The organism is Archangium violaceum (assembly GCF_016859125.1).
GTDB lineage: Bacteria > Myxococcota > Myxococcia > Myxococcales > Myxococcaceae > Archangium > Archangium violaceum_A.
This window is the reverse complement of sequence record NZ_CP069338.1, coordinates 2,263,583-2,377,911: the sequence shown is the minus strand read 5'-3', so window position 1 is coordinate 2,377,911 and position 114,329 is coordinate 2,263,583. Positions and strand designations below refer to the sequence as shown.

The window sequence follows — 114,329 nt, the reverse complement described above, 5'->3', positions numbered from 1 at the left end:
GGGGCCTGGAGTTCTCGCCCGAGGAGCTGGCCTCGGGCGTGCCGCTCGTGCTCGCCGAACGGGTGGTGGTGCTGCTCCACCTGACGCGCGCGCCCGAGGTGTCCCTCACAGGGGACCTGGGCATGGTGGGTCAGGGCGAGGGCGTGCGCCGCGTGCGCGAGGAGGTCTCCCGCGTGGCGGACCTGAACGTGCCGGTGCTCATCCGGGGCGAGACGGGCTCGGGCAAGGAGCTGGTGGCGCGCGCCATCCACCAGCACAGCCCCCGCCGCGCCGGCCCCTTCATCAGCGTCAACCTGGGTGCCCTTCCCAAGGAGCTGGTCTCCGCCGAGCTCTTCGGCGCGCAGAAGGGCGCGTATACGGGCGCCGCCAAGGACCGCGAGGGCTTCTTCCGCGCCGCCCACGGGGGCACGCTCTTCCTGGACGAGGTGGGCGAGGCTCCACCCGAGGTGCAGGTGGCGCTGCTGCGCGTGCTGGAGACGGGCGAGGTGTTCCCGGTGGGCAGCCATGCTCCGGTGCCCGTGGACGTACGGCTCATCACCGCCACGGACGCCAACCTGGAGGAGCGCATCCGTCAGGGCGTCTTCAAGGCGCCACTGCTGCACCGGCTGGCGGGCTTCGAAATCCAGGTGCCGCCGCTGCGCGAGCGCCGCGAGGACATCGGTCCGCTCTTCCTGCACTTCGCCCGTCAGGAGCTGGAGGCCACGGGGGAGCTGCAGCGGCTGTCGGCCACGGACCCTCGCGCCGAGCCGTGGCTGCCCGCCTCGCTCGCCGTCCGCCTGGTGCGCTACGCGTGGCCCGGCAACATCCGCCAGCTGCGCAACGTCACCCGCCAGCTCATCATCGGCAGCCGTGGCCTGCCCGGCCTGCGCGTCGATGAGCGGCTCGAGCAGGAGCTGGACTCCGCCGCCGCTCCCATCCCCGGGCAGGTCCTCGCCACCGCGCTCCCCTCCCGGCCGGCTCCCGCCTCCGAGGAGCCGGACTCCGCCGATGTCCGAGCCACCCGGCGCAAGCCCTCCGATGTCGGGGAGCAGGAGTTGCTGGAGGCCCTGCGCGCCAGCTCGTGGGATCTCAAGGCGACCGCGGACCGGTTGGGCATTCCCCGCTCCTCCGTCTACGTGCTCATCGAGAAGAGCTCCCTCATCCGCACCGCCAAGGACCTGAGCCCGGAGGAGATCACCCGCTGCTTCCACGAGTGCCAGGGAGACCTGGATCAGATGGTGCGGCGGCTCGAGGTCTCCAAGCGCGCGCTCCAGCGCCGCGTGCGTGAGCTGGGCCTCGCGGAGGCCTGAGCGCGGCTCCCAGGCCCTGTCGCTGACGTGTCCACGCGTGTCCATGACGCGTCCGTGACGCGTCCGCCGGGGCTCCGATGGGGCCGGGAGCACGGTGCTTCCGAGGGGAGCGGCAGGTGGGCCCGTCTGGTACGGTGCCTGCAATCCTCGGAGAGCAACGACCCCTTCAACGTCCCCGTGCGGGACACAGGAGCCAGGGCTCATGGCCGCCACCATCACCGTCATCATCGATGCCGTGACCGGAATCTCGTACGTCCCCAGCAACAAGGTCAGACGGGGCGACACGGTGAACTTCCAACTGACGACCCCCGACGAGGACGCCACGGTGGATTTCGGAACGCACAGCTGTTTCTCCTCGCCCACCCTGTCGATGTCGAGTGGTCCCCAGGCGACGTCCACGGCCTCGCAGCAGGTCGATCTCCATGCCGAGCCGGGCCCGTACCCGTTCACCGTGAAGCTCACGGATCTCTCGAAGGCCGAGGGGATGCAGAAGATGCATCACGGTGGAAACTTCGAGTCGAAGACGGGAGAGCTGGACGTGACGACGGAGCCCCCGCCGCCCGAGGAGGAGGACGAGAAGAAGTAGCAGGCGCGGACTGGGGCACCGGCGGGCCTGCCACGGGCTGCTGCAACGCGGCGAGCTGGTTGCGCCACATGGGTCCGAGGTGGGGGTTGTGCGCCAGGGCCTGCGCCAGGTCCTCCCGGGCCTGGCTCCGCCACGTTCGCCGCTGCTCGGCGGGGGCGGCGGTATCGGCCAGGGCCAGGAGGATGCTCGCTCGCAGGGCTCGAGCCCTGGCCCACCGGGACCGGGTGGCGAGCAGCTGCTCGGCCCACTCGAGGCCGCGCTTCAGGAGCGGGGTGGGGTCGGCGTTCCGGTGCGTTCTCCACTCGGCCCAGGCCCGGTGGAAGTGGCCGGCGGCAAGCCGGTACTCCTGCCGCCGCGGCTCCAGCTCCAGTGCCTGCTGGAAGGCCTCCGCCGCCTCCTCGAAGTCCTCCTCCCTCGCCTTGTCCCGCCGCGCCAACCAGCGGGCCCGCACGCCGCGCGCCTCCGCGAGGTACCGCCAGGCATCGCCGAGGCGCGGATGGAGCTGGCGTGCACGGGCGATTGCTTCCTCTGCACGGTCGAGCTCCGGTCGTGGGTCGCCTCCCTGTTCCAACACATGGGTGGCCATCAGGCCATGCGTCCGGGCCAGGTTGGCCCAGAAGTTGGCATCGCCGGGCAACAGCTCGAGCGCCTTGCGATAGGACTCCACGGCTGTGTGGAGGCTCGGGCCCGGGTCCTCCCCATTCGCGAGCTGGAAGGTGGCCCGTAGGGCGTGTACCTCGCCGAGGTTGTTGTAGGCATAGGCCTGCTGCGGCGCCACGGAGCGGGCCTGCTCGTGAGCCTGTTGGGACTCGGAGAGCAGGGCTTCGGGAGCGCCGCCGTCCTCCCAGAGCTGCTCCGCCTGCCAGAGGAGCACCAGGCCCAGGCCATTGTGGAGCTGTGGCTGCTTGGGGTTGATGGCCAGCCCCTTGCGGTAGAGCGTCAGGGCCTTCTCGATGTCCGGCGCGGGGTCCTCGCCCCGGTCGCGGCGCCGGTAGGCGAGTTGAGTGGAGACAGTGGCGCCCTGGAAGCAGGCCACGAGATGGGTGGGGTTGAGGGTCAGCGCCCGCTCGAGCGCGTCCCGGGCCCGCTCCAGGTCCCCCGGCACGTCGGGCGCGTGAGGGCGCGAGGCCCGCTGGCGGTAGGCACTGCCCAGGTTGATCCACGCATCCGCCTGGCGCTCGTCCAGCTGGATGGCCGCGAGGTACGCGTCGATGGCCTTCCCCAGATGGACGAAGGGGTCCCCCCCATGCTCGCTCTCATAATCGGCCCAGACCCTGTGGGTCACGCCGAGGTTGGCGTAGAAGGCGTAGTCGCGCTCCTCGGGGCGGAGACGTTCGAAGGACTCGATGGACTGGCGGAGCTGCTCGCGGGGATCCTCCCCCTGCTGTTGCCGGTAGCGGGCCCACAGCCGCCAGATGACGGCCAGCTGCAGTGGGACGCGGGCTCTCGGGGGCGCGAGCTCCTGGGCGGCGCGTGCGGCGGCGATGGCCTTCTCCAGCAGCGGCTCCACGTCCCTGGCGCTCTGGGTGATGCGCTGTTCGGCGAGCCGGCGGTGGAAGCCCGACTCCAGCATCAGGGCACGGTAGGAGTCCGGCGCGGCGGCGAGCGCGTGGGACAGGGCCTCCAGGCCCCGGTGGTAGTGGGGCAGGATGTTCCCCTGACCGTACAGCTCGATGACGAGCGCGGCGAGCTCCAGCCGCCCCAGGGCGTAGTGCGCGGCGGGTTCGCTCTCGGCCGTGGCGATGGCGGTGGCATAGGCCTGGCGGCCGGCTGCGAGGTCCGCCTGGGCGCCAGCGCTGTCTCCCTGGTTCCATCGGTGGGTGGCCCGGGCCAGGAGGATGTCACCCCGGAGCAGGGGGGCCTCGTAGAACCACGGCTGCGTGGAGCCCAGGGTGTCCAGGTGGGCCAGTGCCTCCTCGTAGCGGGCTTCATGGAAGGCGAAGAGCGCCTTCACATAGGAAGGCGGGGCGTGGACGTCGACGCCCTCGGCCTGCCGCAGGTACGCGAGCGCCGGATCCCGGTAGCGCTGCTCGAGCTGGCGGCGGCGGGCCTCGCGCTGCTCGGGACTGCGGCGCTCCACTTCCAGCAGGAGCTGGTCCCGGTAGAGATTGCCCAGCACCAGCGCGAGCGCCCAGGCCACCCGGGGCTCGCGGTAGCCGAGCTCCCACGCGGACTCGAGCCGCTCGCGCGCGCCCTCCAGGTCATCCAGGGAGAGCAGCGCGCGGCCCAGGGCGTACTGGCCCGGCCCCCGGGCCCGAGGGCCGGCCTGACGCACCTCGGCCTCCAGGGCGTTCATCTCCGCGCGGAGGGCCTTCCGGTCCTCGCGCGTGTCGTGCAGTCGCGACAGGGCGGAGTAGCGCGCCGAGGCCTCGATGCGTTCCACGCGCTCGGTGAAGCGGCGGGAGAGCCGCTCACGCTCGGCCACCTCGTGGCGGGCGAGGACGGCCTGACCGAGGGCCAGCGTCACCACGAGCAGCGCGCCCGTGCCGAGTGACAACGCCACCCGGTGCTTGCGGACCTTCTTGCGCAGCCGGTAGCCCAGTCCCTGGCGGGCCAGCACCGGCTCGCCTCCGAGGAAGCGCTCCAGGTCCTCGACGAGAGCGCGCGCCGAGTCGTAGCGGGCCGAGCGCTCCTTCTCCAGACACTTGAGGACGATGGCCTCCAGGTCGGAGGGGATGTCCTCGTCGAGCGCGCGCGGCGGGCGGAGCTCGTCGGACTGGATGCGGGTGATGACCTCCAGGGCGTTGGCGCCGGTGAAGGGAGGCTGTCCGGTGAGCAGCGCGTAGAGCGAGGCGCCCAGGGCGTAGACGTCCACGCGCCTGTCCAACCGGGACACCTCGCCCCGGGCCTGCTCGGGGGCCATGTAGTGGGGGGTGCCCAGCACCGCGCCCGTGGCCGTGCCCTCGTCGCGCCAGTCGCGCGCGAGACCGAAGTCCATGACGAAGGGGGCCAGGCCCCCGTCCTCGGTACGCTCCACGAGGATGTTGGCGGGCTTGATGTCGCGGTGGATGAGGCCGGCGCGGTGGGCGGCGTGAACGCCCTCGGCGGCCTGGCGCAGCACCAGCACCTTCTGCTCCAGGGTGAGCGAGTCCGCGAGCTGTCCCAGCGGCTGCCCATCCACGTACCGCATGGCGATGAAGCCCCGGCCCTGCACCTCGCCGACCTCGTACACCTCGCACACGCGCTCGTGACGCACGCGGGCCTGGGCGCGGGCCTCGGCGAGGAAGCGGCGCGCGAGCTCGGGATCCTCGCCGCGCACGAACTTGAGGGCCACGTTGCGGCGCAGCAGCGGATCATACGCGAGGAACACCAGGCCCATGCCGCCCTGGCCGAGGAAGCGCACGGGCTGGTAGCGGTCCCAGTCCGGCACCGGGAAGGCGGGCTCGCGAGGCTCCTCGGACGATGTGACGGGTGAGGGGGGCGCGCTGCCGGGAGTGCCGGGGGCCAGGGTGTCGGCCTCCTCGGGCCGGGAGCCACCCGTGGCCGTGCCTTCGTGCCGGCCCGTGCCCTCGCGGGAGAGCTCCTCGCGCAACAGGAAGAGGGTATCCTCGGAGAGCACGCCCTGCTCCCTCAGCAGCTCCAGGGGGCTTCGCTCCAGGCGGAGTGCCTCCGCGCGCAGGGCCACCGCCTCCTCTTGCGAGAGCAGTCCCTCGTCCACCGCGAGGAGCAACTCCTCGTCGTACACCTCGGGCCTCGTCCCTGTCGTCCCCACGGGGGCAGCATACAAGACAACGGGGGTCCACCCGGCCAGGTGGACCCCCGTCGAGGTCTTCGAGGACCTTTCACTTCAGCTCAGCGACGGCTCCTCCGACGCAGGCCGAGCAGGCCCAGGAGCGCCAGCCAGGACGAGACGGGGGCCGCGCTGCAGCCGTTACCGGCGAAGACGGGGGGCTCCCCGGGAGCGGGCTCCGTCACCGTCCACGTGTACTCGGCGGGCGTCGGGTCCACGTTGCCCGCGGCATCCACGGCGCGCACTCTCAACGTGTGCTGCCCCCGGGCGACGGTGTAGCTGGTCTCGCAAGGAGCGAAATCCTGACCGTCCAGGCTGCACTCGTAGGTCACGTTGCTCTCGTTCGACGCGTACTCGAACTCAGCGGTGGTGTTCTCGGTGCTCTCACCGGGGCCCTTGGTGATGGTGGTGTCGGGCGGGATGCTGATGGTGAAGGGATCGTCGTTGGAGGGCTGGCTGGTGTTGCCTGCCACGTCGGTGGCCGTGGCCGTCACGGTGTGCGGACCCTCGGAGAGCGGGGTGGTCGGGGTGCAGCTCCACGCGCCGCTGGCGTCGGTGGTGGCGGTGCAGATCACCGTGTCGCCCTCACGCACCGTCACCGTGCTGTTCGCCTCCGCCGTGCCGCTGATCACGGGCGTCGAGGTGTCAAGCACGGAGCCCGGCGTCGGGCCCGTGATGACGGGCGGGGCTGGCGGGTTGTTATCGAGGCTGAAGTCGATACCAGGGGTGCTCTCCTCCGTGGCGCTCAGGGTGGTGGAGGTGACCTTGGTGATAGAGTGCTCCCCCTCCTCGTAGCCGGAGATGGTGCACGTCCAATTGCCGGAAGAATCGGCGACGGCTTCGCAAGCCGGCGAGGTGCTTCCATCGATGTAGACCTTCACGGTGGCGCCCGGCGAGGCGGTGCCCCCGAGAACCGGATCCGTGATGCCACCCGCGGGCGGATCCGTGACGACGGGAATCAGCTGGCAGATGGACATCGCGTCCACGCGGTAGGTGATGGTGTTGTCGGTGTTGTTGAGCAGGTCGCAGTCGTTGTCGATGAAGGTCACGCGCACGTCGCCCGTGAGCGCCTCGAAGTCCCTCTCCACGCGCGTACGGGCGCCCGGGTTGACTGCCAGGGCGAGGGCCTGTTCGCGCGTGTCGAAACCTTCGGTGTATCCGACCGAGAAGGCCTGCTCACCGGCGGGGGTGAAGTAGTTGACGCCCATGATGCCGGGGCGCCAGTTCTTGTTGTTCGAGAAGCTGATGGCTCCCGAGACGTATTGAATGCGGTACCGGCCCGGCACGCTCAGGTCGGGCTGGATCGCGGTCTCGGGCAGTCCGGGCGGAGCGCCGAGATTCGACCTGGTCAAGCATTCGGTCCGGCCGCGGCGGGTGATGAAGGCGCTCGCGCCCGTGTTCTTGCAGCCGAAGCTGCTCTCCACGGCGGTGCAGGTGGCGTTGCAGCCGTCACCATCGGTGGTGTTGCCGTCGTCGCAGGCCTCGGACGTGTCCTTGATACCATCACCACACCTCGGTGCGCACACCGAGGGACCCGAGGGGCTGGCAGGGCTGGCGGGGCAGCTGTACCCGCCCTGGATGGTGCAGATGGCGCTGCAGCCATCACCATCGGTGGTGTTGCCGTCGTCGCACTGCTCGAAATCGTCGAGCGTACCGTTGCCGCAGTTCGCTCGGGCCTCGAGGGTGCAAGTGGAGCTGCAGCCATCACCATCGGTGGTGTTGCCGTCGTCGCACTGCTCGTCTTCTTCGAGCTTGCCGTTGCCGCAGGTGGCGAGCGCGTAGGTCCCCTCCTGCGTGGGGTCCTGGGTGGTGGACTCGGAGAGCTCCGTTCCACCACAGCCGGTGAGGGTGACGAGGAGGGCGAACGTGAGCGCCGCCGCGGAAATCGCCGCGCGCGAGAACTTCACGGACGCTGGCTCCCGGGGGAGCGTTTCATTGACACACGTATCCATGGAATCTCTACCTCACTTCTCGAGGGTGCCGGTGGGGTTGCCCTGCTGCGTCTGCACGCCGTCAGCGTCCCCGACGATCTTGAACTCCACGCGACGGTTCTTCGCGCGGCCTTCCTTGGTGTCATTGCTGGCGATGGGCCGCGTCTGGCCGAAGCCCCTGGGCTCCAGGCGGCTGGCTGCCACGTTCTTGCTCTCGAGGTACTTCGCCACCGCGTTGGCGCGGCGCTGCGACAGGTCCATGTTGTAGTCGGCCTGGCCCTGGTTGTCGGTGTGGCCCTCGATGCGCACCTTCTCGATCTCCGGGTGCGAGTTGAGGATGGCCGCCACCGAGTCGAGCATCTTGTGGCTGCGCGGGCTGATGACGTCCTTGTTGTTCTCGAAGAAGACGGCCTCGAGCAGGCGGATCTGCCCCTCTTCGATCTGCACGGTCTGCTTCTCCTTGCAGCCCTTGTTCTTCTCGGTGCCCTTCTCATCGGGGCAGTTGTCGAGCCGGTCGACGAGGCCGTCGCCATCGCGATCCTTGTCGGGGCAGCCGCGGTTCTCCCTCGGACCCGCCTCGTTGATGCAGGCGTCGCGCGCGTCGGTGACGCCGTCCTGGTCGTTGTCCGGGTCGGGGCAGCCGTCCTCGTCCTGGAAGCCGTCCTTGTCCTCGGCGTCCTTCGGGCAGGCGTCCTTCGAGTCCACGATGCCATCACCGTCGGAGTCCGGGTCATCCGGGCAGCCGTCGTCATCCTGGTAGCCGTTGACGTTCTCCGCCTGGGCGGGGCAGCGGTCGGCCCGGTTGAGGATGCCGTCCTTGTCGTCGTCGGTGTCGGGGCAGCCGTTGAGCTCGGCGAGGCCCTTCTCGGTCGGGCAGCGGTCGGCGGAGTTCTTCACGCCGTCACCGTCGGCGTCGAGGTCGGGGCACTGGGCCGGGTCGTGGGGCTTGCCCTCCACGCACCGGGCCGCCGCGGCGGTGTCCGGGGAGAACGCGAGGCCCGCGAACACGCGGAAGGCCGGAGTGCCCGGCGTCGTTCCGAAGCCGGGGCCGCCCATGCCGTACACCTCCACGCCCTGGCCCAGGGGGGCGCGCAGGCCGAGCAGCACCTCCAGGGAGGCGGGCGTGCGCGCCGTGGGGTACGTGCCGCGCACCAGCAGCTCCTCCTTGATGCCGAACAGGGCGGCGGTGACGTTGATGCCGCCATTCACCTCCAGGCCCAGCTCGTCCCGGGAGTCCACCCGTCCCTCGGAGAGCGGGTACGTCTTGGTGCGGACGAGCGCGCCCACGTCGGCGCCCACGCGCCAGGAATCCCCGATGCGCTTGCCGAGGCCCAGGCGCGGCGTGAAGACGAAGCCCTGGTCCCGCGTGAGGGCCTCCGCGCTGCCCAGGGGCAGCGCCGCGCCGAGGTGCACGCCGAGGTCCAGCGGTCCGTCACGATTCTCGGAGAGGATGCCAGCGCGAGCCTGCAGCCAGGGAGTACCCAGCGCCAGGGTCTCCGGCGTCTCATAGCCCAGTCCCCCGGTCTCCGGGCCCCACTGGGACACGACGGGAATCTGCGCGCCCACCTCGAGCCAGTTGGTGAAGGCGTAGGCGCCGCTCAGGTGCGCCGTCACGCGGTCGGAGATGACGGTGCCAATCTCCCTGTCATTCTGGAGGAGCACGAGCGGCTTGTTCTCGTAATGCATGGTGAAGGCGACGTTGTACTGCCCCTTCTGCAGCAGGTCGCCGGTCGACAGCACGAGGCTGTCTCGCGCACTGGGGTTGAGCTGCAGCCGCTCCAGCTCGAAGCTGGGGATGTTGCGCTGCGCCTGCGCGGTGAAGGCCCAGAGGAGTGCGACTCCCCCGAGCAACTGGTGATGCTTTCGTGAAAACAAGATTTTCCTCCCACCCGCTTGCTCCGATTTCCGAAGCAGCCGCTCTCGACGAGCGATGGGTCTCCGAAGTTGATTGCAGGCTCCGGGCCACGGAGCCGCGCGGGGGCCTTCTAGAGGACGGAGGAGGGGAGTGCCAACCGCGAAAGCCGGGAGAAAGCGCGTTCTGACGTGTCAGTGACGGTTTCTGACACGGCTATTGACGCGTCAATTCGCCCTGGTCTCCTTCGCCCGCTCGCGCACCTGCTCCGCGAACAGTTCCGCCGCGGGTGTACGCGGAGCTCCCTTGCGCCAGAGGAGCGCCGCGAGCTCGGAGCGGGGCGCTGGAGAGAGCCGTTTCACCACCAATCTCTCGGCGTCGGCGAGCTGCGGCTCGGGGAGCACGGTGACGGCGAGGCCCGCGCGGACGATCGCGAGCACGGTGCCCACCGCGTTCGACTCGAGCGCGATGTGGGGGGCGAGCCGCATGGCGGAGAACCAGGCATCCACGCGCGCGCGCACCCGCAGCCCACGCGAGAGCAACGCGAACGACTCCTCGGCGAGCTGACGCGCCCCCACGGACTTCGCTCCCGCCAGCGGGTGCCCCCGCGCGACGACGAGCGCGAGCTTGCTGTCGAAGACGGGCTCCGCGTCGAGGTCGGGGAGGCGCGCGGGGGCGTACGCCAGCCCCACGTCCAGCTTGCCGTCGGCGAGCCGCCGCTCCACGCGCCGGACGATGGCCTCCTCGGCGCTCAGCGCCAGGCCTGGATGCCTGCGCAGCACGGCGGCGAGCGCGGGCACCACCACGCCGCGCATGCTGGGCGGGTAGCCCACCCGCAGCGTCCCCGTGGCCAGTCCGCGCAGCGCTCCCACCGCCATGCGGCCGGCGTCCACGTCCTCCAGCGCGCGCGAGGCATAGGTGCGGAACAGCTCCCCCGCCTGCGTCAGCCGCACACCGCCGCGTGCGCGCTCGAAGAGCGGCGCGCCGAGCTCCTCCTCGAGCTGGCGGATCTGCTGCGACAGCGTGGGCTGCGAGACGTGGAGGACTCGCGCGGCACGGCCGAAGTGCAGCGCGTCGGCGACGGCGGAGAAGTAGCGCAGGTGGCGGAGCTCCATTCCCTCATCATAGGCAATGCCTATCGGGTTCATGGGAACAAACGAATGGACGAATCGTGGCCCACGTTTAGATTTCTCCTCGTCCCGGAGGAAGAACCCCATGAAGGCATCGGATGTGTTCGTCAAAGCGCTGGAAGCGGAGGGCGTGCGTTGCGTCTTCGGACTCCCTGGAGAGGAGAACCTGGACCTGCTCGAGTCCATGCGTGCCTCGGGCATGCGCTTCGTCGTCACGCGCCACGAGCAGGCCGCGGGCTTCATGGCCGCCACGTGGGGACGGCTCACGGGGAACGCGGGCGTGTGCCTCGCGACGCTGGGGCCCGGCGCGACCAACTTCGTCACGGCCGCGGCGTATGCCCAGCTCGGCGCCATGCCCATGGTGATGATCACCGGGCAGAAGCCCATCAAGGTCAGCAAGCAGGGCCACTTCCAGATCGTCGACGTCGTGGGGATGATGCGGCCGCTCACCAAGTCCACCCGCACGCTCGTCTCCGCGGAGCACGTCCCCTCGGCGGTGCGCGAGGCCTTCCGCCGCGCCCAGGAGGAGCGCCCCGGTGCGACGCACCTGGAGCTGCCCGAGGACGTGGCGCGCGAGTCCACGGAGGCCGCGCCCCTCGCGCCCATGGTCCATCGCCGGCCCGTGGCCGACGAGGCCTCCATCGCGCAGGCGGTCGAGGCCATCGCGTCCGCCCGCCGCCCGCTGCTCATGATTGGCGCGGGGGCCAACCGCAAGCTCACCTCGGAGATGCTGCGCGTCTTCGTGGACCGGGTGGGGATTCCCTTCTTCAGCACCCAGATGGGCAAGGGCGTGGTGGATGAGACGCATCCGCTCTGGATGGGCACGGCGGCGCTCTCGGACGGGGACTACGTCCACCGCGCCATCGAGGCCTCGGACTGCATCATCAACGTGGGCCACGACGTCATCGAGAAGCCGCCCTTCGTCATGCGCGACGACCGCCGCACGGTGGTCCACCTGAACTTCTCGCCGGCTGGAGTGGACCCCGTGTACTTCCCCAAGGTGGAGGTGACGGGCGACATCGCCAACGCGGTGTGGCGCCTGGCCGAGGGGGTCGGTCCCCGCTCGCACTGGGACTTCTCGCCCTTCGAGCAGGCCCGCGCGGGGCTCGACGCGCAGCTCGCGCGCGGCACGGACGACGACCGCTTCCCCATCTACCCCGCGCGGCTCGTCGCCGAGGTGCGGCGCGCGATGCCGGATGATGGAATCGTGTGCCTGGACAACGGCATGTACAAGCTCTGGTTCGCCCGCTACTACCGCTGCCGCCGGCCCAACACGCTGCTGCTCGACAACGCGCTCGCGACCATGGGCGCGGGGCTCCCGTCCGCCCTCGCGGCGAAGCTGGTCCACCCGCGCCGCAAGGTGCTCGCGGTCTGTGGTGACGGCGGGTTCATGATGAACTCGCAGGAGCTGGAGACGGCGGTGCGCCTGAAGCTGGACCTGACGGTGGTCGTGGTGCGCGACGACGGCTACGGGATGATCCGCTGGAAGCAGGGGGAGATGGGGCTGCCGGACTATGGAATGGAGCTGGGCAACCCGGACTTCGTCCGCTACGCGGAAGCCTACGGCGCACGCGGACACCGCCCCACGAGCGCCACGGAGTTCGGCTCCACGCTCGCGCGCTGCCTGGAGTCGGGCGGCGTGCACGTCATCGACCTGCCCATCGACTACTCGGATGATGCGCGCGCTCTCGGCGCCGTTTGAAAGGGAGGAACGCCATGCTGGCTGAACGCTATCCGTATTACCTGGCCAACCGTCCGCGGCAGTCCAACGCGGAGCTGGCCGTGACCGATAAGTACTCGGGCGAGGTCGTGACCCGCGTGGCGCTCGCGGACGCGGCGGCCGTGGAGGAGGCCATCGCCGCCGCGGTGCGCGCGACGGGCCCCATGCGGCGGCTGGCGCCGTATGCGCGGCAGGAGGTGCTCGAGCACTGTGTGCGCCGCTTCCATGAGCGGGCCGAGGAGCTCGCGCTCGCGCTCTGCGTCGAGGCGGGCAAGCCCCTGCGCGACGCTCGGGGCGAGGTCACCCGGTTGATCGACACGTTCAAGGCGGCGGCCGAGGAGGCCGTGCGGCTCGAGGGCGAGGTGCTGAACCTGGAGGTGTCCCGGCGCGCGGCCGGCTACCGGGGCTTCACCCAGCGCGTGCCCGTGGGCCCGTGCTCGTTCATCACCCCGTTCAACTTCCCGCTCAACCTGGTGGCGCACAAGGTGGCGCCGGCCATCGCCGCGGGTTGCCCGTTCGTGCTCAAACCGTCGGATCGCACGCCCGTGAGCGCGATGCTCCTGGCCGAGGTGCTCGCCGAGACGGAGCTCCCCGAGGGGGCCTTCTCGGTGCTCCCGACGCGCCTCGAGGACGTGGGGCCCTTCATCGAGGACGACCGGCTGAAGCTGCTCTCGTTCACCGGCTCGGAGAAGGTGGGGTGGGAGCTCAAGGCGCGCGCTGGCCGCAAGAAGGTGGTCCTGGAGTTGGGAGGCAACGCGGCCTGCGTGGTGGACCGTGACCAGGGCGAACGCCTGGACTTCGTCGCGGACCGGGTGGCCCATGGCGCCTTCTTCCAGGCGGGGCAGAGCTGCATCTCGGTGCAGCGCGTGCTCGTGCACGAGGAGCTGTACGACGCGCTGCGCGAGCGGCTCGTCGCACGGGCGCGGGCGCTGCGCGCGGGGAACCCCCGGGACGAGTCCACCACGCTCGGTCCGATGATCGACGAGCCCGCCGCGCGGCGGCTGGAGGGCTGGATTCAACGCGCGGTGGAGCGGGGGGCTCGTGTGCTGACGGGGGGAGGGCGGCGCGGCGCACTGCTCGAGGCCACCGTGCTGGAGGGCGTGCCCGCCGACGAGCCGCTGAGCGCGGAGGAGGCCTTCGGTCCGGTCGTATTGCTCCAGCCCTTCCAGGCATTCGACGAGGCGCTGCGAGTGGTGAACGAGGGGCGCTATGGATTGCAGGCGGGCCTCTTCACCAATGACTTGTCGAAGGCGATGCACGCGTGGGACGAGCTGGAGGTGGGAGGCGTCGTCGTGGGCGACGTGCCGAGCTTCCGCGTCGACACGATGCCCTACGGCGGCGTGAAGGGCTCGGGGGTGGGGCGCGAGGGCGTGAAGTACGCCATCGAGGACATGACCGAGCTGCGGCTGCTCGTGCTACGCCCGCAGTGAAAGTCACGATGAACGTCAGAGGAGAGGAGGGGTTGGACTCCCGGCCGCTCCCTCACGTCCCGCCTGGGCTTCCTGTATGATCTCTCCTCATGGGCTGTTCCCCCAACGGCCCGGAGACATCGACATGACGCTCCAGGTGGATGCCAGTTCCCCGTCTCCTGAGAACCTCCCGCTCCCCCCTGGGAAATCTGGCCTCCCGCTGCTCGGGGAGACGCTGGAGTTCCTGCGCTCCAGCCGGGCCTTCATCCAACGCCGGCAAAGCCAGTACGGCCCCGTCTTCCGGTCCCACGTGCTGGGTTCACCCACCGTGTTCCTGCTCGGCCCGGAGGCCATCCAGTGGATCTTCGCGGGCGAGGGCAAGTACCTGAAGAACCGCTGGACTCCGGGGGTCCGCCAGTTGCTCGGGGCGCACTGCCTCTCGATGATCGAAGGCGAGGAGCACCTGGAGCGGCGCCGTCTGCTCGCGCCCCACTTCAGCTACGCGACGATGCGTGGGTTCGTGCCCACCATCGAAGCGATCGCCACGCGGCACTTCGAGCGCTGGGCGGCGCTCCCGGGCGACTTCACCTTGTGGCCCGCCATGCGGGAGCTGGCCTTCGAGATCGCCCTGGCGCTCATCTTCGGGCAGGACACGGTGGACGTGCCGTTCCTGATGCGCCACTTCAAGTCCTGGACGGCGGGGCTCTTCGTTCCCGTCACGGTGAACCTGCCCTGGACGACGTTCGGGCGGGCGCTCGCCGCGAAGAAGGCGATGGTCGGCTACCTGGAGCAGGTGGTCTCCGAGCGGCAGTCGCGGACCGAGCAACCGCCGGATCTGCTGGGCTCGCTCATCCAGAGCCGTGACGAGGCGGGCAATCCCCTGACGCGCGAGGTGATCGTCGACGAGCTGCAACTGCTCCTCTTCGCCGGGCACGACACCACCGTCACCGCCACCTCCAACCTCCTGCTGATGCTGGCCCAGTACCCGGACGTGCTCCAGCGGGGCCGCGAGGCGGTCGCGGGCCTGCAGGGCCCCCTCACGCTGGATGGGCTGCGGGCGATGCCCTACCTCGTCCAGCTCCTCAACGAGGGCATGCGTCTCATTCCTCCCATTGGCGGTGCCTTCCGCGTCACCACCCGGGACGTGGCCTACAACGGCTACCGCATCCCCAAGGGGTGGATGATTCCCGTCAGCATCAAGTCCGCGCACGGGGGCTCGACCTGGTCGGCCCCGGAGCGGTTCGATCCCGATCGCTTCGGCTCCGAGCGCAACGAGCAGAAGAAGCCCGGCACGTTCATTCCCTTCGGCGGCGGGCCGCGCATCTGCCTGGGCCAGCACTTCGCGATGGTGGAGATGAGCGTGATGCTGGCGTTGTTGCTGAAGCACTACACGTGGGAGCTCGTGCCGGGGCAGGATCTCGAGTACGTCCAGGTTCCCTTCCCCCACCCCAAGAGTGGCATCCAGCTTCGGGTTCGCCGCCTGGGGTGATTGATGCTCGATATCCCAGGGTACAAGCTCCTCGGTACGCTCCGAGCCACGAGCTCGAACGTGCTCTTCCAGGCGGTACGCGAGTCGGATGGCCTGCCGGTCATCATCAAGACGCCCGCGACCGTGTCCGCGGGTCCGCGCGAGCGCGAGCGCTATCGCCGGGAGTACAGCATCCTGCAACGGCTGCGGGATGTGCGTGGCGTGGTCCGGCCCTATTCCCACGAGCAGATCCTCGAGCGCCCCGTGCTCCTGATGGAGGAGGTGCGCGGTGTGCCCCTGTCCGAGCTCGTGGGCCAGCCCCTGGCGATCCCGCGATTCCTGGAGCTGGCCGTCTCCCTGGCGGCGAACCTCGGGGAGATCCACCGCCACGGCGTCATCCACAAGGACATCAAGCCCGCCAACATCATCGCCGAGCCGACGGGGGGAACCCGTCTCATCGACTTCGGGGTGGCCACGTTGCAGCGGGTGGAGCACCTGGAGGCGGCACCCGCGGACCTGGTCGAAGGGACGCTGGCGTACATGTCGCCGGAGCAGACCGGGCGGATGAACCGGTTGGTGGACTACCGCACGGACCTGTATTCGCTGGGGGTGACGTTCTACGAGCTGCTGACGGGGAGCCGGCCGTTCCAGGGCCGGGATGCGCTCGAATGGTTCCACGCGCACATGGCCCAGCACCCGAGGCCACCGCACGAGCTCCGCCCGTCCATTCCGCTGGCCCTCTCTGCCATCGTGATGAGGCTGTTGGCCAAGACGGCCGAGGAGCGCTACCAGAGCGCCGAGGGGCTGCGCGCCGATCTGGAGCGGTGCCGGGAAGGGCCGCTCGAGGTGTTTCCGTTGGGCGCACGGGACGTGCCCCGGCGCCTCTCCCTGCCACAGCGGCTCTATGGGCGAGAGGCCCAGGTGTCCACGCTGCTGAGTGGATTCGATCGGGTCGTCCACGGAGGACATGCGGAGCTGATGCTGGTGCGAGGCTACTCGGGCATCGGCAAGTCGTCGCTGGTGCAGGAGCTGCACAAGCCGGTGGTGCGGCGGCGCGGCTTCTTCCTGAGTGGGAAGTTCGAGCAGTTCCAGCGAGACATCCCGTACGCGACGCTGGCGCAGGCGATTCGAGGGCTGGTGCAGCAGTTGCTGGCGGGCAGCGACGAGGAGCTGGAGCGCTGGCGCGAGCGCCTCCAGGAAGCGTGGGGGGAGCAGGGCCAGCGCGTGGTGGAGCTCGTCCCCCAGCTGGAGCTCATCGCGGGCAGGCAGCCTCCCGTCGAGGCGCTACCTCCCTCCGAGACGCGCAACCGCTTCAATCAGGTGTTCCTGAAGTTCCTGGGCGTGTTCGCCACGAGGGAGCACCCGCTGGTGTTGTTCCTGGATGACCTGCAGTGGGCGGACGCGGCCAGTCTGCAATTGCTGCAGCATCTGCTCACCCACCCGGAGGCACCGCCGCTGCTGCTGCTCGGGGCCTACCGGGACAACGAGGTCAGTCTCTCCCATGCGCTGATGCTGACGGTGGAGGCGGTGCGCAAGTCGGGCGCGAGGGTGACGGACATCCAGCTGGAGCCGCTGAGCCAGGAGCAGGTGGAGCAGCTCGTGGGGGATGCGCTGCCAGGGGCGGGGCGGGAGGTGGTGGAGCCCTTGTCCGCGCTGGTGCGGGAGAAGACGGGAGGCAACCCGTTCTTCCTCAACCAGCTCTTGCTGACGTTGGACCAGGACGGGCTGTTGGTGCGCACGGCCGAGGGGTGGAGGTGGGACGAGGAGGGGGTCCGGGCGATGGGGTACTCGGACAACGTGGTGGACTTCCTGGTGGGCAAGCTGCGCCAGCTGCCGGGGGAGGTGCAGCGACTGCTCCATCTGGCCGCGTGCGTGGGCAACGTCTTCTCCCTGTCGATGTTGAGCACGCTCTCGGAGCAGGGAGAGGTGGGGGCGGTGGAGCAGGGGTTGGGGCCAGCGCTGCAGGAGGGACTGGTGATGAGAGGAGGCCCGGAGCAGTACCGGTTCCTGCATGATCGAATCCACCAGGCGGCCCATGCGCTCATCACGGAGGAGGAGCAGAAGGCCATCCACCTGCGCATCGGAAGGGCGATGCTGGAGAGCCTCACGCCCGAGGCGCTGAGGGAGAGGCTCTTCGACGTGGTGAGCCAGCTGAACGCCGGGGCGGAGCTGATGAAGGAGCCCGAGGAGCGCCACCGGCTGGCGAGGCTGAACGCGGAGGCGGGAGCGAAGGCGATGGCCTCCATCGCGCATCGTCCCGCCATCACGTATTTCGCGAAGGCGTTCTCGCTCATACCGGGAGACCCGTGGGAGACGGACGCGGCGCTGGCCCTCAAGGTGAGACTCGACCAGGCGACGTGCGAGCTCATGTGTGGCAACTCCGCCGAGGCGAGCCGCCTGGCGGAGGAGCTCCTCCCCCGAGCACGCACCCACTCGGACATGGCGGAAGCCTACCGCCTGAAGAACGACACCCTCGTGGGGACGGGGCGACTCCAGGAAGCCAGCGCCTGCATGCTGGAGTTCCTGGAGCGGCTGGGCATGCCGATTCCCTCGAGTCCCTCCCAGGAAGAGGCGGCGGCCGCCTATGAGGAGGTGTGGGCGCTGATCGGAGACCGGCCCATCGAGAGCCTCGTCGACCTTCCGCCCATGACGGATCCGGACATGAAGCTGGCGATGGGCGCCTTCCATTCGCTCTTCTCGTCCGCGTTCTTCATCAATCCCCACCTGCTCATCATCAATCTGTGCCGGATGGTGTCCCTCACCCTGCGCCACGGCTTCACGGCGCACTCCGTGACCGGCTTCAGCTGGCTGGGATTGATGTCCGGCGTGTCCTTCAATCGGTACCGGGAAGGCTATGCGTTGGGGGCGCTCGCCCGCGAGCTCGTCGAGCGCTACAACCTGTCCGCCCTCCGGGGAAGGCTCCTCTTCAGCCTGCAGTTCATCAGCTATTGGAGCCAGCCCTTCTCGGTGACGCAGGACATCGTCCTCGGCGCCTTCCACCATGCGGTCCAGATGGGGGACTTCCAGGCGGCTTGTTATTGCGGCTCGTCCATCGTCTTGAACCGCGTCGCCATGGGGCACAACCTGGATGATGTCTATCAGGAGTCGCTCGTGCGAGCCGACTTCGCGCGCAAGGCCGGGGTCGTGGACGCGCGGGACATGATCCTCCTCTACCAGCGCTACGTGCAGCAGATGCGCGGGCGCTCGTCCTCGTTCGATACGCTGAGCGGGGAGGGCTTCGACGAAAAGGAGTTCGAGGCGTCCTTGTCGTCCGCGCGCATGAGCGCCCTGCGCAGCGCCTATTGGATCCTCAAGCTCAGGTCCCGCTTCATGTGTGGCGCCTACGAGGAGGCGCTCGCGGCCGCGGACAAGGTGGCCGGGCTCCTCTGGGTCATGAAGGGAAGCATCAACATCCTGGACTTCCACCTCTTCCGGGCCCTGTCGCTGGCCGCGACCTTCGAGACCCGGTCGTCGGAGGAAGCACGGGAGGAGCTTCTCGAGTCCCTCCAACGGCACCACGCGCAGCTCGCGCGATGGGCGGAGATCTGCCCGGAGACCTTTCGTGCTCCGGAGCGGATGGTGTTCGCGGAGTGGGCCCGTCTCCGGGGGAGGCCGGATGAGGCGAGCCCCGCTTATGAAGAGGCCATCGATGCGGCCCGCGAGAACGGCTTCCTTCAATACTTCGGCATGGCGGCGGAGCTCGCGGCGAACTTCTGGCGGACGCGGCGGGCGCGGACGGCCGCCCTTTGTTTCGCGCGCGATGCCCGGTCCGCCTACGTGCAGTGGGGCGCCCTGGGGAAGGTTCAGCACCTGGAGTCCCGGTGGCCGGGCCTGGCGCCGCTGCGGGTCCTCTCGGATGACGAGACCCTCCGCGCCGACGCGACCACCAGTACGGACTCGACGCAGATCGACGCGCTCACGGTGGTGAAGGCGCAGCAGGCCATCTCCGGGGAGATCGTCCTGGAGCGGCTGGCGAACACCTTGATGCAGGTGGTCATCGAGAACGCCGGAGCCCAGCGGGGCGCCGTGCTGCTGCCGAGGGGCGACTTTCTCTCGGTCGCGGCCGTCTCGGGTGGCTCGCTGGACGCCGAGCTGCCGTGGTCGCTCATCACCTACGTCAAACGGACCCTCGAGCAGGTACGCATCGACGATGCCTCCCAGCCCCATCCGTTCTCGTCCGATGAGTACCTGCGGCGTGGAGGAGTCCGGTCCGTACTGTGCCTGCCGCTGATGCGGCAGGAGGTGTTCTCCGGGGTGCTGTACCTGGAGAACAACCTGGCCACCAACGCCTTCAGCCCGGAGCGCCTCTTCCTGCTGAGTCACCTCGCCTCGCAGGCCGCCATCTCCATCGAGAACGCGCGGCTGTACACGGAGGTCCGGATCGCCGAGGCGGCCCTGCGCCGGGCCAACGATGAGCTGGAGCGGAGGGTGGACGAGCGCACGCGCGCGTTGAAGGAGGCCCAGGCCCGGCTGGTGGACATGGCGCGTGAGGTGGGCATGACGGAGGTGGCCTCCAACGTGCTGCACAACGTGGGTAACGTCCTCACCAGCGCCGTCATCAACATCGAGCTGATGCGAAGGGCGGTGGGCTCCTCGCGCGTGAGCCGGGTGAAGCAGGCCGCGGCCCTGCTCCTGGAGCACCGGGGGAACCTGGCGGACTTCCTGTCCGAGAATTCACGAGGCAGCCAGCTCCCGGATTACCTCGCCGAGCTCTCCGACGAGCTGCTGCGCGAGCAGGAGAAGTTGATGGAGGACGTGGAGGCGATGGCCCGGCACATCGATCACATCCGCGCCATCGTCCAGGTGCAGCAGACCTACGCCAAGACGTCGCTCATGGAGGTGGAGTGTGACCTGGGGCAGCTGGTGGATGATGCCCTGCGCATCCAGATGGGCTCGCTCAAGCGCCACGGCGTGTCCATCATCCGCGAGCTGTCGGCGGTGCCGAAGTTGCAGTTGGACAAGCACAAGGTGTTGCAGATCCTCATCAACCTGCTGAGCAACGCGAGGAACGCGCTGGACGTGCTGCCGGAGGGGCAGCGGTTGTTGCGCGTGCGGCTCACCTCGGAAGGGGGGAGGGCGCGCATCCAGGTGGTGGACAACGGCATGGGGATCGCGCCGGAGGTTCGCGAGAAGCTCTTCGCGCATGGCTTCACCACGCGCAAGGACGGCCATGGCTTCGGCCTGCACGCGAGCGCGCTGGCGGCGCAGTTGATGGGAGGTCGCCTCACGCTGGAGAGCGAGGGTCCCGGCAAGGGCGCCACGGCCACCCTGGAGCTCCCACTTCCCTGACGCACGGGGAGGGCGGTTTCAGAGCACCGAAACGAGGGAGGCCGCCGCGGCCCGGAGCGTGGCGGGATCCACGCCGGAGAAGCCCAGCACGAATCCGCTCGAGCGCTTCGGTCCCAGGTAGTGGGTGGAGAGGGGACGCGCATCCAGTCCTTGACCCCTGGCCCGCTGGACGAGCCCCACGTCATCCCCGCGGCCCGCTAGCTTCACCGTGACATGCATCCCCGCTTCCACGGAACCCACCGGCTGGAGCCTGTCCCCGGCCTCGCGGCGGAGCGCGTCCAGCAGGGCCTGCCTCCGCTCGGCGTACAGCAGCCGCATCTGCCGCAGGTGCGCGGTGAAGTGGCCTCGCTCCATGAAGTCGACCATGGCGGCCTGGGACAGCAGGGCGGTATGTCCGTCCGCCAGGGACTTGGCGCGGCGGAAGGGCTCGACGAGCGGCTCCGGCACCACGAGGTACGCCAGCCGCAGCGAGGGGAACATCACCTTGTTGAAGGTGCCCACGTACAGCACGCGTCCCGTGTCGTCCAACCCCTGCAGCGCGGCGAGCGGCCGGGACGTGTAGCGGAACTCGCTGTCGTAGTCGTCCTCCACCACCCAGGCGCCCGAGGCCCGGGCCCACTCCAGCAGGGCCAGCCGGCGCGCGAGGTTCATCGTGAGGCCGAGCGGGTACTGGTAGGACGGCGTCACGTAGGCCAGACGCGCCCCGGGTGCTCGCGCGAGGCCCTCGTCCACCCGCGGGCCTCCCTCGTCCACGGGCACGGGGACGAGCCGGGCCCCCGCCGCGGAGAAGGTGGTGCGCGCGCCCAGGTAGCCGGGCTCTTCCATCCACACCGCGTCGCCCTCCTCCAGCAGCAGGCGCGCCACGAGCTCCAGCGCCTGCTGCGTGCTGGTGACGATGAGCACCTGCCGCCAGTCGCAACGCACCCCGCGCGACGTCCCCACGTGCGCGGCCACCGCCTCACGCAGTGGGCGCCAACCCGCCGTCTCTCCGTAGGTCAGCAGCTGCGTGCCAGTCTGCCGGCTCTGGCGCTGGAGCGAGCGCCGCCAGAGGGAGAGCGGGAAGGCGTCCAGCGCGGGCATGCACGGGGTGAATGGAAGCAGGCCACTGGGCGGAGCCGACAGTGGCAGCTCCGCGACCCGCCGGCCTCGCGCGCGCAGCGGTGGGGCGAGCTCGGCTCGGCCCTTGGGGGCGCGAACCGTTCCATCCGGAGGCCAGACATGCTCGGGCAGGGCCACCACCGAGCCAGAGCCCACGCGCCGCTCCAACAGCCCCTCCGCGTCGAGCTGGGAGAAGGCCTGCTCCACGGTGTTGCGGGACACCCCCAGGGTGGCCGCCAGCGTCCGGGTGGAGGGCAACCGGCTCCGGGGCGGTAGCACGCCCGTGAGGATGGCTCGACGCAGGCGCTCGTAGAGCTGTCGGTGCAGCGGTCCCTGCGCCTGTCGCAACCTCGGGAGGTGCGGAGGGAACAGCTCGGCGGGCACTCCTCGCGGCATGGGCTCGCAGCCTACCTCGCCCACCAGGTACGGGGAGTCCCTTAGATTTCGCCCTTGATGCCGAAGACGGGGACGCCCTGGGGGAGCGTGCCTTCGGTGGGGCAGCCCTCCTTCACCCAGTATTCGATGCCGCCCAGAAGCTCCTTCACCCGGAAGCCCAGCGCGGCGAAGCGGACCGCGGCCTTGGTGGCGCCGTTGCAGCCCGGGCTCCAGCAGTAGACGACGATGACGTCGTCCTTGGAGAGCGCCGCCGTCGTCTCGGCGGAAACGGTGCGGCCCGGGATGTTGATCGCCCCGGGGATGTGACGGCGCGCGTAGGCCTCGGGCGGGCGTGTGTCCACCACGACGAAGCCCTTCCGGCCGCGCTCCAGGTCGAGCCTGAGGTCGGCGGGATCCGTCTCCACCGACAGTTTCGCGAGGAAGTGCTGCCGCGCGGCCTCGGGGGTGGCGGCGGGTGTTTCGAGGACAAATGAGAAATGTGGCTCGGTGGACGGCGACGCGGGACGCATGGCATGGCTCCGGGGCGGAAGGAAGGAACGCGACGGAGTATGGGAATGAAGTGGTCCTCTCGAAAGAGCCATTTCCGGCCCGTGGCGGGGACCATTATCCCAGGGCTGGACCGGGCGAGCGGCGCGCGGCGACGGGGGGTAGCTTCTGGTGGGAAGGGATTCGGTTGTACGCTCCTTGATTCGGAGGGGGGCAGGTCGACCTGAACCATGATGTTCGACATCCCGGGTTACAAGATTCTCGGTACGCTGCGATCCACGGGTTTGAACGTGCTCTTCCAGGCGGTGCGTGAGTCGGATGGCTTGCCGGTCATCATCAAGACTCCGGCGACAGCCGCCGCGGGTCCGCGCGAGCGCGAGCGCTATCGCCGGGAGTACAGCATCCTGCAACGGCTGCGGGATGTGAGCGGCGTGGTCCGGCCCTACTCCCACGAGCAGGTCCTCGAGCGCCCCGTGCTCCTGATGGAGGAGGTGCGCGGTACGCCCCTGTCCGACTTCGTGGGGCAGCCCATGGAGGTGCCGCGATTCCTGGAGCTGGCCATCTCCCTCGTGTCGATCCTCGCGGACATCCACCGCCACGGTGTCATCCACAAGGACATCAAGCCCTCCAACATCATCATCGAGCCGACGGGAAGTACCCGCTTCGTCGACTTCGGAGGGGCCTCGCTACAGCGGGTGGAGCACCTGGAGGCGGCACCGGCGCACCTGATCGAGGCGACGCTGGCATACATGTCGCCGGAGCAGACCGGGCGGATGAACCGGTTGGTGGACTACCGCACGGACCTGTATTCGCTGGGGGTGACGTTCTACGAGCTGCTGACGGGGAGCCGGCCGTTCCAGGGCCGGGATGCGCTCGAATGGTTCCACGCGCACATGGCCCAGCACCCGAGGCCACCGCACGAGCTCCGCCCGTCCATTCCGCTGGCCCTCTCTGCCATCGTGATGAAGCTGTTGGCCAAGACGGCCGAGGAGCGCTACCAGAGCGCCGAGGGGCTGCGCGCCGATCTGGAGCAGTGCCGCGAGGGACTACGCCAGGGAGTGCGCGAGGTGTTCGCGTTGGGAACCCGGGATGTTCCCCAGCGCCTCTCCCTGCCACAGCGGCTCTATGGGCGAGAGGCCCAGGTGTCCACGCTGCTGAGTGGATTCGATCGGGTCGTCCACGGAGGACATGCGGAGCTGATGCTGGTGCGAGGCTACTCGGGCATCGGCAAGTCGTCGCTGGTGCAGGAGCTGCACAAGCCGGTGGTGCGGCGGCGCGGCTTCTTCCTGAGTGGGAAGTTCGAGCAGTTCCAGCGAGACATCCCATACGCGACGCTGGCGCAGGCGATTCGAGGGCTGGTGCAGCAGTTGCTGGCGGGCAGCGACGAGGAGCTGGAGCGCTGGCGCGAGCGCCTCCAGGAAGCGTGGGGGGAGCAGGGCCAGCGCATGGTGGAGCTCGTCCCCCAGCTGGAGCTCATCGCGGGCAGGCAGCCTCCCGTCGAGGCGCTACCTCCCTCCGAGACGCGCAACCGCTTCAATCAGGTGTTCCTGAAGTTCCTGGGCGTGTTCGCCACGAGGGAGCACCCGCTGGTGTTGTTCCTGGATGACCTGCAGTGGGCGGACGCGGCCAGTCTGCAATTGCTGCAGCATCTGCTCACCCACCCGGAGGCACCGCCGCTGCTGCTGCTCGGGGCCTACCGGGACAACGAGGTCAGTCTCTCCCATGCGCTGATGCTGACGGTGGAGGCGGTGCGCAAGTCGGGCGCGAGGGTGACGGACATCCAGCTGGAGCCGCTGAGCCAGGAGCAGGTGGAGCAGCTCGTGGGGGATGCGCTGCCAGGGGCGGGGCGGGAGGTGGTTGCCCCGCTCTCCAAGCTGGTGCGGGAGAAGACGGGAGGCAACCCGTTCTTCCTCAACCAGCTCTTGCTGACGTTGGACCAGGACGGGCTGTTGGTGCGCACGGCCGAGGGGTGGAGGTGGGACGAGGAGGGGGTCCGGGCGATGGGGTACTCGGACAACGTGGTGGACTTCCTGGTGGGCAAGCTGCGCCAGCTGCCGGGGGAGGTGCAGCGACTGCTCCATCTGGCCGCGTGCGTGGGCAACGTCTTCTCCCTGTCGATGTTGAGTACGCTCTCGGAGCAGGGAGAGGTGGGGGCGGTGGAGCAGGGGTTGGGGCCAGCGCTGCAGGAGGGACTGGTGATGAGAGGAGGCCCGGAGCAGTACCGGTTCCTGCATGATCGAATCCACCAGGCGGCCCATGCGCTCATCACGGAGGAGGAGCAGAAGGCCATCCACCTGCGCATCGGGAGGGCGATGCTGGAGAGCCTCACGCCCGAGGCGCTGAGGGAGAGGCTCTTCGACGTGGTGAGCCAGCTGAACGCCGGGGCGGAGCTGATGAAGGAGCCCGAGGAGCGCCACCGGCTGGCGAGGCTGAACGCGGAGGCGGGAGCGAAGGCGATGGCCTCCATCGCGCATCGTCCCGCCATTACCTATTTCGCGAAGGCGTTCTCGCTCATACCGGGAGACCCGTGGGAGACGGACGCGGCGCTGGCCTTCAAGGTGCGGCGCGAGTGGGCGACGTGCGAGCTGATGAGCGGGAATGTCGCCGAGGCGAGCCGCCTGGCGGAGGAGGTCAGCCCCCGAGCACGCACCCACGGGGACATGGCGGCCGCCTACCGCCTGAAGAACGACATCTTCATGGGAATGGGTCGGATCCAGGAGGCCCGCGACTGCTTGCTGGAGTGTCTGAACCAGCTGGGCATGCCGATTCCCTCGAACCCCTCGCGAGAGGAGGCGGCGGCGGCCTATGAGGAGGTGTGGGCGTTGCTCGGAGACCGGCCCATCGCGAGCCTCGCCGACCTTCCACCCACGGCCGATCCGGACATGAAGGTGGCGATGAGCGTCCTGGCCTCCCTGTTCGGGCCGGCGTACCTCACCAATCCCCACCTGCTCATCATCGTCCTGTGCCGGATGGTGTCCCTCTCCCTGCGTCACGGCTTCACGGAGCCCTCCGTGACCGGCTTTGGCTGGCTTGGGGTGATGATCGGCCCCTTCTTCAAACGGTATCGGGAGGGCTACGAGCTGGGCATGCTCGCTCGTGAGCTCGTCGAGCGTTACAACCTGGTCCATCGGCGGCCCAATGTCCTCTACAGCCTTCAGTACATCTGTTACTGGAGCCAGCCCCTCTCCGTTGCGCATGAGGTCATCCTCAAGGCCTTCCACCATGCGATCCAGACCAGTGACGTGCTGACGGCTTGTTACAGCGTCATGTCCATCATCCTGAACCGGCTCGTCTTGGGGCACGACCTGGATGACGTCTACCGGGACTCGGTACAGCGAGCCGACTTCGCGCGCAGGGCCGGGAGCGTGGATGCCCAGGACATCCTCCTCCTCTATCAACGCTACGTGCAGCAGCTGCGCGGGTGCTCGCTCTCGTTCGACACGCTGAGCGGCGAGGGCTTCGACGAGAGCGCATTCGAGGCGTCTCTTTCGTCCGCGCGCATGAACGCCGTGCGCAGTGTTTATTGGCTCACCCGGCTCAAGTCCCGCTTCATGTGCGGCGCCTACGCGGAGGCGCTCGAGGCCGCCGACAAGCTGAGCGGAGTCCTCTGGGTCGTGAGGATCAGCATCAACATGCTGGACTTCAACCTCTACCGGGCCCTGTCGTTGGCCGCGTGCTGCGAGGGACAGGAGGCGGAGGCACGGGCGAAGTCCCTCGAGGCCATCCAGCAGCACCACGCGCAGCTCGCGGAGTGGGCGGAGAGCTGTCCCGAGACGTTCCGCGCTCCCGAGCGGATGGTGTTCGCGGAGCGGGCCCGCCTCGAGGGTCGGTCGGAGGATGCGACCCGCGCGTATGAAGAGGCCATCCGCCTGGCCCGTGAGAACGGTTTCATCCATTACGTCGGCATGGCGGCGGAGCTCGCGGCGAACTTCTGGCGGACGCGGCAGGCGCCGACGGTGGCCCTCGCCTTCGCGCGCGATGCCCGGGCGGCGTACCTGCAATGGGGAGCCCGGGGCAAGGTCCAGCAGCTGGATGCCCGGTGGGAGGGCCTGGCGCCCTCGCGAGAGGTCGAGGAGCGCTCGACCACCAGTACGGACTCGACGCAGATCGACGCGCTCACGGTGGTGAAGGCGCAGCAGGCCATCTCCCGGGAGATCGTCCTGGAGCGGCTGGCGAGCACCCTGATGCAGGTGGCCATCGAGAACGCCGGAGCCCAGCGGGGCGCCCTGCTTCTGCCCAGTGGGGACACGCTCTCGGTCGCGGCCGTCTCGGGCGTTTCGCCGGAAGGCGCCGTCTTCCCATCGGGAGAGGGTGCTGCCCACGAGCTGCCGTGGACGCTCATCGCCTACGTCAAGCGCACCCATGAGCACGTGCGCATCGACGATGCCACCCAGCCTCATCCGTTCTCGTCCGATGAGTACCTGCGGCGTGGCGGGGTCCGGTCCGTGCTGTGCCTGCCGTTGATGCGGCAGGATGTGCTCTCCGGGGTGCTGTACCTGGAGAACAACCTGGCCACCAACGCCTTCAGTCCGGCGCGCTTCGCGTTGTTGAGCCACATCGCCTCTCAGGCCTCCATTTCCATCGAGAACGCGCGGCTGTACGCGGACATCCAGAGGGGCGAGGCGGCCCTGCGCCGGGCCAATGATGAGCTGGAACGGAGGGTGGACGAGCGTACGCGCGAGCTGAAGGAGGCCCAGGCCCGGCTGGTGGACATGGCGCGCGAGGTGGGCATGACGGAGGTGGCCTCCAACGTGCTGCACAACGTGGGCAACGTCCTCACCAGCGCGGTCATCAACATCGAGCTGATGCGAAGGGCGGTGGGCTCCTCGCGCGTGAACCGGGTGAAGCAGGCCTCGACCCTGCTCCTGGAGCACCGGGGGAACCTGGCGGACTTCCTCACCCGGGATCCGCGAGGCAGCCAGCTCCCGGACTACCTCGCCGGACTCTCCGACGAGCTGCTGCGCGAGCAGGAGAAGTTGATGGGAGACGTGGAGGCGATGGCCCGGCACATCGATCACATCCGCGCCATCGTCCAGGTGCAGCAGACCTACGCCAAGACATCGCTCATGGAGATGGAGTGCGATCTGGCGCAGCTGGTGGATGACGCCCTGCGCATCCAGATGGGCTCGCTCAAGCGCCACGGCGTGTCCATCATCCGCGAGCTGTCGGCGGTGCCGAAGGCGCAGCTGGACAAGCACAAGGTGTTGCAGATCCTCATCAACCTGCTGAGCAACGCGAAGAACGCGCTGGACGTACTGCCGGAGGGGCAGCGGCTGCTGCGCGTGCGGCTCACCTCGGAGGGGGGGATGGCGCGCATCCAGGTGATGGACAACGGCATGGGGATCGACCCAGGTGTGCGCGAGAGGCTGTTCGCGCATGGCTTCACCACGCGCAAGGACGGCCATGGCTTCGGCCTGCACGCGAGCGCGTTGGCGGCACAGTTGATGGGAGGTCGACTCACGCTGGAGAGCGAGGGCCCCGGCAAGGGCGCCACGGCCATCCTGGAGCTTCCACTTCAACGCGAGCCGGGCGTGTCATGAGCGCGGAGCGGGAGCATTGACCGCTTTGCTCCTTCTATGCTCACCCCTGGCCGGGTATAGGGGGGAATGCTTGGAGCACCACGCAGAGAACCCGACCTGTCCGCCACGACGCTCCCACGGGCGCTCATGGCGTCGAGCCTCGCTCTTCTCCTCGTTTCCTGTAGTGCCACCCGACCCATGCGCTCGGTCCAGGGCCCCACTGGCCCACGCGGCCTGTCCAGGTATGCGCTCATCATCCAGGAGATAGGGGCTGGGCGAGTGACACACGCCTGGGAGCCGCTCGAGAACTTCGATCTGGCGAAGCTCCAATCCACTGGAGGAGTATTGCGAAGGTCGGCGAGTCCAGTGCGAGGAGGATTGCCTCGCGAGTAGCAGGCCGGTCTGGGTCGGCCACTGGAAGTATGAACATGTCAAGACACAGCCGTGGCGCGAAGCCAGGAAATGGTGGTGCCCGGATCACTGCATGAAGAAGGCAGACATGTGCAGGAGGCGAATGGGCAGCTGGGCCGAGGAGTATGCCGCGGAGTTCGATGAAATAGAGCCCGCGGTTGATTGGATCAAGAATCACCGCGAGGAAATTCTCGTTGGCTCCGTCATCGTCATTGCTGGAGTGGTCTTCGTTGCAACGGTCGTCGCCTCGGGTGGAGGTGCTCTCGTCCTGATGCCACTCGTGTTTGTCGCGGAAGCTTCTCCAGGGTTGTTCACTACTCCTACCTCTTGGGTGCTTCCCTGTGAGCATTCATGACGCCCTCACGAGTGCATCACGATTCGCCGCGGTTCGATGGAGAGCTGCGCGGCTCGAGGGGAGAGAAGAAGAAAAGCGGCTCTGGCCTCTCGTGAACGAGTACAGGGCATTCATAGGTGAAACAGGTCAGGTCTACCTGTTTGAAAAATACCTCGAGGCGGGTGCTCCCGCGTTACGCCCTCAGGTGAGCACTGTCCTCGAAGCGCGTAGGGATGCGGCCTCACGAAGGGTCATGGTGCTTCTCGTGAGGGCTTTCGACGAGGCTGCTGAGATCGAGCAGAAGCAGTCCGCGAGCGTTCTCATGCATCTGCTCAACTTCATCGCCGACACCGGGCAGATCGATGCTCTCGAGGACTACGTCAACAACCGCGTCGAATATGCTCCGCTCGCCATCGCCCATTTCACGACGCGCGATGAGGCGGAGACCTGGCTGAGGAGCCTCGCTGAGCCACCCAGTCCAACACGCATACTCGTAGGCGATGAGTACTATCGGGTCTGGTCTTCGCGTGAAGACAATGCTCGCGGGATGTACCGCGACTACGTCATAGAGCCGTACATCGAAGAGCTCGCCGCACGGGGAATATCTCCCACGGCGCCATCATTCAAAACCCGGGCGGAAGCAGGGGACTGGCTGAAGAACCATCCAGCCGCTCCCTTTGAATTCGTGTCGGTCGCAGGTGAGCACTTCCTCGCGGTGCACCACAAGAGGCTGAAGCGCCACTCGCTTCACCCCGTGGCCTCCGCATTGACGGAGTGGGAAGCGAAGAAGAGGGCTGCCGAACGAGAGCCGGTCCCAGAGGATACTGACTGACGCCGTGCTCATGGTCTGGCGCTTTACCCCCCCCCCGACTATAGGGAAATCCGATGAAGCAGAAGATCTCTGGGTTCCACCTCGATGGTGAAGGCCATTGGGTCGCCGAGCTCGAGTGCGGCCACCGGCAGCACATGCGCCATGAGCCGCCGTGGATGGAGCGTCCCTGGGTCCTCACGGAAGAGGGTCGGCGCAGCCGTCTGGGGTTCGCGCTCGAATGCAAACGCTGCGACGAGGCCGGTCTCGCGGTCGCCGAGGCGGTGCGCGATGCCCTGGTGTCAGCGGCGCTCGAGGCCTATGAGGATGCGGGCCTGAGTGGTCTTTGTGCCGAAGGGCGCTGGGAATTCGCGCTGGATGCGCTCCGCGCGACACGGCTCACACCGGCGATCCATCGTGCCCTGTCCCACGAGCGCAAGGGAGCCGCCATCGAAAGTGCTCGCCTGATCCTCCGTCCCCTTCAACTGGAAGACGCGCGCTCCGTCCAGCGCCTGGCGGGCGACCGCGAGGTGGCGGAGAACGCGGCGGGAATCCCATATCCCTTCGAGGACGGGATGGCGGAGGCCTGGATTTCCTCGCTGGATGCGCGCTCGCACGTCTTCGCGCTCTGTCTGCCCGCGTCTGGCGAGATGATTGGCGCGGCCGGTCTGGTGGAGGCCGCGGAGGAGCGCCCCCGCACCGCCGAGCTCTCCTACTGGATCGGGCGTGCCCATTGGGGGCAGGGGTTCGGCACGGAAGCGGCACAGGCCCTGGTCCGCTATGGCTTCGAGACCCTCGGTCTGGACTCCATTCACGCCAACTGCTTCTCACGCAATCCCGGCTCCCGGCGCGTGCTGGAGAAGGCCGGCTTCCGTCACATCGGCCGCGAGGAGAAGGCCCTCCACCACATGGGGCGGGACGAGGACATCGAGCGCTTCCTCCTGACCCGGCCCTCCTGAGGCCCGGGACGCGGCTCAGCGCGCGGTGATGATGACCGGGAGCTCGCCGGAAGGCCGTAGCGTGATGAGGGGCTCGGGCGTCGGCGTGTAGCCGTCCACCATCCTCGGACGGTGGCGCTGCGCGAGCGTCGCCAGTATCAGCGTGCCCTCCATCAGCGCGAAGTTGTTGCCGATGCACTGACGTGGACCGCCAAGGAAGGGGAGGTACGCGTACCGGGGCCTCGCGGCGATCTTCTCGGGCGTGAAGCGGTCCGGGTCGAAGCGCTCGGGGTCCGGCCAGAGCTCCGGAAGACGCTGCGTGACGTAGGGGCTGATGTCGAGCGACGAGCCGGCGAGAATCTGGTAGCCGCAGACCGTGTCGTCCTCCATCACCTTGCGGCTCAGGATGTAGACGGGTGGATAGAGGCGCAGCGTCTCGTCCAGCACCCTGCGCGTGTACACGAGCCGGGGGATATCCTCCGCCGTCGGGGGACGGCCGCCGAGCACGGCATCCAGTTCCTCGTGGAGCTTCTTCTCCGCGTCCGGGTTCTGGTGGAGCAGCGCCCAGGCCCACGAGAGCGCGGTCGCCGTGGTCTCGTGGCCCGCGAGCATCATCGTCAGCACCTCGCTCTGAAGGTGCTCGTCATCCATCTGTTCGCCCGTCTCTTCATCCCGCGCGAGCATGAACATGGACAGCAGGTCTCCCTGGTCCTCCATGCGTTCGCGGCGCTTCGCGATGACCCGTGCCACCACCTCCCTCAAGGCGTGGTTCGCCCGGCGGAAGGCCCGGTCATACGCGGTGGGCAGCACGGGCGGGATGAGGCGCAGCGAGCGGAAGCGCTCGACCGTCTGTTCGCTGATGACGTTGAAGGCCGCGGACACGGCCTCGGTCTCCGCGCGCACGTCGGTTCCGAGCAGCGCCTCGCCGACGATGCGCAGGGTGAGCGCCATCATGTCCCGCACCGCATGGCGTGGCTCGCCCGTGCGCTCGGACGTGGCCCACTGCTCCGAGAGCTCCACCGTCGCTCGCACCATCTGCCCCGCCATGGCCGAGATGCGCGCCCGATGGAATGCCGGTTGCGCGAGCCTGCGCTGCTTGAGCCATGTCTCGCCCTGGCTCGTGAGCAGGCCATCGCCGACGATCCGGCGGAACATGGCATAGCTGTAGTGGTCCTTCGTGTAGTTCTTCACGTGGTCCTGCAGCACGTGCTTGAGCCCGTCCGGGTGCGTCACGAGATAGGCGCGCCCGGGGCCGAAGCGGTACTGCGCCACGGGGCCGTGTTCCGCCGCCGTCCGCGTGAGCCAGCCCAGGACGTCCTTGCGGACGTCGCGAACGACTCCGATGAGGGGCAACCCCCGGGGTCCGGTGGCGATGCGGGGCGTGGTGGGTGATGGAGCCGGGGACGTCATCTGCACACTCCGTGAAGGCTCGCTCGGTTCCCAGGTGAGCTGCTTGGCCCGAGCCGCTGGGGACTGGTGGAACAGGGTGCAACAACGCGACCCGCCAGGGCGGACTTCTACCGGGACGGGTTGTCTGGCAACATCGGACAGGTTGACCGACAGATCGAACGAGCGCGGCCCTGCCGTGGAGCGCCAGCCACAGCTTGTTGCCTCGCCCGGTTTGCCGGGGGGAGCGTGCACGTGAATCAAGCGAAGCCAACGAAACAGGAGCGGTACTCCTATTCATCGATGCCCGCCGGGCTCGTCAGCCGCGTCCGGGAGGTCCAACACCTCTACCGCATGTGGCAGGATGGCACGATCCAGCAGGTGGGCTTCACGATCGAAGCCGTCCGCCAGTGTGAGAAGCGCATCAAGGAGGCCTTCGGGCGCGAGCTCGAGGGCCTGGACATCCTCGATGTCGGTCCCGGTCAGCAGCTCAAGCACATGAAGGTGCTCTCGGTGAAGAACCGGGTCACCGGCATCGACATGGACATCGTTCCGCAGGGCTTCGATCTGCGCGAGTACGTGGCGATGCTCCGGTACAACTCGGTGCTCCGCACGGCGAAGACGCTCACGCGCAAGGTGCTCGGTTGGGACGAGCTCTTCGAGAAGACGCTCGCGAGGGATCTCTCCGTCTCGGGTTTCCGGCGCCTGCCCGTGTTCCGCATGGACGCGAAGCAGATGTCCTTCTCCGACGCTTCCTTCGATGTCGTGTGTTCGTGGTCGGCCTACGAGCACATCGCCCAGCCGCGCGCCTCCCTGCAGGAGGTGACCCGCGTGCTGCGCCCGGGCGGTGTCGCGTATATCGCCGTCCACCTCTACACGAGCCACACCGGCAGCCACGATCCGCGCACCTATACGAACGGCGGGAGGGACCTGCCGTACTGGCCGCACCTGCGCCCCGCGCACCGGGACGCCGTGAAGCCGAACTGCTACGTGAACGAGATCCGCATGGACGAGTGGAAGCGGATGTTCGAGGAGACGATGCCCGGCGTGCGCTTCGTCTACGAGCGTCAGGACGAGCTGGCGCCCGCCCTGCGCGAGCTGCGGGAGAAGGGCGAGCTCGCGGGTTACTCCGACGACGAGCTGCTCACGGTCGGCCTCATCGGCATGTGGCAGAAGCCGCACCGCAGCTAGGAGTGGTGTCCGTGGACGTCCCCTCTCCCTCTGGGAGAGGGCTAGGGTGAGGGTATTTCCCTCCCAATGTGGCTCAGGATTCATGGAACCCGGGCGTATGCTCCGAGCGGGCAGACACAGCCATTCTCCGAGGACGCCACACATGCTCGTTCCGCTCCGTCGTGCTCTCGCCACCGCTACCCTGACGGCCCTCCTGCTGCCGCTCGGGTGTTCCACGGCCCTCACCTCCAAACGGGAGGAGGAGAAGCTCATGAGCTCTTCTGACGACGTCTCCAGGCCCGCTCCCCGTTGGGGCATCGTCATCCACGGTGGCGCGGGCGTCATCAAGCGCGAGTCCCTCTCCCCCGAGCGCGAGGCCGCCGTCCGCGCCGTGCTCAACGAGGCCCTCCAGGCCGGTCACTCCGTCCTCGCCAAGGGAGGCTCCAGCCTGGATGCCGTCACCGCCGCCGTCCGCGTCATGGAAGACTCGCCCCTCTTCAACGCGGGCAAGGGCGCCGTCTTCACCCATGACGGCAAGAACGAGCTCGATGCCGCCATCATGAACGGGCGCACCCGCGCGGCCGGCGCCGTCGCGGGCCTGCACCATGTGAAGAACCCCATCACGCTCGCGCGTGCCGTGATGGAGAAGTCCCCGCACGTGATGATGATCGGCGCTGGCGCCGAGGAGTTCGCGAAGCAGCAGGGCGTGGAGCTCGTTCCCGAGAGCTACTTCCACACCGAGGAGCGCTGGGAGTCCCTGCAGCGTGCCCTGGAAGCGGAGAAGAAGCAGCAGCAGGCGCCGGCCGAGCAGGGCCAGCCGCAGGGGCCCTCGGCCTTCTGGGAGCACCCCGCGGGCCGCGAGCACAAGTTCGGCACCGTGGGCGCGGTGGCGCTGGACCAGGCCGGCAACCTCGCGGCGGGCACCTCCACCGGTGGCATGACGAACAAGCGTTTCGGCCGCGTGGGTGACGTGCCCGTCATCGGCGCCGGCACGTATGCCAACGAGCGCTGCGCCGTCTCCGCCACTGGCCATGGCGAGTACTTCATCCGTTACACCGTCGCGCGCGACATCTGCTCCCGCATGGAGTACCTGGAGCTGCCGCTGCTCGAGGCCGCCAACCAGGTCGTCCTGGACGTCCTCGTGAAGGCGGGCGGCGAGGGCGGTGTCATCGCCATGGACGCGCAGGGCAACGTGGCCATGCCCTTCAACTCCGCGGGCATGTACCGTGGCTACATGGGTCCGGACGGCGTCGCGTCCGTCGCCATCTTCAAGGAGTGACGCTCAGGGAGCCGGTGAGGCTCCGCGGTCGTGTGCCTCCAGCAGCAGCGAGAGCACCTCCTCGTCGTCCACCGGGTGGAAGTCCTCGTACCAGGCCCCCACGGCTCCCAGCCTCTCCGGTTCCTGCACCGTCACCACCTCGTCCACCTCCTCGCGGCGCAGGGCCTCCGCCGCCTCTCGCGCGGCCACGGGCACCGCGAGCACCAGCCTCCGTGGCTTCGCTGCTCGCGCCGCTCGCGCCGCCGCCCGCGCCGTGCCTCCCGTCGCCAGCCCGTCGTCCACCAGGATGACCGTGCGTCCCCTCATGTCCGGCAAGGGCAGCCCGCCCCGGTACAACCGCACCTGCCGTGCCAGCTCATGCGCCTCCTTCCGTGCCACCGCTCGCACGTCCGCGTCCGTCAACTCCAGGTACATGAGCAACTCGGGGTTCACGTACAGCGTGCCTCCCTCGGCGAGCGCCCCCATCCCCAGCTCCGGCCTCCACGGCACTCCCAGCTTGCGCACCACGAGCACCTCCAACGGTACGCCCAGCGCCAGCGCTATCTCGTAGCCCACCGGGACTCCGCCTCGAGGCAGTGCCAGCACCAGCGGAGACTCGTTCCACGCGTCGCTCGGGCACTTCACCAGCAGCCGTCCCGCGTGCGCCCGGTCCTGGAATCGCATTCGCATCGTCACGCCTCCTCGGAGCGGATCAGGTCGCGTGCGTCGCTTCCCCCAGCTCCGCGACCACCCGGTCCCTCGCCTCGCTCAGCCCGGGGCTCACTTCCACCGGGTACGGAGGTCGGACGGGCTCCAACTGCGTCACTTCCAAAGGCAGACGCGCCAGCTCCTCCCGCGCGTGCAGCCGGATGGCCTCCAGGGACGGGGAGGTGCCCTCCAACCTCCGGCCCGCGTGCATCACCTGACGCAGCAGCGGCCGGCCTGGCAACACCTCGTCATGTCGCGCGAGCACGTCCCGCCGCGCCACGCCGTCTTCCTCCTCGCGGAACACCTGCTTGCGCCCGGGCAGCAGCACCTTGCCCGTGGAGAGCTTGAGCCGCCCATGGCCCGCGTACGACACCAGCTTGTAGGCCATGTCCAGCGAGGGCGCGTCCGCGGACACGCCCATCGCCGTGCCCACCCCGAAGGCGTCGATGGGGGCGTGGTGTGCGAGCAGCTGTGCCACCGCGTCCTCGTCCAGTCCGCCGCTCGCGAAGATTTGGACGCGCTCCAGTCCCGCCTCGTCCAGCAGCCAGCGCGCCGCGTGCGACAGCGACACCAGGTCCCCCGAGTCCAGCCGCACCGCGCGCACCTGGAAGTCCGGCCCGAGCTCCCGCGCCAGCTCCACCACCTTCCGCACGCCCTCCAGCGTGTCGTACGTGTCCACCAGCAGCGTCGTCTCGGGGAAGCGGCGGACGTAGGCGCGGAAGGCGGCGAGCTCGTCGTCGTGCGCCTGGATGTAGCTGTGCGCCAGGGTGCCCGCCACCGGGATGCCGTAGCGCTGGCCGGCCAGCAGGTTGGACGTGGCGCTCACCCCGGCCACGTACGCGGCGCGCGCCACCTTCAGGCCCGCGTCCACCCCGTGCATCCTCCGCACCCCGAAGTCCACCACCGGCCGCCCCCGGGCCGCCTCCACCACTCGCGCCGCCTTGGATGCCGCCAGCGTCTGCAGGTGCATCTGATTGAGGAGGTACGTCTCCACGAGCTGCGCCTCGGGCAGGGGTGCGACGACCTCCAGCAGGGGCTCCTCGGCGAAGAGGGGCGTCCCCTCCGGCACCGCGTGCACGTCCCCGGTGAAGTGGAAGCGCTCCAACCAGTCCAGCAGGGGCTGGGAGAAGCGTCCCAGGGACTCCAGCCAGGCGAGCTCCTCCGGTGAGAAGCGGAGCGTCTCCAGGTAGGTGAGGGCCTCCTCCAGCCCGCAGGCGAGCAGGAAGTCGCGGCGGGCGGGCAACCGGCGGACGAAGAGGCTGAAGGCCGCCTCCTCGTGCAGCCCCTCCGCGAGGTAGGCGTCCACCATGGTGAGCTCGTAGAGGTCCGTGAGGAGCGCCGCGCTCATGGCGAGGCCCAGGGGCCTCCGCCCTGGGCCGCGGACAGGGCCCAGCGCTCCAGCTCCTGCCGCGGCATCAACCCGCTGCGGCGCGCCACCTCGCGGCCTCCGGAGAAGACGACGAAGGTGGGAATGCCCCGCACGCCGAGCTGGCTGGACGCCTGGGGATGGGCGTCCGTGTTCAGCTTGAGCACGAGGAGCCGGCCCGCCTGGGCGTGGCCCACGGCGGCGAGGATGGGCGCGGCGGTGCGGCACGGGCCACACCAGGGCGCCCACAGGTCCAGCAGGATGGGCACGGGCGAGGCGCTCACCGCCCGCCACAGTGCCTCCCCGTCCACTTCCTGGGGCGCACCCGACAGGTCGAGCGGACGCTGGCACCGGCCACAGGTGGGCTGACCGGGGGGATGGGGCTCACGCACGCGGTTGAAGGCGCCACAGGACGAGCAGCGGAACATGGGGAACCTCCAGGGCCTCTCCGGTGGAAAGGTAGCGACGGGAGGGATTGCGGGCGCGATGCCAGGAAATCCGCCCGTGCGCCCTGGGAGCGGGCGCGCAGGCTTTGCGGTGCGGTGTGTCGGGCGTGCAGCTTTTACACGGGCGCGAGGGGCGATTTACCCCACGCCCGGCGGGGCCCCGGCTGGCTAGAGTGCCCGGCACGGTACGTGAACCGACCTTCCCCCAAGACCCGGGCCCCAGGCCCGCGTGCGGAGCCGTCATGACCATCCTCTGTGCCACCCACTTCTCGGACGCCGCGCAGCGAGCGACCACCGCCGCCGCGGAGCTCGCGCGCAAGCTCAACGAGCCCCTCTTCCTGGTGCACGTGCTGCCGGGCGACCTGGCGCGTGCCTTCGGGCAGACGCTGCAGGACACGGCGACGTCGGCGCTGCAGGACGAGGTGCGGCGGGTGGAGAAGCTGGGGGCGCGGGTGAGCCACCAGCTCCTGACGGGTGAGCCGGCCGAGGAGCTGGCGCGCTTCGCCCAGGAGAAGGGAGCGGGGCTGGTGGTGACGGCGGGGCCCACGAGTGCCTCGCCCTTCCTGGGGGTGGGGGGCACGGTGGACCGGCTGGCCACGGCGTTGTCGGTGCCGCTGCTGGTGGTGCGCGACGTGGAGCCCTTCGAGGCGTGGGTGGCCGGGACGCGTCCGCTGAAGGTGATGCTCGGCGTGGACCGCTCGCAGCCCTTCGAGGCGGCGAGGGACTGGCTGCGGGCGCTGCGGCGCTACGGCCAGGTGGAGGTGGTGGCCGGGCGCGTCTACTGGCCGCACGAGGAGTACCAGCGGATGGGCCTGTCGCACGCCCATGCCTCCCAGGACGTGTCGCCCGAGCTGCGGCGCTCGCTGGAGAACGAGGTGCGCACGCTGGCGTCGCCGCTGGAGGCGCAGGGCCAGCCGCCGGTGCGCGTGCGGCTGGAGGCCGGGGTGGGGCGCATCGCGGACCACCTGGTGGCCCTGGCGGCGGAGGAGAAGGTGGACCTGCTGGTGGTGGGCTCGCACCAGCGGCGCGCCATGGGCAAGCTGTGGAGCGTGTCGCATCACGCGCTGCGGCTGGCGAAGATGTCGGTGGTGAGCGTGCCGGTGACGGTGGCGGCGCGTGGCTCGGCGGTGCCCATTCCCGAGCTGCGCTCGGTGCTGGTGGCCACGGATTTCTCGGACGTGGCCAACCGGGCCATTCCGTATGCCTTCTCGCTGCTGCCCAACGGCGGCACGGTGTACGTGGTGACCGTGGGCGAGGCGCCGCAGGCGCAGGTGACGGAGTCCGAGCGGGATTCGCGGCAGCGGTTGCACCAGCTCATGCCCCGGGACGCGGACGCCCACGGGCGCAAGGTGCAGGTGGAGGTGCTGGCGGGCCAGGACGTGGCGACGGCGATCCTCCAGGCCGCGCAGCGCTTCGACGCGGACGTCATCTGCGTGGGCACGCACGGGCGCACGGGGTTGAAGACGGTGCTGATGGGCTCGGTGGCGAAGGCGGTGATGTCGCGCGCCGACAGGCCCGTGATGGTGGTGCGTCCGCCCGAGGGGTGACGCGCGGGCTGGTGGTCTCATGTTGCACTCGCACTCCCTTCCCGCCCCCGCCCCGCTCGCCCGTCATGTGGACTGTGTGTGGCGTCTGACGGGGCAGGCGGAGAAGGACCTGCGTGTCCCCATCCTGCCGGACGTGGCGGGGGCGGATGTCGTGCTCCAACTCGGTGAGCCCGGGCGGCTCGTCGAGGAGGGCCGGGTGCGCCCCCTTCCCGCTCGCTTCGTGGTGGGCGGGCTGGGGCGCGCGCTGTTGCTCGAGCCGGTGGGCGCGGTGGACGTCGTGGGCATCCACCTGCCACCCGCGTGTGCGTGTCTGCTGGGGTCGTCCGCGGCCGCGCTGCGCGAGCGCGTTCTGCCTCTCGCGCAGGTGGCTCCCGGGCTCGATGCCGCGCTCGCCGGGTGGGCCCGCCAGCGTCCCGGCGGGGAAGTCGCTCTCGAGGCTCTGTGGCCGTTGAGCTCCGAGCACCTGCGCCCGTGCTGTGACGCGCTCGTGTGTGAGGCCGCGCGGGCCCTGTCGGGAGCGGACGGCCCGCCCGTGGCGGAGCTGGCGGAGACGTTGGGCGTGTCCCGGCGGCAGCTCACACGGCGGTTCCAGGAGGCGGTCGGGGTGCCGCCGCGTGACTTCGTGCGCTTCGCGCGGATGGCCCGGGCCTGGCGCGGGGCGGCCACCACGCCGGACAGGAAGCTCGCGGAGCTCGCGGCCGAGGCGGGGTACGCGGATCAGCCGCACCTGGACAGGGACTTCCGGGAGCTCGCGGGCGCGCCTCCCTCGAAGGCCCTCGGGAAGGGCCGGCGCGTCGTCGCCACGGTCGGGGAAGAGGCGCCTTCCGGCGTGTCCCCTCCGTACAAGTCCCGCCCTCCCTCGCGGGGATAGACATCCCGTCATGAACATGGACATCGCTCTTTCGACGACCCCCGCTCGGCTGTCCGCCCAGGAGCGTGGGCACTCCTTCCCCTGGGTGACGCTGGTGAGCCGGACGGTGCTGTTCGCTGCGTTCCAGGCGATCATCGCCGCGGGGTTCGCGCTGTCGGGCCGGGAGGATGCGTGGAGCGCCTCGGCGGCCTGGTGGCCGGTGACGGCCGTGCTGACCAACCTCGTCTCCATCGCGCGGCTCTGGAGTCAGGCGGCGTGCGAGGGCAGGAGCCTGCGTTCGCTCTACCAGGTGGATGGGCGTCACGTGGGGAGGGACGTGCTCGCGCTACTCGGGGTGCTGGTGGTCGCGGCGCCGATGGCACAGCTTCCCAACATCGCGCTCGCGACGCTGCTCTTCGGGGACCCTCAGCGCGCGCTCGAGATGTTCGTCCTGCCCCTGCCCACGTGGGCGGCGGTGGCGGCGCTGGTGCTCTTCCCGCTGACGATTCCCTTCTCGGAGCTGCCCACCTACTACGCGGATGCGATGCCCCGGCTCGAGGCGTGGGGCCTGGGCCGCGTCCAGGCGCTCGTGGTGGCCGCTTTCTTCCACTCCGCGCAGCACGCCACGCTGCCGCTGCTCTTCGACGCGCGCTTCCTCACGTGGCGGCTGTTCATGTTCCTGCCCTTCGCGCTCACCGTGGGCGCGGCGGTGCGGTGGCGTCCCAGACTGCTGCCCTGGCTCATGGCGGTGCATGGACTGCTCGACGTGTCCGCGGCCTGGCTTGTGTTCGCGGCGTCGCGGTGAGGCAGCTACGGCACTCCTGAAGAACCCCCATCTGGAGTCGAGGGTGGAACAGGCTCATACCCACTCGGGACACCTGGCTTCGCTGGAACCCACAGGTCACCGGCATCGGGACTCACCGGGCCGAAGGGCTCCTCAGGCTGGCCATCGATGACGCGCCGGAGAATGCGGCCATCCGTGCTGATCGCGTACTTCGCTCCTGAATCCAGCGGCATGGGTTTGCCGCAATATTCGTAGTCCTCGTAGATGTAGACGAAGAGGATGTCCCCCTGGCGAATGACGCGATAACGCTGTGCCTCTTGTCTGTACTCACACGGCGGATTCCTGGCCCCCATGGGGAGGAAGTCGTTCGCGGCAATCGTGATGGCCCGGAGAGTCACACCATCCAGTTCATACGGCTCACCCTTCGCGCCAACCTCGACAGCCTCACGCTCGAAGAATTGTGGAAAGACAATGGAGTTGTCGTACTGCGGTGGGGTTGGGGGCTGAAACAGGTTTCGGAGTATGCAGCCCGAGAGGCCGATGGCGAGCACGAGAGGCAGGTTTCTCATCCGCATCCTCTACTCCGGATCGACACGATAGGTTCTGTCACTGAGCCAGGTCACGGTTCCCATCTTCCTCCGGCGCCACCCATCTCGTGTGTTGGCCCATTGATCCAGCGTGCGAGTCTCTGGAGTGTATTGATAGAAGCCGTCGCACGTGGGGTTTTCAGGATCGGTCGTGTTCGAGAAGAACGCGATAACGGCGAGCGGAATCTCTCCCTCTTTCGTATCCACGACCCATTCGTGAGTCTTGGCGAGCTCAATGATCTTCCGCATGTCGAAGAAGGACAGCGGGCCCCCGAAAGGGTGATTGTGAAGAGCGAAGACGTACTTGAGGCTGCCAGGTGGGTATCGTTGGTCATCCACGAAAGCAGGAATTCTGCAGCTTTTCTTTCCGGTCAGAGCAGCGCCTGGCTCTGCCTGGTCCGTTAACATGCTCAACTCATATTTGCGGTCCGGTGTGTAGTACAGCCAGGCGCAATATTCAGTTGAGGTTCGTAGAGCCAGCTCCGGGTCTTTGATGTGGCGAACCGTTGCGTTTGGCTTGGACAGAATCAGCGAGCAGGCCGCGAGTAGCGCGTCCGAGGAGGTGTCGAATGACCCGAAGCCTGCCATTGGCCCCGGAAGGCTTTCCAAGAACTTCTCCTCGGGGCCGGGCCGTACAACACCTGGAATAGGCTGAGGCTGTGAGCACCCAAGCCCAATGAGGACGAGGAGGCACTGCCACGTTTGTGCACCGCGGGCCATAGGGCTCGAAGCCTATCAGAAGTGGAATGCAACTCAAGGGAGTCATCACGGAGCCTCGTCAGAGCTCCATGTACTCTCGCTTCGCCTTCACCGAGTAGAAGTGGCCTTCTGGCAGCACGTACGCGGTGAGGTTCTGGCCATAGACGCAGCCCGAGTCCAGGCCGATGGCATACGGATGTCGCTGCACGCCTCGCAGCGCGTCGTGGCCGAAGATGACGAGCTCCGGCCCCTTCCACTGGCTCGCCCATGGGGCTCCGTCTTCCAGCTTCTTCGACGGCTCGCCTTCCGGCGTGATGCTGCGCAGGTTGAGCATCAGCTCCGGCTTCTGTTCCTCCAGCGGAACGCCGGGCACCAGGCCTCCGTGCACCACGCGTACGTTCAGCTCGGGGAAGTGCAGGTGCAGGGGCAGTGACTCCAGGTACGCCCAGTCCTCGTCCGCGAGTGTGTCCAGCACCTGCTTGTGCTCGCGCTTGAGCTTCTTGCCCTCGGGCATCTTCCTCGCGCGCCAGCGCAGCACGTGCTCGTCGTGGTTGCCCCGCACCGCGAGCAGCCCGCGCTCCCTCGCCAGGCGCACCACGCCCGCCGAGTCCGGCCCCTTCGCCACCAGGTCTCCCACCAGCACCACCCGATCTCCCGGACGGTAGTCGCACTCTCGCAGGAGGGCCTCGAGCTCCTCCGCGCAGCCGTGCACGTCTCCGATGAAGATGGTTCGCGTCATGGTGCTCACGAGGCATTCACGGATTCAACCCGTGAGGCGGGGGCGCGCCTTCCGACGGCGGCCGCACCTTCCAGCGCCGGTGCAGCCACAGCCACTGCTCCGGGTAGCGCCGCACGTACTTCTCCAGCACCGCCGTCACCGCCGCCGTGTGCGCCGTGATGGCGTCCTGCTCGCCCACTCCCTCGGGTGGTGCGATGGGCCCCTCCACCTCCAGCCTCATCTTCCGCCCGCTCGCGTCTCGTACCCCCATCACCACGAACACCGGCGCCCCGGTGCGCTGCGCCACCACCGCCATCGCCGGTGTGGTGGATGCCGGCCTGCCGAAGAAGGGCACGAACACCGCCGCCTTCGCGGGGAGCGATTGGTCGAGCAGCATCAGCACCGTCTCGCCCAACTGCACCGCCTCCTGTGCCTGCGCGATGGCTCCCTTGGGGTAGATGAGCCCCGCCCCCGCGGCGACCCGGTTGTCCACGATGCGCATGTTGAGCGCCCCGTTCAGCGGACGCACCAGAGCGTTCAGCGGAATGCCGCGCCGCAGAATCATCTTCCCCGCGCGCTCCCAGTTGCCGAAGTGCGCCGTCACCAGCAGCGCGCCCTGGCCCCTGGCGATGTTCGCTTTCAGCGTCTCCCACGCCGCGCCCTGGACTTCCGGTTCCTCCCACTCGGGCTCCACGTGATCCTTCGGGTCGATGGACTCGATGACCACGCGCGCCATGGTGATGTAGGCCCCGAGCGCGATGGCACGCCGCCCGGCCTCGCTCTTCTCCGGGTACGCGTGCGCCAGGTTCTCCAGGGCCACCCGGCGGCGGATGCCAAGGGTGAACGCCAGCCAGCCCACGAAGCGGGCGATGGCATCCCTCATGGACGCGGGCAGCGCGCACACCGCGTCCATCACCCGGTTGGCGAGCCACCCCACCACGGGCGACGGCCGCTTGCCGAGCACCTGGGGGAGCCGGGTGGGAGGCAGCGGAAGGGGGAGGCGCTGGGACTCGGAGGCGGGGGCGGGGGCGGACACGGCGGCGCACTCCACCTGGAAGTGGGATGTCAGGCAAGAGGCCTCGCACCTCCCACCGCTACCCTGCCCGCCCGACCTGGGCTAGACCCCCGCCCATGCCCAAGACCACCCGACGTGCCTCACTCGTCCTGCTGGCAACGCTGACGGCCTGTGGTGCTCGTCAGCCCGTTCCCACGCCGGACTCCTCCAGCGCTCCCGCGTCCCAGGCGGAGGCTCCATCCACTCCGGCCCGGCCCGGCCCCGTGTCGCCCACGCTGCGCCTGCCCACCCAGGTGCGCCCCACCGGCTACACCGCCGCGCTCACCCTGGACCCCTCCCAGCCCACCTTCCAGGGCGTGGTGGACATCGACCTGGACGTGAAGGAGGCCACCGACGCCATCTGGCTGCTCGGCCGCCGCCTCACGGTGAAGGAGGCGACCCTCACCGTGGACGGTAAGCCCGTGGCCCTCACCCAGACAAAGGGCAACGGCGACTTCCTCGGCTTCCTGCCCGAGCGCACACTCCAGCCCGGCTCCGCGCACCTGCGCATCGCCTACTCGGGAGAGCTCTCCGAGCGGGAGACCCTCGGGGCCTTCCGCGTCCAGGAGGACGGGGCGTGGTACACGTACACCCAGTTCGAGGCGCTCGGAGCGCGGCGCGTCTTCCCGTGCTTCGACGAGCCGGGCTTCAAGGTGCCCTGGCAGCTCACCTTCCACGTGCCCGCGGGGAACGTGGCCGTCACCAACACGCCGCTGGTGAGCGAGGAGCCGGGTGCCAACGGTGGCACCACCTGGCGCTTCGCGCGCACCCAGCCGCTGCCCAGCTACCTCATCGCGTTCGGCGTGGGCCCCTTCGACTTCCTCGAGGCGAAGCCCTCGGGCGAGAAGGCCGTGCGCACCCGCATCGTCACCCCGAAGGGCCGCGCCGTGGAGGGCACCTACGCGGCGAAGGTGACGCCGGAGATTCTGGGCCACCTGGAGCAGTACTTCGGCATTCCCTACCCGTACGAGAAGCTGGACGTGATGTCCGTGCCGCTCTTCGGGGGCGCCATGGAGCACCCGGGCCTGGTGACGTTCAACTCGGGGCTCATCCTCTCCAAGCCCGCCGAGGACGCCATCAGCCGGCAGCGCGGCTTCTACGAGACGCAGATGCACGAGCTGGGGCACCAGTGGTTCGGTGACCTGGTCACCATGGCGTGGTGGGACGACCTGTGGCTCAACGAGGCCTTCGCCACCTGGATAACGCCGCGCACCGTCGAGGTCTCCCAGCCCACGTGGGATGCTCCCGTCGAGCGCGTGCGCGACCGCTCGCGCGCGCTGGACACCGACAGCCTGGTGACGGCGCGCCGCATCCGCCAGCCCATCGAGAGCGAGGATGACATCCTCAACGCCTTCGACGGCATCACCTATGGCAAGGGCTCGGCGGTGCTGGCCATGACGGAGAGCTGGCTGGGCCGGGACGTCTTCCAGCGCGGCGTGCGGCGCTACCTGCGCGCCCATGCCCATGGCAACGCCACCGCGAAGGACTTCCTCGAGGCCCTGTCCGCCGAGGCCGGCAAGGACGTGTCCGGCGTGCTGGGCTCCTTCCTGGACCAGGGGGGCGCGCCGCTCGTGAGCATGCGGCTGGACTGCTCGGGCAAGGTGCCCGTGGTGAAGCTCTCGCAGAGCCGCTTCCTGCCGGTGGGCTCCAAGGGCGAGGCGAAGCAGACGTGGAAGGTACCCCTGTGCGTGCGCTACGGCTCGGGCTCCGTGGTGGACCGCGCCTGCACCGTCATGGAGGGCGAGACGGCCGAGCTGCCGCTGTCCCAGGCGAAGAGCTGCCCCTCCTGGCTGCTGCCCAACGCGGACGGCGCCGGCTACTACCGCGCCTCCCTGGACGCGCAGATGCTGGGCCGGCTGCTCTCCACCGAGAACCGCTCCCTCTCGCGCGCCGAGCGCGTGGCCCTGCTCGGTGACGTGCAGGCCCTGGTGAGCGCCGGCCAGATGCCGGCCGCGGACGCGCTCGGGCTGCTGCCGGGCCTGGCCGGGGAGAAGGATCGCCAGGTGTTCGAGGCGTCGCTGGAGCTGCTGGGCCTGCTGCGGCCCTCGATGCTCTCCGACGCGCGCCAGGCGGACCGGGAGCGCTTCCTGCGCGATACCTACGGGGCTCGTGCCCGGGCGCTCGGCTTCACCCCGCGCGCCAACGAGGACGAGGACACCCGGCTGCTGCGCCCCATGTTGCTGCGCATCGCGGGCGGGCAGGGCGGAGACGCGAAGCTGGTGGCCGAGGCGCGCAAGCTGACGGAGAAGTGGCTGGGTGACAGCAGGGCCATCGCTCCGGAGTTGGTGGGCATCACGCTGGGCATCGCCGCCGCCCATGGGGACGCGGCCCTGCACACGAAGCTGATGACGGCCATGCGCGCGGAGAAGGAGCGAAAGAAGCGCGAGCAGCTGCTCGGCGCGCTGGGGAGCTTCAAGGAGCCCGCGCTGGTGCGGGAGAACCTGAAGCTGCTGCTGGAGCCCGGCGTGGACATGCGCGAGGTGGGCAGGCTGCTCTTCGCGGCCAGCTGGGACGTGCGCACGCGGGACGTGGCCTACGCCTTCGTGAAGGAGAACTACGACGCGCTCGCCGCGCGGCTGCCCGAGGAGCGCGTGGAGATGCTGGCGTGGTCGGCCGGCTCCTACTGCGATCCGGTGCACCGCCAGGAGGCCGCCGCCTTCTTCACCGAGCGCATGGCGCGTGCTCCCGGTGGCCCCCGCACGCTCGCCCAGGTGCTGGAGGGGGTGGACCTGTGCATCGCCTTCAAGGCCGCCCAGGGCCCCGGCATCGAGTCCTTCCTCGCCTCGCCCAGGAAGGCGTCGACGGCGCCCCGTCGCTGAGCCGCTGTCGGGGGAGAGACAGTCGGGACTTTCCGGGCTTTGGTTGGAAAACACATTCTCCAGCCAGGGCCCGGCTGCCTTGACCGTCCCGGAGGGGGACTCTTAGGCTTTTCACCCAGAGTAACGGTTTCCCCTTCGGAGGCGATGATGGCGCACGTGAAGGACGAGGGCCTGACTCCCCTGGTGAAGTCCCCGTCGTTTCCCGAGGTGGAGAGGGGCCAGGCCGAAGGCTCGTCGCGTCCGAGTCTGCCGCGGACACCGCCTCGGATCTGGCCGCCGGTGTCGCCGGCGGACATGGGTCGGGTGGTGAGGCGGCTGAGGCGGACGGCGGAGCGCCCGCGTCAGCCGAAGCCCGAGGAGCCGCTGCTGGAAGGGGCGGCGTAGGCCCCCACCGGGCTACTTCTTCTTGGAGAGGAAGGCGTTGAAGGCCTCGCGGGCCTCGGCGGAGGCGAGCCGCTGGATGAAGTGGGCGCCCTCGCGCGAAAGGGCCTCGTCCACGGTGGCGCGCAGGGGCTCGCGCAGCAGGCGCTTGGTGAGGCGCAGGGACTCCACGGGCCTGGCGGCGAGGGCGGTGGCGCGCTTGTGCACCACCTCGGCGAGGCTCGTCTCGGGCACCACCTGGTTGATGATGCCGGCGCGCAGGGCGGTGGCCGCGTCGAAGGGGTCGCCGAACATGAGCAGCTCGGAGGCGAGCGCCAGGCCGGCCACGCGGGGCAGCAGCACGCTGGAGGCGCCCTCGGGGCTCAGTCCCAGGTTGATGAAGGGCATGCTGAAGACGGCGCGCTCGGTGGCCACCACGTAGTCACAGTGCAGCAGCATGGTGGTGCCGATGCCCACCGCGACGCCCTCCACGCCGGCCACCACGGGGCGCGAGAGGTGCGACAGGGCGCGCAGGTAGCGGAAGACGGGGCTGTCCTCGCCGGAGGGCGGGTGCTCGAGGAAGTCCTTGAGGTCGTTGCCCGCGGTGAAGGTGTTGCCCGCGCCGGTGAGCACCACCACGCGCACGGCGTCGCTCTGATCGGCGTCGACCAGGGCCCGGGCGGCCGCGTCGTACATCTCTCCGGTGAAGGCGTTCTTCTTCTGCGGCCGGTTGAAGGTGAGGGTGAGGACTCCGGCTTCCAGGTTCGTCAGCAGCGTGTCGGACATGACGGGGGAGATTAGCCGGAGGATGGGGGAATGGCCCGGGGCTTGCTCTGCTCCCCGGTTGGATGCCTTCCAGCCCCCGCCAGCGTGTCTCCCTGTCCTTTCGTGGCCACGCTCGCCGTGTCATTGCGTCAGCCCGGGCGCGGCGGGGGGGTCGGGGGGCCGGACCCACCCGTGGCTCCCGGGCCACAACACGGTACCCGTCATGATGACCCCACGCTCCCGATGGATGTCCCTCCTGCGTCACCATGGACTGCGGCCGGTGCTGCTCAGCAGCGCGGCGGCCGTCGTCATGCTCCACCTGCGGCTCGAGTGGAGCGGGAAGCCGAGCTTCATCTTCCTGGTATGGAACCTGTTCCTCGCGTGGGTGCCGTATGGGCTCGCGTTGCTGGCGGGCCTGCTGCACGCGCGCGGGAAGGGGCGGTGGTGGAACCTGCTGCCGCTGGGCATGGCGTGGCTGCTGGCCTTCCCCAACGCGCCGTACCTGCTCACGGACTTCATCCACCTCAAGCCGAGGCCGGGCGTGCCGATGTGGTTCGACGCGGCGATGCTGGCGAGCTTCGCGGCCACGGGGTGGCTGTTGGGGCTGCTCTCGCTGGAGGTGTGGAAGCGGCTGCTGGAGGAGCGGTGGGGGAGGGGCGTGGCGTGGGGAGGGGTGCTGGCGGCGTCGGTGCTGTGCGGCTACGGCATCTACCTGGGCCGCTTCGAGCGGTGGAACAGCTGGAACGTGTTGAACCGGCCCGGCTCGCTCCTCGAGGCCGTGCTCGGGCACCTGCGCGAGCCCCTGACGTACCGGTGGCTGGTGGGGACGACGGCGGTGTTCGCGGGGCTGGTGCTGCTCTCGTATCTGGTGTTCGAGTGCCTGGTGCCGCGGCGGGAGCGGGCGAGCGCGTGAGCGGGATGGTGTAGGGGCCACGTGGAGGTCGCACGTCCGTCCACGGGGCCCACACGGTCGAGCGCTTCGCGGTGGCGCTCTACTTCATGCCATTCGTGTAGAGCCTCCGCATGGCGGACCTGACCTCCTCGAAGGAGCCGCTGATCAGCCACGTGTCATAGACGTTCTGCCCCGCGGCCAGTCCAGCGCCATTGACGGCCGAGAACTTTGTCGTGTTCGGACTGCCGCCGAGGGTGCTGGTGTCATTCGTATCGCAAAGGAAGCTCCACATGCCGAAGGCGGAGACGGAGCCACCTTGGGCGGGCTTGGCGCCATAGATGCCCATGGCCTTGTCCTTCGCCGCGTTGGAGATGATCACCCCACCGAAGCCCGATAGCGGCTCGAAATGGACATTGGCGATGGTCTGGCCGGGGAGGAGCCTGTCCGCGCACGGAGCGCTCATCCCTTCGAGGGTTTCTCCTGGCGGAGTGACCTTCCGGGGCCCAGGGGTGGCTCCCTGCTCGTCCAGCACGACATCGTACGTGTAGAAGTTGTCGAGGTCCGCTGTCAGGTAGGCGGTTGGAATCTCGACGGTGGCTCGCGACACGGCGCGAGGAACGGTGATGTACGTCGTGTAGCGCGCGACGTTCGGCATGCCGTTGTAGTTCGGGGTGATCCGCTTGGCGATCCGTACGTCCTTGTAGAGGATGGGATTGTCGGCGCCTCCACCTACCCTACCGGGTACGAACTCCAGAGGGATGGACTCGGTGTACTGTGAGGTGGGCTCGTTGACGAAGGCGACGACAGGAGAGCCGTGCGCCCTGGCGGGGACGGGAGTCGGATCTCCGGTGCCGTCGCCAGCCTCGGTTGGATTCCGGCAGTCTTCCGTCGTAGGGCAGGCGCTGAAGATCGCTGCCTGGAGGAGTCTCCCGTAGTCGTGATTGTTGATGTACTGCTTGCCGTTGTGCCGCCATTCCCAGACGGCGCCCCCGGCTACGGCATTCGACGTGACGGTGATGGCTCCGGCCGCCAGGGAGAGCATCCAGGTGTGGGTGTTGATGAACCGGGGGTACCCGTAGACCCCGAGTGGCTCGAGTTGGTAGCCGGACAGGGTTTCGCCAGGGAATGTGATGAGGTGGTCGTTGAGGGTGAGGGCGTGATCTCCGTTGGCCGGATTGTACGCACGCATGATTTCAACGGTTCCCGGTTGGCGGGTCGCCCACGGATAGCCCAGTACACCCTCGGTTGTGTATCCGCCTTCGCCAAATGCCGGACTGTCCATGTGCTCGGAGCCATTCTGGAGCCGGTAGAGAGAGGCGACGCCAGGGAGGAGGGTCTTCGGCACGTAGTAGTACGCCCCGGACAGAGGCAACGAGTCACGTTCCGTGGCGCTCGAGGTGGTCAGGTAGTCGCTGCTTCCCTGTCTGATCTTCCAGAGAACGCTCAGCGGAATGGCCTCACCAAACTCCGTGGATGATGATTGAAAAACGGGTTGCTGCTGTGGGGCCACTTCCCGCTCGTTCCAGGATGCTTCGAGGCTGCTCTTGCTTTCACCACAGCCCACGGCGAGAAGCAGTGCTGCGGACAAGGCCGATTTGCGCATACACCATCCTTTTCATTGGTTTGGGCGGCGGCAGGGAGTCGCTATCTCTTGATGAGAATGGAGCTACAGAATCCGAGACCGCTCACCCGGGACCGGTACTCCCGGCCCCATTTACCATTAGTTGGATGTAACGCTGTGAAGCGGTTCACAACGTGAGGCGGGCTTTGGCGCGCTGCCTTGCAATGCTCATTCGAAGTGGCACCCTCCGGTCGCGAGTGGCGCGGACCTGTCCGATAGTCGGACAGGTGGGCGAAGAGTGCGCCCGGGAGGGAGGTCTCCCGCCGTCAGGGCGCGTTGGCGGTGACGCGGCAGATGGCGTCGGCGAGCAGCGGGGCGAGGCCCACCACCTCATGGTGGAAGGGCAGCCCCTGGCGAGGCACCACGCTGTCGGTGGAGATGAGGCGGCGTACGGGCACCTTGCTCAGCCGCTCGACCGCGGGGCCCACCAGCAGTGCGTGGGTGGCCACCACGGTGATGTCATCGGCGCAGCCCGCCTCCCGCACCGCTTCCGCCGTCGCCGCGATGGTGCCCGCGGTGGAGATGAGGTCGTCCACGATGATGGGCCGCAGCCCGCGCACCTCGCCCACCAGTCCCCGGACGTTCACCTCGGAGCCGCTCGTCCGGCTCTTGTGCACGATGGCCAGCGGCAGCCCGAGTTGTCGCGCGTAGCGCTCGGCCAGCTTCACCGCGCCCAGGTCCGGAGACACCACCACCGAGCCCGGGCCCGCGTGGGGACGCACGGCCTCGGCCAGCAGGGTGCCCGCGTTGAGGTGCTCGAGCGGCATGGCGAAGCACCCCTCCAGTGAGGGCGTGTGCAGGTTCACCGCCACCAAGCGCTCGAAGTGCCCGCGCTCCAGCAGGTCCGCCACCAGCCTGCCGCCGAGCGCCTCGCCGGAGCCCGTCCGCCGATCCTGCCGCGCGTAGCCGAAGTAGGGCAGCACCGCCATGAGCCGCGTCGCGCCGCCACGCCAGCACGCGTCCGCCATCAACAGCAGCTCCAGCAGGTTCTCCCCCACGGGAGGCACGGTGGGTTGGATCAGGCACACGTTGCGCCCCCGCACGTCCTCCAGGAGCTCCACGTGCTGCTCGCCATCCGGGAAGCGCTCGAGGTTGCACCTGCCCAGGGGTCGTCCGAGTGCCCGGGCGAGTGCTTCACCCAATGGGCGGTTGGCGGTGCCGCTGAAGACGGTCAGGTCCATGCTCCCCTCCACATCGTGCCACGCATCATCCCTCATTCCCGCCGGGCAGGGGGCGGGATTCGTGCACCCGCGCCGAGTGGGTGGCCGGGCCCTCGTCAGGGCGTCGGGAGCCAATGTCGCGCGCCGTGCTTCTCCTAGACGAAAGACCTTCACCCCGGGGGAACCATGCGCTTTCGAGACAGGACGGACGCGGGCCGGCGACTGGCGGACCTGCTGATGGGATACCGGGCCGAGTCGCCCCTGGTGCTCGGCCTGCCGCGAGGCGGTATTCCCGTGGCCTACGAGGTCGCCCGGGCGCTGGGGGCGCCACTGGACGTGTGGGTGGTGCGCAAGGTGGGGGCGCCGAGGCAGCCGGAGTTGGGCCTGGGGGCGGTGGCCGAGGGCGGGGCGCTCTTCCTGGACCGGGGGATGATGCGCTCGCTGGGCTTCTCCGAGGCGGAGGTGCTGCGGACGGCCGAGCGGGAGGCGGCGGAGGTGACGGCCCGCGTCGCCCGCTTCCGGGGTCCGCATCCCGCGCCGGAGCTCGCCGGCCGCACGGTCATCCTGGTGGACGACGGCGTGGCCACCGGAGGCACGGTACGGGCCGCCATCCGGGCCCTGAGGGAGCGGCGGCCGCGGAAGATCGTCCTCGCGGTGCCGGTGGGCGCGGTGGAGTCCCTGGACTCGCTGCGCGCGGAGGTGGACGACCTGATCTGCGTCCATCCCGCCGAGTTCATGCTGGCGGTGGGCGAGTTCTACGGCGATTTCAGCCAGACGTCCGACGAGGAGGTGCAGGAGTTGCTGGCGCGGGTGCGCGGGCCGCGCCGGGAGGTGGGGAGTCCCGAGGCGGCGATGGACGCCGGGGACAACTGGTGGGTTTGAGCGCACGAGGAGGAGCGACATGGCGGTGGAACGGGAAGTCGAGGTGATTGCCGGGCAGGCGAGGCTGGGCGGGACGCTCGCGGTACCGGAGGGAGCGCGGGGGCTGGTCATCTTCGCGCACGGCAGTGGGAGCAGCCGGCACAGCCCTCGCAACCGCTACGTGGCGTACACGCTGCGGATGGCGGGGTTGGGGACGCTGCTCTTCGATCTGCTGACGGAGGACGAGGAAGCGGAGGACGAGGTGACGGCGGCGCTGCGCTTCGACATCGACTTCCTGGCGAGGCGCTTGGGGGAGGTGACGGACTGGGTGTTCGCGCATCCGGAGTTGAGCCGGCTGCGGGTGGGCTACTTCGGCTCGAGCACGGGGGCGGCGGCGGCGCTGGTGGCGGCGGCGGACCGGCCGGAGGCGATCGCCTCGGTGGTGTCCCGGGGCGGGAGGCCGGACCTGGCGGGAGGCGCGTTGGAGCGGGTGCTGGCGCCGACGCTGTTCATCGTGGGCGGGGCGGATGACATCGTGCTGGACCTGAACCAGCAGGCGCTGGAGCGGCTGCGTGCGCCCAAGGCGCTGGAGGTCATCCCGGGGGCGACGCACCTGTTCCCCGAGCAGGGCGCACTGGAGCGGGTGGCGGACCTGGCGGCGGGCTGGTTCACGCGCTTCCTCGGTTCGCCGCTGGAGCTCGAGATGAGGCCCTGACGCCCCCTACGCCCGATGGAGACCCGTACCGAAAGAGTGACCTTCCCGGGAGCCCGGGGCCGGAAGCTGGAAGCGTACCTGGACCTGCCGGCGCGGAGCCCGGTGGCCCATGCCCTGTTCGCGCATTGCTTCACGTGCGGGGGCGGCTCCTTCCCTGCCAGGGCCATCAGCCAGGCGCTGGCGGGGCATGGGCTGGCGGTGCTGCGCTTCGATTTCACGGAGGCCGGCGCGGATGCTCCCGTCACGCACGACTTCTCGGATGTCGCGGACGTGCTGGCGGCGGTGGCGCACCTGCGGGCCACTCGGGAAGCACCCCGGCTGCTCATCGGCCACAGCCTGGGCGGCACGGCGGTGCTTCACGCGGCGGGCGAGGTGCCCGAGGCGAGGGCGGTGGCGACGCTCGGGGCGCCCTTCGAGCCGCGCCAGGTCCACGGGTTGTTGGCGCCGGTGCTGAAGCAGGCGGGCGAGCAGGGGGAGGCGCGGGTGCGGCTGGGTGAGGGGTCGATGCGCGTCTCCCGGCACTTCCTGGAGGCGCTCACCCGGTCGCCGATGGAGGACGTGCTGCACCGGCTGGGCCGGGCCCTGCTGGTGCTGCACGCGCCGGGGGACGGGGTGGTGGGGATGGGGGAGGCGCAGCGCCTCTACGCGGCGGCGCGCCAGCCCAAGAGCATCCTGTCACTGGAGGGAGCGGACCACCTGTTGAGCCGGCCGGAGGACGCGCGCTTCGCGGCGGCGATGGTGGGGGCGTGGGCGGGGCGGTACGTGGGCTCCCGGGAGGTGGAGGCGCAGCGCGAGGACGGGCCGGAGCTGGCCCAGGGCGTGGTGGAGGTGCGCGAGGCGGGGGAGGGCCCGTTCGCGCAGGACATCCGGGTGGGGCGGCACCGGCTGCGCGCGGACGAGCCGACGTCCTTCGGTGGGGGGGACACGGGCCCCTCGCCCTATGGGCTGCTGGCGGCGGCGCTGGGGGCATGCACGGCGATGACGCTGCGCCTGTACGCGCGCAACAAGGGCTGGCCGCTGGAGCACGTCTCGGTGCGGCTGAGCCACTCGAAGGTGCACGCCGAGGATTGCCGGCACTGCGAGACGAAGGAGGGCAAGGTGGACCGCATCGACCGGGTGGTGACGCTGGAGGGGCCGCTGAGCCCGGAGCAGCGGCAGCGGCTGGTGCAGATGGCGGACCGCTGTCCGGTGCACCGCACGCTGGAGTCCGAAATCGACGTGAACACTTTCCTGGAGGATGATGAGGAGGCCGACGGTGAACAATCCCCCTCGCCCTCCGGGAGAGGGATGGGGTGAGGGTATCCGTCCCCGTTCTGGAAACCCGGGTTACACTGAGCGCCTCATGCCCGCCCCCCATGCATCCCCCTGTTTCGTCTGGCTCGACCTGGAGATGACCGGGTTGGACCCCGACGAGTCGGCCATCATCGAGATTGGTGTCATCATCACGGGTCCGGACCTGGTGCCGAAGGCGGAGATGGAGCGCGTCATCTGGCAGCCGGACGAGGTGCTGGGTCGGATGGAGCCGGTGGTGCGGGAGATGCACACGCGCAACGGCCTGTTGAAGAAGGTGCGCGACTCGCCGACGTCGCTGCGGATGGCGGAGAAGGACGTCACGGCGCTGGTGGCGCAGCACTGCTCGCTGGGCGAGGGCATCCTCTGTGGCAACTCCATCCACACGGATCGCCGCTTCCTGGTGAAGTACATGCCGATGCTCGACCGGTACCTGCACTACCGGCAGGTGGACGTGACGAGCCTGAAGGTGCTGGGCAACGCGTGGTTCCCGGACATGGTGCCGCTCAAGAAGACGTCGTCGGGGCACACGGCCCTGGCGGACCTGCGCGCCAGCATCGCCGAGCTGACGCACTACCGCACGCACCTCTTCCGCGTGGCCTCGGGCGGCCAGGGCTCCTGAGAGGGGGACTCAGTGCCCCTTGTTGAGCTCCGCGGACACCGTGTCCAGCAGGTCATCCAGCTCGAAGGGCTTGGCCAGGAAGCGGCTGCCCTGCAGCTCCGACTTCGACACGCGCCCGGCGCTCATCACCACCACGGGGATGGAGCGCAGGTCCGGATCCTCCTTGAGCCGGCGCAGCATCTCCTGTCCGTCCATGACGGGCATCATCAAGTCCAACAGGATGAGATCCGGCCGGTCCTTGCGCGTGTGCTCGAGCCCCTCGGCCCCGTTGGCGGCCGTGGCCACCTCGTACCCCTCCACCGAGAGGATGTCCGTGAGGGCCTCCAGGATGGCCACCTCGTCGTCCACGATGAGGAGCTTGCTCATGAGCGGCTCCGTCTCCGGGCGGGCATGCGCCGTTCCACTTTCCTGCGCAGCGAGCGCTTCTGCTTCTTCCGCGGCGGCAGGGCCTGGCCGGTGAGGATGGCCTCGGCGCTCTCGAAGGTCTCGGCCACGTCGATGCCCCGGGTCGAGATGGAGAACTCTCGCAGGGCGGATTCGTAATCGCTCTCGCGCATCTTGAAGATGGACAGCATCCGGTACAGCTGGGAGCGCAGCTCCACATACCGGAGGAACACGATGTTGTCGACGATGGCTTCCAGGCCCTCCAGTCTTGCCTCCAGCAGGGGTCCGAAGTGCACGTGGGTCTGCTGGGTCATCAGCGAGGTGATGCCGCGCGAGCGCAGCGCGTTGGTGAGGGCGATGAGGAAGCCGGGGGTCCGCCGCGGGCCCAGCGTCTCCTGGAGGAGCGGCTCCAGTCCATCGATGACGAGCCGTCGTGCCTTGTGGCGATCCACCAGGGCCAGCAGCTCGTGGGCCAGGGCGTCCGGGAGCGCTTCCACCGCCGCGCGTGTCTCCACCACCAGCAAGCCCGAGTCCACCCACGGACGGAGCTCCAGGCCCACGTTCGACGCCTTCGTGAGCAGCCGGGGGCTCGACTCCATGAAGCCGTAGTAGAGGCCGGGCTCTTCCTGGCGGGCCCCGCTCGCCAGGAAGTGCAGCCCCAACAGCGTCTTGCCGCTGCCCGGCGAGCCGAACAGCATCGTGGAGGAGTGGGTCAGCAGCCCGCCGCCGATCATCCCGTCCAGCCGCGGTACGCCGAAGCCCATCCGCCGCTCGGGGGCCGGCACTTCCCGGGGCTGCTCGGAATAGAGCGTCTCCAGGCGCGGGTAGACGCAAATCCCGCCGCCGTTGATCTCGAAGGTGTGCTGGCCGATGAGCTGGGCCTCGCCGCGCAACTTCGTCACCTCCACGGTGCGCACCGCCTTGAGCCCCTGGCGTTGCATGTCCAGGACCATCACCCCGTCCACCATGGCGAATTGTGGCGCCGCGGCGTTCTCCTGCCAGTTGGTGAGCACCAGCGTGGTGCAGCCGGCCAGCGCGTTGTGCACCCCCAGCGCGTGGAGGAACTCGCGGAAGTTCAGCTCCGAGCCCGCGCTCTCCTGCACCGCCAGCAGCCCGTCCACCACCAGCACCGACGCCTGGTGCTCGCGTACCGAGCGGTAGAGCAACCGCGCCAGCCCGTCGAGCCCCTCGGCCTTGAGCGTGGCGTAGCCGCTCACGTAGTGCAGCGACTGGCCGATGACGTCGCGCTGGAAGAAGTCCATGCGGTGCAGGTGCGTCATCATCCGCCCGTGGGACTCGGACAGCATGGTGACGAACACGGCCCGGCCTCCGCCCGCCACGTGCGAGAAGCACAGCTGGTTGCCGAGGATCGTCTTCCCCGTCCCGGGTGCGCCGGTGACCATGTAGGTGCCACCGTGGATCCACCCGCCATTCAAGAGGGTGTCCAGGCCCGGGGATCCGGTCGACACCCGGCGAACGGGCTCCTCGGACAGCTCGGCTTCGTTCACGCTCCCCACTCCTCTCGCCCCGAGGACACTAGCGGCCCCCGCCCGGCCCCGAGGAGTTTTCCGCCCCGAGTGTCGGAAGGTGCCCGAACGTTCAGGTGACTGTTGGTTTCTGGACGTTGGCGTCGGACTGGAGCCGCTCGCGCAGTACGTGTTTCTGCACCTTGCCGAGCGCGTTGCGGGGCAGGGCCTCCACGAAGACGACGCGGCGGGGCTTCTTGAAGCTGGCGAGCCTGTCCTTGCAGAAGTCCACCAGCACCTGGGCCTCGGGCGAGGGAGCGCGGGGGACGATGACGGCCACCACCTGCTCGCCGAAGTCCGGGTCCGGCAGGCCGAGCACCGCCACCTCGGCGACGCCCGGGTGCGTGGCGAGCACCTCCTCCACCTCGCGCGGGTAGACGTTGAAGCCGCCGCTGATGATGAGCTCGCGCGCGCGGCCTGTAATCTGGAAGTAGCCGTCGGCGTCCCGCATGCCGAGGTCCCCGGTGCGGAACCAGCCCTCGGGGTCGAAGGACTCGGCGGTGGCGTCCGGGCGCTGCCAGTAGCCGGCGAAGACGTGGGGGCCCCGGACCTCGATTTCACCCGTCTCCCCGTCCGGCAGCGGCTGGCGGGTGCGCACGTCCACCACGCGCGCCTCCTGGCCAGGGTAGGGCATGCCCACGGTGCCGGGGCGCCGCTCGCCCTCGTAGGGGTTGGTGGTGTTCATGAGGGTCTCCGTCATCCCGTAGCGCTCGAGGATGCGCTGGCCGAACGTCTCCTCCACGTCGTGGAAGAGCTGGGGGCTGAGCGGGGCGGAGCCGGAGACGAGCAGCCGGAGGGGACGCGGGCGCACGCCGGTGCGGCGGGCCTCCTCGACGAGCCGGCCGTACATGGTGGGCACGCCGAAGAACATCGTCAGCGAGGCGTCCTCGCGCAGGGCGGCGAGCACCTCGGGGGCGGCGAAGCGGCGGCGCAGGTCCACGCTGCCTCCGGAGTAGAGCGTGCCGTGGAGGCCCACCATGAGGCCGTGGGTGTGGAAGAGGGGGAGGGTGAGCAGGAGCCTGTCGTTCTCCGTCCAGCGCCACGCCTCGGTGACGGCGCGCACGTTGGCGAGCAGGTTGCGGTGCAGCAGCATGGCGCCCTTGGAGCGGCCGGTGGTGCCGGAGGTGTAGCCGAGCACCGCGAGCTGCTCGCCCCGGGGCAGGGGGAGGGAGGCGGAGGCGTCGCCCTCGGCGAGGAGCGCGTCGAAGTCGACGACGGGCCACGGCATGGGTGCACCGGGTGGCTCCACGCCGACGAGCCACTCGAGCGAGGGGAGCTGTGGCTTCAGGGGCGCGAGCTCGGCGGCGCCCTCGGCTCCGGTGACGCAGACGCGTGCCCCGGCGTCGGAGAGGATGTGGCCGAGCTCCACCAGCCGGTACTGGGTGTTGACGAGGACGACGACGCCCCCGGCGTATTGGGTGCCCAGGTAGGAGATGACGAAGGCGGGGCTGTTCTCCAGGAAGAGGGCCACGCGCTCCCCGGGCTTCACCCCGCGGCGCTGGAGCGCGCTGGCGAAGGCGGCGACGTGGCCGGCGAGTTGGCCGGCGGTGAAGCGCTGCCGCTCGAAGTCCAGGACGGGTCGCCCGGGTTCCTGCCGGGCGCGGGTGAGGAAGGTCTCGAGGAGGGTGGTCGCCATGCGCGCGGAAGCTACCCCCGGGGCTCCCGTTCCGCATTAACCTGCGCGCCGCGCCGGGAGGTCCCGGCCCATTCCAACGCCATCGAGAGGTAACGCCGTGGGGATCGCCCGTATCGTGGGATTCGTTCTCGTCATCGCCGGCACCATGCTCCTGGTGAGCGCCTACCGCGCCACCGACTCCCTCGCGGAGCGTGCCATGGAGAAGCTCACCGGGCGCTACACCGAGCGCACCCAGCGCGATCTCCTCATCGGCGGTGGGTGCGTGGCCGGTGGCCTCGTGCTCATCGCCGTGGGGGGACGTCGTCGCCGTTGACCCGCCCGGGTCCAATCGTACCTCTTGCACTTCAACGGTTTTCCGGGAAGACAGCGACGCCGGAAATTGACCGGGATGGACGAACTCCAGGGAGAGCAGGGATAATCCTGATTGCTCCTGGAGGGGCTCTGGAGGTGGCGAAGTGCGTTCGGAAAAATTCGCATGGTTGTTGCGGGCGTTGGAGGAGCTCCAGGGAGGACAGGCATCCGCGGCCCGGCGCTCGTTGGCGGCGCTCACACGGATGTTGGACGTCGACACGGTGGATGAGGACATGCAGTACTTCCTCTTCGCCACGGCGTTGGCGCGGAGGTTGGGAGTCGGAGAGGCGCAGCAGATGAACCTCTACCTGCGGCGCTACGAGCTGCCGCAGATCGCCCTCTTCAACCTGGTGGCCGAGCGGCTGCCGATGGTGGGACTGGCCGGGAAGATCGCCAATGATCTGCTGAGCCGCCTGCTCTCGGGCCATGAGGAGGCCACGTTGCTGGACGTGGGCCTGGGCACGGGGCGGCAGGAGGTGGCGCTGCTGCGGACGCTGAAGGAGAGCGGCACGGCCCCCCGGCGGCTCACCGTGGTGGGCGTGGAACCCGACACGGACAGCCTGCGGCGGGCGGAGACGAGCCTGCTGGAGACGGCCCGGGAGCTCGGCATCGACCTGCGCTTCCGGGGTATCCCCAAGGTCATCGAGGCGCTCGACGCGAACGATTGGGGCCTGCTGCGCGACTGTCCCGGGCCTCGCGTGGTGCACTCGGCCTTCGCCCTGCACCACATCGCCGCGGGCGTGGACCGGCAGGACATCTTCCACCGGCTGCGCGACGAGGTGGCGCCCGCCGCCGTGGTGCTGTGCGAGCCGAACTCGGACCACGTCACCGACGTGCTGTCCCAGCGCTTCCACAACGTCTGGAATCACTTCTCCCACAACTTCGACGTGGTGGACGAGCTGGGCCTGCCCGCGCGCGAGCGCAATGGCATCAAGCTCTTCTTCGGCCGCGAGCTGGAGGACATCCTCGGCGTGGTGGACGACTCTCAGCGCTACGAGCGGCACGAGCGGGTGGAGACGTGGTTGGGGCGGCTGTGCAACGCGGGCTTCTCCCCGGCGCCGGCCCGGCTGCTCGAGGGCTCCTGGTCCTTCCCGCACCCCACGGTGCACATCCGCCAGGGTCCCGGCTACGTGGGCGTGGGCCACCGGGAGGAGATGCTGGTCCCCGTCATCTGCGCCACCCTGGACGCCAGAGTGTGACGGGCCCAGAGCTGGAGGAGCGGGCGCGCCGCGTGTTGGAGGCCTGCCGGCGCGCGGGCCTGCGGCTGGCCCTGGCCGAGGCCAGCACGGCGGGACTCGTGTGCGCGTGCCTCACGGACATCCCCGGCGCCTCGGCCGTGGTGGAGCGTGGCTTCGCCCCCTACTCGAACGAGGCCAAGACGGAGCAGCTCGGCGTGCCGGTGGAGCTGATGGTGGCCCATGGGGCGGTCAGCGAGGCGGTGGCGCGTGCCCTCGCCGAGGGGGCGCTGGCTCGCTCCCATGCGGACCTGGCGCTCGGTGAGACGGGCATCGCCGGCCCTTCCGGTGGCTCGGCGGCCAGGCCCGTGGGACTCGTCCACCTGGCCGTGGCCAGGCGCGCTGGCGCGGTGTTTCACGAGCGTCACCTCTTCGCGGGTGATCGGACGGCGATCCGACGGGCCGCGACGGCGCGCGGATTGGAGTTGTTACTCTCCGTCCTGGAAAGAGGCTGACTTCCTGACACCCTGAGTGGTAGGGCTCGTTTCGAGGGAGGGCGGTGTTAGGCTCGTCCCTCTCCATCTCCCCTTTAACCCCCGTACCGTGTTCCCCCACACGGAAGGAGAGTGGTCGTGTACAGAGTCGATGTCGACAAGCAGCATGCGATCATCGATCTCGTCCTGGACGGCCTCATCCGGCCGGACGAGATGTCGAAGTTCGTCGAGGAATTGAAGGCGGCCACGCTCGGCCTCGCCGGGCGGAATATCAAGATCAAGGCGGACATGCGCACCTTCCGTCCCTCCGCGCCCCAGGTGGCGGAGGCGCTCCGGGACGTGCAGCAGTTCGGCATCCACAACGGCGTGCAGCGCGTGGCCGAGATGGTGGAGAGCCAGCTGGCCGTGCTGCAGCTCAACCGCGTGGCGCGCGAGAGCGGGACGGACAAGATCCTCCGCCGCTTCACCGATGACCAGTCGGCGCGGCGCTGGCTCATCTACGGCGAGGAGGAAGCGCTCTCGGCGTAGGACCGGAGCCCGGGAGAACCCAGGGCTCTGGCACCGGGTGTCCGCGCCCCGGGGCCCGAGCGGGCGCCACGAGGCACGGGAGCGCTCACCTCGCGAGCAGCTGGGGAACGGCGACGCGCAGGTTCGGCAGCGGGCCGATCTGCTTCGTGCTGGTGGCCTGTGGCGTGCCGGTGGCGCGCAGCAACTCGCGCAGGGCGCGCGGGTCGATGGGGCCCTTGCCGGCGGCGTTGGCGATGCCCTGGAGGTTGGCCACCGTGCCCACCACCATGGGGGCGGCGCTGGAGGTGCCGCTGAAGCTGGCCGTGTACCACCTGTTCTCGCTGGTGGAGGCCAGGTCGCCGTAGCCGAGCGTCACGACGTTCTCGCCCCAGCCGTGCACGTCCACGCGGCTGCCGTGGTTGCTCCAGCACATGGGGGCGCGGGAGGTGGCGCTGCTGGCGCCCACGAGGATGGCGCCCGAGTCACGCACCGCGCGATCGAAGGCGCCGTGGTACTCCGGCGCGTCCAGGTTCACGCTGCCGTTACCGGCGGCCTCCACCACGTGCACGCCGTTGGCGGTGGCCTGGGCGATGGCGTCGAAGTTGGCCTGCCAGTACTCCAGGGGGATTTCGTTGCACTGGCTCACGTTGCAGACGCAGTTCTTGTTGGTGCGAGGCCCCGGGGCCTGCAGCTGCAACAGCACGACTCCGCCCGGGCCCGCGGCGAGCGCCGCGCGGGTGATGGCGCTGGCGATGCTCTGGTTGGCGATGCCCTCGCGTCCCACCTGGGCCCCGTGGGCGATTCCGGTGATGCCGTAGCCGTTGGCCTGGCCCACCATGATTCCCATCACCGCGGTGCCGTGGTTGCGCCAGGCCGTGCTGGTGTACTGGATGCCCCCCTCGTGAAAGAAGGGCGGCAGATCCTCGTGCGAGCCGTTCCAGGCGCCCTCCACGTCGACGATCTTCACGCCCGTGCCCGTGCCCCCCGGCACCGTCCAGGCGTAGCGCGCGTCGATGCCGTACGGCGCCGGGTCCAGGTAGCCCTGCTGGCTCTCGTACGTCACCGGGGCGGCCGGCACCTCGCCATCCGTGGCGATGCCGAACACGACCGGCTCGGTGGCCGCCTCGGCGTAGGCGATCTCCACGCTCTGGATCGCGTTGAGCTGCATCACCAGCTCGTTCACCTCACCGGCGAGCGTTCCGGGCCGCAGCGGCACCTCGAAGTACAAATCCAGGTCCGCCATCTCCCTGCCACTGAGCTCCTCGGCGAGGTGCTTGCGCTCCGACAGCGTGAGCTCGTCCTGGCGGAAGAGCCGCTGCGGCGGGCCCATGCGCGGGGCGCGCATCATCAGCTTGAGGGCGATCTCCACGTCCGACTGGAGCCGGTTCTCGGAGAGGCCGTGGCGCATCATTCGCTGGTGCTCGCCCCGGCTGCGCTCGGAGCCCATCGCCCGGATCATTCCGCCGCGCATGCGCACCCGGGTGCCCTCCTGGAACTTCACCACCAGTCGCTGCACCGGCGTCTCCGGGGCGAGCTCGGGGCTGGTGGGCTTCACGGTGGACAGCCGCGGCTCCAGCACCTTGATGCCGCTGGCCTGCACGGCGGGAGCCGCCATGAGGCACAAGCCCATCATCAGGGTACGAGTCACGCGGGATTTGAAAGAAGTGGCCTTCATCATCCGTCCTTCCTACAGAGTGGAGGGGGAGTTACGGCCGTGACGACGGGCTACGGGTGGGGGATGCCCGGAGCCTCCCCACTGCCGTCACGTTGCGAGTTTGCCACACGGGGCCGACCCCTAAGGGCGGACCTTCATGTTACTAGAAAATTACTTTAATCTCGTCATTAGCCAGCATTCTGGATTAAGGGAATAAGGCCCCGAAATCCAGCTTCGCCACGTTGGACGGCTGTTCCAGCACTTCAGTTCCCGAGAAGAAGGGCTTCTAACTCCCCAGTCCGAGGCCCACCGCGAGCAGCGCGCCCAGGCCGGCGTACAGGGGGATGTTGCAGGCGAAGGTGATGCGGTTGATGCGGCGGAAGCGGGCCTGCTCCTCGTCGGCGAACCAGATGCCATCTTCTCCCACGGTGTGTCCCTCCACGGCCTGGAAGAAGAGGGTGGCGTACATCACCTCGATGACGAGGCTCACCAGGACGAGTGCGATGAGCGACAGCGCCCACACGTCCATGCGCGAGAGCGGGCCGTCGTGGTGGAGCGCGTACCCGGAGAGGCCGCCGAGCACGAGGAGGATGCACAGCACGTCGTGGGCGATGCCGTAGGGGGGCCGCCAGTTGTGGGAGACGTAGAGCATGTAGAGCTCGGCCACGCCGCGCACCCACATGAAGGCGGCGAAGCTCCCGAGCACCCCGCGCGGGTACGGACTCACGGCGGAGTCGAGCGCCACGAGGGGGCAGAGGAGGAACCAGAGGAAGACGGCATAGAGGAGCCAGGCGAGCTTGGGCGGGGAGATGCGGCCGCCGCGGGCGCGCCGCACGTTCTGCTTCCGCCAGAAGAGGACGCCGAGCAGCACGGACAGGCCCAGCAGGGCGAGGACGAGGACGCGGGAGAGCGGGGAGAGCATCAAGGACGACGCGGGCGGGGGTAGAGCTCAGGGTAGCGCAGCAGGTACCAGGCGCGCAGGCGGGGCAGGTGGTGCAGGGACACCTGGGGATGCAGGTGGTGCACCACGTGACAGCCCACGTTGAGCGGAGCGGTGAGGAGCCGGCCCACGGGGCCCAGCCCATGGTCCGACGTGCAGGCGAGCACGTCGTGCGGGGTACGGCCCTGGACGGAGCGGGGCGTGTGCTCGGCGAGCAGTCGCCACGCGCACAGCCCCGAGGCCATCAGGAAGGGCAGCCCATAGCCGAGCCCCACCGCCGTGGGCCAGCGCAGGGCGGCCGCGAGCACGACGAGGTGGAAGAGGACCTGGCCGGTTTCGGCGCGGGCACAGTCGAGCACCTCGGCATCGTGGGTGAGCTCCTTCCCGGAACGAGCCTGGAGGAAGAGCCGCGCGTAGGGGGTGCGCAGCGGAGGCAGCATCCACGCGAGCAACCCGAGCGGTCCGCGCAGCACCCAGAAAGGGAGGATGGGGCAGACGCGCAGCCACACGAGCAGCTGGCGCCAGGGGCTCGCGGGAGGACGGCGGTAGGGATCGCCCGGCAGGCCCGCGTCGCGGTGGTGGCGCAGGTGGTGGTAGCGCATGGCCTCGAGCGTGGTGGCGACGGGGTAGCCGGTGAAGAGCTCCAGCAGCCGGAGGCCGGGGCCCTTGTGGCGCCAGGGCAGGTGGATGGCGTCGTGGAGGATGACGCCGAGCGCGTGCAGCCGGCCGGCGACGAGCAGCGCGAGCAACGGAGCCGCCTCGGGGACCAGGGCCATGCCCGCCCAGCACAACCCCATCCATCCCCACTGCGTGACGGCGAGCCGAGCCAGTCCCGGCAGGGTGGCGCGCGCGAGCAGCTCCTTCGGCACGGGGGCGCGAAGGGGGAGGGTGTGCTCGGAGTTTGCAACCGGGGCCTCGCAAGGGGAGGAAGACGTGGACATCATCGAGATGGTGGGCAGGCACCCGGGGGGACATGCAAGCCCCCCGCCCGTCCTGGACAGGGAAGCGGGGGCGCGGCAGTCTCGGCGCGCGTTCGGAGGCGCATCCCATGAGAGCTGAGCAGGCCGTGACACACCCGGTGCCGGTGGGCAACGTGGTGCACAGGGGCGCCCGTGTCGAGCGCTGGGGCTGGGTGTGGCCCCGGTGGAGCGATCCGCGCATCCCCTTCGCCGCCATTCTCACGCTCTACGGGGTGCTGGGCTTCTCCTTCTTCGGCTTCAACCGCAGCCCGTGGCAGATGGCGGCCATCGTCGTCAGCGGCAGCGTGCTGGACGCGGGGTTGGGGTGGCTGGTGCGCCGCGAGAAGGTGGTGCCCCTGAGTGGCTACATCTCGTGCTGCTCGCTGGCGCTGCTGCTCAACTACTCGCACTCGAGCTGGCTGCTGCTGTTGCCGGTGTGGCTCACCATCGGCTCCAAGTACGTGCTCACCTTCGAGGGCCGCCACGTCTTCAACCCGTCCATGTTCGGCGTGGCCACCTCGCTGCTCTTCACCCGCGAGCTCATCACCGCCGCGCCGGCCTACCAGTGGGCCAACGGGGAGATCGCCCTGTCGGCCTTCATCGTCATGGCCGCGCTGGTGCTCTTCCTCTTCCGCGTGGGCCGCACGTGGCTGGTGCTGAGCTTCCTCTTCTTCTATGCGCTGCAGACGGCCCTGCGCGCGTACATCCTGCGCTACCACCTGCCGCCCGAGGTGCTCTTCCTGGGCACGCTGGGGGCGCCGGCCTTCTTCATCTTCACCTTCTACATGATTACGGACCCCGGCACGTCGCCGGGGACGCCGAAGGCACAGGTGCTGCTCGCGCTCGCGCTCACGCTGGTGGACCTGGTGCTCCACCTCAAGGAGAGCGTCTTCACCTTCTTCTACGCGGCGCTCACGTGCGCCACGGCGCGCTTCCTCTTCCTGCATGGGCGCGCCCTGTGGAGGCGCGGACCTCGCGCGTATGTCGCGGGCCTGTTGTCACCGGGGCCGCTGAAGCGCCTGGCGGCGGTGGGCGGAGTCGGAGCCGCGCTGGCCGGGGGCTACTTCCTCGTCGTGGCACCCGCGGCGATGTCCCGGCCGCTGCCCTTCCACATGGAGCGGATGGAGGCCTCGCACACGGGGCTCGGCTCCACCATGGGGGATGTGCTGACGCACGTGGACCCACGCGTGCTGCACGTGTCCAAGTGGGTGCTGAGCGTGGGCGACGCGGTGGCCACCGGGGACTTTGACGGCGACGGGAAGCTGGACCTCTTCCTCGCGAACGCGCTCAAGTCGGACGCGTACCGCGCGGCGCTCTACCGCAACCTGGGTGACCTCCGCTTCGAGCGCGTGCGGGTGCCCGCCCTGGAGCACATCGCCGCGAGCTACACCACCGAGGGCGCCGCCGCCGGAGGCACCTTCGTGGACTACGATGGCGACGGGGACCAGGACCTGGCCATCGCCGTGGCCTTCGGGCCGTCGAAGCTGCTGCGCAACCTGCTGCGCGAGACGGGCACCGCCTCCTTCGAGGACGTCACCTCCCAGGCGGGGGTGGGGGACCACTCGGTGAGCATCGCCGTGACGATGCTCGACTTCGATCGCGACGGGCACCTGGACCTCTTCGTGGCCAATGCCCTCACCACGCACCTGCCGGACTACGCCACGCCCACGCCATTCAACTTCTTCCGGCTTCCGCCGCCCGAGTACCCCGGAGACCGGCGCATGCTCCGCTTCATGCACAACGGCTGGCACGACGCCGATAACGGCGGCCTCAACGTGCTCTACCGCGCCCGGGGGGATGGCACCTTCGAGAAGCTGGACTCCGTGGCGATGGGGCTGAAGGAGACACGGTGGTCGCTCGCCGTCAGCACGGTGGACCTGAACCAGGACGGCTGGACGGACCTGTACATCGCCAACGACTTCGGCCCGGACGAGGTCTACCTCAACGAGCAGGGCAAGCACTTCCGCCGCGTCGTGGGGAAGCTCTTCGGGGAGATTGGAAAGGACACGTACAAGGGGATGAACGCCAGCGTGGCGGACTTCGACCGCAATGGGTGGCTGGATGTCTACGTCTCCAACGTGCACCACTCGCTGCAGGCGGAAGGCAGCCTCTTGTGGATGATGTCGCGGGGGAAGGAGCCGTTCATCCCCGAGTTCAAGGACGAGGCCACCTTCCGCGGCGCGCTCAACGAGCGGCGCTTCGGCTGGGGCGCGGCGGCGGGGGACCTCGACAACGACGGGTGGCCCGACATCGTGCAGGCCAATGGCCACATCGATGACCGGCTGGACCACCTGTACGACTCGGGCCGCAAGGACTACTGGTACGTCAATCACAAGCTGATGCAGTCCGGCCCCGAGGTGCACACCTACGCGGACAAGTGGGGCGACATCCGCGGGCGCACCGTCTACCCGAACGAGGCCCGGCGCGCGTATTTGAACCTCGGAGACGAGGACCCCGGGCACTTCGTGGACGTGGCGAAGGAGCTGGGCCTGGACGACCCGGACAACTCGCGCGGCGTGCTGCTCGCGGACCTGGACAACGACGGTGACCTGGATGCGGTCATCACCAACCAGCACGGGCCCGTGTCCGTCTACCGCAACTCGCTGCGCGACGGGGCGGGCCGGGACGCGGCGCACTTCGTGGGCCTCTCGCTCGTGGGCGACGGGCAGCACACGGCCCGGAGCGCCCTGGGCTCGCGTGTCGTCGTGTCCTACGAGGAGGGCGGCCGGCGCGTGGAGCAGGTGCGGGAGGTAGGGCTGATGGGAGGACTGAGCGCCTCGGCGGATCCTCGCCTGCACTTCGGGCTCGGCCGCCACGCGGGCCCCGTGACGGCCACCGTCCACTGGTACGGCGGTGAGGTGCGGAGCATGCAACTCGAGGCCGATCGCTACCACGTCATCCGTCAGGGCGCCGTCACCGCGGACCTGCGGGGCAGCCACTAGGGACGCCGATGTTCTCCGCCTTGAAGGGTGCCACCGTCCCGTGCGAGTCGCTCACCGAGCGGCAGCGCGCGCAGATGCTCGCGTTGATGCAGGTGTGCTACGCGGGCGTCAGCGCCGAGCGCTTCACGAGGGACCTGGCCGAGAAGCAGTATGTGATTCTCCTGTCCGCGAGGCGCTCGGGCGAGCTGGTGGGCTTCAGCACCCTGCGCGTCGCCGAGGAGCAGGTGGAGGGCCGGGAGGTGGAGGTCGTCTTCTCGGGAGACACCGTCATCCACCCGGACTACTGGGGACAGAAGGAACTGCAGGTGCGCTTCGGGCGCTTCATGCTCGCGCGCAAGCTGCGCCGCCCGATGCGACCGCTGCTGTGGCTGCTGCTGAGCGCGGGCTACAAGACGTACCTGCTGGCGGTGAACCACTTCCCACGCACGGTGCCGCGCCACGACTGGGAGGCGCCGTCGGAGCGCGTGTCGTTCCTGCGCTCGCTGGCCGGGCGCTGGTTCGGGGCGCAGTACGATACGGGACGCGGGACGGTGCGCTTCACGGGCGCGCACTACCGGGTGAGGGATGGCGTGTCGCCGATCGATCGGAAGGCGGCGGCGCATCCGGACATCGCCTTCTTCGCGAGGAGCAACCCCGGACACGTGGACGGGGAGGAGTTGGTGTGCCTGGCGGAGATCCGCGCGAGGGATCTGCTGTGGGCCCTGACGGAGCTGACGATGAAGCAACTCCGCCTGTGGACGCGCCGGGGCCTGAAGCTGATCGGTGTGAGGGAGGGGGCATGAGATGGACGCCGGTCCTTTCCCCTCTCCCTCCGGGAGAGGGACGGGGTGAGGGTAACGAGGGCCCCGGGTTGAACCCATGCTGACCGCGCGCCGGATGCTCTCTGGCCTCATGGCGGCCCAGGCTCCGTCAGCGCTCCTGTTCCATCGGGCGCTCACCCGTCCCGAACAAGCCCAGTCCGAGTGCCTGTCACGCATCCTCCGGGCCACGCGAGACACCACACAGTCCACGAGGACCCCGGGCTTCTCCCTCATCCGCACGGCGCGCGAGTTCCAGGACGCCGTGCCCATCTCCACGCCGGACTCGGTGCTCGAGGACCTCGAGGCCCTCGAGGCGGGCACGCCACGCGTCCTCACCCGCGAGCCCGTGGTTCGCTTCGAGCCCTCGGGAGGTTCCTCGGGGGCGTCCAAGTACGTCCCCGTCACCCGGGGGCTGCTCGACGAGTTCCACCGCGCGCTCGCGCCCATGCTGTTCGACCTGCTCCACTCGCGCCCCGCCGTCCGCGAGGGGCCGAGCTACTGGTCCATCTCGCCCATCGGGCGCAAGCAGGGGCGCACCGCCGGGGGCATTCCCGTGGGCAGCGTGGAGGACTCGGCGTACTTCCCGCGCTTCCTGCAACCGTTGCTCTCGCGTGTGTTCGCTGTGCCAGGTGCTGTCGCCCACCTGCCCGATGTCGAGTCGTGCCGGTATGTGACGCTGTGGTTCCTCGTGGCGTGTGAGGATCTCGCGCTCCTGAGCGTGTGGAACCCGAGCTTCCTCACGTTGCTCATGGAGGCACTGGAGCGGCATGGGGAACGGCTGGCGGAGGATCTGGAACGTGGGGTGTGCCGGCCTCCTCGGGGACTCGGTGGGCAGGACGGTGACGCGTACCCTCACCCCGGCCCTCTCCCGGAGGGAGAGGGAGTTCTCTCTCGGATGCGGTTCATGCCCCGGCCCGGGCGCGCTCGCTTGCTTCGCGAGGTGCTTCGTTCCGGGTTTCAGGCGCGTGCGCTCTGGCCTCGGCTCGCGCTGCTCAGCATGTGGACCGATGCCCAGGCCGCTCACTCCGTCGCTCCCGCGTGCCGCCGCTTCCCCGGCGTCGAGGTCCAGGGCAAGGGGTTGCTCGCCACCGAGGGCGTCGTCACGCTCCCCCTCTTCGGTGCCCCCTCCCCCGTGCTCGCCGTCCGCAGTCATTTCTTCGAGTTCCTCGACCCCGAGCACCCCGGGTTGCGTCCCCGGCTCGCCCACGAGCTCGAGGTGGGGCGCACCTACTCCGTGCTCCTGTCCACCTCCGGCGGCCTGCTGCGTTACCGAATCGGTGACCTCGTCCGTGTCGAGGGCTTCCACCACGCCACGCCCTGTCTGCGTTTCATGGGCCGCGCCGACTCCGTGAGTGACCTCGTCGGCGAGAAGCTCGCCGCCACCCGAGTGTCCACCGTGCTCGAGTCCCTGCTGCCCGGTGTGCTCGGCGGCCAGCGTCCTGCCTTCGCCATGGTGGCTCCCGAGTGGGAGCCCCTCGCGCCTCCGGCCTACCGGCTCTTCCTCGAGACCGACGCGAGCGACGCGCGCCTCGAGGAGGCCGCCCACGCCCTCGATCGTGCCCTGCGCGAGGGCTTCCACTACCGCTATGCCCGCGAGCTCGGTCAGCTCGGGCCCGTGCGCGCCATCCGTGTCACCGAGGGGACGCGCCGCTACGAGGCCCGCTGTATCGCGCTCGGCCAACGTGCCGGGGACATCAAGCCCACGGACCTTCATCGCCAGGCAGGCTGGACCGCCTGGTTCTCCCAGCGAGGAACGAAGCACCCATGAGGAACCCGAACGACGCCGAGAACCTCGCGCTCGTCACGACGCCCGCCGTGGACCTCGAGGCCGAGGCCGAGCTCACCCGCTGCGGCGCCCTCAAGGACTTCTGGTACGTGGCCTGCCTCTCCACCGAACTCACCCCGGGCAAGCCGCTAGCACGCACCCTCTTCGGGACGAACGTCGTCCTCTTCCGCGACGAGCACGGCCGGCCCGTGGCCCTGCGCGACCGCTGCCTGCACCGCAACGCGCGCCTGTCCGCCGGAGCCGTCTTCCACGGCCGCATCGGCTGCCCGTACCACGGCTGGGTATATGACGCCTCGGGCGCGGTGGTGGAGGTGCCCTCGCTCGGACCCAGGCAATGCGGCGAGGTGCTCGATGCACGGGGCCACTCGAGCGCGGGCCTCCAGGTGCGTCCGTGCGACCTCGGGAAGCTGCAGCGCTTCGACACGCTGGAGCAGGACGGGCTCGTCTTCGTCTTCATGGGAGGAGACGCGAAGCGGGCCCGCCGCCCCGCCTTCCGCGTGCCGTACTGGGACGACCCGAAGTGGACCGTGTACTTCATGGTGACGCGCTTCCCCAACGGGGTGACGAACCTCGTGGAGAACTTCATGGACGTGCCGCACACCGTCTTCGTCCACGAGGGGTGGTTCCGCCGCGTGGCGCGCAAGCGGGTGCCCGCGACCGTGAAGCGCTCGGAGGGCAGCGTGCTCGTCACCTACAAGCAGGGGGAGGACTCCGTCACGGGCCTGGGCCGCATCTTCAACCCGGGCGGGGAGGCCATGGTCCACACGGACCACTACTTCGTCCCGAACATCACCCGCGTGGATTACATGTGGGGCGAGCGCAGCGGCTTCGCCATCAACTCGCAGGTGACGCCCATTGGCCCCACGGACAGCCTCGTCTACACGGCCATCAGCTATCGGCTCCCATATGACCTGCCTCGCTCGCTGGTGGCCCGCGCGCTCAAGCCGCTGGTGAAGTGGTACACCACGCAGGTCATCCTCCAGGACGTGGACATCATGAAGGTGCAGCGCGAGGGGCTCCTCAACGGCCCCGGCGGAGGCGTCTTCACCGGCACCGAGGCGGATCTGCTCCACTCGGACATCGAGTCCTACCGGCGTTGGCTGCGCGAGGGTGGACACGGCCCCGGCCCCAGCGACGAGGAGCGCGACATCGTCTTCTGGATCTGAGCTGCTACCGTAGGCGGTGGAATGAACTGCCCACGTTGCGACAAGGTGATGAGCCGGGTGCGTCCGGAGGATGTGGACGCGGAGCAGTGCCCTCAATGCGAAGGCCATTGGCTCGAGGGGGAGTCCCTCCGGCGCTTGGAGTCGACCGTGAACGTGCGGCTCTTCGAGTGGCGCAAGCTGCCGTCCGAGGAGCTCCAGAACCGCGAGGTGGCCTGTCCACGGTGCCGCCCCCGAGGGCTCATGAAGAAGGTTCAAAGCGAGCGCGACCGGCACGTCCTGCTCGACGTCTGTGAAAGGTGCTCGGGCGTGTGGCTCGATGGGGGCGAGCTGCGAGCCATTCAGGAGATGGGGCTCGTGGCGGCGATCTCCGACGCGGTGCGGTTCATCTTGAAGACGTGAGCTCCCCCCTCCCAGAGGGAGCGGGGATACCTACGGGTAGCGCACGGGGGCGGGGTCCTCGGGCAGCGGGATGAACTCCGTCTCCTGCGGTACCCGCGCGAAGCGCCCCGCCTTCCAGTCCGCCTTCGCCTCCTCCAACCGCTCCTTCGAGCTCGAGACGAAGTTCCAGAAGATGTAGCGCGGCCCATCCATCGGCTCGCCGCCGAGCAGCATCATCCGCGCCTTCGTGGAGGCCTGGATGCCAATCTCGCTTCCCGGCCGGAAGACGAGGAGCTCACCCGGGTTGAACTCGATGCCGTCGATCTCCACCGTGCCTTCCGTGAGGTAGAGCGCGCGCTCCTCGTGCTCGGCCGGGAGCACCAGCCCCGCGCCCGCCTCCAGGGCCGTGTCCGCGTAGAACAGGTCCGAGAGTGTCTGCACGGGCGAGCGCTTCCCATAGAGCGCTCCCGCGATGAGGTGCATGCGCACGCCGTCTCCCTCGAGGAAGGGCATGGTGTCGGCGGCATGGTGGACGAAGGTGGGCCGGGTCTCCTCGTGCTTCTTCGGGAGCGCCACCCAGGCCTGGAGGCCGAAGACCGGCCCGCCCGCTGCCCGCGTCTCGGGGGCCGTGCGCTCGGAGTGGACGATGCCTTGCCCCGCCGTCATCCAGTTCACCTCGCCGGGCCGGATGGGCTGCACCACCCCGAGGCTGTCGCGGTGGAGGATTTCTCCATCGAAGAGGTAGGTGACGGTGGCCAGGCCGATATGAGGGTGCGGCCGTACGTCGAGCCCCTTGCCCGCGTTGAACACCGTGGGCCCCATCTGGTCGAGGAAGATGAAGGGCCCCACCATCCGGCGCCGGGCCGAGGGGAGCGCCCGCCGCACCTCGAATCCATCGCCGAGGTCCCTCGTGCGGGAGACGATGAGGGTCTCCAGCTCCGGGTGTTGCCGCGTCTCGATCGTCTCGTCCCAGCTCATGTGTGGCTCCCGTCTTGTCTGACATCCATCATGGGGACGTGACCTCGTCCGCACCAGACGCCGACGACGGGAAACATCGTCCCATGGATGGGTCAATCCGTGGGGGCGGCCGGCCAGCGCTCTCGCAGGAAGTCCACGAAGGCCATCACCTTGGGGGAATGATGGCGGGTGCTCGGGTAGACGGCATGCACCGGGGCGCCCGACGAGGTCCAGTCCGGCAGGAGGCGCCGCAGGCGTCCGGCCGAGGCATCCTCGGCGTAGTCGAGGGTGGGGAGGAGCGCGATGCCAGCGCCCGCCAGCGTCACCGAGCCCAACATGTCGGGCTCGTTCACGACGAGGCGCGCACGGACCGAGACCTCGACCGACTTGTTTCCGGAGTACAGGGTCCAGACGTTCCCCACCTGCCCCGCGCCAAACAAGAGGCAGTCGTGCTTCTCGAGGTCCTTGGGTGACCTGGGTGTTCCCCGCTCCTCGAGGTAGCTCGGGGCCGCCATGACGATGCGCTCGATGTTCCCGAGCCGGCGGGCGACGAGCGACGAGTCGGCCATCCGTCCCGCGCGCACGGCCAGATCGAATCCCTCCTCCACCAGGTCGACCGAGCGGTCCGTGCACACCATCTCGAGCTGCACCTCGGGGTAGCGCTTCATGAACCCCGCGACGATCGGTCCGAGGAAGCTGAAGGTGAGCGGTGCCGTCACACGGAGCAGCCCGTGAGGCGCGGACTGCATGCGCGTGACGGCGAGCTCGGCCTGCTCCGCCTCGGCCACGATGCGCGCGCAGTGCTCGTAGTAGGCCCGTCCCACCTCCGTCAGGTTCAGCTTGCGCGTCGTGCGCTGCAGCAGTTGCGCGCCGACCCGCTCCTCGAGCTCGGACACCTTCCGGCTGACGGTGGACTTGGGCATTCGCAGCCCGCGCGCCGCCACCGTGAAGCTGCCGGCCTGCACCACCTTGGCGAAGACGAGGAGTTCGTTGAGGTCCATGTCGATGTCGGTTCCTGGCCCGGCGTTGTTCCATGAGTGGAACAGTTCTTCCAGTCCGCCCCATCTAATCAAGGCCACCGCTCGCCGCTACCTTCAGCACATCAAACACGCCGCACCGAAAAGGAAGACGAACATGGCCAACGCAATCTGGAACATCGACACGACGCACTCCGGCATCCACTTCTCCGTCCGCCACATGGTCATCGCGAAGGTGCGCGGAAGCTTCCGGACGTACAGCGGGACGGTGTCGCTGGACGAGCAGGACATCTCCGCCTCGTCGGTCTCCGTCCGCATCGAGACGGCGAGCATCGACACCGGTGTCGAGCAGCGTGACACCCACCTGCGCTCGGCAGACTTCTTCGACGTGGAGAAGTTCCCGACCATCACCTTCCAGAGCACGAAGGTGGAGAAGTCCTCGGGCAACGGCCTCCGGGTGACGGGGAACCTGACCCTCCGTGACGTCACCCGCGAGGTGGTGCTCGAGGCCGAGCAGCTCGGCATCGGCAAGGATCCCTGGGGCAACGTCAAGGCGGCCTTCGAGGCGAAGACCTCGGTGGATCGCCGCGACTTCGGTCTGAAGTGGAATCAGGCGCTGGAGACCGGCGGCGTCCTCGTGGGCGAGAAGGTGGAAATCACCCTGGAGATCCAGGCGGTCAAGGCGCAGCAGGGCGCCGAGCAGGCGGCGTGAGACCATGAGCATCGAGAGCCAGACCGAGCAGCGGGGCGAGTTCCGCCAGGTCCTTCACGTGGGTGGGCACACCTTCCACGCCGACGTCTCCCACTCGTAGGGGGCTCTGGAGCGCGTCGAGACCCACGTCGAGCGCGATGACTCGCGCGAGACGTCGAGATCGTCACCGAGCCCCTCAATCCCCTCAGGCAATTTCCCCTCTCCCAGGGGGAGAGGGGATATCCTCAAGGGGCGGGAGCGGATTCCTCCTGTGCGTCCTGCAACATCCCTCGCCGGACCCGCGTGAGGATGTCGATGCGTAGCTGGAGCCAGTCCATGCCCTTCGGTGTCTGGTAGTCGTGGGCGGAGAAGTAGGCCGTCGTCGTCCTTGCCCTGAGGACGAACCTCGCCTCCCGCTTCTGGTACAGCACGCGGAAACCCTTCACCTTGCCCACTTCCACGAGATCCCTCGTGATGGCCCTGGCCTGACGCTCGGCCTCCTGCGCCCACTCCGAAGACATGGTCTTCTCCCGCGCCCGGGTTCAGTTGTGCGGTGGGAACGCCGCGGGCTGGCCCGTGCCACCGTTGCCCTCGGGCTGAGGGCCGGACTGCTTCTCCTCGGAGTTCGAACGCCCGCCTCCCTTGTGGCGGATCTGCTCGTTCTCGTTCTCGTTCTCGCCCGTGCCCTGCCGGGTCCCCTGCTTGTCGTCCGGGTTCTGCTGGTTCATCGCCCCGCCTCCCCAGGAAAGTGTTTCCATCGAACATGGGCACGCTGGGGCCGATTGGCACGGACCGGAACGAAGGCAGGCCGCCTGCTCCTCGGGCATGATGCGTCCGTGACTTCGTCCAGCTTCGAATCCTCGTCCGCCGCGCTGCCAGGGGTCGCCACCGCCGAGCGCGGCCTGCGGCAGCGGTTGACCTCCATCTTCGGCGGCTCGGTTGGCAACCTGATCGAGTGGTACGACTTCTACATCTACTCGGCCTTCTCGCTGTACTTCGCGAAGTCGTTCTTCCCGAGCGACAACCCCATCATCGAGCAGCTCAACACGGCCGCGGTCTTCGCTCTCGGCTTCCTCATCCGGCCGATCGGCGGCTGGGTGATGGGCATGTACGCGGACCTTCGGGGGCGCCGCGCCGCGCTGTCGCTGTCCGTCACGCTGATGTGCCTGGGGTCCCTCATCATCGCCCTGTGCCCGACGTACGAGCGCATCGGCGTGCTGGCGCCCGTGGTGCTCATCCTGGCCCGGTTGCTCCAGGGGCTCTCGCTCGGCGGCGAGTACGGCACCAGCGCCACCTACCTCAGCGAGGTCGCCACCTCGCGCCACCGCGGCTTCTACAGCTCCTTCCAGTACGTCACGCTCATCATGGGCCAGTTGCTCGCGACGATGACGCTGCTGGTGTTGCAGCGCCTGGTGCTCACCGGGCCGCAGCTCGAGGCGTGGGGTTGGCGCATCCCCTTCCTATGTGGCGCGGCGCTGGCCGTCTTCGGCTTCTACATGCGGCGCAACATGGTGGAGACGGAGGCCTTCCAGGCGGAGGCGGCCCGGAAGACGGCGCACCGGCCCATGCGCGAGCTGTTGCGGCACCCGAAGGAGATCGCCCTCGTGGTGGGGCTCACCATGGGCGGCACGCTCGCCTTCTACACGTACACCGTCTACATGCAGAAGTTCCTGGTGAACTCGGTGGGCCTGTCGAGGGACCAGTCCACGCTCATCTCGGTGTCGAGCCTGTTCATCTACATGCTGTTGCAGCCGGTGTTCGGCCTCATCTCCGACAAGGTGGGCCGCAGGCCCGTGCTGATGTGGTTCGGTGTCATGGGCACGCTGTGCACCGTGCCGCTGCTGACGGCCCTCACGCGGACGCGGGATGCCTTCACGGCCTTCCTGCTGGTGCTGGCGGCGCTCGTCATCGTCTCGGGCTACACCTCCATCAACGCCGTGGTGAAGGCCGAGCTCTTCCCCGCGAGCATCCGCGCCCTGGGCGTGGGTCTGCCCTATGCGCTCACCGTGTCCATCTTCGGCGGGACGGCCGAGTACCTGGGCACGTGGCTCAAGCTGCGGGGCCACGAGAGCTGGTTCTTCTGGTACGTGAGCGGCTGCATCCTGTGCTCGCTGCTCGTCTATGCCTTCATGCGGGACACGCAGCGGCAGAATCGCTTCGATTGACGGTGCCTTCGCCGTCCCTCTTCCAGCGCGGCTGGCGAACTCCAGGCGGGCTGCTTTTCCGTGTTGAAGGACAACTGGACGATTGTCTGCCTTTCCACAGAAGGGCCGTGGGGTGCTGCCGCGCGTCAGGAGGGTGATGCAAATCAAGAGTGCATGTTCCCCCCCGGTCTCCAGTACGAAGAGAAGCGCCTGCGGGCCCTGCTGCGCTACGGCATCCTCGATACCCCACCCGAGTCCGAGTACGACGACATCGTCCAGCTGGCCGCTCGGATGTGTGGTGTCCCCATCGCGCTCGTCAGCCTGATCGACAAGGACCGGCAGTGGTTCAAGGCGAACGTGGGCCTGCCGGGCGTGATGGAGACGGAGCGCTGCATCTCCTTCTGCACCGTCGCCATCGAGCAGGAGCACGTCTTCGTCGTCGAGGACGCCACGAAGGACTCGCGCTTCTGCGACAGCCCGCTCGTGTCCGGGGCGCCCTTCATCCGCTTCTACGCCGGAGCCCCCATCCAATCCGAGGATGGCTACAACCTGGGTACCCTCTGTGTCATCGACCGCGAGCCCCACGCGTTTGGCGAGGAGCAGCGCCGCAACCTGCTCGCGCTCAAGCGTCAGGTGGAGCTGCTGCTGCGGCTGCGCCTCCAGGTGAAGCAGACCCAGGAGCGCAACCGCCAGTTGATGGAGTCCTCGGGTGATGCCGTCTTCCTGCTCGACGAGGCGGGGCGGGTGCTGGAGGCCAACCCGGTGGCGGTGCGGCTGCTGGGGCGCGGTTCCTCCGAGCTGCTCGGTACCTGCTTCGAGGCGCTCGCCCCTGAGAACGAGCGCGACTCCCTGCGCCTGGCCCTGCGGACCTTGTGCTCGCGCGGCACGGTGCGCCTGCCGGATCAGGGGCTGACGTCCGCGCGGGGCGAGCGCGTGGCGTTGGACATCGCCGCCTCGCTCCAGGAGATGGGCTCGTCCCGGAACCTGCTCGTCGTGGGGCATGATCTCACCGAGAAGCGGCGGCTGGAGCAGCAGAGCATCCAGAACGATCGGCTCGCCTCTGTGGGCGCCCTGGCGGCGGGCATCGCGCATGAAATCAACAACCCCATCGCCTACGTGCTCTCCAACCTGAGCTACCTGCAGGGCTGGCGCGACGACCTGGAGCGGCAGCTGGCGGCGCTGCCCTGCTTCCCGGGGCACATGGCGGACATGCTCGTCGAGGCCCGCGATGCCCTCTCCGAGTCGCTCGACGGCTGCCGGCGCATCCGGGACATCGTGCGCGACATGCGCTCCTTCTCGCACGTCTCGGACGAGGCGCTCGCGCCCGTGGACATCAACGCGAGCCTCGACTTCGTGCTGCGCATGGCCCAGTCCGAGCTCAAGCGCACGGCGACCCTGGAGAAGGACTACGCACAGGCGCTGCCCGTCGTGCTCGCCAGCGAGAGCCGGCTCAGCCAGGTGTTCCTGAACCTGATCATCAACGCCATCCAGGCCATGCAGCCCGGCTCCCCGCAGCGGCACACCCTGCGTGTGCGCACCGTGCACGAGGGGAAGTACGTACGCATCGACGTCTCGGACACCGGCCACGGGATTGCTCCCGAGGTGTTGCCGCGCATCTTCGACCCGTTCTTCACCACCAAGCCGGTCGGCTCGGGCACGGGGCTCGGTCTGTCCATCAGCCACTCGCTCGTGCAGAAGATGGGGGGCGAGCTGCGGGTGCGCAGCGAGCAGGGTGTTGGCACGACCTTCTCCCTGCTGCTGCCCATGGGCGAGCGGGCGAGCGAGTTACGGGGGGCGGTGCTGGCCTCCTGACGCGGTGTTGCCCGGCGGACACCGGGTTGGGGCATAGTCCGCGCCATGTCGAGTGCTTTGGAGCAGCTCGGGGCGTGGTTCCAGGAGCGGCTGGATGGGGCTCTCTCGGAGAGTCTACGCCGGGCGCACGCCATCGAGCTCAGCCGGGCACGGATGCTCGTCGGGGTGTGCTGGCTGCTGCTCGGGTGCTGTTCGTTGTTCCTGGGGCTCGTGCAGCTCACGGAGTATGCCGGGAGCCTGACGGTGTTGGGCGTGGTCTGCACGGCGTGCATCGGGGCGGCACTGGCGCTGTTGCGCTGGGGGACGTCGACCCGGCCACCGGCGCTGCTCCTGTGCTCCATGCTGGCGGGGGCGGACATCTTCAGCACGTTCCGCATGGGCTCCCTGGCCATGGCCACGCACGCCGCGAGCATGTTGCTCCCGGTGCTCTCCGCCTACCTGTTGGGGTGGCGTCCCGGCCTGTTCTTCTCCCTGCTCTCCGCCCTGAACGCCATCATCTATCCGCTCTACGCGGGCGCCAGCTACGGGGGCAGTGATTGGTTGTTCAGCTGCTTCGGGGCCGTCTTCCTCCTGTGCGGGTGGGTGGTGAGTGGGCTGTTCCTCTCCTCGCGCATCGAGGCGCACGCGGCGAGCGAGCGGGCGTTGAAGACGCTGCGGGACAGCGAGAGCGAGCTGGCCAGCCTCATCGAGAGCACCGATGACCTCGTGTGCTCCCTGGACCTGGAAGGGCGGCTGATCATCATCAACAAGACGGCGAGGGCCTACTTCCGGCGGCGCCTCGGGAGGGACCTGCCACGAGGCGAGTTCATCTTCTCCTGGATGCCTCCCGCCCGGCAGGTGCGGTGGAAGGAGTGGCTCGCCCAGGCCCGGGCCGGCCAGCAGGTGCGGGAGGAGGTGGTCATCCCGCCCTCTGATGGGGTCAGCGCCACGGTGGAGCTCACCATCAGCCCCGTGCTGAGCGAGGAGGGGAAGGTGGTGAAGCTCACCGTCTTCATCCGGGACATCACGGAGCGGAAGGCGGCCGAGGCGCGGCTGAGCGAGCTGCATCGCGGCCTGGTGGATGCCTCGCGTCTGGCGGGCATGGCGGAGGTGGCCACCGGTGTCCTGCACAACGTGGGCAACACGCTCAACAGCGTGAACGTGTCGGCCAACCTCCTGGGGGAGCGGTTGCGCGCCATGCGGGTGTCCGGTCTGGAGAAGGGCGTGCGGTTGCTGCGCGAGCACGAGGCGGATCCGGGCACGTTCCTGACATCCGATCCGAAGGGCAGGGCGCTGCCGGCCTACCTCGAGTCCGCCACGGCCCAGCTGGTGAAGGAGCGGGACGCCATCCTCGCGGAGCTGCGGACGCTGAGCGATGGCGTGGAGCACATCCGGACGGTGGTGGGCATGCAGCAGCAGTACGCGCGCTTCTCCGGGGTGGTGGAGAAGGTGTCCCTGCCCGAGCTCCTCGACGGCGCTCTGCGTCTGCAGGCCACCGCCTTCCAAAGGCTGCACATCGAGGTCCGGCGCGAGTACGCCGCGGTGCCGCCGGTGTGGGTGGACCGGCACAAGCTGTTCCAAATCCTGCTCAACCTGCTGAGCAACGCGCGTCACGCGATGCAGGAGAGAGGCCGTGAGGATCCGTGCCTCACCATCCGCGTGGAGTCTGGAGGGGAAGGGCGGTTGCGCATCGCCGTGTCCGACAATGGGGTGGGGATTGCCCCGGAGAACCTCCCGCGCCTCTTCACCCACGGCTTCACCACGAAGAAGGACGGGCACGGCTTCGGGTTGCACACCAGCGCGCTCGCGGCCGAGGAGCTGGGCGGGATTCTCTCGTGCTCGAGCCCGGGCCGAGGGCAGGGGGCCACCTTCACCCTCGAGCTACCCCTCCAGTCCCTCACCCCCGGCTCTTTCTTGGTGGGAGAGAAAGCGAATCCCGACGCGTCCGCGTAATCCGAGGTGCTGCTCGCCGCCGAGACTGTTTGTCTTCAATCTCTGGTGGCGCATCGAGGTGGTCTCCCGCGCATGATTCACATTCCCGTGACGGCGGGGACTGGCCGAATTTTGTCAGTTCAATGACGATATTTGTCACACGCCAAGGAGGGATGGCGAGGCGCCTCCAGGACTTTGGCGGGTTGCGGGAATCCAAGGGCTGGTACGTCTTGTGAAGGGGCGGCCGCTGCCCATGGATACACGGAGGGTTTTCGTGCATTACGAAAAATTGCGAGCCAATGTAAATGTAGGGTGTGAGCCATTTCACAGCGCCATCGCGTCGCAGTTGGTAGAGGAGCGGCGCCTTGAATCATGTGTTCTGCGTCAGTAATGGAAATCGAGAAAAATTCTCGCTCTTTGAGCGGAAAGAAGAATTCATGAGGCGGATTGTGTTGATGTGGGGGCTCGCCCTGGGAGGAGTGTGGGTGGGCTGTTCGAACAACCAGACGGAGCCCGCGGCGTCAGATGGGAGGGAAGTGCTCACGGAACATCGTCCGCTGCAAGCCCAGAAGGCGACGAAGCAGTTGGGAGAGGACTGCTCGGAGAACGGCGCCAGTGCCTGTCTTTCCGGTGTCTGTCTTCATGTGAAGCCCGGGCGAGAAGAGGGCTACGTTTGCAGCCGCGCGTGCCAGGAGGAGAAGGAGTGTCCTCGGGACTGGCATTGTGCTCAGGTGTACCCGACGCCCCAGGGAAGGTTGTGCGTCCCTGAACTCCCCAGCTCTGGGGACGCCCTCATGGGGCAGTAGGCTTTTTCGTCTGATTCATCGCTGTGTGGGGGTTGGGACTCTAATCGCGACGAGGCGATGTTCGTCATCTTTTTTTGTTTTGATATGAATATGCGACAATTCAATTCATTTGCATATCGCTGGGGTTCGCTGAGTGCCCGGTTTTTGCTTCCGTTGAGAGCAGGGGCCGTCGTGTTCCTGTGGCTTGTTTGCCTGTTGGCGCCTCTGTTTGCCCATGGTGCTGGTTCTTACACGATGTGGCTGCCCCCTCATCCGGGGGATCCCTTCTACAGAGCGCAAATCTGCTCCTGCCCGGGCGAAGACCCTCAGTGGTGCTACACGGGGGACTGTGGAAGTAGCGAACGCTATTGCACCCCGGGGATTCCCCGGTCTGGTGAATGCGAGACTGTGTATACGCAATGTAAGAGGGGATCGGATTATAGAGAAACGCCGGGTCCTCTTCCTCGAATCGATTCCTGCGAGAAGGGTGGTAGGTGGAGGTGTCGGAATAACGCAGACTGCACTGCCCATCCTGGAGGTCAATGCGTTCTCAATGATGGAATGACGGTGAAGAAAATCGAGGATTTCACTCTCGTCTTGAATGAAGGAACGCATTGCACGTACCCGGAGGGGGAGGAGTGCGACGACGGCATCGACAATGATAACGATGGTGAAGTGGATGAGGATTGTATGGACACCGAGCCAAAGGGTGGGCCGCCTCCCACCATGTGCGAGGAGACGAATTGGTTCGACCCCGTCAACATGGTCACGGGGACGACCTTTGAGCGAGTCAAGGATGTAGAGGTTTCGGACAGCGTCATGACGCTGAGCTTCGAGCGGACCTTCAGCTCGCGGGGAGATGAGTGGGCGCATGACGGTCCGATGCTGGGCGCCCCGAAGCCCTTTGGTTCCAGTGGCCGCGACCCGGGCTCCATGGAGTGGTGGCACAACTGGATGGGCGTGGTGGTGGAGCATTCGAACTATTGGAGTGTGCGGGACAGGGAGGGGGCCCTGCTGCGCTTCACCCCGTGCGGGGGCGTGCCCTGTCAAGCGGCCCTGTCAGGCGGAAACCGCAGCCAGCGAGAACGTTTGTTTCGGACTGCCACCGGGTATGAGTTGGTGCAAGCGAACGGGAGTCGGCTCGTCTTCGAGGCTCGTTTCGTGCCTGCTCAGGGTGGACACAATCGCTATTTCCTCTCTCGCGTCCTGTCGTCGACGGGGCAGGTTCTGGCGACGCTCAACTATGCAACGCCAGCATTGGAGGGGTGCGTCCAGGGCGGGCCGGACAGCAGCCCGGGTGTCCCCTATCTGTCGTCGGTGCAGACGTCGACGGGGCGCACGTTGGGTTTCAGCTACCGGAAGCTGGCATCGCCGTACGGAACCTTTGAGTGTGTCATTTCGGCGGTGAGCCTGGGCAGCCCGGATGGGGCGGATGGAAGCTCCACGGAGCCCGAGGTGACGTATTCCTACTACAGGCCAGGGGGGGCGACCGGGGCGGAGCTACCCGGGCGCATTGCCAGGGCCCAGTACCGCACGCGCCAGGAGGAATACCTGTATACGAGTTCGGACTTCCGGCACACACAGCAGGGGGTGGAACTCGTCCGTCATACCTACGGCTCGGATGGGCGCGTGAAGACCGTGGAGGGTGAAGGCTCCAGCGTGTCCATTCAGTGGGATTTGACGGCGGTGGGCTGTCTGCCCGGCTCCAACTGCTGCGGCAGGGTGCCCCAGAAGCGGACGGCGAGGGACTACAAGGTAGGGCGTGGCGATGGTACTGAACCGTCAGCCCTGCTGATATACAACTTCGAGACGCTCTCCAACTATGGCCAGGAGATGGCGCCGCGCCTGTACCAGAAGGCGGAGTCGTGTAGCCCCAGCCAATCGTGCAGCCCGGGCTCGGAGCGCACGGAGTGGACATGCTCGACCGCGGGAATGCCCGGCCATGAGGCGGCGCGCAAGGACAAGAGGGACAACTGGGAGGTGTATGGGTACTCCTTGTCCTCGGAGGCGCAGCCACGGCTGGAGCGCACCAGTGTGAAGCTCGGTGCCTCGGACATGTTTGGAGCGGGAGCGCTGGAGGAGCAGACCTTCAGCTATACCTACGGCCCCAACGGGGAGCAGTTACCGCAATCCATCGAGGAGAAGAGCGTGCTGGGCGCGGCGCCGGACAGCCGGAAGCGTACCGCGTATGTGTACGAGTCGGGCAGACGGAAGGCCGTCATCGAGTCCGGCTGGACGCTGGTGCGCGCCAGCGACGGCAATTGGACGACGACGCGTCGTTTCGTGGGGACCTTCTATTTCACCTCGCATGTGTCCTCGGGCGAGTCCATCCCCGATCCATTGGGCCGGACGATGGAGGTGCATGGCCCATGCATGGTTTCGAGCGAGTCCGCCACCGACTGCAGTGCGGCCGATGACTACCCGCTGATCCGCTACGACTACTACCCCAGCACCGCTGGAGACAGTGTTCGCAACCGCCTGCAGCGGGTGACTGCCTATCCCACGCGCTCTTCCTCCGTGCCCCTGGCGACGGAGTACCTTGCCTACGACGCGCGGGGCCAGGCCACGAGCATCAAGGATGAGAATGGTGTGGTGACGGGCTACTCGTATGAAGAAGACAGGTTGACCCAGAAAGTAACGAACGGGCAACGGACCTTTTTCAGCTATGCGGATGGCCGGCACCTGACCTCGGTCCAGTCTCCTTCGGGGAACGCGGAAGTGTTCTGCTACCGGACGGGGACGACGGGAGATGCGTGCACGGGCGGGACGCTGACCGACAAGCTGCAGTGGAAGGCCCGAGCCACGAGCACGGACGGCACGGGTTGGACGGAGAAGGTGGTGTACACGTATTGGCCGGATGGGACGCGGAAAGAGGAGCGCTACCTGTCCAGGACGGGGGCGACGACGGAGACGCGGCGGGTGTTGAAGTACGCGGCGGACGCGCACCGCAGGCCCACGTGGCAGAAGTGGGGTGATGGGGCGGGAAGTTTCACTTCGGCGAGGTCCTTCGATGGTGCGAACAACCAGACGGGTGTGGGACTGCCCTTCAACAACCCGCCGGCCTGGTGCGGTGGCGTGAAGGCGAACGGCACGCCGCTGTCGCAGTTGTGCTCCTCCATGACATACGACCGGGCCGACCGCCTGGTGCAGGTGGACGAGTTCCCGGCGGACGGAGTGGCCCAGCGCACGCTCTTCGAGTATGACGTGCAGGGCAACGTGTCCGGGGTAAAGGTGGGGTGCACGGCCACGGACTCCTTCGCGACCTGTGTCCAGCCAGCGGCGACGTACAAGTACGACGACTTCGGAGGGGTGGTGGAGGTGACTTTGCCGCACGCGGATGGCCCGGTCCGCTACGCCTACGATGTGTTGGGCAACGTGGTGGTGAAGGAGACGGAGGCCATGCGCCAGGCGCATGAGTACGTCACCTACTCCTACGACATGCTCTCGAGGCAACTGTCCGCCCGGCAGGTGTCCGACAAGGGGTCCCAGCTTCTCTACCGTTACGGTTACGACTCGGAGGGAACGTCCCCCGCCGGCTGCCCGGCCCCGAGCAACACCCTGGGGCGGATTCGCTACCGGGAGGACTCGTTTGGACGGACCTGGTACCAGTACGACCCGGAGGGACGGGTGCTGGGGGAGATTCGCGTGAGGGCCGGGGAGACGACGTGCGGGAGCGTGGCCAATGCGAACCCGCACACCCAGTACACGTACACGGCGAATGGAAACCTCGCCTCGGTGACGTACCCGAACGGGCGAATGGTGACGTACGTGTATGGGACGGACGCCAACGTGGACCGGGTGGTGGCCGTCGACGTGACGCTGTACGACGGCACGGCCTGGAGCACGAAGCGACTGCTGAGCAACGTGTCCTGGGAGCCGTATGGTGGGCTGCGTGGCTATGTGCTGAGTCACCCCACGTCGGGCACGACGAGTACGGTGGAGTATGGCCTGGGGGATGATGGCTCGGTGGCGCCCGCGGGCTGTTCGGCGACCTTCCCGTCCGCGGCGGCCTCGGACCTGACGGGCCGACTGCGCGGCCTGCGCGTGTCCTCGGGAACTGTCGCCATGGGCGCTGGGGCGGGCGACATCTACCAGCGGACGTACACGTGGAAGGCGGACCAGGTGGTGAGGACGGACACGTGCCTGCTGGGGGCTACGTTGCCGAGGACGGAGACGTATGGCTACGACAGGACGCTGCGGTTGAAGGGGATGCAGCGGCTGGAGGGCGGGACCGTCGTCGGGGAGCAGGCCTACGGGTACGACGGCCGTGGCAACCGCGTGTCCATGAGCAGCGGCTCGTCTCCATATGCCATGAGCTATGCGGCCGCGCCTCGCAAGGACAGGTTGGAAGGCTGGAATCCCTCTGCGTCTGGAAGCCTGCTGAAATATGCACTGAAGTATGACGCGGATGGACGAGCCTCCCGGAAGGAAGGAGCCTACGGCTCGAGTAACGTTCCCGGGTATGTGCTGGGATTCGAGTACGGGCAGTCGGAGGGCGTGGCCACGGAGACGGTCTTCCGGGCGGTGAACGTGAATGGAGCCTTCTACAACTACTACTACGACGCGCTGGGGCGGCGGCGGCTGAAGAGCTACCCCGGAGGGACTTCGGACGAGTACTTCCACGACCAGCGCAACCAGTTGCTGGTGGACCGGGGAAGCAGCGGGCTCGCGGCGCCAGTGGCCTACTACACGCAGGACGACTACGTGTGGCTGGGGGGGCGGCCGGTGGCGATGGTGCGAGGCAGGCTGAGCAACACGTGGGCGCGGCAGGCGGACAGCTCGACGGACTGTGCGCGCAATGGAGAGGCCGCGGCCTGTGGGGTGTACTTCCCGGTGACGGACCACATCGGCAAGCCGGTGCTGATGCTGGATGGAAGAGGGCGCGTGGCGGGGGCGGCGGACCATGAGCCCTTTGGCCATGTCAACCGGGTCACGCTGAGCGCGGAGACGACGCATCCGCTCGACAGCACGACCGCTGGCACCAGCACGCTTGCTTCGATGATACAACCGACGAATGGCGCGGTGTCGGTGAAGATGCGAGCCCTGTTCCATCTGCTGGACATGAGCGCGGGGACGGTGGAGTTGGTGGATGGGGCGGCCGGTTCGGTGCTGGCCTCGGAGTCAGGTACGGGGCGTGCGCGCTTTTGGTCGGACTGGGTGCAGCCGTCGACGGGGAGTGCCAGCGTCAAGGTGGTGTGGCCTGGCGGTGTAGGAGGCTCGCCTTCGACGGGAGTCGTGCTGGAGGGGTATGAGTACCAGCGCTACCAGACGGGGGCGCAGCCCTTCTGGACGCCGCTGCGCTTCCCCGGTCAGTACTACGACGCGGAGACGGACCTCTTCGAGAACTGGAACCGCTACTATGACCCGAGCATCGGTAGGTACCTGCAGCCCGAACCGATGCTCCAAAAGCCCGCGATCGTTCGCGACTATGCGCGGCAAAGCCGAATGCTTACGCCCTATGCATACGCGCTGAACAACCCTCTGCTCTTCGCGGATAAGGACGGATTCCTGCCCGATGACGATGTCCTTGGCCGCCGCAATCAATTCTCCCCCGAATTGCTCGCCGCGCACGACCGAGGAGCCGGTATGGCGATTGTGGCAACGGGGGCATTCTTTGCTAGTTACTTTGCCTTGGAATGGATTGGTGCTACGCTGATTCCATCGGTAGCCACTTGTGGCGCCAATTCGGCCACAAAGGTGCCAATCGATCCCAATAAAATGAATCATATATTTGGGAAGGCCGAACATGCGCTTGATGCCTTCGTGAAGGCCCATGGAAGCCGAGAAAGAGCGTTCCTGGCAATTCATGAGGCGGCGAACAAGGCTCTGCAGGAAGGGAAGATTGTGCCTGGACCCAATGGAATGCTTCCGCTAGGTAACGCCGGACCGGTTATAGATGTAGCTGGCACTCAGATCCGTCTGATCGGCGGCAGGGTCATTGATGGCGTTCTTTATGTCGGTTCAGCCAGCAGAATGGGGTTGAAATGAGCGAGGAGCTTTCCCCTCTTGAGCGGGAAATCATTCGGGTCGTTGCATTGGAAAACTGGCCTGGCTTCCGGACCGACGGTCTCGAAGTGCCGAGGCGAGAGAATACGGGAGCTGGTCGGTTCACGCATCTCAGAGACAGGCATGAGCAGTTTGTGCGCGATGGCTTCTACGCCGCCCAAGGCAAGTTCATTGAGATGGACGGAGTCCCTTACGGGCTTTCGTTCGAGGTGGTCGCATCGAACGGGCGCGTTAGCTTTATCGAGATAGCCGTAAACGGAGTCTTCCCGTGGGACGGCACTGAGAGGCAGTGGCGAATAGTTTGATGCTCCAACGGTAGGCCTGCGCCTTGAGTATGTGGCAATGGAGAGGAGGCGGAAATGGTGCTCTCCCTCCAGCTCGTACCCTGGCCGCGCAGCTTGGTCACAGCTTGGAGGTTCACATAACCCCTGAGCCTGCCCACACTCCGGCCCGAGCGGGTGCTGCGGGTGGTCTTCACCGGCATCGCGAGCCGGCGCGCATCCGAGCGTGGGCTGGAACAAGTTATCTCTCCCCTCCTTCTCCCATGGCCAGAGGGAGGGGAGGGGCTCAGCCTTGATAGGACTCGTCGTGTTCGATTCGGCTCAGCACCCAGTCGAAGTCTCCGGATGTCACCTTCGCCGAGCAGTGCGTGCAGTTGCCCGCCATGTTGATGGTCAGCGCCGCCCCTCATGAGGGGCAGCGTTTGTCGGCGCTGGGTTTTCCTCTCGTGCGCGTGCCTCGGATGAGCGTCCAGTATTCGCTGTAGCGGCGCTCTCGCCTCTGGCTGCCACTCAGGCACATCCCATCCGAGTTCTGCACCGTGTAGTCCAGCCCCGCGGCGAACAGGCGCACTGGGCTGATGTCAAAGGATTCGAAGAACTGAAGGAGTGCTTCGCTTACGAAGCGGAGAATTGGAGAGCGATCCGTTGGCGTGAGAGGTAATCAAGATGAACAGTTGGCTTGGCGCTCTGGTGTACGGGGTGCTGCCCGGAGCCATCTCTGGAGGGTTGGTCGGTGCCTACCCTCGCGAGCGCTCTCTCTCCTTTGACGCGCTCCGCTGGGCTGAGCTGCCGAAGAGTGAGCCGTGGGACGCGGGGCCGGGGCTCGTTCTCGGTGCCCTCGCGGGCGCGGTGGTCTTCGCAGTGGTTCGGCGCTTGTGGCCGCGCCTTCCCGGTCCGCTGGTTGCGGCTCTCTCCGCGAGCTGTGTCTTGCTCCTCGGAGTGCTACTTTCAGCGATTCGTGTTGATTGAGGGTCATCCCTCAGCCTGACTCAAGACCGGAGTGGTGCCTCGATGAAGCTTGATGTGAATGGATATATTGTTGTTGAAGAGCCTCGGCAGGGTTTCCTCTATCGTGGGGTCGATAGGAATCCTTGGGAAGTGGTTACTGGCCATTTCTACGAAGGGCGGCTTCCGAAAGAGGAACGGAGCAGGTTTGAGCACATCAACCTTCGTGAGCCGCGCGGATTCTGGTTGCCAGTGAGTCGTGAGATTGGATCTGCCCATGAGTTGTTGGTCTATTCCATCGCCAACGGGTCTCCATGCGAGTTGATCGCGGTGTCTTCTCCGTATCTTTCTTCCCTGCGATTCCGAGCCGAGACTTCCGGTCGTGCTCTCCATTTTTTTGGGGACTGATGTGATTTCGGTCGGAGAGTGGTCTCTCTTGAAGATCTTGCAAGAGCATGTGTTGCAAGACCCGTCGCACCCGCTTCCCTTCGTCCTGAATGAGCACGGGTTGCTACGGGATGGGCGGGATGTTGGGACGGTAGAGTCCCTGTATCGAGAGTGGGCGGAGCTGGGGCGGGTTGAGCCCATCGCGGATGTTGCCAGCGGGCTTCCCGTTGAGCCCGTGGACGTATTTCTTCTGGAGTAGCCCGAGGACCTTCATTCCGAGCCAACCCGCGAACCTCTATACCCTCACCCCGACCCTCTCCCAGGGGGAGAGGGAGGAGGGGGCTCAGCCTTGATAGGACTCGTCCTGCTCGATTCGGCTGAGCACCCAGTCGAAGTCTCCGGATGTCACCTTCGCCGAGCAGTGCGTGCAGTTGCCCGCCATGTTGATGGTCAGGGCCGCTCCACATGAGGGGCAGCGTTTGTCGGCACTCGGTTTTCCTCTCGTGCGCGTGCCCCGGATGAGCGTCCAGTACTCGCTGTAGCGGCGCTCGCGCCGCTGACTGCCACTCAGGCACATCCCATCCGAGTCCCGCACCGTGTAGTCCATCCCCGTGGCGAACAGGCGCACCGTCAGCGCCACGTAGTACCGGTCCACTGTCACCCGCGCCAACTCTACCCGGGTGATGCGCGCGTTCTCCGTCACGTTGCGCAGCCCCGCTCGCTTGTAGGTCTCCATCCAGTAGAGCTGCATCTGGAAGAGGCTGTCGCTCACATACGGGCGCGCCCGCTCCCACTCGCGGTTGGACCACGCCACCTGCAGCTCCCGGAAGATGAGCCCGAGGCGCTGCTCGAGTGCCTCCCACGTCAGCGCCGGGTCCGCCGTGAGCAGCCTGCCCAGGCGCTCGTCCGCCCGGGGTTGCTTCACCGTGGGCAGATCCGTTCCCTCCTCGGGCGTGTCCCCGGTGAGTTGTGGACCGCGCTCCTTCCGCTCCACCACCGACACGCCGTCCACCACCCAGTCGAACTCGCCCGTGTTCACCGTCTTCTGGCAGTAGGCGCAGGTGTTGCCCTGCATCCCCTCCAGCGGCGCGCCGCAGTTGGGGCACTTGAAGACCCGGGCGTTCTGGGGTGAGCGTGACTTCGCCTTCGTGGAGCGCGTGAGCGTCCACTCCTCCGCTACGTAGTAGCTCCGTGCGGCGCCGGAGGCGGACTCCTCGGTGTAGTTGGACTCGAAGCGCACGCGGACGCTGATGCGCTGGCTGGTGGCCGAGAGCGGGCTCGTCGAGAGGTACTGCATGGCGCCCACCACCACCCCGTGCACCCGCTCCGGTTCGCCGAGGACTCGCAGTGTCTGCCGTGCCCGCGTGGAGAGGTATGCGGCCATCGTGTCCAGCCGGCCGCCGCCGCGCGCCTCGTGCACCCGCGCGTACAGCGCGTAGAGGAAGTCCTCGAAGAGGATCTGCGAGAAGTCCGGATCGAACGGGATGGGTCTTCCGTCCGGTCCCGCAGGCCCCTCCGTCCTCAGCCGGTTCAGCCGCTCCCTCGCCTGCTCCTTGCGCTCCGAGGACAGCTTCTGGGTCGTGCTCCAGTCGGGCGGCTTCGGGGCGTTGCGGTTGTCGACGTAGTTCTTGACGGTGACCACGGCGACGACGAGTCCGAAGAACAGGCAGATGTACCCGCCGGGGTCGCTCGAGCCCGAGGAGGAGCTTCCGGAGTAGCTACTCGAGGAGCTGTAGCTTCGCGAGGAGCTGCTGGAACTGGAATAGCCCCGGCTGCTGCTGCTGGAGGAGCTCGAGCCGCGGTAGGTGTTGCCGCCTCCCGGGCGCGCCTGGCTCTCTCGCGAGACGAGGACCAGCGCCAGCAGGAGCGGCGCGGCGAAGAGGATCCATCGGCCAATGCGATTCATGGGTCTCACGCGGCGTGGGGAGCGTCGGGAAGCTCGTTGATGTCATCGTCGGCGCGTGGCAGCGCCCGCTCCAGAGGAGGAGCCAACAGGCGCAGCGCCTCGAAGAAGGGCTCGGGGGACTCGGAGGTGGCCACGGCGGCCGACAGCTTCGCCACGGCCTGCTCCCATTCCGGGCCCAGCGCGGCGGTGTCCACGCCGATGTCCGTCACCACCTCCACGCGCCGCTCGAAGGTGGAGACCAGCACGAGCACTCCGGTGCGCCCCGAGGTGCGCGACACCCCGAGCTCCACGAAGCTCGCGCGTGCCGCCGTCCTCACGTTCTCCTCCAGCAGCGCGCGCGAGGTGAGCCGCCGGCGCGGGCCCGGCAGCCGCTCGCTGACATAGACCCCCAGCGCGAAGGTGAGCGCCACGCCCACGGGGAACGTCTCCAGCGGGAACTCGGGCGGCAGGTAGAGCATGGCCAGCAGCGTCACGAGCGACAGTCCGAAGCCCACGAGGTAGTCCGTGTGCCGGTAGTGGCCGGAGGTCTGGCGGACGGCCACCACCACCTCGGCGGCGGTGCGGGCCTCGATGGCCTTCACTTCCTGGGCGGCCCTCGTCCGGGTCGCGTCTTCGAAGAATGTTTTCATGGCTTGCCGGGCTTCGTGGAGGACATGGGCTTGAGCTCGCCCCTCAGGACGGAGAGCACCATCTCCCGAGTTTCGTCATAGGAGGGCTCTCCCTGGAAGAAGCCATACGTGTCGTGCGCGTTGTCAGGGTGGTAGCCGTCGAGGTGGAACAGGCGCGGACCGTTGGGGTCCTTCTCGCGCGCGAACGTGTTGGCGAAGGAATAGGAGCCCAGGGAGATGACGAGCGAGGGCCTCTCCTGGTCCGGTGTGTACACCTGGAACTCGTAGCGGCGGGCCCAGTCGCCCTCCAGCTCGAAGTTCTCCACCACCATGACGTTGCGGCCCGCTTCGCTGAACTGCTCGCGGATGAAGTACTCCTTGTCCACCTTGCCCGCCTGGCGCAGCAGCAGCAAGGCCTCGCGCTCGGCGTCCCGCTGTTCCTTGTGTCCGAGCGCCTGGTGCAGCTGCACCAGCTTGGCCCGCGTCCTCCAGTCCTGGGGCTCCAGCTCGGCCGCCTTCTGGAAGCGCTCCAGCGCCGCGGCGTGATTCCCCTTCAGCTGCTGGATCTGCCCGGCGTTGTAGTGCGCCATCGCGAAGGCCGGCTCGACCTCGCGTGCCTTCTCGTAGGCATCCAGTGCCTCGAGATGCCTGCCCTGTTCCATGTGCAGCAGGCCGATCAGGAAGAGCGCCTGGGCGTTGTTCGGCTCCAGCGCGAGCGTCTTGTCGATGGCCCCGCGCGCCTCCGCCGGTTTGTCGAGCTGGATGTACAGCGTGCCCAACAGCTGCCAGTACCGGCCCTGCCGGGAGTCCAGCTCGGTGGCGCGGCGGGCGCTGGCGAGGGCGGCCTCCACCGCGTCCCCGCTTCCGAGGACGAAGGCCTTGATGAAGTGGGGCTCGGCCTGGTCCGGCTTGAGCGCGAGGCTCCGCTCGGCCTCCGCGAGCGCCTTCTCCTCCTGGTTCAGGAGGAAGGCCGTGCGTGCCAGCAGGGCATGCAGCCGGGCCTCCCGGGGGCTCTTCTCGAGCTGCGTTTCCAGCTCGTGCGCGAGGGTCTCCAGCTCGGAGAGCGCGGCCTCGCGCCCGGACCCGCGCAGGCCGAGGCGGGCCCGCTCCAGACGGTCCTCGTAGGCGTCCGAGGCACTCGCGCTTGTCGGCGCATGGGCGCGGCCCGCGGTGCAGCCGGCGCCGGCGAGGAGGACGAGGAGCAGTCCTCCCGGGAGTTGGAGTCTTGGCATCCGCGAAGCATGAGATGTCGGACGTACACCTCGCAAGCGCGCTCGACCGGCCGCTTGCTTGAGAGCAGACTCTGGACAGGAGGCCTGCATGACAGCCGTGTCTCTTCCTTGGGTGGAACCGCGCGTGCTCGCCCGGCGCATCGAGAATGCCCAGGCGGAGCAGATCGACCGGACGCCATTCCCCGCGCGCCAGGGGGTCCCCTCGCTGCGTGTCGCGGGCGGGCGGGCCATCTTCCTCGGTGTGCGCTCGCCCTACTCGGCGGCAATTGGCGTGGGGCTCGAGGGGAGGGTGGGCACGGCGGACCTCGAGCGCATCGAGGAGCTGTTGAGCCAGGGCGGAGGTGCCGTGCGCATCGAGCTGAACCCGTTCTGCGAGCCCTCGCTCTCCGCGAAGCTGGGCGCGAGGGGCTACCGGGTGGAGCGCTTCCTCCAGGTGTGGTGGCGCGCGCCGTCGCCCGTGCCGCCGGCGCCTCCAGGCGTGGAGGTGCGGCCCATTCGTCCGGGGGAGGAGCGGCGCTGGGCGGAGCTCTTCTTCCGCGCCTACCTGGGACGGCCCGCCGGGTCCGAGCAGGAGCTGGCCGGGGGGTTGGGCCTGGTGGACACCGTGGGGAACACCTGCTTCTTCGCGCTCCAGGACGGCGAGGCCCGGGGCGTGGGCGTGGTGTCCGCGACGGAGGGAGTGGCCCTGCTCTCGGCGGATGGTGTCGCGCCGCCGTTCCGGGGCAGGGGCATCCAGCTCGCGCTCATCCGCGCGCGCATGGCCTGGGCGGCCGAGCGGGGCTGTGACGTGGTGACGGCCTCGACGGAGCCCCTGACGGCCTCGCAGCGCAGCTATGAGAAGGCGGGCTTCCGCTGCGCGTACCCGAAGGTCGTGATGATGCGGCCACCCCTCTCGTCGTATTGAGCGGGGAGTATTTCAGGCCAGGGCCATCTCGAAGCCGGTGCGTCCCGCGGGGAAGTGCTCGCGCGCCGAGCTCGCTGGCGTCACCGCGTAGAGGTGGAAGTCCAGCCTCCGCTGGAAGAAGCCTTCCAGTGCCGGGGTGAGTGGATCTCCCTCGTCCAGGTACAGCGAGAAGAAGTGGTACCCCTTGCCGTGGTGGTCCGCGTAAACCTGCTCCACCAGCGCGCGCAGGATGGTCGGGTCCTCTCCCGCGATACTCGTGTTGCACAGGTAGAAGTAGCGGAAGTCGTTGCCCGGTTCCGGCAGCCTCGGCGCGCGCAGCACCGTGGCCATCGCGTCGTAGCCCCACTTCACCCACCTCATCGAGCCCCGGTACGCCAGCACCCGGTACCGCTTCACCGCGTCTGGAGCCCACACCGAGGTGCACCCCACCAGCTTCCCGCCTCCGTCGAAGGCCAGGTAGCAGCCCTCCACGCTCAGGCCCGGCCAGCGCTCCAACCGGTGCTCCAGCTCTCCCGCGTCGTACCGGTAGCCGAAGGGGCGTGCCCGGTGGTCCGCGTCCAGCATCGCCGCCATGGCCGGTATGTCCCCCGGTGTGGCGCGACGCACCTGGATGCGGCCTGGGCGTGGTTTGCGCCGACGGGTGAAGTGCACCGACACCGCCGAGAAGCGTCGCAGCAGGGCGTAGTGGGGTTGGGCTTCGCGCTTCTTCTTGCGCTTCACCAGCGCCTGCAGCGCCGCCGCGTTGCTCGCCATCACCGAGGTGAGGAACACGTCCACGCCCAGCCGCTTCGCCGTCTCCTCCAGCACCGGCCCGTAGAAGCGCGCCAGTCCCCGGCTTCGTCTCGCCGAGAAGCGCGTGCGCAGGTCTCCCAGGTACCCCACCCGGCACGGCCGGCCCCCCAGCCAGCCCTCCCTCACGAGCACCGCTCCCATCCCGTCCAGCCCCTCTTCTGCTTCGTGCACCCAGAGCTCGGTGTCTCCTCGCTGCATGTCGTAGAGGCGGAAGAAGTCCGGTGAGCGCTGCGTCGCCAGCACCAGCTCGCCCTGCATCGGCACCGCTCCGAACAGCTCGAGCAGCCGGGGATTGTCTTCTCGCGTCGCTCTTCTCAGGTGGCTCATTCGCGCCTCGCACCCTACGCGAGGTGGGCTCACCTTGGGGTCACGGGGGGACTTACCCTCACCCCAGCCCTCTCCCAGGGGGAGAGGGGGTTACTGGCCTTCGTGTCTGGCGGCCTGACGTGCGTCGTTCACCACTCCCTGGATTCGCCCCGAGTCCGGGAAGAGTTTTTCCGCCAGCTCGCTCAGCTTCAGCGCCTTCTCCAGCGACTCCTTCGTCCGCTCGTGCACCCACGCGCGCAGCAGCCCCGCCCACGCGTCCTCCAGCGTCTCCAGCGCCCTCGCCGCTCCCTCCTCGTACAGCTTCCTCGCCTGCTCCGGCGCGTCGTGGATCGTGTCCAGGTAGTACCCCAGCTCCACCACCGCCGGGCCGCTCCGCTCCGAGCCCATCACCGCCTGCTCCAGCAGTCGTCGCGCCTCCTCGAGGTTCTCCCTCGCGTCCCGCCCCGGCTCGTTCGCGAGCTGCAACTGTCTCGCGAGCTCCAGCAGGTTGGGCGTGAAGGTGGGGCAGCTCTCCGCCAACTCCCGGTGCAGTCTCAGCCGCTCCGGACTCCCCGGTGCTCCCGCGCGCCGGGCCTCGCGCAGGCGCTCGGTCAGCTCCTCCACACTCGGGGGCGAGGGCGCTTTCGTCATTTCACCTTCTCCATCAACCGGTCCTGCTGCTCGATGAGCTTCTCGGCCAGCTTCAATTGCGCCTGCGTCGCCAGCGTGAAGTCCCGGCGCTCCAGCTGCTGCTTGATTTGAAAAAGGGTGAAGTCGCGCAGCTGTGACGGGAAGTCCTGCACCCGTTGCAGCGTGGCCGGTATCTGTCCCAGCCGCGTGTTGAGCAGCGTGATGCGCTCCAGCATCCGCGTCGCCTGCTGCTGCGTGAGGAGCCCCGCCGCCGTCGACTCGGCGATCAGCAGCTGCGCCTCCGCGAACTGCCCCTGCGCGATGAGCGACCAGATGCGCAGCGAAACCGTGCCTCCCTTGGTGCGTGTGCCCTCCTCGGACTCGTCCGCTCCGCACGCCCCTTCGTCGCCCCGGGCACACGCCACCCCCAGTCCTTCCCCGGGCTCCTCCCGCCGCACCGCCTCTCCGTGGCCACACCCGGCGGCGCACATCAGCGCCCATCCGCCGATCAGGACCTTCCAGGTATGCACGGTCCACCCCCATTGAGGCCAAATACGATTAAACCGGATTTGACCATGGGTGAGGGTCAGGTGTCAAGTTGTAACCCAACACGTTGGGAGACGCCAGAGGTGATTTCCAGCTACCTGTCCTCGGCGGTCACCCCGCCGTCACCTCAAACCGTCACCTCAGAAGGCATAGCCGAGGGAGAAGGAGAGCACCGGCAGGTGCACGTACCGCTCGAAGGTCCGGTCCAGGTAGCCCTCGGCCAGACGCGTGAAGCCGGTGACGAGCACGGGCACCTCGGGCACGAACTGGGGCTCTATCCGGCTGTTGGAGTCCAGGGTGAAGGCCGCGCCCACGGCCGTGCGCGCCGTCCAGCCCGCGCCCAGTCCCCAGCGCCAGCCCAGCTCCACGTCCAGCATGTGCAGCACGGAGCGCACGCGGTACACGCGATCCAACACGGACTCGCCCACCGGCGGCGAGATGCCCGTCAGCGTCACCAGCACCTCCTCCGCGTTCGTGTCTCCGCCGAGCGCCACCAGCCCGTAGCCCCCCTCCACGTAGAAGCCCGCCCTCGGGAAGGGCCGCCAGCCCACGTGCGTGCGCCACACCAGCGAGTTCTTCAGCGACTCCTCGATGAGGTCCGCCTCGTTGCGGCCGTAGGCGCCCAGCTCCACCGCCGCGTCATTCACCAGCCGCACGTACGCCTCGGGCAGGTAGCCCAGCGACGTCGACAGGCGCAGCCGCCACGGTGACTCGATTCCCAGCCGCCCACCCACCGACAGCGGGAAGTCCGTGTTCGCCTCCACGGTGATGTCCCAGCCGTGGCGCTCCCGCTCCTCCTCGGCCCGCGCCCGCGCTCCCGCCAGCAGCCCCGCGAGCAGCAGCAGCGCGCCTCCTCCCCTCCATGCCTTCATCGTCCCCCCCTCGCCGCGGCGCACCCGTGTGCGATCCCCGCTCGGGGGCAGGGTGGGCACGCGGTGGGGCCCGGGCCATGCGACTGGAGGCCACGGTCGCTGGCCCGGTGGGTCAGCGCTCAGGCGGGCGTGGAGGTCTGGCCTTCCACCCAGGCCTTCAGTCCTCCGCCGCCCATCAGCGTGCGCCAGCCCTCGCGCAGCCGTGGCACCGTGTGCTCGTCCACCCGGCCGAACACCGCGTCCTCCACCTTCACCACCGTCTTGTCGCCCTCGTCCTTCAGCGTCAGCCGCACCGTCGTCGTCGCGGGCCCTCCGAAGGCCGGCGTCAGGTGCCCCGCCAGCTCCAGCACCGCCGGTGGCTCCACCACCAGCACCGTGTACCAGAGCGCTCCCGCCTCGTTGCCCCAGTCCTCGTACACCCGGCCTCCCGGGCGCGCCTCGAGGACGAAGCCCTTCGGCTCCCGGCCCACGTAGAAGTCCCTGGGCCACCACTGGCCCGCCTCCTCCACCAGCGCCCGCCAGACCCGCTCCCGAGGCGCGCCCACCGTCACCTCCACCTCCACCCGCGCCACGCCCACGCTTCCACTTCCAATCTGCGTCATGTGTGCTCCCTGCCCGGGGTGGGCGGATGGCGCGGTGGGTGGAGCGTGAAGGCCGTCCCCTCCTCCGCGTTGGACGTCACGGCTCAGGAATCAAGGCGCCCTCCTCCGCCGGCCTCCCCGGGCGGAGAGCAGGGCAGCTCGACGACGAAGGTGGAGCCCAGCCCCGGAGCGCTCTCCACGAGGATGTGTCCACCCAGGGCCTTCACCACCTGATGGGTGATGAAGAGGCCCAGTCCCAGGCCGCCGTAGTGACGCTCCGACACACCGCGCTCGAACCGGCCGAAGATGCGCGTGCGCACGTCCTCGTCCATTCCGATGCCCCCGTCGCGCACCGTCAGCCGGGCCCACTCCCCACGCGCCTCCACGCGCACGTGCACGGGGCAGCCCGCGCCGAACTTGAGGGCGTTGGACAGCAGGTTGGCCACCACCTGCTCCAGCCGTAGCACGTCCCACTGGCCCTCGACGCGGTCGGCGGCCTCCACCGTCAGCGGGCACTCCGCGCGCATCGCCTGGCTCTCGAAGGCCGAGGCCACGTCGCGCACGACGGCCGCGAGGTCCACGTTCCGCTCGTAGCGCAGGACGAGCTGGCCGTTGGTGAGGCGCGTGGCGTCCAGCAGGCTGTCCACCAGCGTCGTCATCCGCCGCATCTGCCCGCGCACCGCCTCCACGTGCCGGCGCAGGCGCTCGCGGTTCGGCGGCTCCGCCTCCAGCTCCTGCCACATCATCTGCAGGCGCAGGGCGAGCGGGGTGAGGGGCGTCTTCAGCTCATGGCTGGCCACGGAGAGGAACTCGTCACGCAGGCGCACCGCCTCGCGCAGCTCCACCACGAGCCGCTCGCGCTCCGCCTCGGCCCGCAGACGCTTCTCCTCCAACGCCTCCCGCTCCCGCTCCCGCAGCCGAGCCTCATGGCGCCGCAGCGCCTCACGCTCACGGTGCAGCTCGACGAAGACGCGCACCTTGGCGCGCAGCGTCTCCGGCTCCACGGGCTTGCGCAGCCAGTCCACCGCCCCCGTCGCGTACGCGTGCGCCACGGAGGCCTCCTCGCGCGGCGCGCCCGTGAGGAAGATGAGCGGCACGTGCCGCTCCGACTCGTTCTCCCGGAGTATCCGCGCCGTCTCGAAGCCGCTGAGCCCCGGCATCCGCACGTCCATGAGCACGAGCGCGAACTCCTCGTCCTCGATGCGATGCAGTGCCTCCTCGCCCGAATGGGCCTTCACCAGGTGCAGTGCGAAGGGGTCCAGATGGCGTTCCAGCGCGGCGAGATCCGCCGGTTGGTCATCCACCAACAGAACGCTGGTGCGTTGCACGTCCCCTGGTTGCACGACTCCTCCCAGAACCCGGATATGCCGCCGTATCAGACGGGGCTCCAGACGGCGAGCGCGGATGTAACCCCATGTTGGGACACTGGTATGTTGGAAGACATGCCGCTCCGCCCGCCCGGAGCGCGGCCAGCCGGGCACGGGCTCAATGCAGGCCCGCGTCCGAGGAGGGCGCGGAGGGCAACCGCGCCTCGGGCCCGGCCAGCGGGAGCACGAGGTGGAAGGTGGAGCCCCGTCCCGGTGCGCTCTCCACGTCCACCGCTCCGCCCAGGGCCTCCACCAGCTGCCGCACGATGTACAGCCCCAGTCCAAAGCCACCGTATTTCCGTACTGTCACCGCCCGCTCGAACTTCCCGAAGATGCGCTCCACGTCCTGCTGCGCGATGCCGATGCCATGGTCCTTCACCTCGAGCAGCGCCATGGCCCCACTGGAGCGCACATGGACCTCCACCGGCGCTCCCGCCCCGTACTTCATCGCGTTGGACACCAGGTTCGTCACCACCTGCTCCAGCTTCGCCCGGTCCCACCGGCCCACCACCGGTTCCTCTCCCCGCAGCTCCAGGCGCGTCCCCATGCGCTGGGCCTCCTCCTGGAAGCGCTCCATCACCTCGCGCACCAGCTGCAGCAGGTCCACCTCGGTCAGCTCCAGCCGCAGCCGCCCCTCCGTCACCCGCGACACGTCCAGCAGCTCGTCCATCATCCGCGCCAGCTTCTGGACCTGGCGCTGCGCCTTCTCCAGCCGCTGCACCATCTCGGCGTCCTCCGGCCGTCCGCCCTCGCGTGCCCGCTTCAGCAGGGTGTGCAGCTGCAGGCCCAGGGAGGTGAGCGGTGTCTTCAGCTCGTGCGAGGCGATGGTGAGGAACTCGTCGCGCGCCCGCACCGCCCGCTCCGCCTCCACGCGCGCCTCCTCCGCCTCCGCGAGGAGCTGGGCCCGCCAGCGTGCCTCCTGCTCGCGTTGGGTGACGTCCACCGACAGCCCGAGCGTGCCCGTGGGGTGCCCCTCCACGTCCCTCAGGGGCACCCAGTGGGTCTCGTAGATGGGCCCGAAGGACAGCGCATCCACGGAGAAGAAGTCCTCCCCGGCGAGCGCCCGGCGCACGTGGGACAGCGTGGCCGACTCGGCCCGGTAGAGCTCGAACGCGGACATGCCCACCACCTGCCCGGGCTTCAGCCCCAGGGCCTCCAGTCCCCGGCCCTCGGAGAGGGTGAAGTATCCGTCGCGGTCCAGCGCGAAGAGCACCACGGGCGCGTGGGAGATGAGGGTATGCAGCCGCGCGTCCGCTTCCCGGGGCACGTTGGCCTCCATCGGCTTCCAGGCCGACAGGTCCAACGCGAACGTCACCACGTGCTCGTCGCCCAGGCTCGCCGAGCCCAGCAGCACCGGCACCCTGTTGTCGTTCTTGCGCAGCAGCTCGCTCTCCACGGAGTGGAAGACGCCGTCGTGCCGCAGCCGCCGCAGCACGCCCTCGAGGCTGATGCGCTGGCTCGGTGGGAGGAGCGTCGACCATGTGAGCAGCCCCTCCCGCACGTCCCGCCGCGAATAGCCCAGCATCCGCAGCAGGGTGGCGTTGGCGTCCAACAGCTGGCCCCGGGTGTCGCTGACGAACAGCCCCAGCAGGTCCGACTCCCACAGGTAGCGCACGGCCTTGTCGCGCGTGAGCTCCAGCGCCGTGTGGTTGAGCCGGTCCAGGAAGCGCCCGAAGCGGTGGCCCAGCGCGCTGGCGAGGGTCTCGTCCGCCTCGCGATCCTCCCGGGGGGCCCGGCTGAACAGCTCCAGCACCCCGTACATCCGGCCACCGCCGCCCGTCACCGGGAGGAAGAGCGCCCCGTGCAGGCCCTCCCGCGCCGCCACCTCCGCGCGCAGGAAGCGCGCCTCCCGCGTCACGTCGCGGCACCAGATGGGCTCCCGGCGCGTCCACGCCTGGCCGGGCAGTTCCTCGAGGGGCGCGAGGGTTCGCCGCATCGTGACATTCGTGAAATCGCCCAGGCCGGGTGATGCCGTCCACAGGGTGAGCGGCACCAGCACGTGGGGGTCGTGCTCCATCCGCCAGTACGTGCCCAGCGTCCAGCCCTCCAGCTCACCACAGACCCGGAGCACCGCGTAGGCCGCGTCCTCCTCGTCCGATGTCTGGGAGAACGTCTGGGTCAACGCGGCTTCCAGCACGTGCAGCCGGCGGCACAGCCGCAGGTGCCTCTCGAGCTCCACCTGGGTGTCCAGCGGGTGGAAGGAGAGGATGCTCAGCCCCTCCGCCTCTCCCCCGGGCCAGGGCGACAGCCGTACCTCCACCTCGCGGGTGCGCCCATCGCGCCGCAGGGCACTCACCCGGACGAGGGGGCGGGGGGGGGGCAGGTGTGGCTCCCAGCATGGACCCTGGGGAGGGGCGCTCGGGCCTTCCGAGCGCAACCCGGGCAGCCCCCCTGGAATCACCTGCGTCAGGGGACGGCCGAGCAGCTCCAGCCGCGACCAGCCCAGCAGCTCCTTCATCCCCGCGTTGGCGTGGAGGATGCGTGCCGAGCGATCCAAGGCCAACAATGGGTCCCCCAACGAGTCCAGGACGCGTCGCACGTCGATGTCCATGCCCCAAGTGCCTCCTGGTCCACCCCTCGCCCCGGTTCTCGGCAAAAGATAAGGACGCTCCGCTCCCCAGCCGGGCCGCCCCTTTGTATAAGGGCGCCGACACGGGCAGCGCTCGCTGCCTCGATTGGAAAGGACAGGTTACATGCGGAAGTTTCTGGTGGTGGCGTTGATGCTCGCCGTGGCGGGCTGTCAGCAGCAGGGCTCCTCTGGCGGCGGTGGCACCGGCGCCGGGGCCAACCCGCAGACGGATGATCAGAAGACGTTCTATGCGCTCGGGCTCACCCTGGGCCGGCAGATCCAGGTGTTCGACATGACGCCCGAGGAGCTGGAGTTCGTGAAGGCGGGTCTGTCCGCGCAGGTGACGGGCAAGGAGCCCGCGGTGGACATCCAGACGTACGGGCCGAAGCTGCAGGAGCTGGCGCGCACCCGCTCCACGGCCCGCGCCGAGAAGGAGAAGGTGAAGTCCAAGGAGTTCCTGGAGCAGGCCGCCAAGGAGGAGGGCGCGATTCGCACCGAGTCCGGCCTCATCTTCAAGTCGCTGCAGGAGGGCACCGGCGCGCAGCCTACGGCCACCGACATCGTGAAGGTGAACTACCGGGGCACGCTGCCGGACGGCAAGGAGTTCGACAGCTCGTACAAGCGCAACGAGCCGGCCCAGTTCCCGCTCAACGGCGTCATCCGCTGCTGGACCGAGGGTCTGCAGAAGATGAAGGTGGGCGGCAAGGCCAAGCTGGTGTGCCCGTCCGACCTGGCCTACGGCGACCGTGGCACGCCGGGCATCCCGGGCGGCTCGGCGCTCGTGTTCGAGGTGGAGCTGCTGGACGTGCAGAAGAACGAGCCGCCTCCGGGCATGCCGGGCGCTCCGCAGGGCCAGCCGGGCGGCGCTCCGCAGGGCCAGCAGGGACAGCCCGCGCAGAAGAAGTAATCGGACGCGCGCGAGTCCACCTCGGGCCATCGGGCTCCCACTCCTCGACGGGGCGGGCGCCGGATGGCCCGTCGTCTTTCTTGCACCCGGCGTCCCGCGCGGCTCTGGACCCTGGCGCGCGCGGTGGGAGCGCGCTAGTCCGGGCGTGCTCCGGGGCCCGAGTGCGAGAGAGGCCCGGAGGAGAGGATACGGATGAATCCGCGGATGAAGTGGGGAGTGATGGCTGCGGTGCTGCTCGCATTGGGCGGCTGCGCGACGAAGCAGGGGGCGGAGAAGGCGGGCTCGGAGGAGCGGCGCGAGGAGCTGGGCGGGCTGACGGAGAAGCAGTTCCAGGCGCTGCACGAGCTGAAGGCGGAGGCGGCGCCGCCGCGCAAGGGGCAGATGGTGGAGGTGGCGGGCGCGCGGGCCTACCTGAGCCTGCCGGAGAACGCGGAGGCGCCCATGCCGGGGGTGCTCGTCGTCCACGAGTGGTGGGGCCTCAACGAGCACATCATGCACTGGGCGGACCGGTTGGCGGCCGAGGGCTACGCGGCGCTGGCGGTGGACCTGTACGGCGGCAAGGTGGCCACCACGCCCGAGGAGGCGATGGCCACCATGAAGACGGTGGACGCGAAGCGCGCGGAGGAGATCCTCAAGGCGGCGCACGCCTTCCTGATGACGTCCAACCGGGTGCAGTCGACGCGCACGGGCGTCATCGGCTGGTGCTTCGGGGGCGGGTGGTCACTCCGGGCGGGGATGACCATCCCCGAGCTGAGCGCGGTGGTCATGTACTACGGGCGGCCGGTGACGGACGCGCAGGAGCTCAAGTCCATCAAGGCGCCGGTGCTGGGCGTCTTCGGGACGAAGGACGAGTCCATCCCCAACGACGTGGTGGAGGAGTTCGACGAGGCGCTGTCGGACGCGGGGGTGCCGCACAAGATCCTGAAGTACGACGCGCCACACGCCTTCGCGAACCCGTCGGCGCCGGGACGCTACGACGCCGAGGCCGCCGCCGCCTCGTGGGAGCAGGTGAGGGCGTTCCTCGCCGAGCACCTGAAGCAGTGAGCCCCGGTGGGGCGGGCCTCGCCTCGGGCCGCGTGGGTCAGTACGGCTTCTGCCCCACGTAGTTGCCCGGCGGCGCGTAGTTGCACACCCAGAGCCGCCAGGTGGGGAACTTCGCGCCGAAGGGCGAGTTCTTCGTGCAGGTGACGCTCGCGCAGCCCACCTGCGTCGTGTTGCGCCACACCACCTGCGTGTAGTGGCCGCACACCTTGCCCGGCGCGCACTTGTTCGTCGCGTATGAGTAGTCGGCGGACTCGGACACCCAGTCCTGGACCACCTGCGTGTTCGTCTTGGAGTCCGGGGGCGCCGCGGCCGCGAGGTTCTCCCCGTATTTGCCCCGGTTCTTGTTGTGCTCGAACCTGCACTGGGCCGCGTAGGCCCGCGCGACCTTGGCGGCGTCCTCCGACCAGGTGAGGGGTGGCAGCGCCGGCTTCGGCGTGGGCTTCGCCTTCGCCCGGGCCTGGTTGTGCGCGGCCACCATCTCGGCCGCGAGGGACGAGTTGGCGCCGGTGCTCGTGCCGCGCTTCGTCGCGGCCTCGCTGACGCCGTAGCCGGTGGCTCCCGCGGCCAGGCAGGTCAGCGACAGGGCGAGCAGGCGGTACTTGGGTCGATTCATGATGGGCTCCTGAGTGCTCCAACACTTCGGCGCGGGATTGATTCACGACGAGAAGTGCTCCCGGCGTGAGCTTGGGCTAGAACCCCGCGTGCAACGTACCCATTCGAGGGGGGACCCACATCATGAACCTCAAGGCACTCATTTCCAGCGCCGCGCTGCTGCTCACGCTTTCGCCCCTGCCGTTCGCCTCGGCGCAGTCCGACACGACCGTCTACGTGTTCGAGACCGTGGACAGCTTCGAGATGGAGAGTGCGAGCACGGCGAAGATCACCGGCATCCTTCAGGGGGAGGCCACGCCCAGGACGATCACCGCCTACGACCAGTACGGGAGCTACGATAACTATCAGCGCGCGCGCATCTGCGAGCGCTTCGCGCTGATATCCATGAGCAAACCCGGCCAGTACTACTTCGAGGTCAAGAGCGGCACCAGATCCCTGGGCTGCAAGCTCACGCGCCGCTAGGTCCGCGCTCGCCGACGTAAAGACCCGGAGGGCGGACGGGAGGGGCGTGCTCGAGGCAAGCCCCCTCGTCACTGATGCGGTGCTACCAGCGCTCAGGAGGCCTGCAGGTGCAGTTGGCTTCCGTGGTGCAAGACTCGCCACTCTCCGTCATGCAGTAGAGATTATTGCAGCAGGAGGCACCACCGTTGTCGCACCCCTCTCCTTCGATGGAGCAGGCGTCGCGCACGGCGTACCCGAGCCACTGGGGGAGGTGGTTGGAGACGGTGAGAACCGGGTTACTCCAGGAGCCATCCGGCTGCGCCTCCACCACCTGGATGGAGCCCTTGAAGCTGCGCTGGAGCGTCCCCTTGATGCCAATAGATGACGGTGGACGCGAAGGGGCGCGGCGTGACGTGGGCCATGCGGCTCGGGCTGGAGATGCACGAGGTGGCCATGACGTGTGCCGGGATGAAGCTGGGTGTGAACTTCGAGGAGCAGCCCAGATGGAGGCGGTACCCCGTGGGACACCGCTACGAGGGTAAGCTCCAAGGAGACATCTACAGGGAAGCATTCGGGCCCGAGGTCGAGCTGATTGGCCCTCGCGAAGGAGTCTTCTGGTGAGCGCGTGCCATGTTGGACGGGGAGCGGGCGGTGGTGACGCTGGGGGAGTGGCCGGAAGCAGGTGATACCGAGCAGGGCCGCACACCGCCCGCCTACCGCGAGCTGGCGCGCGTGCTGGAACCCTGGCTCTACGAGGGGCCCCTGTTCGACAAGGACTTCGGCCCGGAGGACAGGCGTCGCTGGGAACGCCGATTTCTCGACTGACTCCGTTCAGGGAGGTGCCACGTGACGGATGCCGAGTGTCTGGAGTTGCTGCGGTGGGCCGCGCCGCGCCTGGGCCTGCGTTACGAGGGCTTCCGCCGCGTGCGCGGGCAGGTGTGCAAGCGCGTGGGCCGGAGGATGAAGGCGCTCGGTGTGGCGGGATTGTCCGCGTACCTCGAGCGGCTGGAGGCGGACCCCGCCGAGCGGGCCGTGCTGGACGCCCTGTGCCGCGTCACCATCTCGCGCTTCTACCGGGACCAGGGCGTCTTCGATGCGCTCCGTGAGCCGCTCCTTCCCCGGGTGATGGAGGCCGCTCGCGCTCGCGGGGAGCGTGTCCTGCGCGTGTGGAGCGCGGGGTGTGCCTCGGGCGAGGAGCCCTATACCGTGGCCGTCCTCTTCCACCTGGGCCTGCGGCCGCGCTTCCCGGACTTCCGCCTGGAGCTGGTGGCCACCGACGCGGATGCCTCGCTCCTGGAGCGCGCCCGCCGTGGCTGCTACCGGCGCGCCACGTTGCGCGAGCTCCCCTCCGATTGGGTGGACGAGGCCTTCACGCCCCAGGAGGGCGAGCTGTGCCTGCGGCCCGAGTACCGCGAGGGCATCGGCTTCCGCTGTGAGGATCTGCGCCAGCGCATGCCCGAGGGCCCCTTCCACCTGGTGCTCTGCCGCAACGTGGCCTTCACCTACTTCGCGAGGTCCGTGCAGCACGAGGTGCTGATGCGGCTCCTGGAACGTCTGGCTCCCGGGGGACTGCTCGTCACGGGGGCCCACGAGTCCCTGCCGGAGAACGCTCAAGGACTGGTTCGCGCCGCAGGGGCGCTGCCCCTCTTCCACCGGGACGACGTGGGGCTTTGACGCACCCCGACTTGCTGGAAAACGACAGTTCCGCTAAATCTGGATTCCTCTCGTTCTATGCGCATTTGGGAAACGCCCGCGCAAGAGGGATACGAGCTTATGCGGAAAGTCTTGGGAGCGGTCACCGCGATGATGCTGTGGGGCTGCGGAGGGCAGGACAGCGGGTCCGCCGAGGCGGGACGAGCGGCGGACGGGCTGGAGCTGACGCAGGAGGCCGGTGTGGTGTCCGGCCGCTTCACGCAGGGGGGCTCGGAGGCGCGCTTCGCCTCGCGGGAGGTGGAGCAGGGCGTCTACCGCATCGAGGTGCGGCAGAACGGCATGACGCTGACGGGCCTGGTGGACGCGGTGAATGGCGTGTCGACGCTGGACGGCTTCGCGGAGGAGAGCGGGCAGGGCACGCAGATGCTGGACGGGGACCGTGAGCTCTTGTCCGGCCTGTACGCGGCGCTCAACTCGCAGCTGCCGGCGGGTGACGCGGCGGCGGCCGAGGCGAAGTACCTGCGGCGCGCGGTGAGCCTGTGGTCGCAGCATCCGACGACGGTGGAGCTGCAGCGCACGGTCATGGGCGAGCAGGGCCGTGGCTACACCATGCTGTGCAGCTACGCGAAGTGCAATGGCTCCTGGACGGGCAGCTGCGGTGGCTCCTACAACTGGTACTCGTACGCGAAGCACGACTGCCAGCATGGCGGCTTCGACTCGACCATCAACCAGCAGATCGCCCAGCTCGGCAACCACGGCACGTGCAGTGGCGACGAGTACTACCTGCGCAGTGGCTCGTGGGTGTGCGGCGAGCCGGACCACTGGAGCCGCCCGAAGGTGATGGGCAACTGTTTCGGCCGCTGCGGCGGCGGTTGCGGCGGTGACACCCAGTACACGCTGGACGCCACCAACCACGACGGCTGCGTGCGCAACGGCCACGCGCTGGCGAGCGCCTACTGCGACGACCAGTTCGCCTCCGCGAGCGACGACGAGATGTACGCTCCCAACTGCTACTGATGATGCGCTCGCTGACGGTGAGGGCGGTGCCGCGTGCCGCGTTGTGGCTGGGCCTGCTGGCCGCCCTCGCCTGCAATCCGGAGTCGAGAAAGACCGAGGCCGCGCGGGACACGGTGCAGCGCTTCTTCGAGGCGCTGCCCGGGGGGGACTGCGCGGTGCTCGGCGCCCTGCTGATCGGCAAGGCGGCCGACACCTGCCGCGCGACGGTGGACGAGATGAACGCGCACGGCTTCTCCCTGGTGGAGGTGCTGGACGTGAAGGTGGACGGGCGCGACCCGAACGCGGTGGTGGTGCGTGCGCGGGTGGCTCGGGATGGGCAGGTCCGCGAGCAACCGCTGCTCCTGCGTGTGGAGCGGCATCCGGACGGGTGGAAGCTGCGCCTGTGAGGAGCATGATGAACAACCGGTCCCGATTCGTTCCACCGCTCGCCGCGGGCCTGCTGTTGGGGGCGGCGTTGGCGCTGCGCATCTTCTGGCCCGGGCCGGAGGTGAGGCCCTCGGAGAAGGCGGGTCCGCGCGTGACGGCGTCTCCCGTGGCGTCCACGCCGACGCCGCCCGTCGTATCCCCTGTTGTCCCCGCGCCGACGAATCCCGAGCCGGTGAAGGCCGCGCCACGCATGGAGATCGCGGAGGGGCGGGGGACGGTGGTGCCCCTCGGACCCGGGGACGAGGTGCCGGAGCCCGAGGTGGCGAATCCGTTGCCGCAGCAGAACGATCCCATCGAGCCGGAGAAGCCGCAGACGGCGGCGTGGCGGCACGGGAAGCTGGTGCGCATCACGGAGCTGCTGGGGCGGGACATCGAGAGGCTGGAGCAGGAGCGGAAGGAAGCGGAGTCGAGAGGAGACGGGGCGGAGGCGAGGCGGTTGGAGGTGCAGCTGACGCGGCATCGGGAGCGACTGGGCAGGCTGCGAGAGGAGACGGCCGCGCTGGCGGAGACGGCCCAGCGAGAAGAACAGGGCGCGGTGAGCGCGAGCACTCAGGCGCGGTAATCGGATGAACCCGGGTCGCGAGCACCCTCTCCCTCCGGGAGAGGGCCGGGGTGAGGGTCTCGAGGGCCCTGGCGGAACCCAAGCGATTCTGTTCACGACACTGTGGACGCTCTGCGTGGCCTGCGCCCCCATCTCCGCCCCACCCGAGTTCCCCCCGAGTCCCACGCCGCGCACGGACGCGGTGGTCGGAGGCACGGCCGCACCGGGAGACACGGCGGTGGTGGCGCTTCTCCCCCGTCGAGCGCGGTGCGCACAAGACGCGGAGGCGCTGCTGTGCTCGGGGGCGCTGGTGGCGCCAGACGTGGTGCTGACGGCGGCGCACTGCCTGGAGATCTTCGGCGAGGAGGGCGACTACGAAATCTTCCTCGGCGAGCGGCTGCTGCCGGAGCCCGAGCCGGGAGGCCGCTTCGTCCGGGTGGCGCGCGCGGTGCGTCACCCGCGCTACGCCCGGACGACGCACGCCCATGACGCGGCGCTGCTGCGTCTGGCGAAGCCGGTGGACGTGTCACCGCTGCCACTGCCGGAGCCCGGCTGGGGAGCGCTGGAGCCAGGCCAGGCGGCGAGGGTGGTGGGCTTCGGAGAGACGAAGGAGGACGGAGCCCCCGCGGGCCAGCGGCGCCAGGGCGTGCTGGAAGTGACGGAGGTGGAGCCGGGCGCGTTCCACGCGGGGCCCGCTCCGGCGATGAGCTGCGTGGGAGACAGTGGCGGTCCCGTGCTGGCGCGCGGAGCGGACGGGCGCGAGGTGCTGGTGGGAATCACCGCGAGCGGCGACGTGGCCTGTCGGAAGGAGGCCCTCAACGTCCGCGTGGAGGCGCTGCTCGAGGACTTCATCCAGCCCTTCCTCGCCGAGCGCCCGGAGCCCCAGGGTCCGGTGCTCGCGCCCGAGTCCCTCTGCACCGCCGCGTGCACGCGCGACGCCGAGTGCCCCGCGGGACTCTCCTGTGTCTCCGTGACGGAGGACGGGCCGGGCCGCTGCCTGCAGTACGCACTGCAGGAGGGGAACTACGGCGCCGCCTGTTCCGAGGACGCGCAGTGCGCGGCGGGCGGCGTGTGCGCGCGCCTGGAGCCCGAGGGGGCGGAGGCGTGCCGCTGCTTCACACCCTGCGCCCCCCTTCCACTCGAGGAAGCGGAGGCGTCGAGTGGTTGCACGGGAGCGCCAGCGGCGTCACCCGTGGGGTGGGCCCTATGCGTGTGGGCGCTGTTTCGGAGCCTCAGCCGCCGTGGATGCGGAGGCGCTTGCGCGGCCCGCCGCGGTGGGTGATTTCCATCTCGCTCGGGGCCTTCTTGCGGCCCTGCACGGGTGAGCCGCGCTTGCTGCGCGTCTCCTGGCGCTGCTTCGCCTCGTTGCGCGGAACCTTGGGCCGCTCCTCGCGGCGGTAGGCGGCGGCGTTCTCGGTGGCCACCGTCTTGCGGCGGTGCCCCTGGCGGTAGGTGGCGGCGGCCTCGTCCGGAATCGTCTTGCGGCGTGAGGTGCTGCTGCCGGTCTCGGGCAGGGGCAGCTTGGCGCTCTGGGCCGTCTTGCCTTCGCCGGGTGGGCGGCGCCGGCTGACGGAGCGCTCGGTGGTGCGGGTGCGGCCGGCGATGCCGCGGCTCTTCTTGAGGGCGTGGGCGCTCTTGCCTGCGGGGACGTCACCGGTATCCGAGGCCATCACTGTCATCGTCGTGCCCTTGGCCTTGGCCCGCTTGGCGCGCAGCTGCTTGGTCTTCTCTGGCATGGGTCCTCCCCCATGTGAGGTAGGGATGGCCGGCCGGATTGACCAGGGGCCGGTCCATCTGTCGGGTTCGAATTGTCGGATGGGGCGGGAGGGTCAGACGGTATTGCCGCGCTTGGCCTTCCGTCGCGAGAGGGTCTTCTTGCCGGGCCGCACCTCGGTGGTGGCGGGCCCGTGCCCCACCGGCTCCGTCATGGCCGGGCCGGGCGTGGCCTTGCGCATCAGCTTCTGGCGACGCAGCGCCGCGGCCTGATCACGGGGCACGGTCTTGCGCCCATTGCTGAGTCCCGGGGCCTGACGGTTCGTCTGCGCCTCGTCGACATTCGCCATCCGCCGCTTGTTCTTGATACCTGCTTCCCGAGTCCTGACTGCCATGGATGATGGCCTCCTGAGTGGGAGGTAAGGACGCTCGGGCCGTTTTTCCATCCCCCGCCCAACCATTCCCTGGCCGGGCGCTCGCAGGCTCAGCGCCCCATCCTGGCCGCGGCCCTCGGACAGTCCGCCACGATGGCCCGGGCCCGGGCATCACCGTCTTCCGCCTCTCTCACCGCGCGCGACACCGAGGTCGTGCACTTGAAGGGCGAGGGCGGCGTCCTCGCGTGACAGCAGCGCCACCCATCCAGCTTCTTCAGGTACGAGAGGGCCTCGCGCCGGGTGGGCATCACCACGAACCACGCCGACGCGAACACCATCAGCAGCCAGAAGCCCTGCCAGCCCAGCGCGCGCTGCCATTTCTTCGTCAGGAGCGGCACCGCCTCCGGCTGCACCTTGAGCGAGCGGTCGCAGTACCGCCGTTGCAGCATGGGCGAGATGAGCAGATCCACCGGGACGAGGAAGGCCCGGATGAAGCCTCGCACGGGGCCCGGTGCGCCCCCGTCCGTCACCAGCCGCAGGCCCACCAGTCCCCGCCACAGCGTCCAGCCGCTCAGCCCGCCCGCCACGGACATGAGGAGCCACGTCACCACCCCGGCCACCACGAGCGCGCGCGGCGTGCGATCCACGTCCACCGCGCGCAGGGCACCCCAGCCCAGCAGCGCCGAGGTGGCCAGGTCCAGAATGTCCGCGAACCACAGCCGCCACAGGTAGCGTGTGTCAGCCGGTTCGAACTCCGAGGAGAACAGCGCGTCGCTCATTCACCCCCAGCATAGACCGTGAACCGCGCGTGTCCCCGATTTGTTGACCGCGTTCATCCACCGTTGCGCTTGATGTGCATCTGGCTGGGCGGCTTCTTGCGCCCGCGCACCGGGGCCTCCGTCCGGGGAATCTTCGGCAGGTGGGGCTCCGCCGCGGGCCCCAGCCGGGCCCGGGCCAGCAACCGTTCGCGCCGGAGCAGCGGAATCTCATCCCGGAAGGGGAGGGGCTTTCCCTTGCTGGTGTGCTGGCTGGGCTGAGCGGAGTGCGCGCTCGCCTGACGCAGGTTCTTGATACCCACGGTATCCGTCCGAACCGCCATGTGTCGTTCCTCCTTGGACAGACTTCAGAGGAGGAATGAGCGCGAGGGGCGGTGACGTCATCCCACGAGGAGCGGACGGAGGCTCCGAGCGGTTGCCCGGTGGGCGTGGCTCAGGAGTCGCGGCGCTTGCCGCCCGACAGCACTTCCGGAGGGAACAGCCAGCCCTCCTCGGAGAACTTGAGGGCCTCCTGGCGCCGGGTCTTCACGGGCTTCTCGTTGGCCGTCTCCACCCGGGTCGCCTTCACTTCCCGGCCCGAGGCGCTCGGCAGGGCCTTGAGCGGCGGCAGGTTCACCTTGCGGCAGTTGCGGCACCACGACTGCGGCCGGCGCTCGCCCCGGATGATGCGGGTGCCGAAGTCCTGCTGTGTCGGCCCCACGTGTCCACAGCGAGGGCAGCGCGACAGCGCCGTCTTGCCGATCTCCTTGGCGACCTGACGCCCGCGCTGCACCACCAGCGCCAGCGCCGTGGCGAACGCCGGCTTCTGCTCCACCTTCTTGCGGGAGCGCTTCTTTTGTCCGCTCTTGCCGAGAAGAGGCATCAGGTCCGCCCCGCCGAGAAGGTTCCCTTGTTCCAGGACTCGCAACGCGCCGTTGGTGGTCGAGTGGCTCACGACTCTACTCATATTGGAGGGGTCTGACATGCCCTGCTGATCCGCCCCGGCCGCCCGCTCGTTCCCCAGGCGGCCGGCCCGGAGCCGCCCCCCCGCGTCGCCCGTGTGATCGGCCATCCCCCTCATCCCGGGGCGTGCCCACCTTTCGACAAACGACACACCGCGCGAGGAGAGCGACATGGCCGACACTCCACCGGGAGCCCCGGGAGCCCCCCAGAGCCGTAGTGAGAAGCGCCACCAGTCCCACATCGGCTCCACCTACGCCGCCTTCATCAAACACCTGTCCGAGGTGGGAAAGCTCGATGCCGGCCTGGCCGAATGTGCCGCGGTGTCGGTCGTCAACGCACTGCTGCACCGCATCCAACCGGAGGAGGCGAAGGATCTCCAGGCGCAGCTGCCGCGCAAGCTGTTGGACTTCCTGCCCAAGGACGAGGCCCAGAAGCCCGGACGCACCCTGGGCAAGAGCCGGGACGACTTCCTGCGGGCGGTGGCGGAGGACCTGCGCAAGGACGTCTCCGAGGTGGAGCCCATCGTGCGCGCCGTCTTCCTGGGGCTGCGTGAGCACATCTCCGAGGGCGAGGCCCAGGACGTGGAGAGCAACCTCTCCCGCGACCTGCAGGACCTCTGGCGGCGCACGCAATAGGAGTGCGGACACCCCCCTCTTGATTCCCTCCGCGTCAAAGGCTTAGTTAGTTACTAATAGCTAACTAAGTGGTGGGGCGGAGTCATGGGACGTCCTCAGCAGGTCCTGGACGAGGAGAGTGTCGAGAGGGGAATGGCTCGGAGCCTGGAGCCCGGCAAGCGCGCCGAGGCCGCCGTGGCTCCCGTCGCGGCGGTGGGCGCGCGCCAACAGGGGGCGTCCCCACGCGCCGCCTTCTGGGATGCGCGGGACGTGTACCTGCGAGGCGTGGACGTCGTCATCCTGGTGTCGTGCGCGCTGGCGGCCCTGGCGCTGGTGGGGCCCGCCCGGTGGGCTCCCGGCTCCACACGGTCCGCCGTCTACTTCACCGTCTTCGCGCTCGGGCCGCTGGTGCTGCGCACCCTGGAGGCCACCTTCCCCAGGCGGCGGCTGGTGGCCTTCGTGGCGTCCTTCTGGTTGCTGCCGGTGCTGGGCCTCGGACACGAGATGCTCGCGCCCCTCGTGACGGCCGTCACCCCGGTGCTGCGAGATTCCCAGCTCGCCGCCCTCGAGTTGCGGATGGTCGGTGCGTACACCTCGGTGGTGCTCGGGCAGTGGGTGCCGCCCTGGCTCACCGAGCTCCTGATGCTCTGCTACTACGGCCACTTCCTCTGGCCGCTGGTGCTGGCCGCGGTGCTGTACTTCACCCGGCGCCGTGACGCCTTCGACGAGTACCTGTTGGCGCTCGGTCTGCTCTTCGCCTTCAACTACTTCTGCTACGCGCTGGTGCCGGCCATCGGCCCGCGCTACTTCCTCTTCAATGACTTCCCCGAGCCGCTGAAGGGGCTGTGGCTCACGCCCTTCCTGGACTCGGTGATGCGCACGCCGCCCTTCTCGAAGGACTGCTTCCCCTCGGGGCACACCGGCACCACGCTGGTGGTGCTCGTGTATGCCTTCCGCTTCGAGCGGCGCGTCTTCCGGGTGATGTTGCTGCCGGGGATCGGCCTCATCGTGGCCACCCTGGTGGGCCGCTTCCACTACGCGACGGACCTGGTGTGCGCGGTGCCGCTGGTGCTGGTGGTGCTGGGGCTCGCCCGGTGCTGGAGCCGGGCGGCGGCGCGGTACGAGGCCGGCGTGCGTCCGGTGCCCATGGGCTCCGCGTACGCTCCCGCCTCCTGGAGCGCACGCAGATGAAGCGCCCGGGTGCTCCTCAGGGCGCGCTCGTCTCCGCGGCGTTGGACGCGAGGACGGGCGTGCCTCCCGGGGAGCTCGGGTCGTGCGGCAGGCTGCCGCGGGGGCTGCGCAGGTAGACGAACGGCGTGGCGAAGAGGAAGTTGCTCACCCGCGACGTGTAGATGTCCGCGTAGCGCTCCACCTGGCGCGCCAGGTGGCTCTTGTCGTTGCCCGCCCGCGTCAGCAGGCCCCAGATGGGGTTGGACAGCTCGCTGGCGGCGCGGGCCATGGGGCCCAGCTCCGCGTCGAGCGCCTCCAGTTGCAGGCGCAGCTCGGCGGCGCGGGCGTGGAGCTGCTCGTCGGGGGCCGAGGGATCGCGCGGGCCGTAGCCCAGCCGCCGCCGCTGCAGCTCCAACTTCACCTGGCAGGACTCCGCCTCCAGCCGCTCCTTGTGCACCATGCGCTCCTCGAGCCGCGCCTCGGTGGCGCGGAAGGCGCTGATGGCGCGGATCTCATCCTCCAGCTCGCGCAGGATGAGCGCGGTGCGCCAGCGCAGCACGTTCTTGGTGACGTGCACGTCGCCGAACATGTGGTCGCCCACGTAGAGGATTTCATCCCCGCTCATGCCCAGCGAGCGCTCCACCTCCGTGGCGCTGCCGCCGAAGTAGGGCACCCCCGGCTTGAGCGGCCCCGAGTGCGGGCGCAGCAGGCCCTCCTGTCCCGGCTCCGTCACCACCTCGAAGAGCGAGGAGCGCGTGGTGAAGAACTCGGGCTTGCGCGCGCTGACGATGACCACGTCGAACAGCTCGCGCCACGTCATCCCCCTGGGCAGGTACGGGTCGAACGCGGCGTGCATCATGGGCAGCGTGTAGGCCCACTCGCTGTTGGTGATGAGCAGCAGCCTCTTGCCCGCGTTCTTCTGGTCCAGCAGCGCGAGCGCCGTGTCCGACTCGGCCAGCACGTAGCGCCCCGGGTCGGCGATGATCTCCGCCTTGAGCTTGCCCTCCATGTGCGTGGCGTCGAGGCTGCGGCGCACGTGCTCGTAGACGTCGGCGTAGCCCATGGGGCCCGCGAGCTTGCCGGCGTCCAGCAGGTCCACCACCTGGGCGTAGAGGCACGCCTCGGAAAGTGAGAAAAGGGTATTGAGGAAGACCCAGCGGCGCTCGGACAGGTCGATGATGGTGCGGGCGTACTCGTTGCGCTGTGTCTCGAAGTCCATGGTCCGGGTGCCGTGGAGCGCCTTCTTCACGAACCCGAAGCGGTTGGCCTTGAGGAGGTTGCCCTTCTCGGTGTCGATGATGAGGCCGCGCATGGCCAGCATCGGCTCGAACGTCAGGTGGGCCACGGGCCAGCCTTGGGCCACGAGCCGATCCCTCATATGTTCGTAGGCTCGTTGTTCCCACGCTTCCACTTTGTAGTGGATGAGCGTGTAATCCATGTCATACCCGATGGCTTTGATGGCCCTCATGTTGAGGGTTCGATTGCAGAAGAGCCCGCGCTCCGGTGGGGGGGCTGTCAGGTGGCCGATCATATGGCTACCTTCGTGCCCTGGCCGGTGCCAAAAGTCGATGCTTCTGGCGGCGAGGGTGTTGGTGGAGGGCGGGAGACCGGCCGGGGCCCGCCTCACAGTGAGGGGAGTCGAACATGAAGGGCCTACTGGTCCTGGTGGTCGCGTTGGCTGCGGGTGCCGTCATTGGCGCCGAGACGTGGGAGAAGGTCGCGGACGGGGATGTGGTCATCCGCGTACGGATGCGTCCGGACATTCCCGGCGGGCGAGAAATCTGGGCGGAGGGTGAGCTGGACGCAAGCATCCAGGACGTCCAATCCGCGCTCAGGGATCACGAGAGCTTCCGCCACTGGATGCCGTACGTGACGGAGTCGCGGGTGCTCGCGTCGGGGCCGGACGGCTCGCGCGTGACGTACACGCGGCTGAACCTGCCCATCATCTCCAACCGCGACTACGTGCTCAAGGTGGTGGACGAGCAGGTGCTGGCGGCGGACGGGACGGGGGAGTTCCGTCAGAAGTGGGTGCCGGAGAACCAGGCGCTGCCGGCGCGCAAGGGCGTGGTGCGGCTGCTCCACAACGAGGGCAGCTGGCTCTTCACCCCGCGCGGCGAGGG

The 114,329-nt window shown here is 68.8% G+C and carries 95 protein-coding genes (2 of these 95 running past the window's edge); 50 read left to right on the top strand and 45 right to left on the bottom strand.

Features of this window, described 5'->3' with window-relative positions; translation table 11 throughout:
• On the top strand, positions 1-1,289 hold the 3' portion of the coding sequence (locus JQX13_RS10215) for a sigma 54-interacting transcriptional regulator (RefSeq protein WP_203411963.1). The gene continues 349 nt to the left of window position 1, outside the view; 1,289 of the gene's 1,638 nt are visible here — the last part of the coding sequence; the start codon falls outside the window, past its left edge; the stop codon is at positions 1,287-1,289.
• Between the two features lie 458 nt (positions 1,290-1,747).
• Here JQX13_RS10215 and JQX13_RS10210 read toward each other — a convergent pair whose 3' ends face one another.
• From JQX13_RS10210 to JQX13_RS10195, 4 genes are all read right to left on the bottom strand, one after another.
• Positions 1,748-5,587 carry a serine/threonine-protein kinase gene (locus JQX13_RS10210; RefSeq protein ID WP_203408846.1) on the bottom strand — a complete coding sequence of 1,280 codons (3,840 nt, stop codon included), beginning with the start codon at positions 5,585-5,587 and terminating at the stop codon, positions 1,748-1,750.
• An 80-nt stretch (positions 5,588-5,667) separates the two neighbouring features.
• Positions 5,668-7,512 carry a myxococcus cysteine-rich repeat containing protein gene (locus JQX13_RS10205; protein WP_239014663.1) on the bottom strand — a complete coding sequence of 615 codons (1,845 nt, stop codon included), beginning with the start codon at positions 7,510-7,512 and terminating at the stop codon, positions 5,668-5,670.
• A 57-nt stretch (positions 7,513-7,569) separates the two neighbouring features.
• On the bottom strand, positions 7,570-9,411 hold the full coding sequence (locus JQX13_RS10200) for an OmpA family protein (RefSeq protein WP_203408844.1): 1,842 nt from the start codon (positions 9,409-9,411) through the stop codon (positions 7,570-7,572).
• Between the two features lie 204 nt (positions 9,412-9,615).
• Complete coding sequence (locus JQX13_RS10195) at positions 9,616-10,503, bottom strand: LysR substrate-binding domain-containing protein (RefSeq protein ID WP_203408843.1); 888 nt, start codon at positions 10,501-10,503, stop codon at positions 9,616-9,618.
• A 100-nt stretch (positions 10,504-10,603) separates the two neighbouring features.
• On the opposite strand from JQX13_RS10195, the gene JQX13_RS10190 reads away from it, so the two are divergent.
• The 4 genes from JQX13_RS10190 to JQX13_RS10175 all read left to right on the top strand — a co-directional run bounded on the left by JQX13_RS10190 (position 10,604) and on the right by JQX13_RS10175 (position 20,404).
• On the top strand, positions 10,604-12,220 hold the full coding sequence (locus JQX13_RS10190; protein WP_203408842.1) for an acetolactate synthase large subunit: 1,617 nt from the start codon (positions 10,604-10,606) through the stop codon (positions 12,218-12,220).
• Between the two features lie 14 nt (positions 12,221-12,234).
• Complete coding sequence (locus JQX13_RS10185; RefSeq protein WP_203408841.1) at positions 12,235-13,668, top strand: aldehyde dehydrogenase family protein; 1,434 nt, start codon at positions 12,235-12,237, stop codon at positions 13,666-13,668.
• 76 nt (positions 13,669-13,744) lie between these two features.
• Positions 13,745-15,136, top strand: a complete 1,392-nt coding sequence (locus JQX13_RS10180; protein WP_203408840.1) for a cytochrome P450 — start codon at positions 13,745-13,747, stop codon at positions 15,134-15,136.
• A gap of 3 nt (positions 15,137-15,139) precedes the next feature.
• Positions 15,140-20,404, top strand: a complete 5,265-nt coding sequence (locus JQX13_RS10175) for a trifunctional serine/threonine-protein kinase/ATP-binding protein/sensor histidine kinase (protein ID WP_203408839.1) — start codon at positions 15,140-15,142, stop codon at positions 20,402-20,404.
• A gap of 18 nt (positions 20,405-20,422) precedes the next feature.
• Here JQX13_RS10175 and JQX13_RS10170 read toward each other — a convergent pair whose 3' ends face one another.
• Together JQX13_RS10170 and JQX13_RS10165 are read right to left on the bottom strand one after the other, a co-directional pair.
• Positions 20,423-21,898 carry a PLP-dependent aminotransferase family protein gene (locus tag JQX13_RS10170; RefSeq protein ID WP_203408838.1) on the bottom strand — a complete coding sequence of 492 codons (1,476 nt, stop codon included), beginning with the start codon at positions 21,896-21,898 and terminating at the stop codon, positions 20,423-20,425.
• 41 nt (positions 21,899-21,939) lie between these two features.
• Complete coding sequence (locus tag JQX13_RS10165; RefSeq protein WP_203408837.1) at positions 21,940-22,407, bottom strand: rhodanese-like domain-containing protein; 468 nt, start codon at positions 22,405-22,407, stop codon at positions 21,940-21,942.
• A 210-nt stretch (positions 22,408-22,617) separates the two neighbouring features.
• On the opposite strand from JQX13_RS10165, the gene JQX13_RS10160 reads away from it, so the two are divergent.
• From JQX13_RS10160 to JQX13_RS10145, 4 genes are all read left to right on the top strand, one after another.
• A complete protein-coding gene (locus JQX13_RS10160; protein WP_203411962.1) occupies positions 22,618-27,924 on the top strand; it encodes a trifunctional serine/threonine-protein kinase/ATP-binding protein/sensor histidine kinase in 5,307 nt (1,768 codons plus the stop codon).
• 463 nt (positions 27,925-28,387) lie between these two features.
• Entirely contained in the window at positions 28,388-28,669 is a 282-nt protein-coding gene (locus tag JQX13_RS10155; RefSeq protein WP_239014662.1) for a hypothetical protein, read from the top strand.
• The gene (locus JQX13_RS53865; protein ID WP_239014661.1) at positions 28,656-29,480 is read left to right on the top strand and encodes a hypothetical protein; all 825 of its coding nucleotides are present in this window, start codon (positions 28,656-28,658) and stop codon (positions 29,478-29,480) included. Before JQX13_RS10155 ends, JQX13_RS53865 begins: the two co-directional genes overlap by 14 nt.
• A 53-nt stretch (positions 29,481-29,533) precedes the next feature.
• Positions 29,534-30,415, top strand: a complete 882-nt coding sequence (locus JQX13_RS10145) for a GNAT family N-acetyltransferase (protein ID WP_203408836.1) — start codon at positions 29,534-29,536, stop codon at positions 30,413-30,415.
• Positions 30,416-30,430: 15 nt separating this feature from the next.
• Here the strand turns inward: JQX13_RS10145 and JQX13_RS10140 are convergent, their stop codons facing one another.
• On the bottom strand, positions 30,431-31,804 hold the full coding sequence (locus JQX13_RS10140) for a cytochrome P450 (protein ID WP_203408835.1): 1,374 nt from the start codon (positions 31,802-31,804) through the stop codon (positions 30,431-30,433).
• A 231-nt stretch (positions 31,805-32,035) separates the two neighbouring features.
• On the opposite strand from JQX13_RS10140, the gene JQX13_RS10135 reads away from it, so the two are divergent.
• Positions 32,036-32,971 (top strand): class I SAM-dependent methyltransferase, encoded by a 936-nt coding sequence (locus tag JQX13_RS10135; RefSeq protein WP_203408834.1) that lies wholly within the window; start codon positions 32,036-32,038, stop codon positions 32,969-32,971.
• Positions 32,972-33,221: 250 nt separating this feature from the next.
• Complete coding sequence (locus JQX13_RS10130) at positions 33,222-34,229, top strand: isoaspartyl peptidase/L-asparaginase family protein (RefSeq protein ID WP_430384165.1); 1,008 nt, start codon at positions 33,222-33,224, stop codon at positions 34,227-34,229.
• Positions 34,230-34,232: 3 nt separating this feature from the next.
• On the opposite strand, the gene JQX13_RS10125 is transcribed toward JQX13_RS10130, so the two are convergent.
• From JQX13_RS10125 to JQX13_RS10115, 3 genes are read right to left on the bottom strand one after another with little or no spacing between them, the layout of a single operon-like run.
• A complete protein-coding gene (locus tag JQX13_RS10125) occupies positions 34,233-34,898 on the bottom strand; it encodes a phosphoribosyltransferase (protein WP_203408832.1) in 666 nt (221 codons plus the stop codon).
• Positions 34,899-34,920: 22 nt separating this feature from the next.
• Complete coding sequence (locus tag JQX13_RS10120; RefSeq protein WP_203408831.1) at positions 34,921-36,264, bottom strand: nicotinate phosphoribosyltransferase; 1,344 nt, start codon at positions 36,262-36,264, stop codon at positions 34,921-34,923.
• Entirely contained in the window at positions 36,261-36,710 is a 450-nt protein-coding gene (locus JQX13_RS10115; protein WP_203408830.1) for a thioredoxin family protein, read from the bottom strand. The genes JQX13_RS10120 and JQX13_RS10115 overlap by 4 nt, the downstream gene beginning before the upstream one ends.
• A gap of 260 nt (positions 36,711-36,970) precedes the next feature.
• Between JQX13_RS10115 and JQX13_RS10110 the strand changes: the two genes are divergently transcribed.
• From JQX13_RS10110 to JQX13_RS10100, 3 genes are read left to right on the top strand one after another with little or no spacing between them, the layout of a single operon-like run.
• Complete coding sequence (locus JQX13_RS10110; protein WP_203408829.1) at positions 36,971-38,275, top strand: universal stress protein; 1,305 nt, start codon at positions 36,971-36,973, stop codon at positions 38,273-38,275.
• A gap of 19 nt (positions 38,276-38,294) precedes the next feature.
• Positions 38,295-39,146: an AraC family transcriptional regulator gene (locus tag JQX13_RS10105; RefSeq protein ID WP_203408828.1), complete on the top strand. Its 852-nt coding sequence runs from the start codon at positions 38,295-38,297 to the stop codon at positions 39,144-39,146.
• Between the two features lie 10 nt (positions 39,147-39,156).
• Positions 39,157-39,930, top strand: coding sequence for a hypothetical protein (locus JQX13_RS10100; protein ID WP_203408827.1), 774 nt, complete (start codon positions 39,157-39,159; stop codon positions 39,928-39,930).
• Between the two features lie 5 nt (positions 39,931-39,935).
• Here JQX13_RS10100 and JQX13_RS10095 read toward each other — a convergent pair whose 3' ends face one another.
• From JQX13_RS10095 to JQX13_RS10080, 4 genes are all read right to left on the bottom strand, one after another.
• A complete protein-coding gene (locus JQX13_RS10095) occupies positions 39,936-40,478 on the bottom strand; it encodes a hypothetical protein (RefSeq protein ID WP_203408826.1) in 543 nt (180 codons plus the stop codon).
• Positions 40,479-40,487: 9 nt separating this feature from the next.
• Positions 40,488-41,105 (bottom strand): hypothetical protein, encoded by a 618-nt coding sequence (locus tag JQX13_RS10090; RefSeq protein ID WP_239014660.1) that lies wholly within the window; start codon positions 41,103-41,105, stop codon positions 40,488-40,490.
• Positions 41,106-41,274: 169 nt separating this feature from the next.
• Positions 41,275-41,934: a metallophosphoesterase gene (locus tag JQX13_RS10085; protein WP_203408825.1), complete on the bottom strand. Its 660-nt coding sequence runs from the start codon at positions 41,932-41,934 to the stop codon at positions 41,275-41,277.
• A gap of 16 nt (positions 41,935-41,950) precedes the next feature.
• Complete coding sequence (locus tag JQX13_RS10080; RefSeq protein ID WP_203408824.1) at positions 41,951-42,949, bottom strand: lysophospholipid acyltransferase family protein; 999 nt, start codon at positions 42,947-42,949, stop codon at positions 41,951-41,953.
• Positions 42,950-43,044: 95 nt separating this feature from the next.
• On the opposite strand from JQX13_RS10080, the gene JQX13_RS10075 reads away from it, so the two are divergent.
• Complete coding sequence (locus tag JQX13_RS10075; protein ID WP_203408823.1) at positions 43,045-45,786, top strand: M1 family metallopeptidase; 2,742 nt, start codon at positions 43,045-43,047, stop codon at positions 45,784-45,786.
• A 144-nt stretch (positions 45,787-45,930) separates the two neighbouring features.
• Positions 45,931-46,170 carry a hypothetical protein gene (locus tag JQX13_RS10070; protein ID WP_203408822.1) on the top strand — a complete coding sequence of 80 codons (240 nt, stop codon included), beginning with the start codon at positions 45,931-45,933 and terminating at the stop codon, positions 46,168-46,170.
• Between the two features lie 12 nt (positions 46,171-46,182).
• Here JQX13_RS10070 and JQX13_RS10065 read toward each other — a convergent pair whose 3' ends face one another.
• On the bottom strand, positions 46,183-46,932 hold the full coding sequence (locus JQX13_RS10065) for an enoyl-CoA hydratase (RefSeq protein ID WP_203408821.1): 750 nt from the start codon (positions 46,930-46,932) through the stop codon (positions 46,183-46,185).
• A 202-nt stretch (positions 46,933-47,134) separates the two neighbouring features.
• Here JQX13_RS10065 and JQX13_RS10060 point away from each other — a divergent pair, with 202 nt between their 5' ends.
• Entirely contained in the window at positions 47,135-47,824 is a 690-nt protein-coding gene (locus JQX13_RS10060) for a DUF1361 domain-containing protein (protein ID WP_203408820.1), read from the top strand.
• Between the two features lie 79 nt (positions 47,825-47,903).
• Here JQX13_RS10060 and JQX13_RS10055 read toward each other — a convergent pair whose 3' ends face one another.
• Together JQX13_RS10055 and JQX13_RS10050 are read right to left on the bottom strand one after the other, a co-directional pair.
• Positions 47,904-49,406 carry a hypothetical protein gene (locus JQX13_RS10055; protein WP_203408819.1) on the bottom strand — a complete coding sequence of 501 codons (1,503 nt, stop codon included), beginning with the start codon at positions 49,404-49,406 and terminating at the stop codon, positions 47,904-47,906.
• Positions 49,407-49,690: 284 nt separating this feature from the next.
• Complete coding sequence (locus JQX13_RS10050) at positions 49,691-50,605, bottom strand: ribose-phosphate diphosphokinase (RefSeq protein WP_203408818.1); 915 nt, start codon at positions 50,603-50,605, stop codon at positions 49,691-49,693.
• A 165-nt stretch (positions 50,606-50,770) separates the two neighbouring features.
• Between JQX13_RS10050 and JQX13_RS10045 the strand changes: the two genes are divergently transcribed.
• Genes JQX13_RS10045 through orn form a run of 4 tightly spaced genes read left to right on the top strand, consistent with a single transcriptional unit; the run spans position 50,771 to position 54,072 of the window.
• Positions 50,771-51,466, top strand: coding sequence for a phosphoribosyltransferase (locus JQX13_RS10045; RefSeq protein ID WP_203408817.1), 696 nt, complete (start codon positions 50,771-50,773; stop codon positions 51,464-51,466).
• A 19-nt stretch (positions 51,467-51,485) separates the two neighbouring features.
• The gene (locus JQX13_RS10040) at positions 51,486-52,160 is read left to right on the top strand and encodes a dienelactone hydrolase family protein (RefSeq protein ID WP_203408816.1); all 675 of its coding nucleotides are present in this window, start codon (positions 51,486-51,488) and stop codon (positions 52,158-52,160) included.
• A gap of 36 nt (positions 52,161-52,196) precedes the next feature.
• Complete coding sequence (locus JQX13_RS10035; RefSeq protein WP_203408815.1) at positions 52,197-53,456, top strand: bifunctional alpha/beta hydrolase/OsmC family protein; 1,260 nt, start codon at positions 52,197-52,199, stop codon at positions 53,454-53,456.
• Positions 53,457-53,502: 46 nt separating this feature from the next.
• Positions 53,503-54,072 (top strand): oligoribonuclease, encoded by a 570-nt coding sequence (gene orn, locus JQX13_RS10030; protein ID WP_203408814.1) that lies wholly within the window; start codon positions 53,503-53,505, stop codon positions 54,070-54,072.
• Positions 54,073-54,081: 9 nt separating this feature from the next.
• Here the strand turns inward: orn and JQX13_RS10025 are convergent, their stop codons facing one another.
• From JQX13_RS10025 to JQX13_RS10015, 3 genes are all read right to left on the bottom strand, one after another.
• Positions 54,082-54,438, bottom strand: a complete 357-nt coding sequence (locus tag JQX13_RS10025) for a response regulator (protein ID WP_203408813.1) — start codon at positions 54,436-54,438, stop codon at positions 54,082-54,084.
• Positions 54,435-55,964 carry an ATPase domain-containing protein gene (locus tag JQX13_RS10020; protein WP_203408812.1) on the bottom strand — a complete coding sequence of 510 codons (1,530 nt, stop codon included), beginning with the start codon at positions 55,962-55,964 and terminating at the stop codon, positions 54,435-54,437. Before JQX13_RS10020 ends, JQX13_RS10025 begins: the two co-directional genes overlap by 4 nt.
• A 91-nt stretch (positions 55,965-56,055) precedes the next feature.
• Positions 56,056-57,618 (bottom strand): AMP-binding protein, encoded by a 1,563-nt coding sequence (locus JQX13_RS10015; RefSeq protein ID WP_203408811.1) that lies wholly within the window; start codon positions 57,616-57,618, stop codon positions 56,056-56,058.
• 97 nt (positions 57,619-57,715) lie between these two features.
• On the opposite strand from JQX13_RS10015, the gene JQX13_RS10010 reads away from it, so the two are divergent.
• From JQX13_RS10010 to JQX13_RS09995, 4 genes are all read left to right on the top strand, one after another.
• Entirely contained in the window at positions 57,716-57,931 is a 216-nt protein-coding gene (locus JQX13_RS10010; RefSeq protein ID WP_203408810.1) for a DUF3185 family protein, read from the top strand.
• A gap of 142 nt (positions 57,932-58,073) precedes the next feature.
• Positions 58,074-59,168, top strand: a complete 1,095-nt coding sequence (locus JQX13_RS10005; RefSeq protein WP_203408809.1) for a GRAS family protein — start codon at positions 58,074-58,076, stop codon at positions 59,166-59,168.
• On the top strand, positions 59,165-59,659 hold the full coding sequence (locus JQX13_RS10000; RefSeq protein WP_203408808.1) for a CinA family protein: 495 nt from the start codon (positions 59,165-59,167) through the stop codon (positions 59,657-59,659). The genes JQX13_RS10005 and JQX13_RS10000 overlap by 4 nt, the downstream gene beginning before the upstream one ends.
• A gap of 117 nt (positions 59,660-59,776) precedes the next feature.
• Positions 59,777-60,166 (top strand): STAS/SEC14 domain-containing protein, encoded by a 390-nt coding sequence (locus JQX13_RS09995; RefSeq protein WP_203408807.1) that lies wholly within the window; start codon positions 59,777-59,779, stop codon positions 60,164-60,166.
• An 85-nt stretch (positions 60,167-60,251) separates the two neighbouring features.
• Here the strand turns inward: JQX13_RS09995 and JQX13_RS09990 are convergent, their stop codons facing one another.
• From JQX13_RS09990 to JQX13_RS09980, 3 genes are all read right to left on the bottom strand, one after another.
• On the bottom strand, positions 60,252-61,793 hold the full coding sequence (locus JQX13_RS09990; RefSeq protein ID WP_239014659.1) for a S8 family peptidase: 1,542 nt from the start codon (positions 61,791-61,793) through the stop codon (positions 60,252-60,254).
• Between the two features lie 292 nt (positions 61,794-62,085).
• On the bottom strand, positions 62,086-62,721 hold the full coding sequence (locus JQX13_RS09985) for a hypothetical protein (RefSeq protein ID WP_203408805.1): 636 nt from the start codon (positions 62,719-62,721) through the stop codon (positions 62,086-62,088).
• Positions 62,721-63,608: a fatty acid desaturase family protein gene (locus JQX13_RS09980; protein ID WP_203408804.1), complete on the bottom strand. Its 888-nt coding sequence runs from the start codon at positions 63,606-63,608 to the stop codon at positions 62,721-62,723. The genes JQX13_RS09985 and JQX13_RS09980 overlap by 1 nt, the downstream gene beginning before the upstream one ends.
• Positions 63,609-63,787: 179 nt before the next feature.
• Here JQX13_RS09980 and JQX13_RS09975 point away from each other — a divergent pair, with 179 nt between their 5' ends.
• The 5 genes from JQX13_RS09975 (at position 63,788) to JQX13_RS09955 (ending at position 70,791) form a co-directional block, all read left to right on the top strand.
• Positions 63,788-66,640, top strand: a complete 2,853-nt coding sequence (locus JQX13_RS09975; protein ID WP_203408803.1) for a CRTAC1 family protein — start codon at positions 63,788-63,790, stop codon at positions 66,638-66,640.
• 8 nt (positions 66,641-66,648) lie between these two features.
• Complete coding sequence (locus JQX13_RS09970; RefSeq protein ID WP_203408802.1) at positions 66,649-67,422, top strand: hypothetical protein; 774 nt, start codon at positions 66,649-66,651, stop codon at positions 67,420-67,422.
• A gap of 76 nt (positions 67,423-67,498) precedes the next feature.
• Positions 67,499-69,208: a GH3 auxin-responsive promoter family protein gene (locus JQX13_RS09965; protein WP_203408801.1), complete on the top strand. Its 1,710-nt coding sequence runs from the start codon at positions 67,499-67,501 to the stop codon at positions 69,206-69,208.
• Complete coding sequence (locus tag JQX13_RS09960) at positions 69,205-70,392, top strand: aromatic ring-hydroxylating oxygenase subunit alpha (protein WP_203408800.1); 1,188 nt, start codon at positions 69,205-69,207, stop codon at positions 70,390-70,392. Before JQX13_RS09965 ends, JQX13_RS09960 begins: the two co-directional genes overlap by 4 nt.
• Before the next feature lie 21 nt (positions 70,393-70,413).
• Positions 70,414-70,791: a zf-TFIIB domain-containing protein gene (locus tag JQX13_RS09955; RefSeq protein WP_203411958.1), complete on the top strand. Its 378-nt coding sequence runs from the start codon at positions 70,414-70,416 to the stop codon at positions 70,789-70,791.
• Between the two features lie 30 nt (positions 70,792-70,821).
• On the opposite strand, the gene JQX13_RS09950 is transcribed toward JQX13_RS09955, so the two are convergent.
• Positions 70,822-71,748, bottom strand: a complete 927-nt coding sequence (locus JQX13_RS09950; RefSeq protein WP_203408799.1) for a pirin family protein — start codon at positions 71,746-71,748, stop codon at positions 70,822-70,824.
• A gap of 92 nt (positions 71,749-71,840) precedes the next feature.
• The gene (locus tag JQX13_RS09945) at positions 71,841-72,728 is read right to left on the bottom strand and encodes a LysR family transcriptional regulator (RefSeq protein WP_203408798.1); all 888 of its coding nucleotides are present in this window, start codon (positions 72,726-72,728) and stop codon (positions 71,841-71,843) included.
• Between the two features lie 133 nt (positions 72,729-72,861).
• Here JQX13_RS09945 and JQX13_RS09940 point away from each other — a divergent pair, with 133 nt between their 5' ends.
• Positions 72,862-73,416: a YceI family protein gene (locus JQX13_RS09940; RefSeq protein ID WP_203408797.1), complete on the top strand. Its 555-nt coding sequence runs from the start codon at positions 72,862-72,864 to the stop codon at positions 73,414-73,416.
• A gap of 224 nt (positions 73,417-73,640) precedes the next feature.
• On the opposite strand, the gene JQX13_RS09935 is transcribed toward JQX13_RS09940, so the two are convergent.
• Both JQX13_RS09935 and JQX13_RS09930 read right to left on the bottom strand, forming a co-directional pair.
• A complete protein-coding gene (locus JQX13_RS09935) occupies positions 73,641-73,916 on the bottom strand; it encodes a hypothetical protein (protein WP_203408796.1) in 276 nt (91 codons plus the stop codon).
• 21 nt (positions 73,917-73,937) lie between these two features.
• Positions 73,938-74,123 carry a hypothetical protein gene (locus JQX13_RS09930; protein ID WP_203408795.1) on the bottom strand — a complete coding sequence of 62 codons (186 nt, stop codon included), beginning with the start codon at positions 74,121-74,123 and terminating at the stop codon, positions 73,938-73,940.
• A 108-nt stretch (positions 74,124-74,231) separates the two neighbouring features.
• On the opposite strand from JQX13_RS09930, the gene JQX13_RS09925 reads away from it, so the two are divergent.
• The 5 genes from JQX13_RS09925 (at position 74,232) to JQX13_RS09905 (ending at position 86,358) form a co-directional block, all read left to right on the top strand.
• A complete protein-coding gene (locus tag JQX13_RS09925; RefSeq protein ID WP_239014658.1) occupies positions 74,232-75,560 on the top strand; it encodes an MFS transporter in 1,329 nt (442 codons plus the stop codon).
• Between the two features lie 153 nt (positions 75,561-75,713).
• Positions 75,714-77,351 (top strand): sensor histidine kinase, encoded by a 1,638-nt coding sequence (locus JQX13_RS09920; protein ID WP_203408794.1) that lies wholly within the window; start codon positions 75,714-75,716, stop codon positions 77,349-77,351.
• A 45-nt stretch (positions 77,352-77,396) separates the two neighbouring features.
• Entirely contained in the window at positions 77,397-79,283 is a 1,887-nt protein-coding gene (locus JQX13_RS09915; protein ID WP_203408793.1) for an ATP-binding protein, read from the top strand.
• 1,454 nt (positions 79,284-80,737) lie between these two features.
• On the top strand, positions 80,738-86,035 hold the full coding sequence (locus JQX13_RS09910) for an RHS repeat-associated core domain-containing protein (RefSeq protein ID WP_239014657.1): 5,298 nt from the start codon (positions 80,738-80,740) through the stop codon (positions 86,033-86,035).
• Positions 86,032-86,358, top strand: coding sequence for a hypothetical protein (locus JQX13_RS09905; RefSeq protein ID WP_203408791.1), 327 nt, complete (start codon positions 86,032-86,034; stop codon positions 86,356-86,358). The genes JQX13_RS09910 and JQX13_RS09905 overlap by 4 nt, the downstream gene beginning before the upstream one ends.
• A gap of 1,432 nt (positions 86,359-87,790) precedes the next feature.
• On the opposite strand, the gene JQX13_RS09900 is transcribed toward JQX13_RS09905, so the two are convergent.
• The 4 genes from JQX13_RS09900 to JQX13_RS09885 all read right to left on the bottom strand — a co-directional run bounded on the left by JQX13_RS09900 (position 87,791) and on the right by JQX13_RS09885 (position 91,412).
• Complete coding sequence (locus JQX13_RS09900; RefSeq protein ID WP_203408790.1) at positions 87,791-87,940, bottom strand: hypothetical protein; 150 nt, start codon at positions 87,938-87,940, stop codon at positions 87,791-87,793.
• 69 nt (positions 87,941-88,009) lie between these two features.
• On the bottom strand, positions 88,010-89,572 hold the full coding sequence (locus JQX13_RS09895) for a TIM44-like domain-containing protein (protein ID WP_203408789.1): 1,563 nt from the start codon (positions 89,570-89,572) through the stop codon (positions 88,010-88,012).
• Between the two features lie 5 nt (positions 89,573-89,577).
• A complete protein-coding gene (locus JQX13_RS09890; protein WP_203408788.1) occupies positions 89,578-90,201 on the bottom strand; it encodes a hypothetical protein in 624 nt (207 codons plus the stop codon).
• Entirely contained in the window at positions 90,198-91,412 is a 1,215-nt protein-coding gene (locus JQX13_RS09885) for a tetratricopeptide repeat protein (protein ID WP_203408787.1), read from the bottom strand. Before JQX13_RS09885 ends, JQX13_RS09890 begins: the two co-directional genes overlap by 4 nt.
• 97 nt (positions 91,413-91,509) lie before the next feature.
• Between JQX13_RS09885 and JQX13_RS09880 the strand changes: the two genes are divergently transcribed.
• Positions 91,510-92,316 carry a GNAT family N-acetyltransferase gene (locus JQX13_RS09880; protein ID WP_203408786.1) on the top strand — a complete coding sequence of 269 codons (807 nt, stop codon included), beginning with the start codon at positions 91,510-91,512 and terminating at the stop codon, positions 92,314-92,316.
• A gap of 12 nt (positions 92,317-92,328) precedes the next feature.
• On the opposite strand, the gene JQX13_RS09875 is transcribed toward JQX13_RS09880, so the two are convergent.
• The 7 genes from JQX13_RS09875 to JQX13_RS09845 form a co-directional block, all read right to left on the bottom strand.
• On the bottom strand, positions 92,329-93,435 hold the full coding sequence (locus tag JQX13_RS09875) for a hypothetical protein (RefSeq protein WP_203408785.1): 1,107 nt from the start codon (positions 93,433-93,435) through the stop codon (positions 92,329-92,331).
• Positions 93,436-93,525: 90 nt separating this feature from the next.
• Positions 93,526-94,065, bottom strand: a complete 540-nt coding sequence (locus JQX13_RS09870) for a hypothetical protein (protein WP_203408784.1) — start codon at positions 94,063-94,065, stop codon at positions 93,526-93,528.
• Positions 94,062-94,574 (bottom strand): hypothetical protein, encoded by a 513-nt coding sequence (locus JQX13_RS09865; protein WP_203408783.1) that lies wholly within the window; start codon positions 94,572-94,574, stop codon positions 94,062-94,064. Before JQX13_RS09865 ends, JQX13_RS09870 begins: the two co-directional genes overlap by 4 nt.
• A 156-nt stretch (positions 94,575-94,730) precedes the next feature.
• Positions 94,731-95,462, bottom strand: a complete 732-nt coding sequence (locus JQX13_RS09860; protein ID WP_203408782.1) for a hypothetical protein — start codon at positions 95,460-95,462, stop codon at positions 94,731-94,733.
• Positions 95,463-95,581: 119 nt separating this feature from the next.
• On the bottom strand, positions 95,582-96,064 hold the full coding sequence (locus tag JQX13_RS09855) for an SRPBCC family protein (protein WP_203408781.1): 483 nt from the start codon (positions 96,062-96,064) through the stop codon (positions 95,582-95,584).
• A gap of 83 nt (positions 96,065-96,147) precedes the next feature.
• A complete protein-coding gene (locus JQX13_RS09850; protein ID WP_203408780.1) occupies positions 96,148-97,386 on the bottom strand; it encodes a hybrid sensor histidine kinase/response regulator in 1,239 nt (412 codons plus the stop codon).
• Positions 97,387-97,528: 142 nt separating this feature from the next.
• Complete coding sequence (locus JQX13_RS09845; protein ID WP_203408779.1) at positions 97,529-99,961, bottom strand: ATP-binding protein; 2,433 nt, start codon at positions 99,959-99,961, stop codon at positions 97,529-97,531.
• Between the two features lie 142 nt (positions 99,962-100,103).
• On the opposite strand from JQX13_RS09845, the gene JQX13_RS09840 reads away from it, so the two are divergent.
• Together JQX13_RS09840 and JQX13_RS09835 are read left to right on the top strand one after the other, a co-directional pair.
• Positions 100,104-100,886 (top strand): FKBP-type peptidyl-prolyl cis-trans isomerase, encoded by a 783-nt coding sequence (locus tag JQX13_RS09840; protein WP_203408778.1) that lies wholly within the window; start codon positions 100,104-100,106, stop codon positions 100,884-100,886.
• A gap of 192 nt (positions 100,887-101,078) precedes the next feature.
• Entirely contained in the window at positions 101,079-101,930 is an 852-nt protein-coding gene (locus JQX13_RS09835; RefSeq protein WP_203408777.1) for a dienelactone hydrolase family protein, read from the top strand.
• A gap of 37 nt (positions 101,931-101,967) precedes the next feature.
• Here the strand turns inward: JQX13_RS09835 and JQX13_RS09830 are convergent, their stop codons facing one another.
• Complete coding sequence (locus JQX13_RS09830) at positions 101,968-102,543, bottom strand: CAP domain-containing protein (protein WP_239014656.1); 576 nt, start codon at positions 102,541-102,543, stop codon at positions 101,968-101,970.
• Between the two features lie 122 nt (positions 102,544-102,665).
• Between JQX13_RS09830 and JQX13_RS09825 the strand changes: the two genes are divergently transcribed.
• The 8 genes from JQX13_RS09825 to JQX13_RS09790 all read left to right on the top strand — a co-directional run bounded on the left by JQX13_RS09825 (position 102,666) and on the right by JQX13_RS09790 (position 107,902).
• Positions 102,666-103,004 (top strand): hypothetical protein, encoded by a 339-nt coding sequence (locus JQX13_RS09825; protein WP_203408776.1) that lies wholly within the window; start codon positions 102,666-102,668, stop codon positions 103,002-103,004.
• A gap of 360 nt (positions 103,005-103,364) precedes the next feature.
• Complete coding sequence (locus JQX13_RS09820; protein ID WP_203408775.1) at positions 103,365-103,604, top strand: hypothetical protein; 240 nt, start codon at positions 103,365-103,367, stop codon at positions 103,602-103,604.
• A gap of 9 nt (positions 103,605-103,613) precedes the next feature.
• Positions 103,614-103,808, top strand: coding sequence for a type VI immunity family protein (locus tag JQX13_RS09815; RefSeq protein WP_203408774.1), 195 nt, complete (start codon positions 103,614-103,616; stop codon positions 103,806-103,808).
• 21 nt (positions 103,809-103,829) lie between these two features.
• Complete coding sequence (locus JQX13_RS09810) at positions 103,830-104,657, top strand: CheR family methyltransferase (protein WP_203408773.1); 828 nt, start codon at positions 103,830-103,832, stop codon at positions 104,655-104,657.
• 99 nt (positions 104,658-104,756) lie between these two features.
• Positions 104,757-105,653: a hypothetical protein gene (locus JQX13_RS09805; protein ID WP_203408772.1), complete on the top strand. Its 897-nt coding sequence runs from the start codon at positions 104,757-104,759 to the stop codon at positions 105,651-105,653.
• The gene (locus tag JQX13_RS09800; RefSeq protein WP_239014655.1) at positions 105,653-106,039 is read left to right on the top strand and encodes a hypothetical protein; all 387 of its coding nucleotides are present in this window, start codon (positions 105,653-105,655) and stop codon (positions 106,037-106,039) included. Before JQX13_RS09805 ends, JQX13_RS09800 begins: the two co-directional genes overlap by 1 nt.
• A gap of 5 nt (positions 106,040-106,044) precedes the next feature.
• Positions 106,045-106,641 carry a hypothetical protein gene (locus JQX13_RS09795; protein WP_239015568.1) on the top strand — a complete coding sequence of 199 codons (597 nt, stop codon included), beginning with the start codon at positions 106,045-106,047 and terminating at the stop codon, positions 106,639-106,641.
• A gap of 115 nt (positions 106,642-106,756) precedes the next feature.
• On the top strand, positions 106,757-107,902 hold the full coding sequence (locus JQX13_RS09790) for a S1 family peptidase (RefSeq protein WP_239014654.1): 1,146 nt from the start codon (positions 106,757-106,759) through the stop codon (positions 107,900-107,902).
• On the opposite strand, the gene JQX13_RS09785 is transcribed toward JQX13_RS09790, so the two are convergent.
• From JQX13_RS09785 to JQX13_RS09765, 5 genes are all read right to left on the bottom strand, one after another.
• On the bottom strand, positions 107,853-108,356 hold the full coding sequence (locus JQX13_RS09785; protein WP_203408770.1) for a hypothetical protein: 504 nt from the start codon (positions 108,354-108,356) through the stop codon (positions 107,853-107,855). The two genes, JQX13_RS09790 and JQX13_RS09785, sit on opposite strands and share 50 nt — an antisense overlap.
• 93 nt (positions 108,357-108,449) lie before the next feature.
• Positions 108,450-108,728, bottom strand: coding sequence for a hypothetical protein (locus JQX13_RS09780; RefSeq protein ID WP_203408769.1), 279 nt, complete (start codon positions 108,726-108,728; stop codon positions 108,450-108,452).
• A gap of 89 nt (positions 108,729-108,817) precedes the next feature.
• Positions 108,818-109,486 carry a hypothetical protein gene (locus tag JQX13_RS09775; protein ID WP_203408768.1) on the bottom strand — a complete coding sequence of 223 codons (669 nt, stop codon included), beginning with the start codon at positions 109,484-109,486 and terminating at the stop codon, positions 108,818-108,820.
• Positions 109,487-109,539: 53 nt separating this feature from the next.
• The gene (locus JQX13_RS09770) at positions 109,540-109,806 is read right to left on the bottom strand and encodes a hypothetical protein (protein WP_239014653.1); all 267 of its coding nucleotides are present in this window, start codon (positions 109,804-109,806) and stop codon (positions 109,540-109,542) included.
• Positions 109,807-109,916: 110 nt separating this feature from the next.
• The gene (locus JQX13_RS09765; protein WP_203408767.1) at positions 109,917-110,417 is read right to left on the bottom strand and encodes a hypothetical protein; all 501 of its coding nucleotides are present in this window, start codon (positions 110,415-110,417) and stop codon (positions 109,917-109,919) included.
• A gap of 178 nt (positions 110,418-110,595) precedes the next feature.
• Between JQX13_RS09765 and JQX13_RS09760 the strand changes: the two genes are divergently transcribed.
• Positions 110,596-111,060: a DUF2267 domain-containing protein gene (locus JQX13_RS09760; RefSeq protein WP_203408766.1), complete on the top strand. Its 465-nt coding sequence runs from the start codon at positions 110,596-110,598 to the stop codon at positions 111,058-111,060.
• Between the two features lie 132 nt (positions 111,061-111,192).
• Positions 111,193-112,230: a phosphatase PAP2 family protein gene (locus JQX13_RS09755; RefSeq protein ID WP_203408765.1), complete on the top strand. Its 1,038-nt coding sequence runs from the start codon at positions 111,193-111,195 to the stop codon at positions 112,228-112,230.
• A gap of 16 nt (positions 112,231-112,246) precedes the next feature.
• Here JQX13_RS09755 and JQX13_RS09750 read toward each other — a convergent pair whose 3' ends face one another.
• Positions 112,247-113,740, bottom strand: coding sequence for an HAD-IG family 5'-nucleotidase (locus JQX13_RS09750; RefSeq protein WP_203408764.1), 1,494 nt, complete (start codon positions 113,738-113,740; stop codon positions 112,247-112,249).
• 113 nt (positions 113,741-113,853) lie between these two features.
• On the opposite strand from JQX13_RS09750, the gene JQX13_RS09745 reads away from it, so the two are divergent.
• Positions 113,854-114,329: the 5' portion of an SRPBCC family protein gene (locus JQX13_RS09745; protein ID WP_203408763.1), read on the top strand. 157 nt of this gene lie beyond the right edge of the window; the window shows 476 of its 633 coding nt (coding positions 1-476); it begins with the start codon at positions 113,854-113,856; the stop codon falls past the right edge of the window.

What these genes read in the sequence shown, in the direction of transcription:
- JQX13_RS10195 (WP_203408843.1), bottom strand. Translation starts at nt 10,503, where the DNA reads ATGGAGCTCCGCCACCTGCGCTACTTCTCCGCCGTCGCCGACGCGCTG.
- JQX13_RS10190 (WP_203408842.1), top strand. Translation starts at nt 10,604, where the DNA reads ATGAAGGCATCGGATGTGTTCGTCAAAGCGCTGGAAGCGGAGGGCGTG.
- JQX13_RS10185 (WP_203408841.1), top strand. Translation starts at nt 12,235, where the DNA reads ATGCTGGCTGAACGCTATCCGTATTACCTGGCCAACCGTCCGCGGCAG.
- JQX13_RS10180 (WP_203408840.1), top strand. Translation starts at nt 13,745, where the DNA reads ATGATCTCTCCTCATGGGCTGTTCCCCCAACGGCCCGGAGACATCGAC.
- JQX13_RS10175 (WP_203408839.1), top strand. Translation starts at nt 15,140, where the DNA reads ATGCTCGATATCCCAGGGTACAAGCTCCTCGGTACGCTCCGAGCCACG.
- JQX13_RS10170 (WP_203408838.1), bottom strand. Translation starts at nt 21,898, where the DNA reads ATGCCGCGAGGAGTGCCCGCCGAGCTGTTCCCTCCGCACCTCCCGAGG.
- JQX13_RS10165 (WP_203408837.1), bottom strand. Translation starts at nt 22,407, where the DNA reads ATGCGTCCCGCGTCGCCGTCCACCGAGCCACATTTCTCATTTGTCCTC.
- JQX13_RS10160 (WP_203411962.1), top strand. Translation starts at nt 22,618, where the DNA reads ATGTTCGACATCCCGGGTTACAAGATTCTCGGTACGCTGCGATCCACG.
- JQX13_RS10155 (WP_239014662.1), top strand. Translation starts at nt 28,388, where the DNA reads ATGAAGAAGGCAGACATGTGCAGGAGGCGAATGGGCAGCTGGGCCGAG.
- JQX13_RS10145 (WP_203408836.1), top strand. Translation starts at nt 29,534, where the DNA reads ATGAAGCAGAAGATCTCTGGGTTCCACCTCGATGGTGAAGGCCATTGG.
- JQX13_RS10140 (WP_203408835.1), bottom strand. Translation starts at nt 31,804, where the DNA reads ATGACGTCCCCGGCTCCATCACCCACCACGCCCCGCATCGCCACCGGA.
- JQX13_RS10130 (WP_430384165.1), top strand. Translation starts at nt 33,222, where the DNA reads ATGAGCTCTTCTGACGACGTCTCCAGGCCCGCTCCCCGTTGGGGCATC.
- JQX13_RS10125 (WP_203408832.1), bottom strand. Translation starts at nt 34,898, where the DNA reads ATGCGAATGCGATTCCAGGACCGGGCGCACGCGGGACGGCTGCTGGTG.
- JQX13_RS10120 (WP_203408831.1), bottom strand. Translation starts at nt 36,264, where the DNA reads ATGAGCGCGGCGCTCCTCACGGACCTCTACGAGCTCACCATGGTGGAC.
- JQX13_RS10115 (WP_203408830.1), bottom strand. Translation starts at nt 36,710, where the DNA reads ATGTTCCGCTGCTCGTCCTGTGGCGCCTTCAACCGCGTGCGTGAGCCC.
- JQX13_RS10110 (WP_203408829.1), top strand. Translation starts at nt 36,971, where the DNA reads ATGACCATCCTCTGTGCCACCCACTTCTCGGACGCCGCGCAGCGAGCG.
- JQX13_RS10105 (WP_203408828.1), top strand. Translation starts at nt 38,295, where the DNA reads ATGTTGCACTCGCACTCCCTTCCCGCCCCCGCCCCGCTCGCCCGTCAT.
- JQX13_RS10100 (WP_203408827.1), top strand. Translation starts at nt 39,157, where the DNA reads ATGAACATGGACATCGCTCTTTCGACGACCCCCGCTCGGCTGTCCGCC.
- JQX13_RS10095 (WP_203408826.1), bottom strand. Translation starts at nt 40,478, where the DNA reads ATGAGAAACCTGCCTCTCGTGCTCGCCATCGGCCTCTCGGGCTGCATA.
- JQX13_RS10085 (WP_203408825.1), bottom strand. Translation starts at nt 41,934, where the DNA reads ATGACGCGAACCATCTTCATCGGAGACGTGCACGGCTGCGCGGAGGAG.
- JQX13_RS10075 (WP_203408823.1), top strand. Translation starts at nt 43,045, where the DNA reads ATGCCCAAGACCACCCGACGTGCCTCACTCGTCCTGCTGGCAACGCTG.
- JQX13_RS10070 (WP_203408822.1), top strand. Translation starts at nt 45,931, where the DNA reads ATGATGGCGCACGTGAAGGACGAGGGCCTGACTCCCCTGGTGAAGTCC.
- JQX13_RS10065 (WP_203408821.1), bottom strand. Translation starts at nt 46,932, where the DNA reads ATGTCCGACACGCTGCTGACGAACCTGGAAGCCGGAGTCCTCACCCTC.
- JQX13_RS10060 (WP_203408820.1), top strand. Translation starts at nt 47,135, where the DNA reads ATGATGACCCCACGCTCCCGATGGATGTCCCTCCTGCGTCACCATGGA.
- JQX13_RS10055 (WP_203408819.1), bottom strand. Translation starts at nt 49,406, where the DNA reads ATGCGCAAATCGGCCTTGTCCGCAGCACTGCTTCTCGCCGTGGGCTGT.
- JQX13_RS10050 (WP_203408818.1), bottom strand. Translation starts at nt 50,605, where the DNA reads ATGGACCTGACCGTCTTCAGCGGCACCGCCAACCGCCCATTGGGTGAA.
- JQX13_RS10045 (WP_203408817.1), top strand. Translation starts at nt 50,771, where the DNA reads ATGCGCTTTCGAGACAGGACGGACGCGGGCCGGCGACTGGCGGACCTG.
- JQX13_RS10040 (WP_203408816.1), top strand. Translation starts at nt 51,486, where the DNA reads ATGGCGGTGGAACGGGAAGTCGAGGTGATTGCCGGGCAGGCGAGGCTG.
- orn (WP_203408814.1), top strand. Translation starts at nt 53,503, where the DNA reads ATGCCCGCCCCCCATGCATCCCCCTGTTTCGTCTGGCTCGACCTGGAG.
- JQX13_RS10025 (WP_203408813.1), bottom strand. Translation starts at nt 54,438, where the DNA reads ATGAGCAAGCTCCTCATCGTGGACGACGAGGTGGCCATCCTGGAGGCC.
- JQX13_RS10015 (WP_203408811.1), bottom strand. Translation starts at nt 57,618, where the DNA reads ATGGCGACCACCCTCCTCGAGACCTTCCTCACCCGCGCCCGGCAGGAA.
- JQX13_RS09985 (WP_203408805.1), bottom strand. Translation starts at nt 62,721, where the DNA reads ATGCTCTCCCCGCTCTCCCGCGTCCTCGTCCTCGCCCTGCTGGGCCTG.
- JQX13_RS09975 (WP_203408803.1), top strand. Translation starts at nt 63,788, where the DNA reads ATGAGAGCTGAGCAGGCCGTGACACACCCGGTGCCGGTGGGCAACGTG.
- JQX13_RS09970 (WP_203408802.1), top strand. Translation starts at nt 66,649, where the DNA reads ATGTTCTCCGCCTTGAAGGGTGCCACCGTCCCGTGCGAGTCGCTCACC.
- JQX13_RS09965 (WP_203408801.1), top strand. Translation starts at nt 67,499, where the DNA reads ATGCTGACCGCGCGCCGGATGCTCTCTGGCCTCATGGCGGCCCAGGCT.
- JQX13_RS09960 (WP_203408800.1), top strand. Translation starts at nt 69,205, where the DNA reads ATGAGGAACCCGAACGACGCCGAGAACCTCGCGCTCGTCACGACGCCC.
- JQX13_RS09955 (WP_203411958.1), top strand. Translation starts at nt 70,414, where the DNA reads ATGAACTGCCCACGTTGCGACAAGGTGATGAGCCGGGTGCGTCCGGAG.
- JQX13_RS09950 (WP_203408799.1), bottom strand. Translation starts at nt 71,748, where the DNA reads ATGAGCTGGGACGAGACGATCGAGACGCGGCAACACCCGGAGCTGGAG.
- JQX13_RS09945 (WP_203408798.1), bottom strand. Translation starts at nt 72,728, where the DNA reads ATGGACCTCAACGAACTCCTCGTCTTCGCCAAGGTGGTGCAGGCCGGC.
- JQX13_RS09940 (WP_203408797.1), top strand. Translation starts at nt 72,862, where the DNA reads ATGGCCAACGCAATCTGGAACATCGACACGACGCACTCCGGCATCCAC.
- JQX13_RS09935 (WP_203408796.1), bottom strand. Translation starts at nt 73,916, where the DNA reads ATGTCTTCGGAGTGGGCGCAGGAGGCCGAGCGTCAGGCCAGGGCCATC.
- JQX13_RS09930 (WP_203408795.1), bottom strand. Translation starts at nt 74,123, where the DNA reads ATGAACCAGCAGAACCCGGACGACAAGCAGGGGACCCGGCAGGGCACG.
- JQX13_RS09920 (WP_203408794.1), top strand. Translation starts at nt 75,714, where the DNA reads ATGTTCCCCCCCGGTCTCCAGTACGAAGAGAAGCGCCTGCGGGCCCTG.
- JQX13_RS09915 (WP_203408793.1), top strand. Translation starts at nt 77,397, where the DNA reads ATGTCGAGTGCTTTGGAGCAGCTCGGGGCGTGGTTCCAGGAGCGGCTG.
- JQX13_RS09910 (WP_239014657.1), top strand. Translation starts at nt 80,738, where the DNA reads ATGGACACCGAGCCAAAGGGTGGGCCGCCTCCCACCATGTGCGAGGAG.
- JQX13_RS09905 (WP_203408791.1), top strand. Translation starts at nt 86,032, where the DNA reads ATGAGCGAGGAGCTTTCCCCTCTTGAGCGGGAAATCATTCGGGTCGTT.
- JQX13_RS09900 (WP_203408790.1), bottom strand. Translation starts at nt 87,940, where the DNA reads ATGAAGGTCCTCGGGCTACTCCAGAAGAAATACGTCCACGGGCTCAAC.
- JQX13_RS09895 (WP_203408789.1), bottom strand. Translation starts at nt 89,572, where the DNA reads ATGAATCGCATTGGCCGATGGATCCTCTTCGCCGCGCCGCTCCTGCTG.
- JQX13_RS09890 (WP_203408788.1), bottom strand. Translation starts at nt 90,201, where the DNA reads ATGAAAACATTCTTCGAAGACGCGACCCGGACGAGGGCCGCCCAGGAA.
- JQX13_RS09885 (WP_203408787.1), bottom strand. Translation starts at nt 91,412, where the DNA reads ATGCCAAGACTCCAACTCCCGGGAGGACTGCTCCTCGTCCTCCTCGCC.
- JQX13_RS09875 (WP_203408785.1), bottom strand. Translation starts at nt 93,435, where the DNA reads ATGAGCCACCTGAGAAGAGCGACGCGAGAAGACAATCCCCGGCTGCTC.
- JQX13_RS09870 (WP_203408784.1), bottom strand. Translation starts at nt 94,065, where the DNA reads ATGACGAAAGCGCCCTCGCCCCCGAGTGTGGAGGAGCTGACCGAGCGC.
- JQX13_RS09860 (WP_203408782.1), bottom strand. Translation starts at nt 95,462, where the DNA reads ATGAAGGCATGGAGGGGAGGAGGCGCGCTGCTGCTGCTCGCGGGGCTG.
- JQX13_RS09855 (WP_203408781.1), bottom strand. Translation starts at nt 96,064, where the DNA reads ATGACGCAGATTGGAAGTGGAAGCGTGGGCGTGGCGCGGGTGGAGGTG.
- JQX13_RS09845 (WP_203408779.1), bottom strand. Translation starts at nt 99,961, where the DNA reads ATGGACATCGACGTGCGACGCGTCCTGGACTCGTTGGGGGACCCATTG.
- JQX13_RS09840 (WP_203408778.1), top strand. Translation starts at nt 100,104, where the DNA reads ATGCGGAAGTTTCTGGTGGTGGCGTTGATGCTCGCCGTGGCGGGCTGT.
- JQX13_RS09835 (WP_203408777.1), top strand. Translation starts at nt 101,079, where the DNA reads ATGAATCCGCGGATGAAGTGGGGAGTGATGGCTGCGGTGCTGCTCGCA.
- JQX13_RS09830 (WP_239014656.1), bottom strand. Translation starts at nt 102,543, where the DNA reads ATGAATCGACCCAAGTACCGCCTGCTCGCCCTGTCGCTGACCTGCCTG.
- JQX13_RS09825 (WP_203408776.1), top strand. Translation starts at nt 102,666, where the DNA reads ATGAACCTCAAGGCACTCATTTCCAGCGCCGCGCTGCTGCTCACGCTT.
- JQX13_RS09820 (WP_203408775.1), top strand. Translation starts at nt 103,365, where the DNA reads ATGACGGTGGACGCGAAGGGGCGCGGCGTGACGTGGGCCATGCGGCTC.
- JQX13_RS09815 (WP_203408774.1), top strand. Translation starts at nt 103,614, where the DNA reads ATGTTGGACGGGGAGCGGGCGGTGGTGACGCTGGGGGAGTGGCCGGAA.
- JQX13_RS09805 (WP_203408772.1), top strand. Translation starts at nt 104,757, where the DNA reads ATGCGGAAAGTCTTGGGAGCGGTCACCGCGATGATGCTGTGGGGCTGC.
- JQX13_RS09800 (WP_239014655.1), top strand. Translation starts at nt 105,653, where the DNA reads ATGATGCGCTCGCTGACGGTGAGGGCGGTGCCGCGTGCCGCGTTGTGG.
- JQX13_RS09795 (WP_239015568.1), top strand. Translation starts at nt 106,045, where the DNA reads ATGATGAACAACCGGTCCCGATTCGTTCCACCGCTCGCCGCGGGCCTG.
- JQX13_RS09785 (WP_203408770.1), bottom strand. Translation starts at nt 108,356, where the DNA reads ATGCCAGAGAAGACCAAGCAGCTGCGCGCCAAGCGGGCCAAGGCCAAG.
- JQX13_RS09780 (WP_203408769.1), bottom strand. Translation starts at nt 108,728, where the DNA reads ATGGCAGTCAGGACTCGGGAAGCAGGTATCAAGAACAAGCGGCGGATG.
- JQX13_RS09775 (WP_203408768.1), bottom strand. Translation starts at nt 109,486, where the DNA reads ATGAGCGACGCGCTGTTCTCCTCGGAGTTCGAACCGGCTGACACACGC.
- JQX13_RS09770 (WP_239014653.1), bottom strand. Translation starts at nt 109,806, where the DNA reads ATGGCGGTTCGGACGGATACCGTGGGTATCAAGAACCTGCGTCAGGCG.
- JQX13_RS09760 (WP_203408766.1), top strand. Translation starts at nt 110,596, where the DNA reads ATGGCCGACACTCCACCGGGAGCCCCGGGAGCCCCCCAGAGCCGTAGT.
- JQX13_RS09755 (WP_203408765.1), top strand. Translation starts at nt 111,193, where the DNA reads ATGGCTCGGAGCCTGGAGCCCGGCAAGCGCGCCGAGGCCGCCGTGGCT.
- JQX13_RS09750 (WP_203408764.1), bottom strand. Translation starts at nt 113,740, where the DNA reads ATGATCGGCCACCTGACAGCCCCCCCACCGGAGCGCGGGCTCTTCTGC.